The organism is Pseudomonas sp. 65/3-MNA-CIBAN-0223 (genome assembly GCF_040310425.1).
GTDB lineage: Bacteria > Pseudomonadota > Gammaproteobacteria > Pseudomonadales > Pseudomonadaceae > Aquipseudomonas > Aquipseudomonas gregormendelii.
The window spans coordinates 1-111865 of sequence record NZ_JBEOPV010000013.1; the positions used below are offsets into that span (position 1 = coordinate 1).

Below are 111865 nucleotides of genomic sequence, written 5' to 3' on the forward strand. Positions count from 1 at the left end.
GTTTTTCGACCGACGCATGTTTTTTTGAACCTCAAGTAACGAGGGCATGAAAAATCGGTGGGTACTTCAGACCTTCCTTAAGGCCAAAACTTTAACGTCTGGAACAAATTTTCTTCATGGCGTTCGATTATCGCGAGAATCACTGCTTAAACTCCCTGTAATTCTATCGAAGATAGGAGCGATCAAGACGCCTCAGCACTCGCAACCAAAAAAGGTTCCTCTTCGGATCCTTCAATCTTTAATGCCTCTCGTAATGTCCCAAAAAAGGGACTTTAACTGCAAAAACCAGTCTTAATGTCCCGTATTAGGGACACTACGCCAACTGCTGCTGCCAAATCCACTTCGTCAGGGTGCTTGCCCTCTTTTATAGAGAAACTATAATCAAATCACCGTAGCATTTCCTAATCACCTCAGACGAGACTCCGTCTATGGAACAGTCACCATATGTGAAGTACCGCGATATTTTGCTGAATGAAAAGTACGGCACCGCATACCGACTAGGAGAGCTGGTGCTGGGGTTATATGAACCTGGAAGGTTTCGCCTTCGCAGAGACGACTGTTGGGGAGGTTTGGATGTCCGCCACCGTCAGATTTATCAGGAGTTAGCCGATTGGTATCACGAACATGGAAATGAACATTCGTTCGTGACGGTATGCGAAGCACTCATCTCTCGTGGTGAGCGCCAAGCAGAAGAACTCCATGTTGAGCTCACCCGGCTCAGGGCTACAAAACCCAGTGATTATCCATCGGTAGACGATCGGACAAATGAGGACTCTTACAAGGCCGCGCTCAAATCCTGTGAGCACTTTTTGTCGGTCGCTCGCAGTGACGGTTTTTGAGGGATTGAAGCTCAATGCACTCTTCTACATGGCTGTCTATTTTTGAATGCCGGCTCCGTGAACAGCAATTGCCGCATTCATATCTTCAATGCTCACGGCGGTTTCTGGTTTACGGGTCATGCCCTTGAGGCTCTTAACAGAGTGCGTGACCGCTCGAATGGCGAATTGGCCCGGCTCAAATTCAATGAGTTCGACTCTATCGCCAGGTCGCAATCCGAGGGATGCACGTATCTGCGCAGGGATAGTGATTTGGCCTTTTGAAGACACGGTTGCAGTAGTCATTTGAATACCTTTCGGACGATTCATTTTTGGAGCATGCCCCTTTGGGGATGGCTGTCGTGAACCAAGCCCTGGCGCGAGGCGCCGGTCTTGGCCCATGCGGGCTTCCATCCGCACGCCTGCGCGCTCCGCTTGCCTGCCCCCTCGCCTTCTGGGTGTGTAACGTAACTTTGTGCGCTGTAACGTTAGCAGTGTTACAAAGCACAAAATTACGTTACAGGCCTTATGGTGGGGCATGACATCAGGCACATCGGGCACCGCAAACCCCGTACTAGGCAAAGCTTTTTTCCGAGCCGGAGAAGGGTTGGGGCTTGATGACAGTGATTTGGCAGCCATCTTGGGCGAGCAGGTCTCCATTTTGCTGCGTCTGCGTCATGGAAATGAACTGCTTGAACCTAGCACCGAAGCGCTGAGCCGGGCCACGCTCTTGGTTGAGTTGTATCAGTCATTGCTCGCGCTCGTAGGAACCGAGCAAAATGCAAAGATCTGGCTAAGCAGCCAGAATCGGGGACTGAGTGGCCGACCGCGTGATATCGCATGCCAAACGGGACTGGAGCAAGTAGTTCAGTATTTGGCTGCTACTCGCTCACACATTTAACCTGTCCGGCACATCGCTGAAAATACTGCCATGGAAAACGAAATCAGGAGTGCGGCATGAAGTGGTTCGGTCATTTGGTACGACTCGTTTGTCGAGACAACAGATCAGACCGCGAGCAAGCCAGAGATCGGACGTTCATAGCTACCGTCAACAAACTGAAATCTCTGCGCGTGACACCGGACGGCGGTATGTCGATCGACCCAGATGAGATACGAGAGCAGGTGATAGAGAGTCGTCATGCACTCAAGCGGTTCGTACGATAACCGTAAGCTCCTTCTTTTTATGTGTCCTAGGAAGCCGATTACCGTTTGCACTTCATTCGGGCTCTACTCAGCCGAGCCTATGGCTCGAAGAGGCGATAGCAAGAAAGCACTCTTATCGTGCTCGACCGACCACTTGGTGCGCCCCTCTACACCGTGAACGTCTGACTAAGTTGCGCTGCTAGGACGGAGGTGACGCGAACCTAGTAGACGTGATCACTCTGCAAAACGGCCCTAGCTAACACGTGTCAGGCAAGCTTCTCGCTCATCGACTCCGATAGCACTTCGTTGATTATCGAGTTCATTTCTCTTGCCGAAAGCCAGCTGGCGTTAATTCCTATCTGTGCTTGGAGATCAGCAGCATCATCACGCTGGTGCGCGCATATGAAATACTCAATGGAGCACCTGGCAATTTCAAGCGGCAAATTTTGGGGAGGCGATGACTTATGGTTATTCGTCGCACCTAGAAGATACATGTCCGACGAAAGGGGCAGAATCACGTGAACAAGCTCATCATCCTTATCCACAAAGGGCTTGAAGACTCGCTCGCCTTTCACGTGGAACAACACAACGGAATCCCCCAACGGTAGATCGCCAGCGGCAAATGTTTGTACTGAGTAATGGAGCGCGTTAAAACGTCTAGCGCGGGCAGCTGGAGACACGGACTCGTTGAGAATGCGGACATGACTGCCTCTGATCACGTCCGGTATTAAAGACTTGATACGATTTAATTGGGCAGGCATCTGGGCGGCGACTATAGCTACGAATGGTTGGAATATCTGCTCAAGGGCTGACTCGTCCATAGCGAGCAAGGTTTGAACCTGCTCATGACTGATGCCCTGGTCGACTAAGGCCTTGTCAAAGAGAGGTGAACCTGGTCTGAAATGGTTTTTCGCCAATGCCCTGAGGTTCTCTGGCTCAGATAGATGCTCGAGGATGCCACTGACGCAATCATCCACCAACGACTGCATATTCTGGCGCACGTGCCGGCTTCTGATTTCTAGGTGAGCTAACAGAGCTGGAATCCGCTCGACCACCGCTTCGGTAAGATTGCCGGCACGTAGGTTCTCTACCAACGGTGCATAGACGTCACTTTCTTCATCAGTAATTTTATCGTCCAGATCAGGCTCATTGTCGATGGCATAAAAATACCTTTCGACCCCTACGTTTTGGATATTTGCGGATCTCGGAGATTTGCTCTGTTCGTACACCCAGCAACGGACTATTTTTCCGTTACTTGGAATTCTGAAACCTTTCTGCAAAAACCTTGGAATGAAGTGCTGTCGTGCTCCTGACATGTCGCGCTCTCCCGTGGTTTGTTTGCAAAATGTGGAGACATTAGCTTACCTAGTCATGATGCTGCCCTGATGCTTGCACACCGACCAAAGCGTCCATTGCGGCATATCATGGCCGACAAATGACACACGACTACGCGCTTTCTTCCTCAGCCTGGAAGACTTCAATGAGTTTCTGATTGTAGTCATCCAGATAGCTCTGAAGCCCGTCCCGGTCGATCAGCCGGACGCCTGCTGTGCCGGCCAACTCTTTGGCGGATTTCGTGTAGTAGGAGTTCGTAACGACCATGGCTTCATCGCACCCGTAAAAGGCCTTAGCAGAAATGGCTTGCTGCACAGCCGCGTTGCCTACAGAGCCAGAGTAGTTCTTAGCCTGGATGACCATGTTTTTGCCGAACCGGGTAACGAAAAGATCTGCGCCTTGGTCAGCCGTCTTCTTGGTCTCTTTGACGTCATAGCCAATGGTTTGGAAGATCTCAACAAGGAAGGCTTCGAATTGGAACCCGTCCATGGCATCCACCAGGTACATGGTGATGAACTGGTTCGGATTGAAATGCTCGAGCTGTGATCCCAGCCGCTCGACGAGAATGTCGAAATAAATTTCCTCGCATAGACTCAAGCCATTCCGAAAAGCCTGCAGCGGAAGGAGTGGTACGCCGGATGTGGTGGCTGATTGGGGATTGAATTGAACGTTGGGAAATGGAACGTCATTTTCCCAAAGGTAGTAGTAGAACAAGGCCAAGTCAGACCTGAATGTCGTCCCGGCCTCTTCAATCCAGGAACGTAAGGTGTCGGCAAGATCAGCTCGGATGTGGCGGGTCAACTCTCTCGAGAAGCCTAGGTAGGCAGAGTTGAATGCTGTGGTTTGCAGCAGCTTGTCCAGAAGAGATGGAAGCCCTTCAAGCTCGTCAAAGCCTTTGCGAATCAAGACCTCCCTGAACAGCTCTCTCTCGCTGTACACACCATCCAAACGTGGGCCGGGCACGCCTGCGTCATCGCTACTGGCTGCGCTTTCGCGAGTCGTGTGAATGAAGTTGGTAAAGTATGGCTGGTTCAGCTCCGCATATTTTCTCAACACGTTGTTCAGAAGATCGTTGAGCTGGGCTTGCTCCTTCTTTTTACCGAAGAAGTCTTGAATCAAGCCTTTGGATCTGTATTGAAAGTCGGGATAAAACGAAGGATCCAGTGGAGTAAGGTGCCGCAACGTGAGCTCTGATGACGGCGAAACTTGAGAGCCCATGCACCACGGACATGCTGTTTCGAAAGTAGTCCTGTTGCATCCGTTGCATTGATAAATCATCGTTTCCGTTCCTTCCCAAGCCATCGCGCGCCTTCACGCACATCATGCTAGCGACCATAGCTCAGTGCCATCACTCAGTCCACGAGCTTGTTTCCACTGCACACAGGCGCATCAATGATGGCGAAATCCCATTACGGCGGTTGGACTGCCGGGCCGGCTAGGCTAGAGTTCCAGCATCTATCAGCCGGACGCTCGATAATCTCTCGCAGGTACTCGTGCTCGCTCTAGCAGAGCTGTGGCATTTTGATGGCTTATAATCTGCAAGCCGATATCCGAGTCTTACAGCACAAAAGGAACAGAATATGCCGATACCAGTTATCCCAGTGATCGCTGCTCTCGCGGCGGGCGGGTCGCTGGTTCCTCATGCTGCAGGGGGCATGATAGTCACGTCAGCTGCGGGGTACGTGGTCGGGACATATCTCAGCACCGCTGCGATATCGACAATTATCTACTCTGCAGGTGCCACTGCTCTGGCGGCATTAGGGTTGGGAACAGCGGCGGTTGCTGGTGCAGGCAGCGCGATTATCGGTAGTGCAGGAGTCTTTGGCACCACCGTTGGGGCTTCTGGTCTGACCGGGATCTTAATGTCTGCGGGTTTAATCTCTGCCACACCAATAGCTGTCCCGGTAGGACTTGGCCTTGCCGGAATTACCGGTATCGGAGTCATTGGCTATGCCGCAGTGCAAATGAGAAAAATGAAACGCAGGCTGGCTGAGGTTCCGGTAGGAGTGGAGCTCGAGTTCTCGGAGAAGGACGCAAAGCTCATCGAGAAACTAATCAAATGGCTTGGTAATAAAGAGATTATGAATCAGCCAGAGGATGATTCGCACCCAACCTCAATTCTCACTGCCCACGAGGTCTCTCAGGTACTGAAGGAAGCCGCGCTAGACAAACGCATCATGATACGAAGCTCTATCCCCTCGTGGAATGAGATCTATCATGGCCTCATGTCCGTTGAGACCGATGGCTGGCAGTTCACATTCTTCAACGACTGTCACACCCTGGACTACTGCGAGTACTGCAGATCGCCTGATGGCAGAGTCGGGACGCTTGAATTCTGGCAGCGCGAAGGAGTTGATCCTGTCGACCTATTGAGTGTCTCGGAGAGGGAACAGCTCGAACGGTTACTCGCCACGCTCTGAGCCTTTACGCAAAGCAAGTTACCATTGCCGGCTAAAAAGCAATGGAGACCACACGTGAAAAAGCCACCGATGAAAATCATCATCGAAGAATGGGATGGTGACGGTGCGATTCGAATTCCGGACGAATCGCTGCAGGAGCTCGAGCTGGATGTAGGCGACGCTGTGTATCTGATCGAGTAGTTTGTCGGCAATGCGCGTTGCCTAGTCCTATCAAAAAAGCCTCAGATCACGGATCGAATAGACGAGCTCACTGTTTTTAGGAATATCAAGGGGCGCGGCAACCTCAAAGACAAATGAGGAAGCCAGGAAGTCGTTCGCTGAATCAATGCATCTGACTGTAATTCAAACTTCTCATCCAAAACCGTTAGGCATACCTGGCGTATCACCTGAAGGCGCGAGATTGAGCGGGGATAAAACCCTAAGGAGCGAAAACCATAGCTCGACCTGCTCGCTGATTTTAGGAATCGACGGCCCAGAGAGGAAGGCACAAAAGCACCGAACGCGAACTGTATAGTGCGTCAAAAGACTTGCTAACAGTACACCTCCGGCGTTACGCGTACCCATCAAGCGAAGTCCTGAGCGATTCCCAAAGCCCTTTTGACAAACGTCTGATCTACATAGCCGACATCCTTCCAAGCTTCCACATTAGCCCTGAGATAGTCAGCTAAGCCGTCAACGCCCACCTCCTGGGGAAACTCCATCATTGAGGCTATCCGGTGCAAGGTCTGAACAGGAATGCCTATCTCCTCCAAGGCGTTCACGCCTGGGGGGAGATGAAGATTCTCAAAGATCATCCTCAAATGGCCATAATCGATTTTGCCCCGAATGTTGCGCTTCGCCGCATGCACACGAACGACATCCTCCAGCAGTCCCAGCAGTTTCGGAATAGTGTATCCGAAGGTGTTGGTCACGAGCTTCAGATCGTTGTTGAGCATGTTCGAGAGCGTGTGCTCGTCACCCTGCTCGATCCGCTGCTTCGCATACACAATCTGGCTCTTCAAATAGTCTGAATAACTCGAAGCGTTCAGGTAGCCGGCCAGCTTTGCCACGATTACCTCGGCGGTTTTAGTCTGTACCCCGTTTCTGGAAAATGTGTTGGGCACTACTCGAGAGATCACCTTGGCAAAGGTTTTCAGGAACTCTGCCGCTGGCAACCAGTGGAAAACGAGCGACGCAAATTGCTCATCCTTCAGCATCTCAACCAAGCTGTACAACTGCTCGAACTGCTCCATTCTGAAGTGGGAATGCTTTTTCACCAGATCAATGGAGAAACGGTCTTGATCGAATGCATCCTCAAACCTGTCCTGGGAAAAGTCGGACAGATGATCAGGCTGCGCGCTAGCCAGGAGGTTGAGTGGGGTGTCTTCATCTTGTACACCTAATGGGATGGCCACCTCTTGGTTGAGGTTGTCTTCCGGCACATCCTCCAAGCAGAACACCTTGCCAACGAAGTGGACACCCATACGGCCCGCGCGCCCCTTGATATTGCCATGGGTGAATTTGTCGATACCGCGACTCCCGTCCCTGTTGTCGTAGATGACTACATTCTTCGCGACCGTATTCACGCCCTCAATTATGGTCGAGGTGCACAGTAGGAATCGGATGTCACCGGCATTGAAACGATCCGCCGTGTACTGCTGGAGCGCCCTAGGAAGACCACCAAAATGCAAACCAATGCCGTTCTTTAGCGCGACGGTGTAGTCCCACTCAGAATCAAACTCTTCAGCGACCCAGTCGATGTGTTGACTCTTGAACTCCTGGCCATATCCTAGCCGGATGAGCTCCCGTGCCACTTTTCCGGCAACACCGGAGGACTTGCAGTAAACAATCGTGGCACCTTCACACTGCTTGGCAATCTTGGCCAGCGCTCTGAGCTTACCCTTGTCATCGTTTGCCTCCACACCAAACGTCTGCACGTCTACGGCGACTGTGTTGAAATCTGCTGAAATGAATGTGTGCTTGTATCCGAGCTCTGTTAGTCCGCGAATGCTGTTCACGAAGGGGCCGGTGAGATAGAACTGCTTCGATACCTTCAAGAGCTTGCTCAAGGCGATGTTAAGCTCGATAACCCGCTCGTCCTTGAAATCAGTTCCACCGCTTTTCAGTTGCCGGAAGGCCAGCTTGTAAAACTCGTCGATGACGAACAGATCGATGTTCTGGATGTCGTCACGCTCATTGACCCTTTCTTGGGTCAGGACGTATACAGCCCTGTCGGAACGGCACACTTGTGAGCTGTGATGGATGATTTGATATTTCTCACCAAACCGATCCTGTAGACGGCGGCGGGTCTCGTCGGCCAAGGCCACTGTAGGCACGACCAGCACCACACGGTTCAGTCTCCCAAGCCCTAGTAGCGAGTCAACGATGGCACTCTTCCCCATGCTCGTAGGAGCACTGAGAACTAGGTTGCTGCCCGCTTTCAGCAGGTCGAAGATGTGAAACTGCATCGAGTGGAACACGTACTTGTCAGAGAACGGCGTTCGATACAGGTCGAGCGCGACACGGTCTCCGGGGGTGAGGTCGGTGAACTCTTTCTTGAGGTAGGGAAACAGACCCGATTTCCTAACCATGTTTCGCAAGATGCCGGTGTGGTCTGAAAATTGTTCGCGGGCATCTAATGCCCTGACGATCAAGTCACGCCCGAGATTGTTCGACACCGGATTGGACAGGAGAGTATTGATAGCTGCCAGGTATCGGAACGCCGAAAAACCCTCACGCCCCAAGCTGAGTTTCGCTACATCATAAACTTCAGTCATACGGCGTCCCTCACGTTATCCTCAACCATCCTGATCAACCTTCCCAAACTTGGGGCGGGGTAAATGAACACATCAATGGCGAGCTCCGCGAATGGCGAGTCATGTTGCAGATCATCCGCAAACGCTTCGAACAGCGCTCTCGTTTCATGCTCCAGATTGTCCTCATGCCCGGACGTTTCCGGTTCCGTCAGCAGCGACGAGTCATAACCGACAAACAGCACGAATCGGAACCGCTCCAGATGGGACTCGAATGCATGGCTACCGTCTAGTATCTCGTCGATGTCATGGCGCAGCAGGTAGTCATCATCCTTTATGTCGAGGATCTTGCCCCTTGCGGTGTCGAACCAATCGGAGATTTCCTCATACAGTTGCTCCCGGATCTCCGGCAATCGCGTGGTGATGTTCGCTGCAGTCACCAGTTCACTGAAGCCAACCCAGAGCTGATCGCCCTCTGGGTCGCGGCGGACGATGTGTACATTCTCCAAGATCTTTTCTTCACCGTCCCCGTCCATGTAGAGCAGGCATGGGATGGGTTGGCTTTCGTGCATCTGGCGAATCGTGGCATGGAGGAGCACCCGACCTAGAAAAGAACTGACGTCCGTCAATGACTCGAACACTTTCGTCTTCAACCGCTGTCGCTGTTCAACGAATGACAGTTTGTGGATGTCCGCCATCTCCTTGGGCCGAAGAAACACTTCATCCAGCCATTTGCACACATTGTCGACGATGTGCTTATAGCGGTAGCGTCTCAGGCTGTACTGCTGATGGAGCACACGGCCGTTTCTCTTGGCGCACGGTGACGAGAGCTGACTTCGAAAAGGAACGAGTATGTGCGGCAATTCGCGTTTGACGTAAACCTTGCGACCAGCGCGCTTCTGATCGTCATCAACCAGCTTTTTGAACCAGGTGTTCAAATCCGCGCCAATGTATGACTTATTATCCACAGAGTTGATCCTGCGGGACAAAGCACCTTTGCGAGTGACCGTGTCCAGAATCCCTCGCCAAATATCCTCTGCACAAGACTCTGTACTGAGACCAACCCCGTGGAGATCCTGTGCAGCTAAGCGTATGTTCCTTACCCCAAGCAACTCAATCTCCCGCATGGTACGGAAGACCTCCCAGCAAGCTGCATCAACCCACGTCTCAACGTCAACGCCACTTGGAGCGCAATAGTCTGAGGTCTTCGAGTTCAGGTAGTCTATCAAGTCCTCGCGGCCCGGTTTCCCCGTCCGATCGTTGCGATTGATCAGCAAATATTCAAGGGTCACATTGACTGGGTGTTCCGTGACGATGCGAAATTTTCTCGGAACGGTAAGGCTAGGCTCACTCTGCATGGATTTGTGAAGAATGGAGCTAAAGGGGATTTTTTTTGTTTTCCCGGTACTCGCAGTGAGCACGACCAGATCGGATTTTGCCCAATGCGTTTTAGAGGTGGTTTTCACCTGTACGAATTCGACGAAGTCATCGCAGACGACATCGATGTCGTCCGTAACTTCACACCGGACACGCTGGATAGACTTGTCACGCAACATCTGTGTTACGTAAAAAGCGGCAACACAATCTTGGAAGATGAAGCCGTGCTTGGCGGCTACTCCGCCAGCGTCATTAGGTTCCATCTCGACTTCCGTGGCATAGAGGATTGGAATTTATGGCAATAGCATCCGTCCGTCCATACGATTAGTGGCATTTAGCCAACTATCGCGATTTTTTTGTCTTAATTCAATCAACGATCGGATTCTCAGCGCAAAAGTCCAATTGCTCAGTAAGCGCAAGGGAATCGTTGATTGACAGGGGGAAATGATCAAGGCGCGCGGTCATAACAGGTCGTATTCAAGCCGAAAGCCGCGTAGATCTCGAGAAAGCTTGCCCAAAGGCATTAGAAGTAAAAGACCCTGTGCGATGCGTTGGCTGTAGCAGGATAAGAGTGCAATTTTTTCTGGAGGTTGGTCGAGATGGGGAAGCGCCAAGCCGGCTTCGACCAAGGCATTTTTTAACAAATGAACGTTTTCGTCGCCCAGCCATTCTCGGCTGAGGTACTCCACTTTACTGCGCGCCTTCAGCGGCCCATGGCTGAGAAGAAGTTCTACCACTGCTTGTTGAAGTGCTGCAGCTCCAAGATATGATCTGGCTACTTCCCAAAGCTTACCTTCTTGCTCCAGATCCAAGCGCCAATGAAACCTAGCTCTGACTGTCATTATTGGCCATTCGCTTCTTAATGTACGTCGTCGGCCCTCTCGGCCATGCGGCGTCACTGATAGTGGTACCCACGAGGTTCTCAGACACCCGTCTGATTTTGACTTTTCGAGTGGCTTGAAAAGCTAGCCGCGACTCACGTCGCTAACATGCGAGCTGCCCTTCTCCATCGACGAGCAGAGTATCCATTCACTTAAGTCTTAACGTTTAAGCACCAAGCAGCCGGATCCTAGGCATAAGCATTAGAAATCGATCGAGTCGGATGATCTGAAAATCTATGGGTGTCAGGATTGGGCAAGAATTCCAAGATCTCTGCTTCTGTTTTGTTATCAAATAAGAACTCCGCTTTCTGTTTTTGAATTCAAGGCCACTGAGAAATTATTTTTTTGGATCGCGCCCGGGTTCCGTGTTGTTTACAAATTTACACCGTCGCTGCAGCAGCCCTTCCCTGCTCGTGGCGCTGGCTCCGTGACCTTCATCAGCCCCGTCCTCCATGGGCAACCGTAAGGTCGTGCGTATAATGCGTTTTCTCTCAATGACTTAAGCTGTCCAATGAAAAAACTGCTCTCCGTGCTAGTGCTGGCCCTCTCTGTAATTAATCACGCTTTATCAAGCCCTCCATCTACGTTTTCTGAAGCTAAGGTCGTTGCAAAACAAAAAATCTATCTCGACCAGGCGAACAGTTCGATGGGCGATTTGTATTGCGGCTGCAAATGGACGTGGGTAGGGAAATCTGGTGGCCTTATCGATGCTGAGTCATGTGGCCTTAAGGCGAGGAAGCAAGAGACTCGATCAGAACGTACTGAGTGGGAGCACATAGTTCCAGCCTGGACATTCGGCAACCAACGTCAATGCTGGCAGAACGGTGGTCGCGAGCATTGCGTGGACGATGATCCGGTATTCCGCGCGATGGAAGCAGACCTTTTCAACCTCTACCCATCTGTAGGTGAGGTAAATGGCGACCGTAGCAATTTCAATTATGGAATGGCGTCCGGGGTCTCGCCGCAGTATGGCCAGTGCAAGACGCGAGTTGATTTCGATCAACGTGCTGCGGAACCGCGTGACGAGGTTAAAGGGCTGGTCGCCAGGACAACGTTTTACATGTTCGACAGATACAAGCTGAGCATGTCTCGTCAGCAGCAACAGCTACTGATGGCCTGGGACAAGCAGTATCCGGTTTCGTCTTGGGAGAAAGAGCGAGATCGCCGCATTGCAGCAATCATGGGGCACTCCAATCCATTCGTAACTGGCGAGCGTCGATGGTCACAAGGGTACAAGGCAGTTGGTGATGGGGTCGTTAGCGTGATTCCTGTTAATTCTGCGCGAGTAGCAGCCCAGCCAACCCTCGCGAGCGCGAGCGGGATAGGTGTAATCATCGGTAACCGGAAGAGCCAGGTGTATCACCTCTCAGTGGGGTGCCCTAGTTATGGTCAGGTGTCCGAGAACAATCAGGTTTCCTTTGCGTCAGAATCTGATGCACAGGCGGCGGGATATCGAAAAGCAGGTAACTGCAAATAGTTGCTTCTTGTTGAAAGCCGGCCTCGCGAAACCGAGGCCGTTTCCAATTCGTACCGATTACCTGGATCCATCAAAGTCATGGCCCATGGGAGCGCCGCTGAGTCGCTGCGAGGGAGTGCCTGGAGTCTTAGTGTTTGCTGAGCCCCAAGATCAGGTTAGCCAAGCCTATACCAATCTTCAGCAGATCAAGTATCCGGTCAAACCAGAGGCGCTCGCTAGTAACGATACGAGTTGATTCTGGAGAGAGTTTATTTACTGTCGATGTGTTGTTGGACGCTTGATTTACAGGCACACAAACGCATTTCAGCTCGCCCTTTTCGGAGCAAGCGGTACAGGCACGACGGTTTTCTGAGGTCATAGGAACGATCCCAATCGAAAAAAGGAAAAATGAAAATTTTTCGAAAGGGGGATTAACGAAGGCGGTGCTTGTATCCGCTTAGTTCTGGGCCGTCCATAAAGAGTGGGACGCGCAGAGTTGCTCGTAGAGAGCGAGCAAGTAGGGCTTTGAGCTTAGCCAGGGCGGCAAGGCAAAACGCTAAAACGCCGATCCAATATTTGTACTGGCGGGATAAAACGGACGATAGGCCAAAGCCATTGAAGGCATGGTCAATCGCCTCCAGTGCCAAGAACGCACGGTCGAGGCTGCAGTTGATCATCCTGTGATCGTGCAAGCCCTCAGCAAGATCAAGAGCGTCAAGCGCGGCCTTAGCCCGTCGAACTGCATGACTATCATCCTGAACACCTTCGCGCTCAAGCCTGTCAAATTCAGCCCTCAGCTCTTCGATGACGGCATCAACCTCATAGGCTTCGGCCGGAGGTCGTACTGTTGATAGTTGATCGTCCATACGGATTCTCATTTATTGACACCCATCCAACATAACGAGCCCGTTTGGGAACTACAACAAGTTTTTTGTCGGATTAACATATCTACGGCTGAAGCTCAGGGTGTTCTGGGAATCCCAGTTGAGCATTTACTCCTTCAGCGCAAAGACTGCGTTCATGTCATCAACGCTCACATTGACCTTCGGCTTGCGAATCATGCCCTTCAGTCGCTCAACGGAATACATTGCTGCCTCGATTTCATCTCTTGGTCGTAGGCCAAGAGTAGCCGGTACCTGGACAGGGATGGTGATTTGGCCTTTAGCGTTCACAGTGGAAGTAGCCATGAGGGATACCTATGCGATTGAGCACTTACATGATAGCCGTACTCACCATCCAGTGGCGTTGAGATGAGGATGCGATCGCTGGCCGCAATGCGCGCTGAGCCGTTTTGTTACGGCGTCCAATTGTGAGAGTCGGCACAGGTGGCGAGCATTGCAACAGAGCAAAGAGTTTGCGAAGAGACGCACGGGTACATCCCTGTAGAACGAACGGTAGTGAGAATGAGGGAGGCTTAAACGAACACATCGCCGTGTTGGCTCACAACCTCCAAGATCGACTCTTCCGTCGTCAACCCAGCACGGATGTTGTTTGCGAAATGCTCTAGGGCGGCCCATGGATCTGGCCCGTCTAACGCGCGACGCATAAACCCATCCGCCAGGGAGCGCAACTCATCACTGCTTCCAGTACCGCTGGAAGAACCAAGCCGGCTAGCGTGGTTATGATTCCCTGGAGTGAGAGCCGTGACCCTACACGTTCCCCAAACCGCCCCCCCTAAAGATTTCTCGCTGCAAACCAATATGTATTGCGTACTCGCAAGCGGCTCGGAAATCTGGGGCATAAGACCGAGTCATAAACCGAATTTACTCAGCTGAATCGCAGACAATCACGCCGGGCTGATCTGTTGCACCAATACTGGGGTGGAGCTACCAACTTCCACGCTTTTTTGGACTGCGAAGCCTCAAGGAAGATCCTTTTGATCAAGAAAACCGTTCCCCTTTTTCTGGCAGCAGCCGTGATCTCTACTGCTGTTTACAGCGGCCCAAAATTTGGAATAGAGGAGTTGATCATCTCGCTTGGCAGCTCACACTCTTCAATGACTGTGACACCTTGGACTACTGCGAGTACTGCTGGTCGCCAGACGGCCATGTCAGTCTTTCGAAACCTGGCAACGCTATGGCACCGATCCAGTTGAGCTGCTGAGTGCCTGGGAGCGCGAACAACTCGAACGATTGCTCGCTGCCCTCTGAGTCTCCATGCAAAACGGCAAGCGAGGGTTCGGCCATGGAGAGTGGGTGAGAACGCGCGCACTGCGCTCATACTCTGGGCTACCTTTCGCCTACAAGATTCCTCGCAATCCACCCTATAAATCGGGATATGATCGCGTTCTACGACTCAGATAGCACATGACTTATGGCCATCGATCTACTAGCGCTCTACCCCAAACTGATCCACCTAATGCTGGATACCGTTTTTGTGGTTGATGAAAGTGACCACATTGTTTTTGTGAGTGATGCCTGTAAGGCCCTGTTGGGCTACCGCCCTGATGAACTGATTGGCACCAATATCACCAGCTATATGCATCCTGAAGATTTGGATGCGACGCGAGGTTCGATTACCCGGGTTATGAATGGTCAACCTCATTTCGATTTCCGGAACCGTTACATCCGCAAGGATGGAGCAGTCGTTTACATCCTGTGGGCTGCATTCTGGTCGGAGGAAGTTGGTGCTAGGATTGGGGTCGCAAGAAACGTTACAGCTTTAGCTAAAGCAGAGGAGGAATTGCGCTTCCTTGCTCATCATGATCCGCTGACAAAATTAACCAATCGTTCGCTCTTTAGTGATCGACTTATATCTGCACTGCAGACTGCACAGCGCCACGGTAATGAGCTAGCTTTGCTTTTTTTGGATGTAAATGATTTCAAGAGTATCAATGACGTCCATGGTCACGCAGCGGGAGATCGTGTTCTGTGCATTATTGCCCAACGTCTCAAAAGCTGTGTGCGTGAGACAGACACCGTGGCTCGGATTGGCGGCGATGAATTCACGGTGCTGCTGACAGAAGTACAGTCGAGGGAAGCGGTTTCCAAAAAGCTAGATGAGATTCACAAAGTCATGTCTGAGCCACTGGCTCCTGAATTCGGCACACTCAAGATGCCATTGTGCAGTATCGGCGTTGCATATTATCCCGAGCACGGAAAGGATGCCGATACACTGCTCACCCACTCGGATAGTGAAATGTACCGTATGAAGAGGTATCGCACCTTAGAGAGTTAAGAGTGGGCGATGCCCGAAAGATTTGGACACCATTGGCGTAGCCTGACATAAATTAAGGACAAAATATGTTCAGCAAATCTCAGATCATTACCATCCCAGTCCTGATCTCATCGGTACTTTTACTCACCGGCTGCCCCCCATCACCGGAATTCACCCGATGGCAACGTACTTCAACCTCTGTAGATGGTGTAAGAGCCGCAATGGCAGAATGTGGCGACCCTGTGGCAGGGCCACAAAACCATTTTCCAATAAACGAAGAGATAATTCACTTTCAGTGTATGCAGCGCCTCGGTTTTACCCGTAAAGACGGCTTTGAATACTGTGAACTAATGAAGAATATGCCAGCCTGCGTCGAAGAAAGGCAGGGCCATCCGCTCAGTTTGTCGCAGCTCGAAGCGTTGCCGTTTGTAGAAGATGAAGCATTTCACCCAATCAAGCCTAATTCTGGTCGGGATGAACGTATGCAGGTCTCATGGCGTAAAGCGGGAGCATCACGCCATTTCGAATTCAAGGTAGCCAATGATAGTGAAGCCCTGCCAGTGATGTATGCGTGCGGCTATGCGAAACCACTCGGGTCGAATCTGGACGTCGCCAGCATCGGGCGCACTGCAGAAGTGCAGCGCTGCATGATTGATCATGGCTTTGAGCCGAAAAACAAGATTATGCTGGTTTGCCAGACTTACCCACGAGTGACGGGCTGTTCGTTGACAGCGCCACCGAGTTCACGCAGATAGAGTACATAGCCTAGAGGGGTTTGCTCGTTAGAGATAAGAGAGCTTTCTAGGCTCACGACCTTTCAACTCATCGGCCCAGCTGCGTTTTTTACATCGATTTAACCGATACCACTTCAACGTACTTGTACTTCTTCTTGGCAGCCCTAACAGCCTCCTGTTCAGCAAGCAACGAGCTCAAGGTGTCCGCCTCGTGAATCAACTCGTGCATCTTCCCCTCAAATTCGTTGCCAACCCGGAGCGTGACCCTCAGCCTAGGAGTAAAAGCTTTTGCCACTTTCTTCTTCACTTGGGGAGCTGCTGGCTTTATAGGAACAACCTCGGACGCAGGCTCCTGCACCGGAGGAGCAGAAACCTGCACTTCGGGCTCATCCGCACCGAACAGGGCACGACGCATTTCTTCTTCAGTTAACTCAGAGTTCATAGGGCATCTCAAAGGAGTGGTACTTAGCTCGATAATTTTACTAGGATTGTTGCTGATCGGTGTCATCGGTGACTGCTAGGGTTCACATCCCCAGTTCGATTTCGATCCGAGAGCCCCTCATAGCTGGCGACAGCCTTCCCTTCGGCAGTCGTGTGATAAGACCGCCAGCTAAATCACTTGCATGACGTGCGTACAGCGTTACCGTGTCATGAATGGGCCTTCGATCCGGTACGAAAGCGCCCACTCGCTCCTGAGCAATTTTCAGGATATTCAGAGCTTCCTGGCTCATCCTGTCGGTGGACAAGTGTTCCACGACGGGTCTAAACGGAGGTGCTGCGCTACCCCACATCTCTACTACCATTTGGAGCAACACTTCTGAGCCAAAATGCTCAACGGCCATATCCCACAGCAGAGCTTCCTGGGACATATCCAGGCGACCCCTAGTCATTACGGAGTTCTAACGGCATGCGGCTCTTTCTTGATTGCGAATTTACCCAGCTCTCGGCGGCAGCTAAGCTTATCTCGCTGGCGTTGGTGGCCGAGAATGGACGCGAATTCTACGCGGAATTGATCGACACATGGCGAGAAGCAGACTGCAGCGACTTCGTAATCAAAATCGTCCTTCCGCAGCTCTGGGGCGGAAGCTATGCACTACCCATCATTGGCGCAAGGTCAGCGCTGTTCGAGTTTCTCACGTCGTTCGACGAAGCCCTGGAGATTGTCACAGACGCCCCACAGTACGACTGGGAGCTTTTCTGTGAACTGGCGTATGACGATGGGAAATGGCCCAGAAATGTCCGAAATCACCCTGTTGATGCTACCACTCTGAGGGTTATAAACGATGGGGTACCGCTTCCACATCACGCTCTCTTGGATGCCCGTATCATCGCAAGCATGTTCGCACCAGGGTAAGAACGCGAAGATATTTCATGAGAGCGAACTCAGATCGCACGCTTCTTAGTCATTGCAATCCCCATCCGCCCCAGTTGCTTAACGCCATACATGGCCTGATCTGCTTCTTTTAGCAACGTATCCAAGCTCTGCCCATGGAGAGGACAGATCGAAACTCCGATGCTGCACGAGAGTGGTACCTCGCCTATGGTCGTGACGACCGGCTGCGCGATAGTTTCTAGCATCCTCGTGGCCTTCATTTCTGCACCTTCTGGACTCCTGAGATCTGTGATCAAGGCCACGAATTCATCGCCGCCATAGCGTGCGACGGTGTCACACGAACGGGTAGCCGCAAGCATGCGGTCTGCAACCACTCGAAGAATCTCGTCGCCGACCTCATGGCCGTGCTTATCGTTAATTTCCTTGAAGTAATCCAAGTCGATTAATAGCACTGCAAACGGAACACCCTTCACTTGCCAGTCGGCATAAACCTGATGAAAGCGTTCGGCGAAAAGGTAGCGATTCGGCAATTGAGTAAGCACGTCATGGGTTGCGAGATAGGCCGAGCGCTCATGCTCGACCTCAGCCCTTTCAATCGCCTGGAAATGCCGAATTAAAACAAGCGGCATCATTACGAGTGCACCTCCCAGAACCGCGAGGATAATCAATGTCTCCGCCGTTAAAAAATCCTCTACACGCAACTGACGCTCAAACAGCAGTGTCATCGGTTGTGAAGTGGTTCTGATCTCAACTCGGCTGGCCAGGCGCGGCAATAGCAGGCGATCCAGTAAACTTGCTTGCTGAGTCTGCGTGGAAAACACATCACTTTCAGACCCGGCTGCAGTTTTCAGGATAGCTCTTATGTGAACCAAGAAGTCTACGTTCGCGTTGTTCACGGCATCGAGCAGCGAGTTCGTCTTGACCAACAGCAAAGTCACCATCGTACTGCCGAAGAAATTGGGACGGGTGTCCTGTCTTACCTGCTTTGGCCGACTGACTGACTGCATCAGTATGTAAGCATTGCCTCCCTCGTACATGGAGAATACCGGTGAAACCACAGGTTTCTGGCTGCTGTGGGTTCGTGCCAATGCGTAGGACAGGTAGGCCACGGTTTCCAGCCTTACTCCGTAGATTGAGCTGGATTCAGGGAGTAGCGGGTACATAAACAACACCGGCCACGTCTCATTGAGAAATGCCTGAGGTTGGCTAGGCTGCTGAGTGAGGCTCGGGAAATCTTTCAGCTCGAAGTCATGCCGCCATGTTCGCCGCAACAGTTCTTCAAAGGCGGCTTGCTCAGCTAGGGGAACAGCCCGCGCGGCCTCAAGCATGTAGATATGTGGGTATGCTGATAGGACGGCTGCCGCATAACGGGCCGCAGCATCCGTGTCGCTTTGATCCACGGCCTGGAGGAATGCTGAAAAACCCGCAAGAACAGCTTCATTGGTATCAAGCTGATTTCGCACGATGCCGGAAATATTTTGCACGTATTCGGAGAATCGCTGTTCTCTGCGTTGAGTCTCGGACTTCAACAGCAGCCAAGCAGAAAAAGTAACCAGGCCAACAGCAAAAAAAATAAAACCAACCATAGAGCTGCGGCGCTTAGTCAACATCATCCTGATTTCCCACTGCGCAGAGCGTTAATCATCATCGTTCCGACTTTGTCAGCTTTCCTAGGGTCACTGAATTTGGGCTCTCAGCTGGACGTACGCACCAGTAGCCAGAACCCATCTGCGGCAGGCTAAGGGCCCCCAGGTCGAGTTCTTTGGACTCCATTCGCAAGCTTGTATCAATTTCGTTGAACTGGCTTGGATTGTTGTTGAGCAAGGACGCTGTTTACCAGCTCTAGGTTGAGACGTTGGCATTCGCCATCAGCTTCTGACCGCGTCTGATATGCAGCCTTGGAACGCGACTTCTCGTCATTATCGTAGATGTTGAAACCTATAGGCGCCGTTTCGCAGTAGAAGCGTGTTCCGTTGCGCACAGATCCCGTTTCGATAGGGATCGCAGGAATTACAACAAATCTCGCATTCATCTTCATGCCCTCGTGAATCACCCCATACCTATTAGCGGCTATAGGCCAGTACAGCAAGTAATCGTCGCCAGTTTCCGATGAAGAACACTGAGGGATTTGGCGTCTAAGCGCTTCGAATGCTCGATTTCACGAGTTTTTTGAGCCTAGCCAGGCTGCCTGAAATCGTCCTCGTATTCGCCTCCTACTCATAGGTTTCCCAAATTTTCGAGGGCCTTCGAAGACCTTTGAAAGAAAACGCAAAATCTAGCCGCGCCTTCGTCGCGAAGAAGCGAGTTCTACATGACTTACAGACAGCTAGGGCTGACACCCTTCCTGAGATAGTCGTCCTTTCAAAATTTTTAAGCAGAGACAAAAAAGAGGCAAAGAGGTAGAAGCAATCGATCCGATTCCCCTAACAAGTCATACCTCCGGGAAAAATGGCCAGGTAGATCTCTGCTGTTTTTTGATTTCAAATATAAGAACTCCGTCGCGATTTTTTGAATTCAAGGGGGGCTCCTGAACTATATTTTCACGACACACGTTCGCCTGCAGGTGAAAGCAGCCTTCGGCCCGCCGCCCCTGACCTTCAAAAATGAGTTCGCGAGCCAAGATGAGATGGCTCAATCACCAATGTCTGATGGAGTAATTGAGGCCAATTAACTCGTGAAGGTGGTTTTTAGCGAGCCAGTGCTACCACGTTTTCCTAGCCAATCGAGCTGGTTCTGCCCTTCACGTCTGAATCCGAGGCTCAGGCCGTAGGATATCGAAAGGCAGGGAACTACAAATAGCCGCTGTTTTTTGAGTATCGGTCTCGCGAAACCGAGGCCGATGCATAACATTAGCTAAGATCTGCATCCTATTTTCTATTTCATTCACACCGCCTTACACCGCAGGCAGTGGGAATTAGGTTCCCTACCCTTCTTATGAGCCCACCGCAGATTGACAGCAGTGGTTAAAAATGCTCATGCGACTCCCTCTTTCACCAAATGCCGCAAGGTGGCAATTTTGGGTAGGATGGGGTATTGATTGGTCACCGGCATACGGGCCGGATGAGGAAGCGAAAATGACGACTGATCGTGAAATTGCGTTGGAAGTTGTAATTGCAGCGCTTCTTAAGGCCGCGAGGCACGATAAGAACGAAATTCTAGAGCGCGCTAAGGGGCTGGTTGTGGACGGTGCAATTGGTGATTTTCACAGCAAATCAGCAGCCAATGCTGCTCTCAGAGAAATTTCCGGGCATTTAAACCCATCTTTATTCAACGCTCAATATGACGAACGAGCGAAATCCATCTCACACTAAGTGAGGCCGGAGAGGGCCCTGCCTCCTTTATTCCGGCTAAAGGCACCTCCTCTGCTGGTGCCTTTTTTATGAGAGATCAATTTCTTAGTAGGGTTCTGAATCGACGCTGTTTTGCTCGACTGGCTGCTCAATACGGAAGGTCGTGTCACTAGGCACAGGGGTCATGAATCAGACCTCCGTCCTATTATGGAGCGATATCCGCCACGGACTCGTGCCCGTTGAGATAGATGGCTGGCACTCACACTCTTCAACGACTGTGACCCTTGGACTACTGCGAATACCGCAGCTAGCCAGATGGCTGCGCAGGGTTAGAAACCTCGCCACGCTATGGCACCGACCCAGTCGAGCTGCTTAGTACTTGGGGACGTCAGAGGCTCGAAGTTTTACTCGCTGCGCTGTGAGCCTGCATCCAAAGCACTGCATTTGTAAACGGCTGGCGATCCCACCTTGCGTAACTACGCAGGTTGCCACCGATGGGGTCACCGTCCCTAATCAAACTTGCTCAGTCTTCGCATGATCATTCGAGCCGAACCGCTCCATTCTTTGCTATCGACATCAAAGGGTTCTATCTCAGGGTGGTTGACATCCCCAAAGGTCGAACCGTGGACAAAAGGAGCGTGGGCGAAGTCAAGACCGTTCTCAATAACGCGATCCCAACTGGATTCCCAATCAAAATGACCGGATACAGTTCTCACGGCGTCATCGCTGAGCCAGTCTAAAATCGGGAGCGGTGGTCGCTCATCTTCTGGCAGATCACCAAGGAAAGCCCAGATCCAACCATAACGCTCTATCGTTGGATAAGCGTCGATTCGAGCCTTGATAGGGATTTTCAGATTTGGCTGAGCGGGTATGTAGGTGCATCTGCCATCAGCACCAAAACGCCATCCATGATAAGGACACTGAACGCTCCCTCCAACCTTTTTGCCAGCGGAGAGCGATCCACCTCGATGCACGCACACGTCGGAAAGCAGACACGCCTTACCATGTTCATCGCGGAATGCCACGAACGATTGTCCAACGATCCGAATGGCTGTCAGATCGTTGGTCAACTGAGATGAAGGTAAAATGACATACCAGAGGTTTTTTAGCATAGATCTATCGCCCGGCGCACCGTACGTCTGAGTTAGCAAGGTTGGATCCTTGAACAGTCGGATTCGTTCGCTCCTACTGACTGACAAGGCAATAAAATGAAAGCGTCGCTACGGTCGACGAGCATAGTCGGCTTTGTAGACGCTGTGAGGGGCTTGGTGGCACCGAATTTTTGCCGATCACTTAAATTCTCGAATCTACGCTCTTCTACAACCGCAAGCGATCAACAGTTAACAACTGTTTTTTGAAAATAATGCTTCAGGTGATCAATTTGACTGAACCTGGCAGAGGGTGGCCTGTCGACTGTCAATAGGTATAAGCAGCGACGCAGGCGAAAATCTACCAAAGTTCAATAGCGTACTACGTCTCATAATGTTGTAGTCACAAGAGGAGCGGACGCATGTCTTTCTTGCGAGACCATTTTTCCAACTGCGCTTACTCATCTTCGTCATCCACAATGAGACGCATTCATTGGGTCGGTGCCTCCTCATGATCCGCCCATCCCTTCGAATAAACTAAAGGGCTGCCGCTTTGGACAAATCGACTGCAGCACATACGAACGAACAGGCCCGCACAAAAACGATCTCGTATTCGTGGACGATCTTTGCTCTCCCCGCTAGCATTTTTCTGTCTGGTATCGTGCTATCGCTGGCGCTAGGCTCATTGGAGCAGCAGGAGAATTTGTATCTAGCCAAAACCCAAGTGAGCTCGACACTAGGTAATATACAGACGCGCCTGGAAAGTGCGATAAGGTCTACTTTTGACGTTACCGAGGGTATTGCTCAGCTCGTTAGGTTGGATGGCGACATTACCGCTGCGCATTTTCAGGGGATAGCAAGAGAAGCAATATCCTTACAGCCTCAAATAAAACACGTTGTCCTCGCACCAAATGACATCGTAGATAACGTCTTTCCAATCCAGGCAAACGAAAAGCTCATCGGCGTAGATTATCGGAACTTGGCCGATCAATATGGCGCATTACTGCGATCTAGAGAAAATAGAACTTCACTATTGGCTGGGCCGGTTCAATTAATTCAAGGGGGCAAGGCATTTGTTAACCGTCGGCCAGTGTTCGTCACCGATGCCACAGGAAAAGATCAATATTGGGGCAGTGTCTCGGTGGTGGCGGATTATCAGAAATTACTGCTCGTAGGGGGCATATCTAGCATAAACGATTTACAGGTCGCGCTGCGTGGCCAGGATGGGCTGGGCTCGGCAGGAGGTATTATATTCGGTGATCCAACGCTATTCAAGGAAGATGCGGTAATCACTACAGTTGAAGTTCCGGGTGGTACTTGGCAGCTCGCTGCTCTGCCAAAGGAAGGCTGGATTACCAATTCTTTTTATGAATCACCTATGCTTCTTTTCGCGCTCTTCTGCACGGGATTCTTTACTTACTTTTCGGCCAAACTTATTATTAGCCATCAATTAATAGAAAAGCGACAGCAAGATTTGACCGAAGAGACAACTAGCCGAAAAATTATACAATTGTCATTGCAGCAAAGTGAATCTCGTTTTCGAGCTTTGTTTGAACGCTCACCAGATCCCATCTGGATAGTGAGTCTAGAAAGTATTTGTGTTGACGCAAACGCCGCAGCAATCGAAACATTTGGTTTACGAAATCACCAAAAGTCATATCGAGTCAACCCAGCGGACATATCTCCAAAATATCAATCTGACGGACAATTGTCTTCGGTAAAGTCTAAAGAGATGCTAGACATTGCTCTCGCAAAGGGTGCTCATCGCTTTGAGTGGCTACATACCCGAGCTGACGGCTCAACGTTTCCGTCTGAAGTGACGTTGTGCTCAGTGATTCTGTCCGGCCAACCAATGGTTTACGCCGTTGTACGCGACGTTACCGTTCGTAAGACAGCTGAGGAAGCTTTATTCACCCAGAAATCTTTGCTCCTGAACATCGTCAATAACGCACCTTCCTTGATATATGTGTACGATACGAAAGGAAATTTAGCACTTTGCAATCGTATGTTCGAAAAAGCAACAGGTTTCACATTTGCAGAACTCGAAGGAAAGCCGCGAGCTAGCCACATGCCCGAAACCCAAGCAAGGATATTTCAAGGGAATGACAATGAAGTCCTTTCAGCCGGGGCTATTCTTAGATTTGAAGAAAACATTACCCATAATGGCGCCATCCATACATACTTAACTACGAAATGCGTTTTGAAAGACGGAGGTGGATTCGCGACAGGTGTATTAGGCATATCGACTGACATCACTAAAATCAAAAAAAATACAGAGCAGCTTCGACTCGCGGGCGTAGTTATAGACCATACAGCTGACGGCGTGATTATCACCAATGAGCGCGGCCATATTTTATCCGTAAACAATGCCTATACTACTATTTCCGGATTTAGCGCTAAAGAATCTATCGGCTTAAGACCAAACATACTGGTTTCCGAGAATCAAGATAACTCCTTCTATCGAGAAATTATTCGATACTTGAAAGAGCGTGGATTTTGGCAAGGTGAGCTCTGGAGCAGGAGAAAAAACGGTGAGATGTATCCACAATGGATGACCATCAACACCGTTTATAACGACAGTGGCAAAATCACAAACTATGTCGCGGTATTCTCTGACTTTTCGGTAATTAATAAAACTAAATCAGACCTTGAACGAATCTCTCATTATGATCCAGTTACCGGATTACCCAACAGGTCGCTTTTCCAGAAACGACTTCAGCGCGCAATCGAACAAACGCAGGGCGGCGATTTGATATTGGCCGTCATCGTATTAGATCTAGATGATTTCAAAACAGTCAACGACAGCTTGGGGCATGCACAGGGCGATATGCTTCTGCAAATAGCTGCAGCCCGATTTCAAACTTGCATTCGACCGAGTGACACAGTATCACGCCTGGGTGGTGATGAGTTTGCATTCATACTTGGCAATCTGGCAACCACAGACGAAGTAAATTTAGTCGCTGAAAAACTTCTTTCTTCACTAGAGCAACCCTTTGATTTAAAGGGAGCGTCGACCCTGATAACCGCCAGCTTGGGGATCGCGATCGCATCGAACGAATCTGCAAGCCCTGAGCAATTGCTTAGACAAGCTGATACAGCGATGAACGGAAAGAAAGAAAATGGTCGTAACGGTTACCGATTCTATCAAGCCGAGATGACCTTGCGAGCGCAAGAAAGAATGGACGGTGAAAGATTTTTACGAAGAGCAGTGCTGGGCCAAGAGTTTGAAGTCTGGTACCAGCCCAAAATCGACATTAAAACGAATGAGTTCGTTGGTGCGGAAGCCTTGGTTCGATGGCGAGACCCAATCAATGGCTTAATCCCGCCCGCAGATTTCATACCGTTAGCAGAAAGTACCGGGTTGATCATTCAAATTGGCGAGCAAGTAATCGATATAGTTTGCCAAGACATCAAGCGATGGTGTGAAAATGGGATATCGCCAGGTGTAATAGCGGTTAATGTTGCGGCTCTTCAAATTGAACGAAGCGACTACGTTGAACTCATGAATAGTACGCTACAAAAATACAATATCTCCGCGAACACACTTGAGGTGGAAGTAACAGAAAGCTTGATGCTGGCAAGCCCTGAGCATTCCAAAGCCGTACTTCATAATCTGCAAGGTATGGGGATATCTACCGCAATTGACGACTTCGGGACAGGCTACTCGTCGCTAGCCTACTTGAAATTATTACCCATAAACAGCTTGAAGATTGATCGAAATTTCATATCCGATCTTCCTCATGACGAAAAAGATGTAGCTATTACAAAGGCAATTATAAGCCTTGGCCAAGCGTTGGGCTTTAAAATCGTTGCTGAAGGCGTCGAAAACGAAGAGCAGCATATATTTTTGAAAGAGCAAGGATGCGATCTGGGACAGGGATATTTTTACAGTCGCCCCATGTCTGGGGCTGCGCTTGAGCTCTGGCTGACTCAACGCGCAATGACTTTGTAATAGAACCTCCTAATTACGAAGGGGCCTACTTCTGGCCCAGCCATTGATTGCACATGTGGTGTATTCCACCATTGGATGGGTGAGTGCACGCCTTATCTTTTATTCGTCTCACGCCTGCACTCTGCTGTGCTAGCGAACAATGGCCCCGCTTGCTGAGCGAGCCTGCGCCATTCTTGGCTGCTGATCAGTTGCTCCCTTCCTGCTCCATAGAGTCGGCTGACGTCAAGAGCTCGTCATACCTTTGCTGAGCTTCGATACTGTCCTCAGGCATCGCGATAAGTTTGTTCCAGGTTTCTATAGCGGCTCGCCGCTGTATTTCTTTCATCTTGCCTAGACTATATCAGTGTCAGTAAATACCTTTAGAACTTGTGAGTTCAAATTATATGCTCCCAACAGCGGCTTTGCATTATGCGAGAGGCCTCAACTGCCCTTGAATAACTGGCGATTGATTCCGAGAGCGCCTCGTTGTCAGATGGGGCTAGGAATTCCCGTCAAACCGCAGAATTAGACCTGTTTCCTTTGTGTGAACGCATCGTCGATGAAATTCGTCTATCTCATCCTGAAGCGAATGTGGTGGTTACAGCGAAAGCGTCAATCGTAGGCAGGTTCGATGGGGCACATATGGGACAAGTCTTTTCAAACACATCAGCAATGCCGTGCATCACGGGGAAATCCAAACTCCAATATTGGTGGAGCTGGTGGCGACAGAGGTTTCCGCGATTTTTAGCGTCAATAATGGCGGCGAGCCTATACCAAAGGATGTTTTGCCATTCATCTTCAATCCCATGGGCCGGTTCTCGCAGCATTCGGTTATCGACCATCCGCCTACAGAGGGGTTGGGTTTAGGACTTTTCATTGCTTCAGAGATTGTCGCCTCACATAAAGGATCTATCGATGTTATTTCTGACCGGGAGCAAGGCAACACTTTTATTGTGAAGGTGCGGATCTCAAAAGCTAATGTCAGAGACCAGACAGCCTCGTGAGCTTTAGTAACGATGAAGTGGGTCATTCCGTAAATGGCCCGTACTGACCTGTCGCTCTCCCATCGAGAACAGGCATGGGGTCAGTAGCTGGTGGACGAAGAAATGCCGCCCACGTTTCATACGCCAGCTTGTGGCGCTCTACTGCTCCGCACCACCGAGGGCCTTCTGTCTGACGTCCCGAAACTAGCATCATCAACGCAGTAGTAGCTGCATCAAGCTCAAGCAGAATATGGTGAGATTGGAACCGATAATCATCGTAATTAGTCATAGACCAGCACACCAATTAGGGGGACGTATGTGACGGCAATCACAACTGTTAACGGCAAGCTTCGGAAATTCATGCTGTCGTTATTCACTGTTTTTTTTGAACGGCCCGCTTGTTTTTTTCCAAATATTGAATAAGCAAGTAGGCTCTGACGCCGAGCGCAACCAAACACAATATCATGCCTGCAATAAATTGAAATGTGGTCATAGTACACCCTCCAGAACAATCAACAGACAATTATCTCATTGATGACGGTATCAAAGAAGTATCGGTTTGTAACTTGTTGTTGCAATTTATAATTTGAATTAATAAAATATTTTTCCTTCTGCAATTTCGGGGACGTCTGAGTATATTCAATGCGAATTAATTATCTCTATCCCAAGGTTCGTCTTTAGGGATTTATGGTTGCATCTTAGTAAGTCTGCCAAGCCTTGGCGGCACCCGCTTTTGATGAAAAGGCGGCGTAGCTATAATCTTGGAAGCGGCGTTAAAGAGGTCTGACATAAGATCCCAACCTCCCATTTTCCAAGGAGGCTCAATGTACCGCGAACACACGATCCATCTGTTCACGCTCTCAGCCACACAATAGGTCGAAAGGATCCACTCCGTCGCGCTACCAGAGTTCAAGTGTCCCGACTCGACCGCCAGGCGATGTTTAGTATTCGCAATAGTCCGAGGTTTCACAGTCATTGAATAGCGTGAGTCGCCAACCATCAAACTTAACGGGAATGAGGCAGTGATAGTCTCACTCCATGATTGCATGGAGCTGCGCATTAGAGGGTGGTTACCCAGCGCGACGCCCCTCATCATCTGGCAGACATCGCGAGCGGTGAGATGAAAGGTTGGGCGCAAGTTGTTCCGCATTCGAGCCGCCGCTAGCCAACAGCTGAGCTGTGCTGTGGATTGACATAACGGAGAAGGTCGCAGCTTCGGGCCAAGCGGGGCCCAGCTAGCAGCCTAACCATAGACCTTCCACTCAGGCGTCATGAGCACCGCAAGAGTCATATTGATGAACTCTTCTTTTTTGTGGATCGTATGCAACGCTCCGCGCACGTTGCCTCCAACCACATCGGAACCACGCTGCTCGACCGAAAGGGTGGGTTCCATAATGGCGGCCTCAAGGGCGAGTTGGTTTTGATTCATCTTGAACAGTAGGGGAAGGGAGCAGGTCTGAATTTGGCATCGCGACTTCTCCTTGCAAGAGTTCAGCTTAGCAGGAGGCGCTTTAGGAATAGATGCCTTTCTAGGAAGTAGAGCTGAGGAAGCGAATCAGTTAAGCCTTTTTACGATGCGACCAATCTCCATAGGCCGCGCGTGCTTCTCATCGGAAACTGCGGAAATGTGCTTGCTGTGGTGGCCAATAGCCGCTGATAGTGAGCGGATCTGGGAGAGGACGCGAAAATGATTTCGAGATTTGTTGTGGTACCTGCAGCCCCCTCGGAAACGGGATCGATGCGTAACGGATTTCGCTTTTATTGTCAGACCGCACCTTTAGGCTTCAACCTCTATGACAATCAGGAAAAGCTGCGCTTGAAGACTGTTTATCAGACGCGTGCTGAAGCTGAACGTGCTTGCCAGGAGTTTAATCAGGATAGTCTGCTAGGTATGCTGTCACGCCAGGAGGGTTGACACTTTTCTTCGAGCCCAAACGTGCGATTTCGTAAAGTCGTATATTGCTTGGTACTGAAAATCGTATGCTTTTCAAATTTTATCGCTCAGCAAATACAGGTGCTAGAATTGATCCCATTACTTAACTTGTGAACTATGCGAGACATTCAGTGGCTCGCATAGCTCGCCATTCGATTTTAATAGGAGTTACATATAGTTCGCGTACCGATTTTATCACAGTAAGTAGTTTTAATTTGATCTTGGTAGTTCTGTTGACTTTGCCATGCTTGAGTTTCTCGGGTAACTCGCTCATTATGAGCATTGGGTTGATTTCTAGTTTGAATAACATTCATGGCCAACGTATTACAGCCGCATTGCGACGGATTAACCGAATCTACAACCTGTTTGGCTCGACTCATAAAATGGTTTTTGATCGAAATGCCAAGAGTTAAGGTTTGCCATCGAGTATTGCTGGCCGCGAGCCCCAATATCTCGTGTCATGTATCCAAGTTTGACGCATTTCATAAACTGATCAACTGTGTATCGAGCGCGGTGTATTGATTATCTGCAAGCGGTGGGCACTGGTCAGGCTTCTTCCAGCGATCCGTCCCGAGCCGTCATCTGCGTTAAAGCACGTGCCAAGCGTATTGAAGTTCCCAAACGTGCAGCTTGGTCTAGTGGCCGTGGCGCTGATTTTTACTGGGCAGTTCTGTGCTTACAACTATCACCGCCTATATGAGCAACAGGGAGCTGAGAAAACTGCGAAACCAGTACAGCGTTATGGGTGACGCTGGCGAGTTCAGTGTTGATGCTACCAGCGACGTTGCCGTTCCTAAATGAATCCCGCATGCCATGAAGAGGCAGCCGTCCTTATTGATTTGAACGCTAGCTTCCAAGCGCTTTCTATCTAGGTATATGGGCATTGGTAACCAAGACGATTGTCGTTCGTCATCGATGCCTGGAAGCTAACGGGACGGAGGATCAGCAATGATAGGAGGTAATACCCAGCGGATGTTTTTCACCGGATTCAGACCATCTTTGATTCTGGCATTCCTCGGCTTGCTGACTGCATGCGCCTTTAACAATACCCCCTCCAATGTCGTTGCACCGGGTGAGGAAAAGACAGCCACTACCCGCACATTGGATGCCGGCGCCGCTCTGCTCCAATCACGTCCGCCCATCGATGCTCTCAATGCCTACCTCGATGGATTCCATTTTTACAATGGCCGTCCCGACGTTCAAATGGAGGCTCACCACAATTGCTCCACCCTCAATGAACAAGTGATCCAGTGCGTGATCTACGATGGCAATCGCAAGGACGCGAAGCTTATGGGGGTGGAGTACATCATCAATGAGCAGCTGTTCGCCAAATTGCCCATCACTGAAAAGGCGCTCTGGCACAGCCATGCTCATGAAGTGAAGTCGGGCCAATTGATTGCTCCCGGTATTCCAGACATTGCAGAACATGCGCTGATGGAAAAGCTGATCAATACCTATGGCAAGACTTGGCATACGTGGCACACCGACCTCAACAAAGAGCTACCGCTAGGCGTTCCGCAACTGATGATGGGATTCACAGCAGATGGTCAGATCGACCCGCAACTGGTGATCGAACGGGACAAAAGATTTGATGTCGATAGCACACGGAAAAAGAAAGACCGGGCCGACATCCCTGCCCCACATATTGATCCAGGTGCTGATGCCTGGCGCAATGGAAAGGTCTTTCAAATCGAAGATCCGACTGGGGGTGAGCATCGTCACTGATTCATCAAAACCACTTGCTAGCTTTTGGACTTTCGTGGGTCTGCGCTACGAGGAAAAGCTCATTCTTCCTGAATAGTCCCGTCCTCTTTGTGAATCTTCAGCGACGCAGTTTCGCCCTGAAGAAACTCACCCGCCCGCGCAATGATTTCATTGCCTTGGTTGAGGCGGTACTGGACGCCCTTTGCGCGTCTTCCATTATGGCCGCCACAGTGGCGCTACGGGATTTACAGTTATCACCACTACCATGCCGAAGCTCATGAAGTGCTTGGCATCGCCTGCGGCAAGACCCGGTTGATGCTCGGCTGCCCCGATGGCCATGTATTGGAGGTCAGTTCAGGAGACGTACTGCTACTGCCCGACTGGTACCGGCCACTGCAATTGGGGATCAAGCAAAGACTTCCTGGTCGTAGGTGCTTAGCCGGGTGGTTCCCATCCGTGAATAAAGATAGCGAATGCTCGCGACGTTTAATCTGGGAAACCCGAAGATTTGAGGGTTAGGTAGGCGGCTGATAATGGAGATTTAGCTAAGCTCCAAATAGGTTTATGAAGCCAGGTTGGTCAGGGAGGACAGGCTGTTTAGTGGCTGCTGGGAGGCAATGGAAATGCGCAAGAAATCTCAGTCATGGTTTGTCCCACTCCCGATTGTTTTCGCTGTCCTTTGGGCGATAGGCAAAAAAGACTCGCCTCCCGCTCAGGTACAACCGAGCCCCCCTCCCACTCCGAATACTCTGGTCTCATCTACCTCGGATCCGTCACCAACACCTGCCCCCTCAGTTGATCAATACGTAAACGCGAACCAGCTCAATATCCGGGATCAGCCCGGCGGAAAAGTCATTTCCAAGCTGAGCCGAGGGGCTAAAGTTCAGGTCTTCGAAAAACGGGATGATTGGGTGCGTATCAGCATCGATGGCCAACCTGCGAAATGGCTTTCTTCGAACAGCCTTTGTAGCGGATCGAACTGCTACATCGCCTCTAAACCGAAACCCTGGCGTTCGCCAGTACAACCAACCCGGAGGCAGATGCCAAAATACGGTACTTCGTGCCCTCCATCTGGAAACATTTGCATCGGGCCAAGAGGCGGTCGGTACTGCATTACTTCTGGCGGGAACAAGCGTTATGGCGTGTAATTTTTCCTCAATGACGATCCGCTAGAACTTTGGTGCATCGCCTGTGGCTTCCGCAATGGTGGCCAAAGCCTCCTCCATATCGGCGATGTTGTTTTGAAGCTTTTGAAAAACCAATAGAAAAGAGCCGTCCACATCCACGGTCTGGTGGCCACGAAGGGTACCTACTCTTTCATTCTCCATCTGCTGGAGACTGTTAACGCTCTCTCGCAGCGACAACAGCTGATCAAAGATGGCGCCAATTTGAGCTTGGCTCTGTGCACTCATTGATCCCACCCAAGCCTTGAGTAGATCTCCCTTCGATAGGACGTATCGATCTGAGTCGGCACCTGCCTAACGTAGTCCCGTGCGTGCTCCTGCGCATCTTTACTCAAACCAGCTAGATATGAAACAGCGTCATCAACGGTTGGGATCGAACCTTCAATGTCTTCGAATCTAGGCGGCAGTGCAGTCCAAATGACTGCGTCCAATTGGTGAAAGAGTGCCCATTCGGCGATTACTCCCACTGGGGAGCTACTGGTGGTAAAAACACCAATTCCATCCTCCCTGTCCTCTGGAATTTGCTCTCGGACACGCAAGGCCTCGCATGCCTCCTCAAGGTTTTTTACATTCAACATTGCCCAGAGAACGGTGCATGGATGTGCATTCGCGCAGATCGTGGTTGCGAGCTCGCCCCCATCACCGACTCGCGCAAATTCGATGGGCAAAACGGGCCCATCCAAAAACCATTTGCTTGCGAGCGGTAATGCTCCAGGTTTCCAAATGAGGGATCCCCATCCTAGACATGCAATTACCATTGAAGAGTTCCTGTGGTTAGACATGCGCAGGCGTGGATGGAAAGCGAACTCCTGCTAAACCTGACTTCCTTGATAAGGATCGAAAGTCTTCTTCGCGGCCGCCCCTTCTTTTGGATTCGACTCAGCCTTTTGTTTTCCTAGGGTCGGCGGCACGAGGAAAGGTACGTTCCTCTTGAATCGTCCCATCCTCTTTGTGGATTTTCAGAGAGGCTGTTTTACCCTGCAGAAATTCGCTGGCTATCTCAGTGATTTCCGCTTTCGTAGAGGCTGTTTTGGAAGCTCGTTGCGCACCCTCTTTGACAAGCTCCCAAGCATTTTCTTTTTTTGTGATGTGATAGTTATCCATGGGTCACCTAGACATGATTAATCAACAACAGCTACAAGGTTGACCATTGTCGATCCGGAGAGTTTGGAAGAATTTGCGATGAAATTGATGCTGCCTACGACTGTGTCTGACTCCCCTTCACAAAGACGTCAACGAGCGGATTAACTAATCTAGGTGCGCTCCATGCTCGCCTTAACGTTTCGGTCTGCGATCCTCGGTGCCATCTCTTCATCGTCATATTGCCGGCTAAGAAATTCGCGGATCAAGACGGCAGTTCGTTTAGCGCTGGTCACCACAAAGAAGTGCCCCTCGCCCTTCAGAATGCGGAGTTCTGAACGTCGAATTGTGCGGCGCAGGATATAGGCGTTGTACGCCTGTATTAAAGGATCGCGGTCGCCGGTAAGAACCAGCGTGCGTTGAGGCAGCCGGGACAACCGGAGCAGGCTTGTCCATCCAATCAAGGCTGCGAGCTGGAAATAGTACGTTCGCGGATTAACAGAGAGCATGCCTTTCATCACACCGAACCGCAGCAGCGTGTGAATTGAATTGCGTGAGCTATCTTGCTTGCGCATTTTGGCGTTTTTATTCTTGCGGAAAAAATCCATAACGTCAGCAGGCTTCATCAATAGCACTGGGCCGGGAGAGGTCGCCGCGAGAATCAGCCTGCGTACCATGCTCGGGTAACGAAGAGCGAATTCTTGAGCCAATGCACCTCCCCAACTCACCCCGAACACATCGACCTGGTCGACTCCCAATTGCTGGAGCATCTCTGCAATCACGTCGGCATGGCGTGGCAGGCGAATGGGCCAACGGGGCATTTGCGACTTGCCGACCCCTGGCACGTCCAGCGTGATCGTCGTGAAGTCTTCCAGTTCATCGCGCAACGGATCGAAGGTAGGAATCAAGCCACCTAAACCATTGAGTAAAAGCAGCGGAGAGCCTTGACCGCAGATCGAAACATTTAACTGCGAGCTCTTCGCTATTAGCCTGTGGGTTGTCATGATTTCTCCTTGCAGCACGCAATTGGGAGGCAGCATTGGTGAGAGTTAGGGGGAAGTTCCGAAGAGCTCCGCAGCCGCTTCCCTCATAAAGATCTCGATGGTTTTCGGCCCTATCCCTTCAAATTCAGATAGCCGTTTTTCGAAGGCCTTACGATCTGCGCTTGCCGCGACGATGTTGCTGACCTTGCCGTGATATTCAGCATTCATCTTGTTAGCCAATGCCAACAACCGCGACGCGGTGGTCTCGTCGTAACGCACGTAGTGAGCCTCACCTAGCATCATGACCAGCTGGCGGTGAGTGCAGCTCGCCAATTTGTGCGGCGTATCCCGATGATGTTTATCGACGATCACTTGATAGGCGTTGGCGGCAATCGGCCCCTGGATTCGCTTACACATCAGGAAACTGGCAAGCAGCCATTTGAACAACCCGGCTTCGTTCGCACCTTGAAGGTCGATTTGTAAGTCATGTGCGCTGATGATTTTGCTCACTGGTTCACCCTTCAAGCGATGGTCTCAATGTAGACCAGGCGCTATCACGAATGATCCAGCTGAGCGAGGCAGCGACAACGGAACCCTTACTCATGCTCGACGCCTAATGGTTGAACCTTACGATTTGAGAAAGAAGAAATGCATATTTCCGACACAATCCAAGTTATGGAAGCGCTGTCAGCCAACGAAGCAAATCTGAAGCTTCACGAAGGCTGGTCATTGATACCTGTGGTCGTCACCACCCACCCAAATGGTCAGCTCCACCCTTGTTACATTCTCGGAAAATCGAAAGCCTCATCTAGCCAACAGCAGCCCGATTGACCAGCGTGGCATTCACATAGCGACTCACCTCGCTGACTGTACAGGGGGATAACTTGGCTTATCTGGATTGGGTTCAATGGCCAGCGATGGTTATTACCGTTCTCGCCGCATGGCTGATCGGATCGCAACGGCCAGGCCGGCGGATGATCGGGTTTATATGCTTCAGTGTGAGCAACGTGTTGTGGGTGATCTGGGGACTCTACGCAGACGCGTATGCATTGATCGTATTACAGGTTTGTCTTTTCCTGATGAACCTTCGAGGGCTCAAGAAAAACTCAAGCCCCAATGAGACATAGTCAGCCGGCAGAGTCATTGTTAATCGAAGAACAGTGGACACCGCCAAGGACATTGAAATGTTCGATAACTTTTCTCTTGAGACAGTAAAACTTCCCGAGGCAACCCTCAGAGTCAGGCATGGTGGGAGCGGCTCTCCCGTCTTATTACTCCATGGGCATCCTAGAACTCATGCGACTTGGCATCGCGTTGCTCCACTCTTGGCAAAAAATCATTATGTTGTCTGTCCTGACCTTAGAGGCTTTGGCCAGTCATCAAAGCCTGAGGACACAGCCGATCATGCGGGCTCCTCAAAGCGCGCCAAGGCGCGTGACTGCATCGCTTTGATGCGCCATTTGGGTCATGAGCGATTCGCCGTGATTGGCCATGATCGAGGTAGTTACACCGCCTTTCGCACGGCGATGGATCATCCCGAAGCCGTCACACATCTCGGCATTTTGGATGGCGTCCCGATCCTTGAAGCTCTCGAGCGCTGTAACGCCCAGTTCGCGACAAAATGGTGGCATTGGTTCTTCTTCGGACAACTCGAAAAACCGGAGCAGGCAATCCTGGCTGACCCTGATCGATGGTACGGCGGCACCGCCGAGGCGATGGGTGCAGACGCCTACAGAGACTATCAAGCAGCCATCCATGACCCAGCGACCGTTCATGGCATGGTCGAAGATTATAGAGCAGGCCTTGGAATCGACCGTATTCACGATGAAGTCGACCGCCGCGAGAGCCGCAGGGTCGAGTGCCCGACAATGATTTTATGGTCGCTACGTGATGATCTTGAGCTTCTGTACGGCGATGTTTTAGGCGTGTGGGAACCATGGACAACACGACAACGTGGTCGTGGGCTCGACTGTGGGCATCACATGGCGGAGGAAGTGCCCGACGAGCTCGCGAGAGAAATAATCGAGTTCCTGCGTGAACAATGATCTCTCAGTACACTAATTCGTAATCGCTTCGGGCTACGTAGGGTCAAAGTCATTCGAGCTACATGTCTTAGGTTGATGACTCGGAAGCATTGAAGTTCTTCCTGAAGCCTCGGGCATTCATCCCCAAAAGTATGCATTCGAGCAGGATCAGCGCGTAAGCGTCGGCGTGAAGCCCCCAGATCACCCAAAGCGCATTACTGGTGATAAATCCCCAAAAGGCGATCATGCGCCTATACGCTCGTTGCGAACCGATGAACCACGCTGAGGCTACCGTCACTACCATGGCTGGCCATTGCAGGTAATCGATGTACTCCAACTTGCCACCTCCTTCCGACAGCACTTTCAAAGAGATACGCCGGCGCTAACCTGTGGATCAAGCGCAGGCAATCCCAGTGAGGCACCCAGATTGACCAGATACTCTCCAAACCCTCCACGACATTTGTAATCCTTGCGGGCGCTGGTGATGACCGGATTCGTTGCCGTCCAAACGATCTGAGCACCAACCCTCTTCAGGTCAGCAACCAAATGGACGTCTTCGTGTGCAGTGAGATGCTGGAACCCGCCAGCGTTCCGGTAAGCCTCGGCACTCAGTCCAAGATTGGCGCCGTGGATGTGCCGGTAATTCTCGATAAACTGGTAAAGCTCCATGTACTTTGAGCGAACCAAATCTCCATGGATATTCCAGCTATCCACCTCGACTGTTCCACAGACTGCATCAGCCTTGAACTCAATCTGACGAGCCAACCAATCATGTGGCACGACAGTGTCGGCATCGGTGAAGGCAAGCCACTCCGCGCCAGCGGCCAGAAGATGATCCGCACCGGTTGCTCTCGCCTTGCCAACGTTCTGGAAGGAAACCTCGATCCCGATAACACCGTGTGCTGAAACGATCTGCCCGGTCTGATCAGAGCAATCGTCTAAAACGACGACTACGGAGACCGGCTGGCCTGCCAATGCAGGATGTGCAGCGGCGAACAGGACAGATGTTAGACACGCAGCGATGTGGTGCTCTTCATTGTGGGCAGGTATGACAACACCGATCATTAACGTCACCTCCGACTACCTGAGTTACTGACTCCTGCAGTCGACCTACTTCCGCTCCATTAGGTTTAAAAAATCAGGTGCGTGCCTACTAAGACGACCGCTAGTCATTTGCGTCTATATCACTCTGAACTTACTTTCTTCGATCCTCCTCTCCCACTTACCATCCAGCTGAAGTAGGTAAGACGTCATGAGAGCACTCACCTATCACGGCGCGCACAGCGTCAAAGTCGACACGGTTCCCGATCCGGTTATTGAGGACAGTGATGACATCATTCTTCGGGTTACCGCGACGGCGATATGCGGATCTGACCTCCATCTCTATCGGGGAAAGATTCCAACTGTCGAGCATGGCGATATCTTCGGCCATGAATTCATGGGGATAGTTGAAGAGGCAGGCTCAGCTGTGACCGCCGTGCAACCCGGCGACCGCGTGGTAATTCCCTTTGTAATCGCCTGCGGCAGCTGTTTCTTCTGCGCAATGGATCTGTTCGCGGCCTGCGAAACAACAAATACAGGGCGCGGAGCGATCATAAATAAAAAGGCAATACCACCAGGAGCCGCGCTGTTCGGCTTCAGTCACATGTACGGAGGTGTGCCTGGCGGGCAAGCCGAATACGTGCGCGTACCTAAAGCCAACACCGGGCCGTTTAAAGTGCCGGGGACGCTGTCGGATGAAAAGGTTCTTTTCCTTTCAGACATCCTTCCAACTGCTTATCAGGCTGTAACGAACGCGGGGATTGGTAATGGCTCGAGCATCGCCATTTATGGTGCAGGCCCCGTTGGGTTGTTGAGCGCGGCCTGTGCAAGGATGCTCGGTGCCGACCAAATTTTCATGGTCGATCACCATCCATACCGCTTGGCATACGCGCAGAAAACATACGGTGTAATTCCGATCAACTTCGATGAAGACGACGATCCCGCAGATACGATCATTCGACAAACCAAAGGAATGCGCGGAGTTGATGGCGTCGTGGATGCGGTCGGGTTTGAAGCAAAAGGTAGTACGACTGAAACAGTTCTCGCGACACTCAAGCTTGAGGGCAGCAGCGGCAAGGCTCTACGTCAGTGCATCGCCGCCGTTCGACGCGGCGGCATCGTCAGTGTTCCTGGCGTTTATTCAGGGTTCATTCATGGCTTCCTGTTCGGAGACGCATTCGACAAGGGGCTGACCTTCAAAATGGGTCAAACCCATGTGCATCGTTTCCTACCTGAGCTCCTCGAACACATCGAGACTGGTCGTCTTTCACCGGAAGTCATCATCAGCCATCGCATGTCACTGGAACAGGCCGCTGAGGGATATAAAATCTTTGATAAAAAAGAAGAGGACTGCCGAAAAGTCATTTTGACACCCGGCGATAGCCACATCGACATTCCGGAGAGCAATAGCAGCGCAACACTGTTGACTACCTAAGTCTACCGGTAGTGAAAAGGACGAGATGGTTCGGTTTTTTACCGAAAGCTCTCGTCCTTTTTTCATTTGGGGGGCGATCCGAAAATGGTAACGGTTTTCCACCCTGGTCGGCCTCGCCTATTCAGTTCGTTCAGGTACTCAAGTCTAGATGTGATCTGTGTCATCAAACCAATCGGAAGAAGGATCACAAAATACCGAAATGCGAATAAACTCAGAGACTGACTCATCAGACGCCGGCCAGGAGCGCTCGGCTAAGGGATCTTTGATTGATCGTCCAGTGGGAAGGTTTCTTGCCTATCGAAGGATCGGTGATCGTCATCGAAGACGATCCGACCTTGCGAGCACTAATGGAAGAAATTGTGTCGGAAGTCGGAGGACGGGCAATCTCGTTTGAGACGGCAGATGATGCGTTAACCTATCTGCTTCAAACTCATGAACAGTGCCGTCTAGTGATCGCAGACCACGGCGTACCTGGCCAGATCCAGGGGATCGAGTTCATCGAGATGGTAAGTAGTAGATGGCCATCTATTGCAGCAATCCTGACTTCTGGATATTTGATAGATCCTGCAGCTGTTCCAGCCTCTAGCATCTATCTGCACAAGCCGTGGTCGCTTGATGATTTCGTGATCGCTATGGCGACTGTGTTGCAGCCCGGCATTGCGATTCACAAAGCCTGACTCATGGGATCGGAGATGCAAGGTAGGTCGGGCTCGACTTTGTAACTCCTCTCATCAGAAGCTTGGTGAGTGCTTCCTCTATCTCATCAGCAGCGCCGTTTTTATGCTCCGTGAGCGACCACTGCCAGTAACGATCTGCCATCAGGCCGCCAACCGCTTCTGCACATAGTGCATCACAGCTCACACCCATCTTTGTGGCTGCCGCGATGACGGCTAGAAGTGCTTGCTCAAGTTGCTGTGTTCTATCGGAGGACACGGGACGGGCTCCATGAAAATGAAGCCATAGTATGGCTGATACCAGTTTGACATCAAAGGCAGTTATGGACGGCTACCCTTGTGCATGGATTGCTCAACGCTCGTGGGCTCTGCGCTCGCTCGATTCGAACCTGGTTTTGCGTGCCGCCATCTCACTGCGTAGCTGGCCAATTAGACCGGCAATCGCCCTGCTAGACGTGAGCGCTGGCGTCGAAACACCCGTCACCAAAAGCTCCACATTGCCTGTTGAAGGATCAATAACCTTAATCATCAACGAGCCATCCGCATTTGTCGTGCATGTGCAGGACAATGGTAGAAAGCCACACTCAATCATATGTCGGAGCTCAAGGGCGGAGATCATGGTATTCGTCCTGAAAGCAGTTTCCATTAAGTATTGTTCATATGCGGAGGTAGTCAAAAATTCCACGACGGATTAATCGACAGGACATTTCACGATGATTTTGCTGAAACGTTGCACTTGCCGTCGGCCCGTCGCATATTTTTGGAGGCTTCGTGCGCCTCGAGCTTATCTTTCTCGTTACCACCGTTCAGACCACCCAATCAAAAGTCATCGAGTCCAATGGGAGAGAGAATTCTCACCGAAAAGCGCCCTTTTAATCGTACTGGAAACTCACCTGACGCATATCGGGTTCAACCGCAGCGCCAATCTGGAACCGTTTTGGCTGAGTTTCTTAAGGGACTGCCCGTAGCATACCAATCGCCAATAATCCATTGGTGAGCGAGGCACCCCGCCACTGCAATCACGGTACTGATCGTCACCATTCTTCTCGACGATATCAGGAGGATAGGTGGTAAGCATCCAGCGAACACACCGACCGCATTCGGTCATTGACGTACACATGACACTGCCCGCTATTACCACCAAGGCTTTTTACCAGGCGTATTGGAGGCGTAGCGTCCACGTATTTACGTCCGGATATCCAGTTCTTTCGGAAATCGTATCGGAATACGCGATCAGTCCGCCGAATTGAGGCGATAGCATGAAACCGACGCTGGCACCAAGCAGGCCGTTTTCCTGCTTGTTGTCCTGCCAGTCTCCATCGATCTTGGTCTCTCCGCCACGATTGTAGGTCGCGTCCAGGGATGCCCAGAGCGCACGGTTGAAGGCATCAAGCAAGGAACCATGACTCCATGGCGTTGAACTCATCTGTCGTGGGTGTCGTCTACCACACAAATGGAGCACAAAAATGATGCTTTAAAAACCTGGCGTCAGAGGACATATCCATGACTAAGCGCGCACGTTTGAATTACTTAAACGACACCCTTTTCGGCCCTATCGCCAAAACTATTGATTGCGACGTACTCATCACTCCCATCACGCCAGGTGCCTTCCAGGTGCAGGTGCTATCCCCAATACCTGATGATCTACACAAAGCTCACTCCTTGACCATGATTCTCTCTTCGGGAGAACGCTTGAACGGTACGGTGGCCCACGCCCGCACATTGGATAATGCTGATTTGGAGTTGCAGATCGATGTGTGAAATTCCATTGCCACATCAGGGTTTCGGAGGATCCTTGAATGAACAAACTGCGAGCTGAGACAGCTACCGTGCAAACCCTGATGTTTGAACGCAACCAATGGGTTACCAACAACCCGCGCCTGCCGGTACTCATTTACCCCAACGCGATTGCAATTCAGGGCGATGATCCGGCTGCGCTGTTCGAGCAAACCTTCATCGCCAATGGGTGGCCATCACAATGGCGATATGGGATTTACAGCTACCACCACTACCATACCGAAGGTCATGAAGTGCTTGGCATCGCCAGCGGTCGAGCTCGACTGATGCTGGGCGGCCCGGAGGGTCATGTACTTGAAGTCAGTGCAGGCGACGTATTGCTATTGCCTGCCGGCACCGGCCATTGCAATTTAGATTCAAGTGAAGATTTTCTGGTAGTCGGTGCCTATCCGCCGGGGCAACGTGCAGATATCTGCCGAGAGGCCCCCACCAATGCTCAACTGGCGAGCATCGACACGCTGCCGTTTCCCGACCAGGATCCGGTGCAAGGCTCGCAAGGCGCCGTACATCGGTATTGGGCTGGCCAAGGTTGAGATATTGCAGTCAATCACGAATGGCGCGAACCTTTCCGCTGAACACTCTGAAGCCGTAGGTGTTGTAGAGGAGCGTCACCGGGATCAGCATGGCGAACCCGACCAGCATAAAAATCTGACTGGTGGGACTTGAGGCTGCTTCTTGCAAGGTCAGGTTAGGCGGGACAATCAATGGAAAGAGCGCTGCGACCATCAATGCGAATGCCAAGATGAAAATTCCCAGTGCGGCGAATAGCGGCAGATATTGCCGGCGGCTTCGAAAGCTCAGGGCGAAACTGAACAGCAATGCAGTAAGCAGCATTGCCGCCGGCAACCAAATAAGTCGATTGGAAAGCCGTTGCGCATATTGAGCATCCAGCGTCGCTGTCCAGGCCACCAGCACGGCCAAAAGCATTATGGTCACGATGGCCAACGCCCTTGCCTGTCGACCTGACCTACATTGCAGATCGTCGACAGTACGCCAATACAGCCAGCAGGCGCCCAACCACATATAACCCACTACGAGCACAGCACCGCAATACAGCGGAAATAGGCCCAACCACTCCCAGCCGTTCCCGCTGTACTGCCCATCCTGATTCGGCACCCCTTGTACAAGCGTTCCCAACACAATCCCCTGAGTTGCCCCGGCCAGCAGTGAACCTATCAGCAGCAAGCCATCGACCCTGCGCTTCATACGATAGCTTTTCGAGTAATCGCGAAACTCCAGCGCGACCGCGCGGAGAATTAATGCCAGGAACATCGCGATAAACGGCAAATAAAGCGCCGGCAGCAGGACAGCGTAAGCCAGCGGAAACAACGCGAGCAGACCGCCGCCACCGAGCACTAGCCACGTTTCGTTAGCGTCCCAAATCGGAAGGATAGTCACAGCCATGGCACGTCGGTGCTTACTACAACGAGTTAGGCCAAGCAGTACGCCAACACCTAGGTCAGTGCCGTCCAACAGCACGTAGTTCAATACCGAAAACCCCAGCGCCGCAGCGGACAGTAGTGTTATCCAGTCATTGTCCATCATCGATGTTTGCCCACAGGATTACCCGTCTCGTCGGCCAAAGAGGGTTGAGGCCCTGGCTCGTCTTCGTGAGGTGGTTCCCGCAAAAGTCGCAGCAGTACCCAGAAACCCACGCCGAAGATCACCAGATAAAACGCCAAAATTGTCCAAGTTGCTCCTACCACCTGCTGACGAGACACCGAAGACAGACTGTCAGCAGTTCGCATCAATCCATAGACAGTAAAGGGCTGACGGCCAACCTCTGTCACAACCCAACCACTTAGCATTGCCAGAAATCCAGCAGGCGCCATCAGCACACTCCCTCGGAGCATCCAACGCGCAGAGTACAAGCGATGCCGCCAGCGTAATACCAGACTGATTAACCCCTGCCCCAGCATGAACAGCCCCAATCCGACCATGACACGGAAAGCGAAGAACACGGGTGGCACAGGTGGTATGTCCTCAGGCGGGAATTCATCAAGCGCTTTAATAGTGCCGCTCAGGTCATGTCGCAAGTACAAAGACGCTACGCGCGGAATCGCTACTTCCCAATGGTTGCGTCGCTCAGCCATATCTGGAATGGCGAATAAACGTAATGGTTCCCCCTCTCCTTCCGCTGGTCGTGTCCAGGAACCTTCGATGGCGGCAACCTTTTGCGGCTGAACTTTAAGGCTGTGCTCACCATGCAGATCGCCCACCAGTAGTTGCACAGGCGTCAGCAACGCAACCACCCACAACGCCATGGAGTAGGCAAGCCGGGCTCGCGGGTTCTGTGGCACACGCAACAACTGCCAAGCGCTAACACCGGCTACCAGCGAGGCGCTGCCTATAATCGCGGCCAATGTCATATGCACAAGCCGGTAAGGAAACGAACGATTGAAGATGATCGCCCACCAGTTTTCGGCAATAAAACGTCCATCGACTCCAATTGAATAGCCGGCGGGTGTTTGCATCCAGGAGTTGGCTGACAGGATCCAAAAGGCGCTGATCAAAGATCCAATTGCGACGGCGCAGGTGGCGAAGAAATGCAGCCTAGGGCCCACCCTCTTCAACCCGAACAACATGATGCCGAGAAAACCCGCTTCCAGGAAAAATGCCGCCAGTACCTCGTAGAACATCAACGGCCCTAGAATGTCTCCCGCCTGGGTCGAGAGGCGTGACCAATTCAATCCGAATTGGTACTCCAAAATCAGACCCGACGCTGTGCCTACCGCAACGTTGAGCGCAAACACCTTTAGCCAGTAAAGGTAGACATCCAAGTAGATCCTTCGCCTGCGCCACAGCCACAGTGCCTCCAGCACCATGAGAAAATTGGCCAAGCCAATGGTGAAGGCTGCCAGCACGATATGAAAGCTTATGGCAATCGCGAACTGGGCACGCGCTGCCATAAGCGCCGAATCAATCGCATCCATACAGCCCTCTAATGATTGGCCTGCATTTACGGAAATTTTCGTAACGCAAGCTCGTAGCTTAGCTGCGCGAAGAGCCAAATGGATGCGTGGATACAGGCGTAGCACTTGTCCGAAAATATTGCCCGTTGGCTCTTCCTGACTAATTGGCGGTCAAAAAAAGTAGGGAAAATCGTTCTCACGCCGACTCTCGCTTCCTGGAACGTAAATTTACTTCATTTTTTTTCTTGCCGATTTTGTTGAAAAACTTATCGTTTCCATCGCACACATGACTCTCGACGGAAGTTCGCTTGAGCGCTGTTTCAAGCTGCTCTCGAGCAAGAAACCAATAAAAAAGGTCAGCGTCCTCAGGGCAAGCATCCTTTACCCAGAGTGCATACGCCCTTTCGCGAATTACCGATTCATCAATCATCGTTTTCTCCTGCTTGGCTATCCTGGAGCTAGTTAGGAAAATTCGGCATCATGGATCAGCGCATCAAGCTCGCCAGAACTGGATCGAGCTTGAATTGATCATGATTTTCTATCGAGGCTGGTCGACGAAATCTCGCCTTTGTCGACCAGCACGTTTGCTGATACCGCTTATTTAGAATCCATGGTCGCTGCTTGATTACCACCTTGCTCCGCAATCTTGGTCAGTTTCTCGTCCGCACCTTTTTCTTCAACAAGCGTTGCTGCTAATAAGGCTGCCGCGTCGTCGAGCTTTAGATGCTTGGCCATAGCTATCAGGGTGCCGTAGGCAGCAATTTCGTAGTGCTCCACCTTTTGCGCCGCACCAATCAATGCTGCGTCGAGGACAGCTCCCTTATCGATCTCTTCCAGCAGCTCTTTCGATTCTTCGACAAGTCCCTCCATGGCCACGCACTTCATGCGCTTCAGTTTGATACCGGTCAGCTCGACCAGTTGATCAATGCGCTCAATCTGCCCATGCGTCTCCTCTAGGTGCGCCGTAAACGCTTCTGCCAACAGTGGATTGGTCGCTGCTTTTGCCAAGCGCGGTAACGCTTTGGTGATTTGTTTTTCCGCACTGTAAACATCAGAGAGTTCATGGATAAACAAGTCTTCGACAGTTTTTCTAGCCATTTCTAAACTTCCTTCTGGTCAGTATTGGCGTCGCCTGGTGAGCGTCCGCATGGGATCGACATGCATGCAAAATTTGCCGTACATGAAGAATGACCAGCCTGATTTAAAAGGTGTTCCGAAAATTTTCAGGGTGACGGATAAAAGGCTCATCGCTAACCCAAAGCGGTATCCAGGAACATCATCACCCCAAAACCGAGCATCAGACCTAAAGTCGCCGGCGTCTCATGACCGTTGCGATGAGTCTCCGGAATGACCTCATGAGATACCACGAAAATCATGGCTCCTGCTGCCAAGCCGAGCGCAATGGGATAGCCCAATGCAAAGCTGCTGGAAATGCCCAATCCAACAACGGCGCCAATGGGTTCCATCAATCCTGAACCCACCGCGATAAGCGCTGCACGAAGCGCTGAGATGCCTGTCACACGTAACGCCAGTGCGACAGCCAAACCTTCGGGAATATCTTGAATAGCGATAGCTGTAGTTAGCGGGAGCCCGACCTTCATGTCGCCGTTTGCGAAGCTCACACCAATGGCCATGCCTTCCGGCAAGTTATGCAGTGTGATTGCCAGGACGAATAACCAAACACGATTGATGCGCTGCGCGTCCGGCCCCCTGCGTCCGCTTTTCTCATGTTCGTGTGGGACAAAACGATCAAGGCCAACCATCAGCGCTACGCCCAATCCCAATCCCGCCACAACTACACATGCTGCGAGGAACTGGTTTCCGCAAAGAGCTTGAGCTGCTTCGATCCCTGGGAGAATGAGCGAGAAGGAACTGGCGGCCAGCATCATGCCGGCGGCGAAGCCCAGCATGGTGTCTTGAGTACGGGCGGCGATGTCTCGTAACGCAATCGCTACGACAGCTCCCATGGCCGTCGCAGCGAAACCTGACATGCCACCGAGAAAAGCGAAGTGCAGATTTTGTTTGTTGGCGCCGACAAAGGCGCCATACCCGCATATGAGTAAGAACAATGTTACGCAAATCAAAATTGACCAGAAGGCGCGCCCGCCCCACCCAGTTCCTGAGAACCGGGCGAACCAGGAGCGAGGCGGTGCGCCTGATGAGGTCAACGGATCGGGCACGGATACCTCCTATTTTTTTGAATCGTACTTTTCAGTAGATACGGAAAGCGACCGTAGGAACTGCCTGGATACGCGTTGCGCTTCACGTTCAAAAGCGACGCAGGTGGCAAAGAGCATCTCAGGGCCAGTTAAATTCCGACGCGCTGATTTTTTGTTAACCATGATGTGATTCCCCTCGAATAAGATGGAAGACCGCACGCCAGAGGGCGTGCGGCTGCTCTTCAAGGTTGAGGTTCGCCTTGTACCCCCGCCCCTAAGTCCGCCCCTGTGATCGGATTGCTGTCTGGGTCGGACATCGTCCTTGCTTTCATATCCATGAGCAGCGCCTCGTCCTCAGCGCTCAATTGCACAGAGGCGGTGCCGTCCCCACCATCCACTGCGGGCGCAGGATCTTCCACGAAGTCCCAATCGTCCCCTTCGTTCCAAGGGCCGCGAGTGCTGCCTTCGCCCTGTGACATGTTGAAGTAGACGTTGGTGAACTCCGGCATGCCCGGCAGTTTGCCCTGAGGGAAATTTGGCTGGATGGCGTGCAGTGCTTTTTCGAAAGATAACTGGTGGGCGATTTCACGTGTCATCAGAAATCCCAGTGCCTCTTTCACTCCGGGATCGTCGGTGACATTCATCAAACGCTCGTAAACAATCTTCGCTCTCGCCTCGGCGGCGATATTCGAGCGCATGTCTGCTGTGGGTTCGCCGATGGTATCGACGTATGCCGCCGACCAAGGTACGCCTGCCGAGTTAGTCAAAGGAGCACCTGCGCCATACAACAGACTCGTGATGTGAGAGTCGTTACCGGCTCCGTTGATGGCGCGGTATAGCTCGCCTTCTTCCTCGACACCTTCGGCCATTCGTCCCTTGGCGCCCTTGTTCAACATCACGATGATCGAGCCGACGATCTCAAGGTGACTGAGCTCCTCGGTAGCGATATCCATCAAGAGATCCTTCCTGCCCGGATCATCTTCTGCCAATGCCTGCGTGAAGTAGCGTGACGCCGCCGCGAGCTCCCCTTGAGCTCCGCCGAATTGCTCCAGTAGAAGATTGGCCAACCCAGGATTGGGCTGAGCAACACGCACGGTGTATTGAAGTCGTTTGTTATGTAGGAACATGACATTCTCCTCAGGCGAATAAGGGCTGCGGTCACTCGGTGATAGACCGAATGCCAGCCCACAAACATCTGAAGCAAGTGCGCCAGGGTTAATTTCAAAAACCTTCAGCGCGAACGACAAACGGATAGTGACTAACCTTTGCTGTGTTCTGGCGACGAGGGGCCTTCTTTGATCCCGCGAGGCCCCGCAACACCCCAAACGATCAAACCTAAGACTGGGAAGATAATGAGGCCAAGCGCCCACGCGGCTTTTATCCCTACCGTTTTGTCGCTTCGAAACACGCTAACAATCGCCCAAAGATCGACGAGCAGAATGATCACGGCGACAGCAATCGCGAAATAGCTGGTAGCTTCAGACATGATGTAACCCTCCTCAGATAGTTAACTCTTAGGCTGCATACCAATCAGGGTGTTCCAAGCAAATCTCGGGACGCATGTAAGCGTCAGAAATTAATCCTCTCGGGCAATGATGGAAATCTTGCCGTTGCGCTCAATGATCGCGAACTTGATCTCTTCCAGCTTCTCTATCCCCTGACTGGATCGCGCAGCTTCCATGACGTCAGCTTCAACCAATCGAGCATGACGCAATCGTTGATGAAGGAGCTTTCCGTTTTCGACAATGACGGTGGGCTCACCATCGATCAGTCGTGAAATCCATCCCGAGCGCTGTTTGAGCAAGGACAATCCGACGTCGATAGCGATCAACGTGACGATGACTATCATCGAATTGGTCAGCGAGAAATCATCACCTAGCAGCGCCTGCTGCGTAGCTTCGCCAATCATCATCAATAGGACGAAATCGAACGTCGTCAGTTCCGCCAAGGAGCGCCGCCCAGCGATCTTGAAGAGCACCATGAGAGCCACATACATCGCACCTGCACGCAAAACCGAATCCATAAATCACCTAAGGGAAAATGAACTGCACAAGCTTTAAGCTGTTGGTGCCCGGTGACGAGATTTGACTGCGGTAGAAGCCAAGGCCATCCCCTCGCAGAGTGATGTACAGCGTCGCTTGACCATCAAGGTCAGTCTGTAGCCAAAGCCTGATGCCCTGTGAAGAACTTCTTGAGCGCAGAGGTTCGGGTTGAAGAGTTTCAATACTGAAGCCTTCTAATAACTGACCTGCGAGCTCCAGCTCTACCTGAGAATCTGACGTTGAACTCAAAGTGATTTTCATCGAGTTAGTCGAGCCATTGCGATGAAACATTTCATATTCCACTCTGACTTTACCGTCCTCACTGCGGACATCTCTTGAACTGAGTAAGCCTCTGGAAAAGACGCCCACTAACCCCATCAACACGACTAAAACCAATACGTACCAGCCAACGCGCTCGAAACGCCAGACCTTCAATTGATAGGCCATGTCCTCGCGAATCGGATGTTCGCGGCTTCTCATATCTGCGTTATCGGAGTCTTCGTTCATCAGGCTTAGGCCTTCTCGCCAGCGCGCGCACGGCGATGAAAATGCGGTAGCCACTGCAACGCATATTCCGTCGCCTGTGCCTGAACCTGACAACGTCCTCCGAAGAACCGGTGTTCATGACTGAAGACGTAGCATTCATTATTTGCCTGAAATGCCCAAGCGAAACAAATCGTACCTGCAGGGATGCCATCGACATCGTCCGGCCCGAGAATTCCGGTAGTCGCGATTGCGGCATTCGCGGTGCTATCTCGCAAGGCCCCCCTAGCCATTTCTCTCGCCACCTCGACGCTCGTCAGGTTGAAGGTTTCGATAGTCTGCGGGCTGACATGGAGTAGGCGCTCTTTAGCCTGGGGCGAGTAAACGACATAACCACATTCAATAAATTCGCCGCTACCCTCTATCTCGGATAACCGCGTGATGATCTTGCCCGCCGTACACGACTCCGCTGTGGTTATCACCAATGCGTTGTTACGCAGGTACTGGACTGTGTCACTGGCGATGGACATAACTTGAATAACCTCAGTGGTAATCGTCTCCGGCGACTGCTCGGAGGTACGCCACGTCCGCTTCTCTTCGCAAGTCGCGCCACTCATCCCAGCTGAGTATACCGAGGCGATCCATTTCATCCGACTGTCGCAGCAGTTCGTCGTGATAGGCGTCTGGGCTATCCATTCGCAATTCACGGTTTTCCAGTGCACGTTGCCAAGCTGCCAAGGCGAGCAATTTGATTTCTTGCGTGAATGTCAGTTGGTTCTTGAAAGCGTTCATTCTGCTTCCCCCGACCATTTTCCAATTGAGCGACCGAATTCGAGTTAGGTTCAAAATGTCTGACGAAAATCAGATACCGGAACGAAAAAGTAGGAGGAGGCGCCTAACCCCGCGAGAATGAACTGCGCTCGTAGACCTAGTGGCGGGTGGCCTGTCAGATCCAGTCTGCTCACTTGTTTTCGTCAAGGTATCGCGTATAAAGAATTGTATGGTTTTTCACCTTGTCGACCCTTTGAGCTAAAACGGGCTTACAGAGGGGGAAGAACTGGCAGCAAACTTCTCAGGGTTTCACCTAGATGAAGCTGATTCCTGTGATAGAGAAGTCCGACGAAAGGTCAAAATGTAATAAAGTATTTCAGGCGCATAGGTTGTCTATTTCATGAATACAACGAGAGATCGCAATCATGAAATTCGCACGTTTCTGCCAAGCGCTTTCCAACTGGGCAGGCAGCTCGAAAACCTTCTTACTGGCCATCGTTCTAATCGGAGTTTGGGCGCTCACGGGCCCATACTTTCACTACAACGATACATGGCAGCTGATCATCAATACGTCAACGACCATCATCACCTTCCTGATGGTTTTTCTTATTCAGAACACGCAAAACCGTGACAACGACATTTTGCATCTCAAAATCGACGAATTGATTCGAGCCACTAAAGACGCACAAAACGCGACGTTGTGCTTGGAGAAGATGGGCTCAAAAGACCTTCGAGAGCTCCGGGATCAGTACAGCTCTCTCGGTGAAAATGATCAGGTCAATCTCGACACAGCCGGCACGAACGAGTTGCTTTCCGTTCAACCATCTCGTCAAGGCAAAACGTCTGAATCCGACCTAGGAGGCGTGCAAAGGTGAAATTCTCCTCCGTTCGCTGCTGATGTCATTGACGTCTTCTGCCTGTGAAAGTCTTTTGTGTGTACCTTGTTGGTCGCGGCGCAATTAGCTCATCTCTGAATGACCGGCGCGATACATCATTCAGCACGTAAGCCCCAGTCAAAAGTTCCACCATCTTATAATCCTCGGGGAGGTGGGCGTTGTGCGATTTGCGCCCGCCATGAGCTTAAATGCCTTGGCCGAGACCTTCCACTGCTCGCCGATAGTTTGCGGTGGCCTTCTCAATCATCCGTCGACGGTCTTCCCGGGTGATAAATCCTTCCTCGCAATACTCCTCAGCGAGGCGAAGTAGCTCGTCGTACTGTTCCGGAGCGCTCATTCGAATCTCAGGGTGTTCCAGGAGCTGATGCCATGTCGTCAACGCGTGCGCTTTTCTGTCTTCATACATGATGAAAATCTCCACAGTGTCAGCAGTAGAGACAAAAGCATTTAGCGCAGCTCAGGCCTGTCGATGAATGGCGGTTCGCCAGTGCTTTCACCGGCATGTTCCTCCCAACTGATCTAGCATCGCGGTTCAAGGGTTGTCGTACAAATAGCTTTGGAATGGGTTCTTCAGCGGGTCGACCTGACTCGATGACCTCGTCCGGTCTGACTTCCCGCTTTCATACGTGCGCACCAGCAAAGTATGTGAAAATGTCTTCGATACCCTCCCTATCGGCTATTATTAAACATCTCCTTTCGAAGTGTTCGCTCGCTGCAGATTGTTGGTTTGCCATGAACAACCATAGCTGACACGCTACCTCTAGAGGTGATCTCCACAACGCGCGACCACGATAGGATTTACGTGATGAACACCGAAAATGATGCGGGCGCAGATCGTCCTCAGCGACAGGATATTCAACCTAGTCATCTGGGCTTTCCGGTAGTAGGAATTGGAGCTTCCGCAGGCGGTTTGCAGGCTGTTCAGCACTTCTTCGAGCATATGCCAGCTGACAGCGGTATGGCGTTTGTAGTGGTCATGCATTTGTCCCCCGATCACCAAAGTAGCGCGGGAAAACTGATCGCGTCTCGTACTAAAATGCCTGTCACCCAGTTGGTTTCTGCTGCGCCCATCGAACGCAACCATGTATATGGAATCTCCCCAGCGCAGCGCCTTTCGATGAACGACGGCTACTTACGTGGTTTGCCACCCGAGCCACGAAATGGACGACACGTAACCATCGACCTCTTCTTTCGTGATCTTGCGGACGCCCACAAAGAACACGCTTTCTGTGTTGTTCTTTCCGGCACGGGATCTGATGGAGCCGTTGGCTTGTCACGTATCAAGGAGCAAGGCGGTGTCACCCTAGCTCAGCATCCAGAGGATGCCGAGTTTGATGGAATGCCGCAGGCGGCGATCAATACTCATAAAGTCGATTTCGTACTACCGGTTGTCGAAATGCCGCAGAAAATTCTGGATGTATGGCACAACGCCCAACGTATTCAACTTCCAAATGCTGCGGATCTCCAGCCAGGCACTCCACCTAAGCTAGACGAACGGGCTGTCGAGCAGGCAGAACAAGCGTTGCTTGATATCCTTACCAAGCTACGCGCCGCTACCGGCCATGACTTCAAGCACTACAAGCGTGCCACAGTTTTGCGCCGTATCGAACGCCGTATGCAGGTGACCACGCAGACTGATTTGCCCGCCTACTATCGCTACATCTGTGAACATGCTGATGAGACCAAGTCTCTGCTCGATGACATGCTCATCGGAGTAACCAATTTCTTCCGCGACCGTGAGTCTTTTGAATCATTGGAACGCGAGGTGATTCCCCAGTTATTCGCTCGTCAAAACGACATCGATAGCGCTCATGAGATTCGAGTCTGGTCGGCGGGTGCATCCACGGGGGAGGAAGCCTATTCACTTGCAATCCTGCTCAATGATTACAAAGCTGAAACGTCGTCTGATTTCAAAATCCAGGTGTTCGCCAGCGATATCGATGACCGTGCCATAAGCACCGGACGTACAGGACTGTACTCTGAAGCAATCATCACTGACGTCTCACCCGCACGCTTGCGGCAATACTTCATCAAAGAAGATGCCAACTATCGCGTCCGCAAGGATATTCGTGAACGAGTGCTCTTCGCCAAGCACAGCTTGTTGGCTGACCCACCTTTTTCTCAGATAGACCTGATCGTTTGCCGGAATCTGCTTATTTATCTAGATCGCGACATTCAGCGCGAAATTTTGCAAATGTTTCATTTTGCGTTGCGTGCAGGTGGATATCTCTTTCTCGGCACCTCTGAATCAGCGGATGCTTGCCCTGAACTTTTCACCACCGTTGACAAGAAGAATCGCATTTTTCGTGCTCGCGGCGGCCCCAATACTCACCGCCTACCTGCCATGCCTCGGGGGGGATATGCGCGCACCATTGCATCGTCTCTACCTAGTGATACACGACCAGTGAAAAAGCCGTCCACGGTCGAAATATATCAGCGGGCTGCAGAGCGCTTTTCCCCACCCAGCATCATCGTCAACAGCGAAGCCGATATTCTCTACATCAGTCAAGGCGCTGGTCGATATCTGCAGCACATGACCGGCGAGGTCAGCAATAATCTCCTATCGCTGGTGAGCGGAGATCTGCGCTTGGAACTACGCACTACCATCTACCAAACTCAACAATCCGGCCAATCCGCTCGGGCCCGCCCGATCAATCATAAACGCGACGGGCAGCATTACCAGGTGCAGGTCGAGGTACACCCGTTCACTGATGCTGAAACAGAGCTGAACTGTCTTTACATCTCGTTCACCGAGGAACAAATAGACGCACAAAACGTCAGTTCCAACGCATCCGTACAGTCTGAAAATCAAATGCTTTCTAATCTGGATCGGGAGTTGCAACGTACCAAGCTGCAACTTCAGGACGTTATTTAGCAGTCGGAGGTCTCGAGCGAAGAGCTGAAGGCCTCCAACGAGGAAATGCAGGCAATCAATGAAGAGCTTCGTTCAGCATCTGAAGAACTCGAAACCAGCAAGGAAGAGTTGCAGTCGATCAACGAAGAGCTCCTCACTGTAAACCACGAATTGAAGATCAAGGTTGAGGAAACAGACCAGGTCAACGACTACCTGAGCAACCTGATCAGTTCCACCGACATTGCCACTGTTTTCGTTGATAGAGAGCTGCGAATCAAATGGTTCACCCCTCGAGCAACGGATATTTTTAGCATGCTGGCGGTAGACGCCGGTCGGCCCTTGTTGGATATCACTCATCGCCTCAAATACGACGGAATGGCCGAGGATGCGATGTCAGTATTCGAGACTCTCAAGGGCATCGAACGCGAAGTCGCGAGTTCCGATGACCGCTGGTACATCGTGCGAATCTTGCCCTATCGTTCCAATGTGGATCAGATAGGCGGTATCGTTCTGACTTTCATTGATATCACCTCACGGCGCGAGGCTGAGCAAGAGCTTCGTTTGAGTGAGGAGCGAATGCGTCTGGTCACAGAAAGCACCCATGACTACGCGATCATCGTGCTTAATGAAGAGGGCTTCATCACTGACTGGAATGACGGGGCGAGGAACACTTTTGGCTTCAGCCGTGACGAGGCGGAGGGTCAGCATTTTCGCTTCATCTTTTCCGCCGAGGATCAGCGCGCAGGAATACCAGAAATGGAGTTGGAAACGGCCCGTACTAAAGGTCGTAGTGACGATGAGCGCTGGCACGCACGCAAGGATGGTAGCAAGTTTTATTGCAGCGGCGAGGTCACGGCATTGGCGAGCAAAGGCTTCCAAGGCTTTGTCAAAATCGCGCGCGATCTGACTGACCATATCAAGTTGCACGAAGAGCAACAGCGGAACCTTACGGCATCCCTAAATTCTAGCCAGCAAAAAGACCAGTTCTTTGCGGTCATGTCGCATGAACTCAAACATCCGCTGAACCTCATTCAACTAAACGCTCAATTGGCTCGTCGGCTTCCTGTGTCAAAGAAAGACCCGACGCTACAAAAAGCGATCACCACCATCACTGATGCGGTAGCCAGCCAAGCACGCATCATCGATGACCTGATGGACGTTGCGCGGGTACGCAATGGAAAGCTGCAGTTGCAATGCAAACCACTGGATCTCGTGATGGTACTCAATGAAATTCAACAAGTCGTGCTGAAAGCAGAATCCGGCTGCAAGATTCACTTCAAGACACCGGAACAAAGTCTATTCATCGATGCAGATCAGACCCGGATTGAACAGATCATTTGGAACCTGATCAGTAACGCCATCAAGTTCACCCCTGCTGAAGGTACAGTGCAAGTTGTCACGACGAAGCTGGAGCAAGCTGTACGTATCGAAGTGATCGACACTGGGCCGGGTATCGAGAAGGATCAATTGGAACGTATCTTCGAAATGTTCGGACAGGCCGACCATCGCCCTTCGGGCCAGCATCGAGGTGGCTTGGGAATTGGCTTAGCACTGGTCGAACAACTGGTTGAGAGCCACCATGGCAAGATACAGGCGTATTCTGAGGGCGCGGGTAAGGGTTCGCGGTTTACCGTAGAACTGCCGCTGACTGAACCACCCCATCAACATGCCAGCAATGACGCCGAGAACGACGAAGGTCAGTTGGCTGAGATTCGTGTCCTTCTCGTCGATGATTCGCCTGAGGTACTGGAAGCACTTCAGCTACTGCTTGAATTAGAGGACGCGGAGGTTCTTGCATTCGACCATCCTTCCAAAGCCTTGGAAATCGCGCAAACGCAACGCTCCGATGTAATTATTTCAGACATCGGACTGCCGCTTATGGATGGTCATGAGCTACTTGCTGCGCTACGTAAGTTTCCGGATTACGCAGCCGTGCCGGCAATAGCTCTGACAGGCTACGGTGCGGCGGAGGGGGCTCAGTACCAAGGGGAAGGCCGTTTTGATGCGTCTCTCGGGAAACCGGTAGCCGTTGAGGATTTGACAACGTTGATTTGCGAATTGGTTACTGCGGCTGGTCAACGATCCTAACTCTGGCGAGAGAGCAGGATGCAAAATTGCACATGCTCTCGCAGTTTCGCTAGGCTCCCGAACAGAACACTAAGGGAAGATACCTGTGGCATCGTCTAGTTTTGAAGCAAACGTAGCTGCAGCTGACGCTCTTACATTGCTTCTGCATAACCAGCATGCAATATGCACAGCAATTGAGGAGGCCACCAAATGGCTTTCGGAAAACGGTGCGGGGAATTCTGCGGTCAACGCAGTGACAGCAATGGAAACGCTGGACAAAAATGCTCAAGGAATCACTGAGGACTTTACCGGCTACGCCAATCATAGGTTATCAACTCATACTGAACACCATCATCAACAGCTCTATTGGCGCTCTCGGATCTTACTGCTCGCTTTTAAGCATTAACTGAGATCGAGTCGATAGAGCCCATTGTTCTTCTTATATGGCGGGCCGTCCCTGACCCGCTTGCATCAAAGAGCCCTGGAAGGAATGTCCGGCTTTTAGCGTGGATCCTGCTGTTTATCCATCACCGCATTATCCGTCTCCTCCCGCACACGCTCAGGGTCAAGCCCGACGTCGTCATCATCAAGCGGGCGCTCACCTTCGTTATCCGGCAGTTCGTCAATCCCCTCTTCCTTCATTGGATCAACTTCGGTGCGGCCTGGGCTCAATGGATCACGTGATGTAGGGATAGGGTCATCTTGACCAATCCCTCCTTGCAGCTTTGGATCGCTATTCATACACACCTCTCAGCACCCTCAATGGTGGGGGCATGTAGCTTGGAGAGGGATCGTATTTCGAGTGTTCGATTTATTGGCTTACCGACCGTCACTTTCCTGCCACTCAGCCTTTCAGTCATCTCGATGGAACATTGCGCCAAGTCGCATCCTCTATCGCAACACCAGCGAATCTGAGGGCTTCATCATGATCGACCCAGCAACCGGTATGAAGGCGGGCGAGCGCTACATCGTAGAAAGTCTTGAACGCACACGACATTTCCCAGGCTTCTTCCTGGACGGGAAATATTACCTTGGCCCCGAATTGATGACGGCCATTGGTTGGCTGGAAGGACAGCAGTTTTATTACGATGAGCTTGATCCCACGGGTGAGCCGGTTTTCCCCAATCGACTTGCCGGCACGGTCGAAGACCTCACCCTCATTCTCGCAGACGGTGCGCGTTTACCCTTAAACGAAATGCCCTACGAAGCAGAGATCGATTCCTCTGACGTTCCAATCAGTCGTAATCCGTCGTCATCGGGTCATCGCCCTGCTCCGACAAGCGATCAACACGGAGCTGAGGGCGTCCGGATGTCAGGTAAACATCCCTATCCAATACTCCTAGCGGCGGGCGCTGCGCTATTACTGGGAATACTGTTTGGGGTCAAACAGGCCAAACGCCTTCCTATTCGAAAGCTGAGGTAGTCGTCCTCCGTGAATTCCCTAGAGAAGCGCCCTTGGAAAGATCGGCGGTGAGAAAATGCATCCTGTGACCCCTGACGGTCGTTACTTCGTTGTCAAAGGGCAGCTGTGGCGCTGTTCAAACCCGTCATTGGAAGAGGACGTGCGCCAGCGTCTTGTCGATGAGCTCATGGCAGCTCGACGCGAGGTGAAGAGAGCAAAGGATTCGGAAGACGAATCGCAGATGAAGCGCGCTCGGGAAAAGGTACAACTCGCCAAAGTAGCACTTGGTGAGCGGGGCCCTGTTTGGTGGGAAGATGGCAGTCCCGACCTCAACATGCATCGGGTCACAACTTCCCTTTATGCTGGATGGTTCAGCTCGCTCCGTAAATGTGATTGACGCCTAGGTCAAGTTAGATAGGCGCCGCCACGTCTTATTGCTTCGGCAATGGCTTGTTCAAATCTCAGCACATCTTCTGGATGAACAGATAAGGTGACCGACTCCAGCGGTAAGCCCAACGCAACGTCGAGCTGATGTGGCTGACCGGACGTTTGATGCCCGATTTCAAGACCATCGCCAACTTCCGAAAAGACAACAGCAAGGCCATCCGAGGCGTCTGCCGCCAATTCGTGGGGCTGTGCCAGCAGCTGGGATTGTTCGGAGAAAATCTGGTCGCCATCGACGGCAGTAAATTCAAGGCCGTCAACAACCGCGACCGCAATTTCACCAGCGCCAAGCTGAAGCGGCGGATGGAAGAAATTGAATCGAGTATCAATCGGTACCTGACTGCGCTCGACGAAGCCGATCGGCAAGAACCCTCGGTCGCTCAGCCCAAGGCTGGTCGTCTGCAAGAGAAAATCGACAAGCTCAAAGCTCAGATGAAAGAGTTACAGATCATTGAAACTCAGCTCAACGAATCACCGGATAAACAGGTATCACTGACCGATCCAGACGCCCGTTCCATGATGACTCGCGGCACTGGAATCGTCGGTTACAACGTGCAGACAGCGGTCGATACCCAGCACCATTTGATCGTTGCACATGAGGTTACCAACGTCGGTTCCGACCGCGATCAATTCAGCTCGATGGCCAAGCAGGCCCGCGAGGCTCTGGCGTCAGAAACGTTGTCGGTAGTGGCTGATCGAGGTTACTTCAAAAGCGAAGAGATCCTGGCTTGTCACGATGCAGGCATCACTGCCTATGTGCCCAAGCCGATGACCTCTGGAGCCAAAGCGGACGGGCGTTTCAATAACGATGCTTTCATCTACCACGCGGCAAAAAACGAATACATTTGCCCGGCGGGAGAAGCACTGATCTGGCGCTATACCAACGTTGAAAAAGGCCTGACGTTGCACCGTTACTGGAGTTCGAAATGCAGGGGCTGCGCAATGAAACCGCAGTGCACCCGAGCACGGAACGGCGGGTTCGACGCTGGGAGCATGAAGCCATACTGGAGGAAATGCAGAACAGACTGAGCAACGCGCCGGACATGATGCGAGTCCGCAAGCGTACGGTCGAGCATCCCTTCGGGACACTCAAACAATGGATGGGCGCCACGCATTTCCTGACACGAAAGCTGAACGGAGTAAGTGCGGAGATGAGTTTGAACGTCCTCGCCTACAACTTGAAGCGGGTCATGAAAATTCTCGGTACCAGCGGTTTAATGAAGGCGCTGTCGGCCTGAAGAGGTCGTTATTTTGACCACCCGCCAAGGTAGAAGCAGCGCTGGGGGCTTCCAGGCCCTAGTGATGATCCGCAGGACTTGTTGCGAGCTATTACTCAGCTAACAACCGTCGGCGCTGCGCGCCGACAGTGCATCAGCGCGTTTTTACACACTCTGGAACAAAAGCTGCCGTTGGTGGAATGCATATATCGGCCAGCTGCAAGTCGAAACCGGTAGAAATAGACCAGGCATAGGTCTTAAAACGCGTATCAACGTCATGGGTTATTACCGCCAATGCATTTTTGACCCTTGTGCTGGCGCTGTTTTGATCCAACCCAGCAGTCTCAACCAACTGACGAATAGTTGCCCCGGCGTGCTTCCTCTGTTTGATGTGGAGCTTGACTGCTCGGATGCGGTGTTTGTACGAATACATGAACTGCCTCCAGATAGTCCAAGATTTCTACCGTCCTCCAACACACGCTCCATCGGCGCGTTGACGGCCTATCTCAACACGATCGAGCCGGGGCGGTGCACAAGCAACGGGCTACTTGGCGGCGCTGGCTACTTTTGCAGCGGCGCCCCAGACGGGCCGCTGCACGAACTATCGATCTCTTTGAGCAGCGTGTCGTTCTGAAAAACTTCCAAATGCACTTGGCAGGTTGCGCCCTCAGGCATACTCAGGCTTACGCCGTTGGACGAAACACCGCTCTGAACTTCACCCTGCTGACTGATACCGGCGCTTCCGTTCGAGCTGCTCTGGCGCACTGTCATTCGATACTGAAGTGACAGGGGTGTGGGGTTCTCGATGTGCGGACGGATCATTACAATTCCTGCGTTACGTTGCATTTCGATCGACACGGCCAACTGGGAGAAGTCCATCAAGGGGTCTACCTCTGCGTCGCGTTGGCGCTCATATTGTTGCCATACTGGGTGATCGAGACCGTGCCGCCGAACCCGGACTGGCTCACTGTCGCCTGGTTAGCTTGCCCGTATTGGCCGACAAACGCCTGATTGTACGCACCGTTCTGGACGACGCTGACCAGATTATAAGCGCCTTGCTGCACCACGCCTGCCTGGTTGTAGCCACCAGACTGGTTAATCTCCAGACCGTTGTTCAATCCTGACTGCTGTGCAGAAGTCGAGTTGCTAACCCCGCCTTGGTTGATCGCCGCGTGATTGAGATGTCCCACCTGACTTTGAACCAGGCGCTGTGCTCCACCACTCTGATCGACTCGTGTGTTGTTGTTCGAGCCGATCTGCGAAATGGTGGCGACGCTGTTGCCCACGGTTATGCCGGCGTAACGCGTCTCGGGCATAAGGTCTGCGGCCTGACATAGACCGCTGATGGCGGACAGCGCGGCGGCCAAATACCAGTTTCGATTATTTTTGAGTGCCATTGTTGTCTCCGTTTGGAAGCAGTTCTCTATCGGTTGCGGCAATCGGCAAGGTGGTCATTAGTTCGTCGTAGCTTTGCAGATAGCTTTGAAGCAACGGTTTGTTGAGATCGTCCGGGTTTTTCAGATTCCAGCTACCGTCGCGGACGCCTTGGGCAATCATGTGAATCAGTGCGGTTTCAATCGCTTCGCGCACGCATTGCTGAACGGGCTCGTTGCGCGACAGCCCTGTTTCGACTTCCAGCAGGTGCTTGAGTGAGACAAAACGGAAAATGCCGAAATCGACCTGAATCGAAAACACTGTCTTGGTCGTCGTAATGCTCTGAATGATGTCGCCGGTTCGGATGTCGACCGCCCTCAGGTTGACGGTCACCTGGTCTTGCCGGTACAGCTCCGATGGCCCGACCCCTAGATAACGAACGCCAATGCCGCCTGTTCTGACGTTGCTTTCATAGGCGACGACGGCGCCTTCAATCAGCATGTTGGCCGGCCGTAATGCCGGCAACTGAACTTGGGCCTTATCTTGCGGCTGCTCCAGCGCACGGATGATTTTGCGTTCGGTCAGCAGGTCTTGCAGGTTTTCGCGCTCGACAGGCTGGAACCAGCGCGAATCGCGCAGCGCGGTGATCAAGAGCGATGCTGCCCCTTGGGTGACCGAGGTTGAAAACGAGCTGTCAGGGGACGGTTTGTACTGACCGGTCTGGTCTCGCAAGCTGTACACCGCGACGCTGATAGGGCCCGCAGGGGCTGGCAGGTGTGTCAAATCACGCAGGCTCTGTGTAGGCGGTGCCAGCGTAGCCTGGGATATGGTCGACGCCGGGCGGGACGTGACGCAACCAGCGAGAAGCGATGCAGCAAATACAATCAACGATAGCGAACGGACGCGCATACGGGCTCTCTTCCTGCAAATAAACCCCGCCGGAAAACCGGCGGGGTAAAACATCTTAGTGCTGGTAGATAGTGGCGACGTTGCCGCTGCCGCCAGTCTGGCTGACATTAGCAGTCAAGTTGTTGCCTGCCTGGGTCAGGCCGACGGTGTTGGCGGCAAAGAGTGAACCTGCGCCGGTCTGGCTGACAACTGCGCGGTTGTTATTGCCACTTTGCAGCAGCGACTCTTCGTTGAAGGAACCGGTCTGTGTGCTGGAGACGTAGTTGTTGTTGCCATACTGGTTAATGTCAGCATTCAGGACGCTGCCGTTCTGGTAAACATTGGCGCTGTTGTAATCACCCGATTGCAGGGCGCTGGCGGAGCTGATGCCAGAATTGACTTGCTGAACATAGCCGGTATTGTTATTGCCGCTTTGTTGCAGGCTGGCCGAAACCAAGGTGTTGTTTTGCTGAGACACGGTGCCTGTGTTGCCGTTGCCTGCTTGACGAAGGCGGGCCACAGCGCTGGTGTTGTCTTGCTGAGAAATGTTGCCGGAAGTGTAGCTACCGGATTGAGTAATAGTAGCAGTGGTGCCACGGTTGCTGCTCTGAGCAGCGTTAGCGGTATTATTGTTGCCCCCACCTTGGTTGATACTGGCCGATGTATTGCTGTTGTAGTCCTGCGCGATTGTGGCGTTGCTGAACCCGCCAGCCTGAGTCAGATCGGCGCGTTGAACGCCGGTGCCCGTCTGGTTGATGGCCGCCCCGTTGTTGTTACCGGCCTGATTGGCGGCGGCACTGTTGTAAGCGCCATTTTGATTGATGCCCAGGGCACTGTAGGTGGCGGTCTGGTTGATCGGCGAACCGTGTGCCGAGCCAGTGCCAGCAGTGTTGCTGTTGCCTGTCTGGTTGATGTTGATTGACGACTCGGTCGCGCCGCGCTGGTCAACGTTCAATACGTTACGGGAGCCATTTTGCGAAGTGCTGACGCTGCTGGAATCAGCCATGGCCGAGCCGGACAGTGCAACCAGAATTGCCAGTGACAGGATTGATTTACGTGCGTGCATTATAAACTTCCTTTTTAAGTGTAGTGCTTACAGGTAGGGGTGTTGCGTATTGGTTTGTACAGCAGAACTCATGGTTGATTAACTTGAAACTGGGTGGTCTGCCCGGTGTTCTTATCGGTGGTAACGATTTGCAGTAAACCACTTTGAAGATTGGTAATTGCAATGCGGAAGTCGGTGGTCTCGACAACTCCTGGAACGAGTTGGCCGTTGGTGCCGACGATGCTGGAGGTCACGGCAGAAGACACCCGACTGAGAATGGCGCTCTGCAACATACTGTTGAATTGAGTCAGGGCAGTTTGCCCCGAAGCGGAGGTTGATGACTTTTCAACAAAGCGATTTTGCGCCTGCGCCTGGTTCAGCAGTACCGGGCCATTCAGCGGGTTGCCGCCGAACGAAGGGTTATTGGGCACGTATGCGAGCTCGCTAGCATGTGCGGTATGCGTCAAGCCAGATAGGAACGTCAGGCTGATGACAGCCCGCGATATAGAGTGCATGCGGGTACCTTTCATAGTTCGTCGCGCCCCAAGTCCGGATCGCCAAAAAACTGTGCGAGTTGGTAGTCAAGAATTGCCTGGTACACCTGAGCAGCTGCGTCAGTACCGATGGCAGGGATGAGTGTGCGGTTTGGAGGAAGAAACATCTGAAATAGGCGACGATTGCCGTAGTCGACGAACACCTGACTGCCCAAGCGTGCGGTAGGTCGCTCAGTAATGGCGACAGTGAAATCTCCGGTCTCGTCTTTTTCACTCCACGCGCTGGCAAAGCTGTCGTAAAACGCGCGCCCCGCCAGAGTAATTGTCTGTCCGATGACAACACCACCAACGTCTTTGTAGTTCAACGTTCGGTGTTGATCGACGGTTGCAGTACTGTTCACGCTCGCTTGGGCAAATACGGTAGAAACAACACACATTTGTAGAGCAAACACACTGAAAACTCGAGTGCAAGTCATAGCTGTTAAACCATCGTTACAGGTATGACGTTATGTATATACGAATAATATTATTATGCCAGCATAATTTTAAATTTAATTTAACCTTTTTTTGGCGTCAATTATTTTTTGTTTTTTTAGTTTTGTTGATAGAGCGCTAATCAATAAAGAGACAGAAGTATGGCGTCAATTTTTCGTAATAACAAAAAACGCACGCTCCTATTTTGCTACGTATAAACTTGCCGATCTTTAAAGGAGATACAGGACAATTCGCGGGCTCGCAGCTCGTAGCCTTGTTTGAAAAAAGCAAACTTAGTGGCCTCACTTTTGTTTTCCCACCGGATTTCGCCCCGTCTGCTTCTTCCCGGCGTTAGGTGCGGCGTGAATCAACCGCGTAGCCAGCAAACACCGGCATTAGTGGTGTGATGGTTAACCGAAGCGTTTAACGCGGCGCAGGCATTGCTTATAGATCACCTAGGAAGCGTCACGCTTGAACAGCCGGCCAGTGGCTTCAAAGAGCGCTACCAGAGTTTGTAAACCTGTGGTTTACAAAGCGGCATCTAGAAGTGACTGGTAGATCGGCATGAGCACTGTCTGCTTATGGCCCAGAGTGTGTAAAAACGCGCGGACAAACCCTTGCTATGATTTCTGGGAATCTCATCGCAGGGGGAACCCATGAAACGGTTTATCCAGGGTGAACACCGAGGTCAAAGTACCTTACTTCCAGAAAGCCTCGACGACTACGTCAGCGATACCAATCCAGTGCGTGTGGTCGATGTCTTCGTCGATGAACTCGACCTAGCCAAACTGGGTTTCGATAGCGTCATTCCAGCCGAAACCGGCAGACCTGCTTATCACCCTGCGATCCTGCTGAAGATCTATATCTACGGCTACCTGAACCGTATTCAATCGAGCCGACGTCTTGAGCGAGAAGCTCAGCGTAACGTCGAGTTGATGTGGTTAACCGGGCGCCTGATGCCCGACTTCAAGACCATCGCCAACTTCCGAAAAGACAACAGCAAAGCCATTCGCGGTGTCTGCCGCCAGTTCGTTTTGCTCTGCCAGCAGTTGGGGTTGTTTAGCGAAAACCTGGTTGCCATCGACGGCAGTAAATTCAAGGCGGTGAACAACCGCGACCGGAACTTCACCAGCGCCAAACTGAAGCGGCGTATGGAAGAAATCGAGGCGAGCATCAGCCGTTATTTGGCCTCGCTCAATGCGGCTGATCGCCAGATCCCTAGCGCCTCCAAGCCCGACACGGTGAGCTTGGAAGATAAAATCGCCAAGCTCAAAGCACAGATGAAAGAGCTTCAGGGGATTGAGTCTCAGCTCAACGAATCGCCAGATAAACAGGTTTCGCTGACCGACCCGGATGCCCGTTCGATGATAACGCGTGCAGCGGGATCGTTGGCTACAACGTGCAGACGGCTGTCGATACGGAGCACCATTTAATCGTTGCTCACGAAGTCACCAACAAAGGTTCTGACCGTGACCAACTCAGTTCAATGGCGAAGCAGGCTCGTGAAGCCATCGGCGTAGAAACGTTGTCGGTAGTTGCCGACCGAGGCTACTTCAAAGGCGAAGAAATCCTGGCTTGTCACGACGCAAGCATCACCGCCTACGTGCCGAAGCCGATGACTTCAAGCGCCAAAGCTGATGGCCGATTCAACAAAGATGCCTTCGTGTATGACGCGACGAAAAACGAATACACCTGCCCGGCGGGAGAGGCACTGATCTGGCGATTCTCCAGCGTTGAGAAAGGCTTGTATATGCACTGCTACTGGAGTTCAAAGTGCCAGAGTTGCACGCTGAAAACCCAGTGCACGCCAAGCACAAATCGTCGAGTAAGGCGTTGGGAACATGAAGCTGTGCTGGAGGAAATGCAGCGTCGGTTGAACCAGGCACCAGAGATGATGAAGGTTCGAAAACGGACAGTTGAGCATCCCTTCGGGACGCTCAAGCAATGGATGGGGGCAACGCACTTCCTGACTCGAAAACTGAACGGGGTGAGTGCGGAGATGAGCTTGAATGTGCTCGCTTATAACTTGAAGCGGGTTATGAAAATCATCGGTACAGAAGGCTTGCCGAAGGCGATGGCGGCGTAAAAACCGCAGCTTTTACTGCACCAGGAGGTACCAAAGCGCTTCATAAACGATCTGACGCGCTATCGGCGCCGATCTTGGCAAATGTTCGGGAAATCGCCTCGCCCAGCAGCGCTGGGCTCAGGCATCCAACATACGGAAAGTGTTTTTACACACTCTGGGCCGATAGCTGCCTGTTTCCATCGGCGGATCGCATTCAGTAGCCAGGAAGCCTCTAGCCCGGAGCTGCCGGCTGAGATGCCTCAATCTAGCAGAGCGCTCAGCTCTTTCCGGCTCGCCGCATCAAGGTTGAGCAGCAAAGTGGTCGGAATAGGCCAGCCCATACTCCCAGGCGACTAGCCGAATGCGCGTTGTTATCTCAAAGCTTTCTCGGCCCGCGGGGATCCAACGAAATTATATTTGACGCAGGTACCCTGTATTCTCGGACATTAGGATGATGTCGAAGCCTCGCTTGCACAGGCGCTTGCACACCGGCTCGCAGTTCACTGCCGCAATCACTATGTGGCCGTGTTCAGCGGTGATCGAGCGATCAACCACAGCCATATCACCATCGAATATTCCAGCGCCTTCCATGCTGTGGCCTTCGATGCGCACCAGGTAGATATGGGGTGCTCGAATATCCAGAAGCTCGTGGATGGAAATATGTTGTTCAAGGTGATCCGCAGCCGGCGACGGAAATCCCGCAGGGACTTTGAACGAGTAAAACGGGAGCTGGACTCCCCCTGCTGCCAACGGGCCGAGGATGGTGACGCTCATGAAGGGTGCCTTAACCTAAACTGTATATGCATACAGTTAACGTCAAAGCTTGCTAGCGGTCACTCTTGGGGGAGGAAAATTGCGACCGAAGGATTCACGGGAGCAAAATCTGCAGGTAGGTCAGGAGGCCATGATGATTGAACCCTGACCACTTTTCGCTATACCGTCGACATTGCTGCAAGTCGCTTCTTCGCGTAAGCGGCTAGGTGTTCTTCAGGATGCCTTTGTCTTTTGTTTCAAGGTGAAGTCAGCGCTGCAATTGGTTGGATGAGCACACCAGTGCGGAGACTAGGAAAATGTCCAATAGATATGCTTGAAACGCGGATGGAAACTCAAGCCGTACTGGATCTGATCGGCCGGCTGGAAAATGGGGTACTTGCTTAAGGGTTCCCCTTATGATCGCGACTTAACGGGAGACAATACCATGCACAATCAAGAGAAAGCTCTATTGGAGCAGGCTCTGGCCGATGCCCAAAAGAAGCAACGGCGCGAGCAATGGCTGGCAGAGAACAGCGAAGCCGTAAATGCCTACAACGAAGAAGTGGAAACCCAAGGCGTGTTCAGCGACAACATACGAAGCTTCTGATGCCTCGGTTTCCACGAGTAGGATAACGAGATTGCGACAGCGGTCGTGCAGCGAAATCGAATGCAAGTCGCTTCTTCGCGTAAGCGGCTATCTCCAGGTTTTAAAGCTCGATAATCAGATCAGGAGCAAAGCCCGTATGCTGCCCTGGATAGCCGCGCGGATTTGAAATCCAAACGGCACCCACATTTGATGAATGTTTGCCTCTACGTGCGTGTGCCCATAGATCCAAAGATCGGCCTTCCCCAATAGATCCGACCAGTCGTTCGCATAGGCCGCTGCCAGGTGTCCTTCATGCGCATCAGACATAATAATCCGGTACTGGTGCGTGATGGGTGATTACCACGGTTTTACAGGCGAAAGCCGAATCTAACTCCTAGGCTAGCCAGCTGTAAGCCTTCTTTGATTTCGCTATCAGATCAGCAGGTCTCAAGCGCCTGTAGCTATCATCCGCCCTAATCACACGAAAATCGTTCAACCATTCAGCAGCCATCCGGATTGCAGCCTGGGCATATCCAGTCGATGTGTAATCCGTCCAACCCGTAGTCTGCAGAAACCGAACTTGATCCAAAAGCAGCGTCTGATTCTCCAGCATATGAACATTCGGCGCTGCCGCTTCCTTCATTTTTCGCAATGTGTGGTCGATGTGCCCACCGTAGTAGTCATGATTGCCGCACACGTAAACTACCGGGCATTGGAACACTTCGTTCGCCCATTTCACTCCTCGCGTTTTCAGATCTATGTCACCCGCGAGGATGACCACGTCCGCAATGCTCGGGACAGGATCAAATTTGGAAAATTCATCGTGCAGATCTGAATAGATTTGTAGCTTCATTGGATTACCCGACCGAGCAACGCCCGCCGCATTGTTAAACCGGTGTGAGCGGTCTGCCGTTTCATCTGGTCGATGGCTTGCATCCGATCACTTCATTTGGAGTCGTCAGAAGGTGACCAATGGATGTGCTCAAAGCATCGTACGCTCAGCCAACGCCCCCCTCCTAAACTCCCGGCCTGCCCACAAACTTCGCAAGTCGAGAGCGACCGCTCTTCTGCAGCGGCAACCGCCCCACGGCATGCCGTATCACCGCCAGAAAAATAGAAGCGCAACCCACCAAACTTTTCCTTCACTTGGAGCACCTTCACCTGAGGAACATCAGGCTGAGAAGCCAGGTGAATTTGCAAAGTGCGGCACAGTTCATCAATCAGATTTAACCATCCCGGCAAGCATGCAATCTCCCGAAGATGGGTATCGGAGAAAAGCTCTGGATAGCGCCCTCGTAAAATGGGCAATAGGTCATCCGTCATATGATTCCAATGCTCCATTTTCTGTATTTGAGGTCGCTGCTAGCGCCGGGGTAGCAGACAGGCTCGCGCGCCTCGTCGACGCACACAGACCAAGGACGACTTTTGATTCCCTAACCTGCAGCCTGCAATCGCCTTTTCGCGCCAGCGCCTAGCCTTTTCATATTTCAGTGATTGGTAGGTATGGCTGCACCTAGAGGCAGGGGGGTCTCAACAATATCAATCGACGTTGTCAGCTCATGCTGCATATGAGCAAAAACTGTATCGATGTTTGGATGAGCTCCCGAATTGAGCAAGACACTCACTACCTGCAGTAAATCTCGGCCCTGCGCGACTGGCATCTGAACATCGCAGTACACCATGTCGTAATCGTTGAAGGCCATCACCGATCACCTATTATGGGTTTCGAGGTTGATGCCAAGACTTCGTAGGGTAATGCAGGTAGCTAATGGGTGATATGCGATGGACAGCCAGGTTCACTCGCCGTGGATCGAAGGAAATTTTGGAAGCTAGGCCGCCCATGGCACTTTTTGAAGGACGCGATGACATACCGGGAATTCATTGTGGTTAGTACCCAGAAGCGCCCCTCTTTTCGCACAAAGCGGATTGTTGAGGTACGCATGAGATGGCCATCCGAAAACTGTCCCTCCAGGTCGCGTCTGATGTGCTCAAAAAAAACTCCGTACGCCAACCCGGCCGAAAAGAACACGTCGCTCAAGTAAGCTGTGATCGGTGCTTCGTAGACGTGTTTTTGCGCTCGAATAATCCGTAGTAAGTGAAAATCTGTGAGCCGCTTGAAATGGAATTCAACGTTGGTTTCCTGCATTTTTTTGCCCCTGCTCGACTGTTCATGGCACAGCCATGGCTATGAAGATCAGTAGATCTTGCAGACGTCTTTTAGTGACGAAGGATCAAAATTATCGGCATGAACGTCCGTATAAATTTGTCCACCTGCGACCTCGATGACTGAGACCGCTACACCGAGTTGGTCATACCCAATGGCCAGGCTAACCAGCTTTTCCATCTTCCAGCTATCCCACCTATTCATCCATGCTGGAGTCATCACCTGAAGCTCGGTGACCACAGTGGACGAATCTCCTTGATTCAGGATCTCCTTCAAGCTTTTAACGTCACTCGTCATCTGAATAAACGACCACGTCCGACCTTCCTGGCTATGTTCTAAGCAAACGTGAAAACAATGCAGATCCAGTAATCGCCCAACCACGTGCCAGTTGCTATACCCCTCACCGAACATTCCAGGGATACCGGCAAGAGCGCTGTCGTGTGTTCGAAACATCTTTAAAACTCCGTAAATTTACTGCTTCTAAGATCAAAAAATGGACATGATCGTGCTGAAACTCGCGGTCTTCTCGTGTCCTGCCCCTGCGAGGACGTAGACGGTATTCCTGGTCTCAAAGAAAAAGCCCTCTTCAAAGGACGTGGCGAAAGTGGTGCGTACCCAATCGCCGATGTCGAAGCGCCTCTGACTGTCAAAGCGTACGTTGCGGGCAAAAACAATTAGGGGCAGTTGGCCGGCTGCTTGGATTTTTGCGAACTCGTCTTCTGTGACGTCGACTTTGAAGATCGTCCAGTCCTCCACTAAGCAATACGGCTTGCCTGGATAGAGCGCTTGCACGAGCCCGATGAGAATCTCGTCTGAGTCCATGGGCCCTTGGCGAGGGGCTCCTGGGCCATTGAGAAGCTCGCTATCTGATGTTGGCTCGTTCACTGTGCATCCTCTTTGCTTTGGCAATACATATAAAATCTTCAGGCGAGCCCGCCCCCTATCAACGGGAGCCCAGGGAACCCTAGAGCTCAGGCAGTTCAAGGGCTCCTAATCAGGAGTGTAAAGGAGTCCATTCCGTTGTTGCTCACCCGAACATCCCACTCGCTTAAATATATAGATTTGAGTGGGAACTAGCAAACACGGCATACCGTTCCGTTTACAGAGGACGGACTAATGTCACTTCGGATGGCGTATGCAGCAGTGCTGCAATTCGTTAGAACACGCCGTGGGTTGCTGCAGCAAGACATTGCCGTGCAGGTTACGCATTCACACGTCAGTCAACTTGAATCCGTTAAGACATCCCCAACCTTGGAGGCCAATCAAGACCTGGCATCCGCGTTGAGCCTGAATCCCGTGACCCTTCTAACGCTGGTGCAGGCGTCTTACGAGAAAAAATCGGCACGAGAAATCCTGCAGATAGCTCTTCAGGAACTCGAGGAATTGGCGTTGCTGGACGAGCCGCTCCCTACAAAACCCAAGAAACTCAGTCCGCCAAGGACGGTAGATTCTGATAAAAAAAGGGAAGCTGTTTGGAGGTTGAAAGGTGAGGGATATACACAGGCTCAGGTGGTGCAAATGCTGGGAATTCCGAAAACGACTGTGGGGCGCCACTGGCACAAAAAATCAGAGGCACCGTAGGGATGCCCTTCGGTGCTCTCCTAAAGGCCGAGCACCCTGACGACAGCACCGAGGCGATTTCAGCGAAGGTGTTCTCGGCTGACAGCTTTCGACCTAAACGAGAAGAATGCGTTTGCAATCACTCCTTCAGATGGGCTCGCCACCAAATCCTCACTCTGCTCAAGCAACATGAGCGTTTGTACGCAAGGTTCAAGCGTACGAACGTGGCACAGCGGAATACTCTTTCGAAATGCAATCAAGCAACTCATCGGTCAACCGACGAATCTCATCGCTCGCAAGTGAATTGGGTGAAATTTCGATCAGAGAGTCGAAGTAACCGTATCTATCCCAAAAACCTCTGCCACGATTGTATTTTTCAGTTTCCATGGCGTGAGCCTTTGTCAGGAATGTTCGCAGCATAGGAATTTTTAGTTTCCTGGCACTTGCATATACCTTTGATTGACGTTTATAAGTATCAATGACTTCTTTTCGAGCCTCAGCAGCTATTTCATCGTCTTCATCATCGTATTCTAGGTATTCACTGCCATCCCCTCCAGGCGCATGATTGGTTAAAAGCGAGTACATTTGCAGAACCGGCTCACCACCATTGAGTTTGGTAATTTTCTCATGGAAAGTTTCGGCCGCCCAAATTGACATAAGACAGTCATTATTGAGAACAACCGCAATTATATTTGACAGCAAGAGGGTTTTATACAAATCCTTATTGAGATCAAGGAGAATATAATCATAGTCAGCTGTTATATTGACCATGGAGTACGGTGCGTTTCTCTTTTTTTCAATCTCAGCGATAAGATACCCATTTTCCACCTCAGTAACATCCGGCCTTTCCGTTGAGTCTTCTGAAAGTCTCTCAGACAATTCATGCTCTAAATCATGCACCTCCGCCGAGTACAACAACACATCTTCCGCATTAAAATAATTTACACTTCTACCTTTGGGATCGAATTCACCGTAAAGCTTGACTTCCTCTTTCACAAAACATTTATACACAATATCATTACTTATTATCGCCACCCTCTTCCCCCGCGCAGCTAATTCCGTTGCGACGTTAACTGTGATAGGGGATTTACCTACTCCACCTTTTAGTGTGGTAATGCTCATCACTTTACAGCTATTTACCAAAAGTCTTCCATCATTAGAGACTGGGGGGTACGGCACCCCTCGGCGCTCGCAAAAGAGCTGAAGGCTGCTCATTTTTATGGTTCGATGCGAAGGCTGCTCTAGTGATGTTTCGTAGCTTTGCCAGGTACGCTCTTTGACTCCAATCGTGGCTGCCGCTTGTTCAGCAGTGAGCCCTAATACGTGCCTTAGGGACTTAAGATCTTCTGGACTTATCAATGACATTTTTTTGCCTCCGTTGATAAGCAGAGGATAGCTAGCCAGTGTCGGCGACCGCAATACGCACAACGTGCGTACTAGAAGCACATGTGTCGGTTGTAGGCAATTGCCAGCTCACAGAAACGAAAAGCTACGCTTCAACGTTGCGAACCGTAGTAATTTCTATGATGAAACAAAATTTCAACGAAATCGTCAGAAATATCGCACATAAAATTTTCACAGGCCGGTATTACAATCAAATCTAAAGGACTCAGCTATACCTCTTCCCGCAAAATTACCCTTGCCGACTTTGTTGCCAAAAATGCGGCAGTCAATAATTGCTCTGCTAGCCATTTTGCCTCACTGTGGGCAAACGTCCAGCGAACCCAACCAAAACTTAAATAAATGCATTGTCCTTCCAGCCCGATTTGCAAATCGTAATAGGCCTCCTCATCGTCTTCAAGTTCTATAATGGGTTCAGGATCCAACAGAGTTCCGACAATGAGGAACTCTCCTCCTGTGCTGACAACTTGGAGCAAATCGGATTGCTGTGGCGATCCGAACGTTACATTGCGCTGATTGAGAGTGCGCCAAAACTCGAGACTCGTTTGATGTTTTGACTTATCCGACTCACTTTCATCATGATCATTGGTGTTAATGATTGCCTCTATTAAACCCAACCCCACATCATGTGCCTGAAGAGATGTAAAACTGATGTTGAAATCGTGCAGCCGTACCCGTACCAGCTGCGACGCAGTGAGTTTGACAGTCGTACGAAAATCTTCATTCGTTCCTGGGAACATGAACGTTTCAGATGACTTGAAGGTGAGGCTGGATTTCAAACGTTTATTACTGCCCATAGCATTCTCGAGAAGTTGGCTCATGAATTACTAAACGGAACAATTTCGAAAAACCTTTAGCGGATTTCAGAATATTTTTTTGAGTAGGTCAGCCAGATGGGTAAACCCAACTGGCTAAGCACTTGTGAAATTATTTCGATACTGCTGACCTGCCACTGCATCCTTGAACCACCGCGCCACGGATCTCGAAATAGGGGAGCTCGCAAGGCTTTGCATGATCTAATCGAAACAGGCTGACGACCCAGGGTTTGGAGTAGCGACGTCTGTCTCATGTTAGCTCTCGCTGTAAACCGTCCCGCCATTCGAATCGATGGCATTTCAGAGATGTAAGGATTAGCCATCTGCATGGCCGTACACAAAAACGAGACTTAGCGCTCACGCTCAGCCGTGCGCGGGATCGGTTGGACGCATTCCAAGCAGAAGGAGATGTGGAGCTTTAACGTAGCCAGCTTGTTGGCAGAAATTTGCTTCAGCGTCCTCGTGGGAAGCCAAAGAGCATGAAGAATGCGGAGGCTGTAAGGGAGCTAAAGGCTGGAGGAATGAACCAGGCGGAGGTGGTGGAGCAGCTCGGGCTGGCGAAGTCGACGGTGCATCGGTATTGGCAGTCGTAGGAATCAAAGAGTCCCATAACCATGGTTGACAGAAGACGGTCAATGTAAACCTAGTCTAGCCCGGATTTACTGGGTTTCAGCAGTACGGGGGATATAGGGTTTGGCGTGAGGACTCAAAAAAAGGAGCTTGGTGGGAGCTAAGGTTTACATTTATCTGAAAATCGGCTCGATAAGGAGGCTGTTTACTTTTTTCAAGAGAAAAGGTGCTAGGGTGAAATGCGAAACAGTGCTTTTCGATCATATTTACCCAATCTGCTTGGCTTCCAGGGGAAGTAGTTCTGTCTTAGCTTAGAAACCAACCGGTTTACCTCCCTCCACCCTCCAAAACAAATTGTTGGTGAACCGGTCGCACAGCACCACAGCCCCCCGGGCCAATGCCGGGCGGATGACTTCGGCCAGGTGCTGGGCGCGAGCGGCGAATACCAGCAGCAGCTCGGTGTCCGGGTTCATGGCTTCTTCGACCGGCGCCAGCAGCACCTCACGAATTCGCTCGGCCAGCGCGGTGCCGCCCGGCTCGCGGGTCAACACCACCTCGATACCGGCGGCGCGCAGGCGCTCGGCGAGGTATTCGCGATTGGTGCTCTTGCCGGCGCCCTCGGGGCCTTCCAGGGTAATAAACAAGCCAGTCACAGGCAGTCCTTAGTCAGGGTCATTGCGGGCTTTGCGGCGTGGTGGCGTCCGGTTCGGCTGCAGGCGCCGCTGGCGGCTCCTGCGGTGCGACCTGGGGCAAAGCCTCGGGATCGGGGTTGGGCGATGCGGCAGGAATCGGCGCTTCGTCGGCCGCGCTGTTGGTGTCAGGTGTTTGCGGCGCTGGTGCCTCAGGCGCAGTGGCCGGTGCCGGGCTGGAACGGTAATCGGCGCGACGCTTGAGCTGGTACTCGCGCACTGCGTTGTTGTGCGCATCCAGGTCATCGGAAAAAACATGACTGCCGTCGCCACGGGCAACGAAATACAGACTGCTGCCGGCCACCGGATTTAATGCCGCGTGAATCGCTTCGCGCCCGACCATGGCGATGGGAGTCGGTGGCAGGCCGGAAATCATGTAGGTGTTATACGGCGTCGCTTCCTTGAGGTGGGCACGAGTCAATTTGCCGCTGTAGCGATCGCCCAGGCCGTAGATCACGGTTGGATCAGTCTGCAGGAGCATGCCCAACGCCATGCGTCGCACGAACACGCCGGCAATCTGCCCGCGCTCCTGGGGCACACCGGTTTCCTTCTCCACCAGGGAGGCCATGATCAGCGCCTGGTACGGATCGGCGTAGGGCAGATCAGCCGCTCGCTGGTTCCACTCCCTGGCCAGTACTTCGTCGAGGCGCTCGTAAGCAGTCTTGAGCAATTCGATGTCGCTCATGCCGCGAACGAAACTATAGGTATCGGGGAAAAAACGCCCCTCCGGAAAAATCCCAGGGTGGCCGAGCTTTTCCATCACCTGGGAGTCGCTCAAACCTGCGAGGGTCTGCTGGAGTTTTTCGTCCCTGGCGAGGGCCGCGCGGACCTGATGGAAATTCCAGCCTTCGACCAGCGTCACGCTGTACTGCACCACGTCCCCGCGTTTCCACGAATCGATCAGGCCTTCGACGGTCATGCCGGGCTGCATGCGGTATTCGCCGCTGTGCAAGGGTTGTCCGGCGAGGTTGAAGCGCCAGTACACGCGAAGCCAGAACGCGTCCTTGATGACGCCATCGGCTTCGAGTCGGTAGAAAGTACGGGTGGGTGTCGTACCCTTGGGTACTTCGAGCATTTCTTCCTGGGTGATGTTCAGCGACTGATCCAGCGCCGAATGAATTTTCCAGGCGGAAAAGCCGAATAACAGCCCTGCCAGAACCAATCCGGTTTCAAGCAGCAGCAAGAATTTACGTCTCACGAATCAAGCATCCAATAGCGCACGGGCAATGGTTTGGAGTTTACGGGTGAGTGGCCCAACCGGCCAGCTCAGTGCAGCATACGCACGCACCGGCCAAATGCCATAAACACTATTACAGACAAAGACTTCATCGGCCCATTGCAGCTGTTCCAGGGTGATATCGATGATTTGTACAGGGATCGCTGAAGACTCAGCTTGAAACAATAATTCAGCGCGCATTACCCCGGCGACGCCGCAGCGACCGAGATCGGCGGTGATCAACACACCATCACGCACCAGGAACAGATTACTGAACACGCCCTCAACCACACGACCGGCCTGGTCCAGCATCAGGCCTTCGGCGTGCTCAACGTCTTGCCACTCGGAACGGGCGATGACCTGCTCCAGGCGATTGAGGTGCTTGAGACCAGCCAACAAGGGTTGCAGGGACAGCCGGGTGACACAAGGGAACAGGCGCACGCCCTGCTCCGCATGGGCTGGCGGATAAATCGCAGGAGGATTGCCCAGCATGATGCGGCGCGCCGCAACGACAGGGTCCGGGGCATAGCCGCGAGCACTGTCGCCCCGGGTGACGATCAGCTTGAGTACGCCTTCACCGAGCGCGAGGGCATAGGCCAGCAGCTCGGTGCGCACCACCGCGCCATCAAGGTTGATTGCCAGGCGCTGGCAACCCTCAAGCAACCGCACCAGATGACGATCCAGCAATACCGGTGTGCCATTGCGCACGGCGATGGTCTCGAACAGACCATCGCCGTAGGCCAGGCCGCGATCCTTCAGCGACACAGCGTGCGCCGGCTGACCGTCGACCCAGCAGTCCATCAGCCAGCGAACCGGCGGAACACCAGGGAGCCGTTGGTACCGCCAAACCCGAAGGAGTTGGACAGCACCACGTCGATATCCATGTTGCGCGCAGTGTGCGGCACGAAGTCGAGGTCACAGCCTTCGTCCGGCTCGTCCAGGTTGATGGTCGGTGGCGCCACCTGGCTGTTGATTGCCAGCACACTGAAGATCGCTTCAACCGCGCCCGCGGCCCCCAGGAGGTGACCGGTCATGGACTTGGTCGAACTGACGGCCAGCTTGTAGGCGTGATCACCAAACACCGACCTGATCGCACAGGCTTCGGCAAGATCACCGGCCGAAGTCGAAGTGCCGTGGGCGTTGATGTACTGGACCTGGTCACTGTTGATCTTCGCATCGCGCAAGGCATTGGTGATGCAGCGTGCAGCACCCGCACCATCGGCAGGTGGCGAAGTCATGTGGAACGCATCGCCACTGGTGCCAAAACCGATCAACTCGGCGTAAATGGTCGCACCGCGAGCCTTGGCGTGCTCCAGTTCTTCAAGTACCAGCGCGCCAGCACCGTCGGACAGCACAAAGCCGTCACGCCCCTTGTCCCATGGACGACTGGCACGGGCAGGCTCGTCGTTGCGGGTCGACAGTGCCCGGGAGGCACCGAAGCCGCCCATGCCCAGGCCACAAGCGGCCATCTCGGCGCCACCGGCGATCATCACGTCGGCTTCGTCATACATGATGTTGCGTGCCGCCATGCCAATACAGTGCGTACCCGTGGTACAGGCCGTGGCGATGGCGTAGTTGGGACCCTGTGCTCCCAGGTGGATGGACAGGAATCCGGAAATCATATTGATGATCGAGCCGGGCACGAAAAACGGCGAAATCCGTCGTGGTCCGGATTCATGCAGGGTACGGCTGGTTTCTTCGATGTTGGTCAGGCCGCCAATGCCCGAGCCCATGGCGACGCCGATGCGTTCGCGGTTGGCATCGGTTACTTCCAGGCCTGCATTTTTTACTGCCTGAAACCCTGCGGCCAGACCGTATTGAATGAACAGGTCGAGCTTGCGCGCTTCCTTGACCGACAGGTATTCCTCGACATTGAAGCCCTTTACCGAACCGCCAAAACGGGTGGAATAGGCAGAAAGGTCGGTGTGTTCGATCAGACCAATGCCACTGCGGCCAGCCAGAATGCCCTGCCAGCTGCTTGGCACATCCGTGCCCAGTGGCGACAACATACCCATACCGGTGACTACGACGCGTCTACGCGACACAGCACTCTCCTTTTTCAAATGACGACTTTGCATCAGGCCTAAAGAAAAAACCGCACGCCAGGAGGCAGTGCGGTTTTTCCATGACAGCAAACAACGACTACAAACTATTACGCCTGGTGGCTGGTAACGTAGTCGATTGCAGCTTGTACAGTAGTGATCTTCTCAGCTTCTTCGTCAGGGATTTCGGTCTCGAATTCCTCTTCCAGAGCCATCACCAGCTCAACGGTGTCAAGGGAGTCAGCACCCAGGTCTTCAACGAAGGAAGCGCTGTTAGTCACTTCTTCTTCCTTAACGCCCAGTTGCTCGGCAACGATTTTCTTGACGCGCTCTTCGATGGTGCTCATACCTTGTTTTCACTCCTAATGGACAAATTCAGGCAGCTGGCCAGTGGGTAAGTGTATAGAAAGACTTTTCAGTTTTTCAACTGAAAGCTTCACTCCTCTAACCCTGCAGCCCGATGCCTATAAATAGATTGCAGCTTTATAACGGATTTTAGACAGCTCGTATGACATTTTTTTGAAGCAGTCCGTCACATTTAACTCATGTACATCCCGCCGTTCACCGGGATTGTAGCCCCAGTAACGTAAGCCGCACCGTCGGATGCAAGAAAAGCGACCACAGACGCGATCTCTTGCGCTTGCCCCAGACGACCCAGCGGAATCTGTGTAACCAGGTTTTGACGCTGCGCTTCGGGCAGTTCGCGAGTCATATCGGTGTCGATGAACCCTGGGGCCACCGAGTTTACCGTAATCGAACGCGATCCGACTTCACGCGCCAGCGCACGGCTGAAACCTTCCAGACCGGCCTTGGCCGCAGCGTAGTTTACTTGGCCTGCGTTGCCCATGGCACCCACAACCGAACCAATACTGATAATTCGTCCCCAACGCGCCTTGGTCATGCCACGCAAAACGCCCTTGGACAGGCGGAACAGACTGTTCAGGTTGGTATCGACGACGTCATGCCATTCGTCATCTTTCATCCGCATCATCAGGTTATCGCGGGTGATACCGGCATTGTTGACCAGGATCGCCGGTGCACCGAACTGCTCGGCGATCCTAGCCAACACGGCGGCGACGGACTCGTCACTGGTCACATTGAGTTCCAGGCCAGTGCCCTGGATACCGTTTTCCTTCAGGGTTGCAGCAATGCGCTCGGCGCCGGATGCGGAAGTCGCAGTACCCACGACGATGGCACCCTGACGACCCAGTTCCAGGGCTATGGCCTGGCCGATACCGCGGCTTGCACCGGTGACCAGTGCAACTTTACCTTGCAGACTCATGCAAGTTTCTCCTGATTCAGGCCAACGCTGCACGGGCGGCAGCGAAAGCGTCTGGGGTATTGAGGTTGGAGGTTGCCACGCCTTCGGCGCAACGCTTGTTCAAACCGGCCAGCACTTTGCCAGGACCGCATTCGACCAGTTGGGTCGCACCCTTGGCCGCCAGCGCCTGCACAGACTCGACCCAGCGCACAGGCTTGTAGAGCTGCTCGAGCAAATCGCGCTTGAGGGTTTCCAGATCAGCCGGCACTGCTGCGCTGACGTTCTGCAGCACTGGAATCTGCGGGGCCTGCCAGTCGATCGCGGCGATCGATTCAGCGAAACGCTCGGCAGCCGGACGCATCAACTCGCAATGGGACGGCACGCTGACCGGCAACGGCATGGCGCGCTTGGCACCACGAGCCTTGCAGCCATCAATGGCGCGCTCAACCGCCGCTTTGGCACCGGCGATGACGACCTGGCCCGGGGAATTGAAGTTGACGGCACTGACCACTTCACCTTGCGCTGCTTCAGCGCAGGCTGCCAGCACGTCAGCATCGTCGAGACCGAGGATGGCGGCCATGCCGCCCTGCCCGGCCGGAACCGCTTCCTGCATCAACTGGCCACGGCGCTCGACGAGCTTGACCGCGTCAGCCAGGCTCAGACTGCCGGCAGCAACCAGAGCGCTGTACTCACCCAGGCTGTGACCGGCCACGTAGGCCGGACGCGCGCCACCTTCTGCCAGCCACAGACGCCACAGGGCGATCGAGGCGGTCAGGATGGCCGGCTGGGTCTTGTCGGTTTGATTGAGTTGCTCTTCCGGCCCTTGCTGGGTCAGCGCCCACAGGTCGTAACCGAGGGCATCGGAAGCTTCTTTGAACGTTTCAAGGACAACCGGATGTTGCGCGCCCAACTCGGCCAGCATGCCGAGGGACTGCGAACCCTGTCCTGGAAAGACGAATGCGAGGGAAGCAGACATGTAACAAGCCCCTAATGATCTTGTCGTCGGAGAATTGACGTCCCGACTGGGGGACGCAAGAAACTGACAGTTGGATGGCCAATTGAACTGAGCGGTCACATTTAAGCATTGTCCGACGAAAACGCCTAAAGCAACAAATCCTCCAGACGACCGTGGATGCGTTCCGGCAGGTTTTCCTGGATCTCGATCAACGCGCGGGATATAGCACTCTGAAATCCTTGAACCCCGGCCGAGCCGTGACTTTTCACCACAATGCCCTGCAGGCCGAGAAAGCTCGCGCCATTGTGTCGCGCAGGGGCCAGATCGGCCTGCAGGCGCCTCATCAACGGCAACGCCAGGGCACCGACCATGCGCGAAGCGAGATTCTTCTTGAACAACGCTTCAATACGCCCGGCAATCATGGTGGCCAGGCCTTCGCTGGACTTGAGCAGGATATTGCCGACGAAGCCGTCACAGACCACCACATCCGCTTCACCGCGATACAGGCCGTCGCCCTCGACAAAACCGATGTAGTTGATGCCCCGCGCCTCCTGCAACAAAGCGGCGGCCAGCTTAACCTGCTGATTCCCCTTGATGTGCTCGGTGCCGATGTTCAGCAACGCGACTCGCGGGCGGACGATACCCAGCGTCTCGGCCGCCACCGAGCCCATCACCGCAAACTGCAGCAGGTGTTCGGCGCTGCAATCGACGTTGGCCCCGAGGTCGAGCAGCTGGCAATAGCCCGTCTGCGTCGGAATCGCCGCCACCATCGCCGGCCGATCAATGCCCGGCAAGGTCTTGAGCACGAATCGTGACAACGCCATCAACGCCCCGGTATTACCGGCACTGACACAGGCCTGGACCTTGCCATCGCGCAACAGCTCCAGCGCGACGCGCATCGACGAATCCGGCTTGCCACGCAATGCCTGGGCCGGTTTCTCGTCCATGGTAATGACTTCGCTGGCGGGCACGATAGACAGGCGCACGCGATCCGCAGCCGATTGGCCAGCGAGCAATTCTTCAAGGAGAGAGGGTTGACCGACGAGGGTCAGGTGCAGCGAGGGCGTAGCATTCAGACAAGCGAGGCTGGCCTGAACAATGCTGCGGGGACCGAAGTCCCCGCCCATTGCGTCAATCGCGATGACTTGAGCAGACAAGTGATTACTCGTCAGCGCCCTTGTCGATCACTTTACGGCCACGGTATACGCCTTCTGGCGATACGTGGTGACGCAGGTGAATTTCACCGGTGGTTTTTTCTACAGACAGAGTGCTTGCCGTCAGGGCGTCGTGCGAACGACGCATGTCACGGGCAGAGCGGGATTTTTTGTTCTGCTGAACAGCCATAATTGATTAACTCCTAAACGTTTGGGTCACGCTTTAACTGCGCCAATACACTGAACGGGTTGGACCGCGTTACCTCGTCCTCGCTCGGTTCGGGCTCATCGAGACCCGCCGGCTGCTGGCATTCTTCCGGATGATGAGCAGGCACAATGGGCAAGGCGAGCAGAAGCTCCTCCTCGATCAGTGACTGCAGATCCAATGGATCTTCGCCCAGTTCCAGCACGTCATAACCTTTCGGCAACGACTGGGTATTCGCACCCTCCTTTACCACAGCATAACTGCATTCGCTATGGATCGGCAGGGTGACCAGCTCAAGACAACGCTGGCAAACCATTTTGACTTCGGTGTCGATAAAACTGTGGATTACCACAGACTTACGTTCATCTCGTTCAAAAACGAATTTCGCCTGCACCGTACCGACAGTGTCGGAAAGCGGGTCGCAGAGTCTCTCCAAATCGGCCAGCAGCAGTTCACCTTGAAGGGTGGTGCCACGGTCAGCCAATTTGCGCGGGTCAACGTGAGGTGGAATCGGGTCATTCAACATAGGCGCAGCATTATAGGGATGCACCCAGCCATGTCAAAGGAAATTCAGCCCTGTGCGTCACTTGGAAGCCTCGCTAGAATTCGCAACTGACTTCTGGAGTTGCGCATGCTGCCCTTATTACTCGCTTCAAGCTCGGTTTACCGCCGGGAATTGCTGGCCCGCCTGCGGTTGCCGTTCGTCTGCAGCTCGCCAGATATCGATGAAAGTCATCGCCCGCAAGAGCCGGCCATTGAACTGGTCAAGCGCCTCGCCAGAGAAAAAGCCCAGGCGCTGGCTGGCACTTTTCCCGACCACCTGATCATTGGTTCCGACCAGGTCGCGGTGCTCGGCGAGCGCATCATCGGCAAACCGCACACGTTCGAGAACGCGCGGGATCAGTTACTCGCCGCCAGCGGCGCCAGCGTGACCTTTCTCACGGGCCTGGCCCTGCTCAACAGCCAGACCGGGCATTGCCAGGTGGATTGCGTACCGTTCACGGTGCACATGCGCACCCTCGACCAGGCAAGCATCGAGCGTTACCTGCATGCAGAGCAGCCCTACGACTGCGCAGGCAGCTTCAAGGCCGAAGGATTGGGGGTGAGCCTGTTTCAGCGCACCGAAGGCCCTGACGCCACCAGCCTGATCGGCCTGCCGCTGATTCGGCTGATCGATATGCTGCTGGTCGAGGGCTTACAAGTCCCTTGAAAGCAAAAGATCTTTTAAACGGCTTAACGCAACGACGGGCCGTTGAAACCCATCCACATCGCCAATTGTTCAGCCACGCTGGCGCCGAGCTTCTTCGAGAAGCGGTCGAACGTCGACTCCTGAACGGTAAAATCCACCAGTTCTTTCTCGCCAATGACATCGCGAGCCACCGAACTGGCACTGCCCAGGCCATCGATCAACCCCAGCGGTAGCGCCTGCTCACCCGACCAGACCAAGCCAGAGAACAGCTCCGGGTGCTCCTTGTCTTTCAGGCGATCGCCACGACCCTTCTTCACACTATTGATGAATTGCTGATGGGTGGTATCGAGCACGCCCTGCCAGAACCGAGTCTCATCAGGCTTCTGCGGCTGGAACGGATCGAGGAAGGACTTGTGCTCGCCAGACGTATAGGTCCGGCGCTCCACGCCCAGCTTCTCCATGGTGCCGACGAAACCATAACCGGCCGCAGTCACGCCGATGGACCCCACCAGGCTGGCCTTGTCCGCGTAGATCTGATCGGCCGCACTGGCAATGTAGTAAGCGCCGGACGCCCCCAGGTCGGAGATAACCGCATACACCTTGGTATCAGGATGCAGCGCACGCAGGCGAACAATCTCGTCGTACACATAGCCTGATTGCACCGGGCTGCCGCCCGGGCTGTTGATCCGCAGGACCACGCCCTTGACCTTGTCATCCTCGAAGGCCGCTCGCAGGCTGCCAACGATGTTATCGGCGCTGGCCTGCTCCTTGTCGGCGATCACACCAGTGACCTCGATCAGCGCGGTGTAGTTGGCACTGCGAGTGGCGGCTTTTTCCATGTCCATCAGCGGCGTGAACAGCATCAAAGCGCCAAACAGGTACACAAAGGTCAGCAGCTTGAAGAAAATCCCCCAGCGACGGGACCGGCGCTGTTCCTGCACGCTGGCCAACAAGGTCTTTTCCAGCAACTTCCAGCTTTTCTCGTCACCGCTCTGCGCATCCGCCTTGGCGGGCGCCTTCCATTCGTCGGTCATGCCATCTACCCCAAAAAACCTGTTAAGCCTGTTGATTCAGCCAGGCATGCAATTCTGAAAAACGATCAATCGCCAGTCGCGGCTCGAACAGCTTCAGCGCCTCGATCGATTGAGCGCCGTAACTGACCGCTACCGACGCCATACCGGCGTTGCGGGCCATCTGCAGGTCGAAAGAGGAATCGCCAACCATCATTGCCTGCTCCGGGCGAACGTCGCAGTGCGCGAGGATCTGCTCCAGCATCAGAGGATGGGGCTTGCTGGCAGTTTCATCCGCCGCACGAGTGATGTCGAAATATTTTTCCCAGCCGTGTGCCTTCAATACCCGGTCGAGCCCGCGACGGGCCTTGCCGGTTGCAACAGCCAGATGATAACCCTCGGCGCGAAAGGCCTCCATCGACTCGAGCACACCCTCGAACAAGGGCGAAGGCACGGCTTCGGCGGCGATGTAGTGATCGGCGTAATACCCCCGAAAGGCGATCAGCTCACCCTCGCTGATGTGCGGGTACAGGGTGCGAATCGCTTCCGGCAAACCGAGACCGATGATGCCCTTGACGGCAAAATCATCGCGCAGCTCAAATCCTGAGCGCTCTGAGGCCACATGCATGGCCTCGACAATCCGCCCGATGGAGTCCGCGAGCGTCCCGTCCCAGTCAAATATCAGCAGTTTGCAATCAGAGGGGTGCACTCAGGCGCTCCACAGTCTTGGCCCACATTTCATCCACCGGCGCCTGCAACTTCAGCTCGCCACCATCAGGCAGCGGCACGGTCAGCAGATAAGCGTGGAGGAACAGTCGCTTGCCACCCAGGTCGCGGATTTCCTTGCTGAAACCCTCATCCCCGTATTTCGGGTCGCCAGCGATGCAGTGCCCGGCATGCAGGGTGTGCACGCGGATCTGGTGGGTGCGGCCGGTGATTGGCCTGGCTTCGACCATGGTCGCAAAGTCGCCGAAGCGCCTTAGCACCTTGAACACGGTCACGGACTCCTTGCCCTCCTCCTCGTCGACCTCGACCATGCGCTCGCCGGAACGCAGGTTGCTCTTGCCCAGCGAGGCACGGACTTGCTTGATCGAGGCGGCCCAGTTGCCACGAACCAGCGCCATGTAGCGCTTGTCCACGCCATCACCGCGCAAGGCCGTGTGCAAGTGACGCAGCATGCTGCGTTTCTTGGCAATCATCAGCAGGCCAGAGGTGTCTCGGTCAAGTCGGTGAACGAGCTCGAGCTCCTTGCAATCGGGGCGCAACTGACGGAAGGCTTCGATCACGCCGTAGGTCAGACCGCTACCGCCGTGAACCGCAATACCACAAGGCTTGTTGATCACGATCAGGGCCTTGTCCTCGAAGATAATCGAGGCTTCGAGGCGCTGCAGCAGGCCTTGTGCCAGCGGCACCGGCTCGTCGCGCTCGGGCACGCGCACAGGCGGCACGCGCACGATATCGCCCGCCTGCAGCTTGTATTCGGGCTTGATCCGACCTTTGTTCACTCGCACTTCGCCTTTACGCAAAATGCGATAGATCAAGGTCTTGGGCACGCCTTTGAGCCGAGCGAGAAGGAAGTTATCAATACGTTGGCCGGCATATTCCGGCGAGACCTCAAGCAGTTGTACGCTTGGGGTCGAGGGGGCAGTAGTCGTCATGGCGCAGATGATATCAATTTTTTATGGAATTGAAGCACTTAATCATTACTGCTATAGTCGCGAACGCCGCCAAAAGCGGCCTGGACAGCGGACCAACGGTCTAAAACCGGCCCTGACCAATGCAATTCACCAGGACGCGAGGCCGTCCTACGGGGCTTTCGCTACTTAACGGTGGAGTTTGCAGCTGTAACGAGCGCAGGTGACATGAGGCCTGAATCAAGCCGCAGGGCAGAGTTTTCACTCGCCTTGCGAGCCAATATTCATGGCCAGTTCACAAAGTGCAGTCAGTTGCGAATGACCCCGAGCGAAGGTTTCGGAAACAACGCCTAAATTAGCCATGATGCGTGACCTCCCCTTTTGGAGCTCACGGTAAATGCCAACCCGCTGCGGATTCTGCGCGCGGCAGCACCCGAATTTTCAGGGATACGTGTAGGGTGGAGATGCACAACCGCTGGACTGTGTAGCAATAGGCTTTTTCAAGACGCTTCATCTCGTCCACAGCCAATGGTTGATTCCTCCTCCTGACTGAGTGCTTAAGTAGCCACAGCAAGCAGGACGCGTACGTCGCGACGAAGGCCCACATTGGCCGGACATCGCTGGACACGGGAATGGCCAACCACTCCCGACGCACCTGACACCGACCATGAGAAGTCGTGTGTGCCGAACGCCGTTTCCGGCAGCCCGGAAACCGACGGTACTACATGAAAAGAATGCTGATTAACGCAACTCAACCCGAAGAGTTGCGTGTTGCACTGGTAGATGGCCAGCGCCTCTACGACCTGGACATCGAATCCGGTGCACGCGAGCAGAAGAAGGCCAACATCTATAAAGGCCGGATTACTCGCATCGAACCAAGCCTTGAGGCTGCCTTTGTCGATTTCGGCTCTGAGCGCCACGGCTTCCTGCCCCTCAAAGAAATCTCCCGCGAATACTTCAAGAAAGCCCCGGAAGGCCGCGTCAACATCAAGGACGTCCTGAGCGAAGGCCAGGAAGTCATTGTCCAGGTCGAAAAAGAAGAACGTGGCAACAAGGGCGCCGCCCTGACCACCTTCATCAGCCTGGCCGGTCGTTACCTGGTGCTGATGCCGAACAACCCGCGTGCTGGCGGCATCTCCCGTCGCATCGAAGGCGAAGAGCGCAACGAACTGCGTGAAGCCCTGAACGGCCTGGTTGCCCCGGCTGACATGGGTCTGATCGTGCGCACTGCCGGCCTTGGTCGCAGCAGTGAAGAAATGCAGTGGGACCTCGATTACCTGCTGCAACTCTGGACCGCCATCAAAGAAGCCTCGCTCGATCGCTCCGCGCCGTTCCTGATCTACCAGGAAAGCAACGTGATCATCCGCGCCATCCGCGATTACCTGCGCCAGGACATCGGCGAAGTGCTGATCGACAGCGTCGAAGCCCAGGACGAAGCCCTGACCTTCATCCGCCAGGTGATGCCGCAGTACGCCAGCAAGATCAAGCTGTACGAAGACAGCGTTCCGCTGTTCAACCGTTTCCAGATCGAAAGCCAGATCGAGACCGCTTTCCAGCGTGTCGTCGAACTGCCTTCCGGCGGTTCCATCGTCATCGATCCGACCGAAGCCCTGGTGTCCATCGACATCAACTCGGCGCGCGCCACCAAAGGCAGCGACATCGAAGAAACCGCGCTGCAGACCAACCTTGAAGCTGCTGAAGAAATCGCCCGTCAGTTGCGCTTGCGCGACATCGGCGGCCTGATCGTCATCGACTTCATCGACATGACCCCTGCCAAGAACCAGCGCGCCGTGGAAGAGAAAGTCCGCGAATGCCTGGAAGCCGACCGCGCTCGCGTGCAAGTCGGTCGCATCTCGCGCTTCGGCCTGTTGGAAATGTCCCGTCAGCGCCTGCGTCCATCGTTGGGCGAAAGCAGCGGCATCGTTTGCCCGCGTTGCAACGGCACCGGCATCATCCGTGACGTTGAATCGCTGTCGCTGGCGATCCTGCGCCTGATCGAAGAAGAAGCCCTGAAAGACCGCACCGCCGAAGTTCGTGCACAAGTGCCGATCCCGGTCGCCGCGTTCCTGCTCAACGAAAAACGCAACTCGATCACCAAGATCGAACTGCGCACCCGTGCCCGCATCGTCATTCTGCCGAACGATCATCTCGAAACGCCGCACTTCGAAGTTCAGCGTCTGCGCGATGACAGCCCGGAAGCCCACATCAACCAGTCCAGCTACGAAATCGCTGCTGCCGCTGCCGAAGTGGAAGAAGTCCAGCCAGCCGCTGCGACCCGCACCCTGGTTCGCCAGGAAGCTGCAGTCAAGACGGCCCCTGCCCGCGCCAATGCGCCGGTTCCTGCCGAAGTTGTTGCTGCCGCGCCTGTGGCTGCACCGGCCGCCGTGCCAGAGCCAAGCCTGTTCAAGGGCCTGGTGAAGTCGCTGGTCAGCCTGTTTGCAACCAAGGAAGAGCCCGCCGCACCGGTTGTGGTTGAAAAGCCTGCGACCACCGAGCGTCCGGCTCGTAACGAAGAGCGTCGCAACGGTCGTCAGCAGAGCCGCAACCGTAACGGTCGCCGCGACGAAGAGCGCAAGCCTCGCGAAGAACGTGCACCGCGTGAAGAACGCGCTCCACGGGAAGCTCGTGAACCACGCGAAGCTCGTGAAGAAACGCCGGCAGTAGTCCGCGAAGAACGCGCGCCACGTGAAGAGCGTGCACCACGCGCACCGCGTGAGGAACGTGCACCGCGCGCTCCACGTGAAGACCGCAAGCCACGTGGCGAGCGTGAAGAACGTGTACGCGAATTACGCGAACCCCTGGACGCTGTTGCTCCAGCCGCTGCCGCTGTCGCTGTCGCTACCACCGAAGAGCGTCCGGCTCGCCAGCCACGCGAAGAACGTGCTCCACGCCCACCGCGTGAAGAACGTCAGCCACGTGCCGAGCAAGCAGCAGCTCCAGTAGCCGAAGAAGAACTGCTGTCCAACGAAGAGCAACTGCAGGAAGACGGACAGGAAGGCGCCGAAGGCGATCGTCCACGCCGTCGCTCCCGCGGCCAGCGTCGTCGCAGCAACCGTCGCGAGCGTCAGCGTGATGCCAACGGCAATGTGATCGAAGGTTCGGAAGAGTCTGACTCCGCTGAAGGCGAAGTGGCAGCCACTGCCGACGCACCAAGCGCTAACGACCTGGCCGCTGGCCTGGCTGTTACCGCAGCCGTTGCCAGCTCGGTGATCAGTGCTCCAGCTGAAGCACAGGCCAACGAGCAAGCCGAACGCGCTACTGCTGCCACCCTGGACACTGCTCCAGTCGAAGCGCCAGTGGTTGAAGCGACCTCGCCTGTCGAAGCCACCGCTTCGCCGGAAATCGAAGTGGCGCCGGCTCGTGAAGCGCAGCCTGAAGTAGAAGCGGCACCGCAACCTGCGGCAGTCGTCGAAGCTCCAGCAGTGATTGCAGAGCCTGCTGCCGAGACGGTCAGCGAAACCGTGACCGAATCGATTCGTGAAGTTCGCGAAGAGCAAACCGCTTTCAACTGGGTTGCCGAGCCAGCTGTTGCAGAAACACCAGCCCCGGTAGCTGAAACTCCGGCTTACGAGCCAGAGCCAGTGGTTGCGGCTGCAGAGCCTGCTCCAGTGGTCGAAGTGCCGGTTGAAGCCCCGGTTGTAGCCGAAGTGGCTGCACCTGTGGTCGAAGCCGCGCCGGCAAGCGCCCTGACTGAAAATGGTCGCGCGCCAAACGACCCGCGTGAAGTGCGTCGTCGCAAGCGTGAAGCCGAGCGTCTGCAGAAGGAAGCTGAATTGGCTGCCGCTGCTGCTCCAGCCGTGGTTGAGCCTGCACCGGTGGTCGCTGAAGCCCCTGCTGAAGTTGTCGCTGAGCCTGTAGCGTCAGTGATCGATGAAGCACCACGTTCCGTACAGGACGCGGTAGAGCAACACGAAAAAGCCCAGGAAAAAGAGCACGAGCCTAAACCCCTCGTCTGATTCCGACGGCTGACAAAAAGCCCCGCCTGGTGATCCAGAGCGGGGCTTTTTTATACCTTGAAGATCAAAAGATCGTCCGAAGGCTCGGGCCGCGTTCGGACGATCTTTTGATGTTTTACACAAACACCAGGGCCCCGGGCACATCCACATCCCACAACACCCCAGGATCATCCACCTCCACTTCAACCACCCTGGCCGTAGCGAACAGCGGCCTGGCCCCGCCGTCCCCCGAGAGCGCGATCAACGCCGGTCCGAAAGAATCCGCGAACGCCACCGGGTGCCCATACTCGCCGTCATGCACTGGCACACTGATAGTGTCAGCCGCCATCCCTGCTATCACCCGCTCAATGCTCAACGGCAGGATGAAGGGCATATCCCCCAGCACAATCAACCAACCACCGGGCTGCGGACACGCCGCCACCCCGGCAGCAATGCTGTCCCCCATGCCCGTGGACTCGATCAGGACCACCTCGAACCCATAGGCCTGGGCCATGCGAATCACCTGGGGACGATCTGCAGTGGTAACCACAACCCGTTTGCCCGCCTTAGCCGGCAGGTTCACGAGGACATGTTCGATGACCGACCGCACAGCACCGTCGCGCCCGGTACAGTCCGCCAGCAACTTGTCCTTGTCGGCGCCCGCTACCTGGCGAAAGCGCTCGCCCTGCCCCGCTGCCAGCACGATGACGGCGATGGGTTCGCTCATGGCGCCTCCTGCAAGGGCTTCTTCTGTTTGAGTTCGACGCCGTTCTTGATTGCGACAATTTCAGCCATCAGCGACAAAGCGATTTCCGCTGGCGAATGGCTACCAATGTGCAAGCCGATCGGGCCGTGCAGCCGTTCAATGGCCGCTGCCGACAAGCCTAGCTGAGCCAGATTATCCCGGCGCTTCAGGCTGTTGACCCGAGACCCCAGCGCACCCACGTAGAATGCATCGGAGTCCAGCGCCGTCAGCAGCGCCATGTCATCCAGGCGCGGGTCATGGGTGAGCGCAACAATGGCCGTGCGCTCGTCGGTCTGGATAGTCAGTACCGCTTCGTCGGGCATGCCCGGGACGAAGCGTCCATGCTGCTCTTCCCAGCCATAGACGAATTCGCTGCGCGGATCGCAGATCAGCACCTCGAAATCCAGCAGCCGCGCCATCTCGGCGACATATCGCGACAGTTGACCTGCGCCGATCAGCAGCAGGCGCCAGCGCGGACCATAAATGGCCCGCAGCGTCTTGCCGTCAAAGGTCAGCGTTTGCAACTTGTCTGCGGGCTCCAGCAACACCTCACCGGTTTCAATCGACAGCGAGCGCGCCACAATCTCGTGCGCCTCGCAACGTGCCAGCAACTGTGCCACCCAGGCCGGATCGCCTACGCGCTCCTCAGTCAGGCGCAAGGTACCGCCACAAGGCAAGCCAAAGCGCGCAGCCTCCTCGCGAGTCACGCCGTAGGTGATCAACTGCACGGGCGGTCCGTCAGCCGGGATGCGCCCATCGTGCAGGCGGGCAATCAGATCATCCTCGACGCAGCCGCCGGACACAGACCCGATCACCACGCCATCTTCACGCAACGCCAGCATGGCGCCAGGTGCCCGGGGCGCAGTGCCCCACGTCTGGACCACGCTGTACAGCACCACCCGCTGGCCCGCATTGCGCCACTCCAGCACGCTGCGCAGGACATTCAGATCGACGCTGTCCATCAGGCTTGCGCCTTCTGCCAACCCTGTAACTGGAAGCGCACCGGCAAGTTGCGAATACGCTGGCCCGTGGCAGCAAAAATCGCATTACACAGCGCCGGCGCAATCGGTGGAACGCCAGGTTCGCCGACGCCCCCAAGCGGCACGTCTCCCGGCGGAGTGACCATGTGCACCGCCACCTCCTTCGGCGCCAGGGACATGCGTGCTACTTCGTACATGTGGAAGTTATCCTGTTGGACCTTGCCGTCCTTGAAGCTGATTTCGCCGAGCACCGCATTACCCAGGCCCATCACACAGGCACCTTCGAATTGCGAGCGGATGCGCTCCGGGTTGATCTGCGGGCCGCAGTCCACTGCGATATCCGCCTTATGCACGATCAACGTGCCGTCATCCTTGACCTCAACCTCGATCACCGCCGCGACATAGGTGACAAAACTGTAGTGCACCGCCAGGCCCAGGCCACGGCCCTTGGGCAAGTCACGACCCCACCCCGCCGCCTTCGCCGCAGTTTCCAGGACCTTGCGCATACGGCCGGTATCAATCGGATAGCGTTCCGGCGACTCGCCGTAGTTCCACTCTTCGCTCAAGGTGCGCGGATCGATCTGGCGGTCCGGGCCGAGCAGCTTGATCTGGTACTCCAGCGGATCGCGGCCGGCCTTGTGGGCCAACTCATCGACGAAACTCTGGATCGCAAAGCCGTGGGGAATGTTCGACACCGAACGGTACCAACCCACCCGGGTATGCACCTTGGCCTCGGGGTTTTCCAGGCGCACGTTGGGGATCGCATAGGCCATGTTGGTGAAGCCCATGCCCAGCTCGAACGCTGCTTCATGGTTCATGCCCGGTGCAAACAGCGCCGTGATACTGGGCGCGACGGTGCGGTGCAGCCAGCCGGACGGCAGGCCGTCCTTGTTCAGGCTGGCTTTGAGGTACTCGGCCGACACGGTATGAAAGTACGAACAATGGATATCGTCTTCACGCGTCCATTGCACCCGCACTGCCTTGCCGGGAAATTCCTTGGCGAGGATCGCCGCTTCGATGACAAAATCCGGCTTGGACTTGCGTCCGAAGCCGCCGCCGAGCAGGGTCACGTTGACCGTGACGTTATCGAACGGGACGCCGAGGCGTTCGGCAATTCGCTCTCGCGTCACCTGGGGTGCCTGGCTCGGCGCCCAGGCCTCGCAGACGCCGTCCTTGAAGCGCGCAATGGCTACCATCGGCTCCATCGGGGACTGTGCCAGGTGCGGCAGATAGTAAGACGCTTCCAGCGTGGTGTCGGCGTTGCCCATGGCCTCGTCGATGTTGCCGGTGTTGCGCACGACCTTGCCGGGCTTGAGCGATGCAGCTTCCAGCTCCTTGCGGTAGGCGATCGAGTCATAGCTGGCATTCGGGCCATCGTCCCACTCGATCTTCAGCGCTTCGCGCCCTTTGATCGCTGCCCAGGTATTGCTGGCGATCACGGCCACGCCACCCAGGGGCTGGAACTCCGACGGCATTGGCCGCCCTTCGATGTTGATGACCTTGAGCACGCCAGGCACTTTCAGCGCCGCACTCGAGTCAACGGATTTGACCTTGCCGCCATATACCGCCGGGCGCGCAATGGTCGCGTAGAGCATGCCCTCGATGTGCACATCGGCGCCGTAGACTGCACGACCATTGACGATGTCGGCACCATCGATCGCCTTGATGCCTTCCTTGCCGATGTATCGAAACTGCGCAGGCTGCTTAAGCCGCAGGCTGTCGCGAGCCGGCACTGCCAGTGCAGCAGCGGCAGCCGCCAGGGCGCCGTAACCCAGTTCACGCTTGGTGGGCTGGTGAATGACTTTGTGCAACTGTGCCTGACACTCGCCTACCGGTACTTTCCACTGCTCGGCAGCGGCTTGCTCAAGCATCGTGCGCGCAGCGGCGCCACAACGACGCATCGGCTCGTACCAATGGCGCATGCTGCGCGAGCCGTCGGTGTCCTGGTTGCCATAGCGAACTTCATCACCGGGCGCCTGCTGCACCTTGACCATCGCCCAGTCGGCATCCAGCTCGTCCGCCACCACCATGCTCAGGCTAGTGCGCACGCCCTGGCCCATTTCCGAGCGGTTGCACACCACGGTTACGGTGCCATCGGCGGCAATGCTGACATATACTTTTGGATCGTCGATCCAGCCATTGGGCATACCGTCTGCGCCGAATTTCTGCTCTTTATCGGCGGCGAGTGCGTCCTGCCAACCCCAACTGGCGGCCAGCACCAGCGCGCTGGTAGCGCCTACGCCCTTGAGGAAACCACGGCGGCTGAGATTGCTCAGCGCAAAATCATTCGGTAGCCCGCTCATGCCTTGGCCTCCTTCAGGTGGGTGGAGGCTTGGCGTATGGCGGTCTTGATACGGTTGTAGGTGCCGCAACGGCAAATGTTGCCCACCATCGCTTCTTCGATTTGCTCGTCGCTGGGGTTGGGGTTGACCTTGAGCAATGCTGTCGCCGACATGATCTGCCCGCCCTGGCAGAACCCGCACTGGGCCACTGCTGTGTCGAGCCAGGCTTGCTGGACGACTTGCCCAACCGGGTCGCTGTGCAAATTGTCGATGGTGCTAACGTCCTGGCCGATCACCGAGCCGATCGGCGTGATGCAACTGCGTGCCGGGGAGCCGTCGATGTGAATGGTGCAGGCACCACACAGGCCCATGCCGCAGCCAAACTTGGTGCCGTTGTAACCGGCCACGTCGCGAATTGCCCAGAGCAGGGGCATGTCCTCGGTGACATCGAGTTGATGGTCTTGACCGTTGAGTTTCAGGGTAATCATGGGCACGCCCGCATATCTAAAGACGGTTATGGGGTCGAGCAATCTGCCGCCAGAAGCTGGCGGTTGGCATCACGCAGATCGACTCAGGCTAAGGAGGCTCTCTCATGCCGACGGCGACGTCTGCATCGGGCCTTTGGTGTAGCAAAATGGCTTGTATCGTTAGGCGGCTAAGTTAACCCAGGATTAACAAAAAAGCCCTGCACATCGACAAATGTGCAGGGCCTCCAGGGCAGTGCTGAAAGCGTAGCCTCAATATCTGTTGGGCTCCATTTCCAGCTCGACCTGGAATCGTTGCCAAATGTCTTTCTGGATCCGTTGCGCCAGGTCCAGCAACTGCAGGCCAGTGGCCGCGCCATAGTTGACCAGCACCAGCGCCTGCAACTTGTGCACACCGGCGTCGGCTTCGCGAAAGCCCTTCCAGCCTGCGCGCTCGATCAGCCATCCAGCCGCCAGCTTCATCTGCCCGTCGGGTTGCGCGTAGGCCACCAGGTCCGGGAATTCAGCCTTGAGCCGGGTGACCAGCGCCGCCGGTACCAGAGGGTTCTTGAAGAAACTGCCAGCATTGCCCAGTACTGCAGGGTCCGGCAGTTTTTCGCTGCGAATGCTGCAGATCGCCTGGCTGACGTCGCCGGCAGTCGGACGGTCAATGCCCTGCTCTGTCAGGCGCTGACGCACCGGGCCGTATTCCAAATGCAGGTGTTCAGCGCGGTTCAGGTTGAAGCGCACCCGCAGGATCAACCAGCGCCCCGGCTCCTGCTTGAACAGGCTGTCGCGGTAGGCGAACTTGCACTCGTCCAGGCTGAAGTCGCGCAGTTCGCCGGTCCGGCGATCAAGCGCGGTCAGGCCGGCAAACACGTCCTTGATCTCCACGCCATAAGCGCCGATGTTCTGCATCGGTGCCGCGCCGACCGTACCGGGGATCAGGCTGAGGTTTTCCAGGCCAGACAAACCCTGGGCCAGGGTGTGTTGCACAAACGGATGCCAAGGCTCGCCGGCTTCGGCTTCGATCACCACCTGCTGGCCGTTATCGCTGAGCAGGCGAATCCCGCGGGTGGCCATGCGCAGCACCAGCGCCTGGATATCGGCGGTGAGCAGCAAGTTGCTGCCCCCACCGATTACCAGCAATGGCACCTCGTGCTGCGTGGCATACACCAGGGCGTCGCGCACGTCGTCGTCACTGTGGGCCTGGGCAAAAAGGCGGGCCTGCACATCCACGCCAAAGCTGTTGTACGGTTTGAGCGATACCCGGGCTTGCACCTGCAGATTCATAACCGCCCCTTCAATTCGATCACCAGCAGGTCACTGGCGCGCTCGATCAGGTCCAATACCTGCTCGAAGCCCTGGTCGCCGTCGTAGTACGGGTCTGGAACTTCATCGAGTTCCGACTGATAGCGGCGCAGGAACAGGTCAAGCTCCGCCTTGCCCTTCGCAGGCTGCAATGCCTTGAGATTGCGCAGGTTGCTGTTATCCATCGCCAGGATCAGGTCATACATGGAGAAATCGGCACGACTGACTTGCTGCGCGCGCTGGGCAGACAAATCGTAACCGCGTAGCCGGGCGGCGGCCTGGCTGCGTTTATCCGGGGCCTTGCCGACGTGCCAGTCGCCCGTACCGGCGGAGGCGACCTCGACTTGCCCCGCCAGTCCGGCCTCGCGCAGTTTATGGCGCAGCACGCCTTCGGCGGTCGGCGAGCGGCAGATGTTGCCCAGGCAGACGAACAGAACCCGCATCAGGCCTCCAGCAGGCGACGAACCCGCTCCAGGTCTTCAGCGGTATCGACGCCGGTCGGTGGCGCGATCAAAGCGTCAGCCACGTGGATACGCACGCCGTGCCACAAGGCCCTTAGTTGTTCCAGGGATTCAGTGTTTTCCAGCCAGCAAGGGCCCCAGCTGACGAAGTCATGCAGGAACCCGGCGCGGTAAGCATAAATGCCGATGTGGCGACGGTACGGCACGCCTTCCGGCAATTGCTCGCGACTCCTGGCAAAGTCATCGCGGGCCCACGGCAAGGTCGCTCGGCTGAAGGTCAGCGCCAGACCGTTGAGGTCACTGACTACCTTGACCACATTAGTGTTGAACAGGGTTTCCACATCTTCGATCGGCTCAGCCAGAGTGGCCATGCGCGCTTCGGTGTGGGCTGCCAGGTTGGCCGCGACCTGATCGATCACATCAGGTGGAATCAGCGGTTCGTCACCTTGCACGTTAACCACGATGGCGTCGGGCGCCAGGCCCAGCTTCGTCGCCACTTCGGCCAGGCGATCGGTACCGGAGTTGTGATCTTCACGCGTCAGCACCACTTCAGCGCCAAAGCCTTTGCAGGCTGCGACGATGCGCAGGTCGTCGGTGGCCACCACCACGCGCTCGGCGCTGCTTTTGCTCGCCTGTTCCCAGACGTGCTGGATCATCGGTTTGCCGGCGATCAGCAACAGCGGCTTGCCAGGCAAACGGGTGGAGGCGTAACGCGATGGGATGACGACAGTAAAGGCTGCGGTCATTTATCCAGGCGCTCGTCGGTGGTCAGGGTGCGCGCTTCGGTTTCGAGCATGACCGGGATGCCGTCGCGAATCGGATAAGCGAGGCCGGCGCCCTTGCTGATCAGCTCGGTCTTGTCAGCGCTGAGCTTGAGCGGGCCTTTGCAGACGGGGCAAGCGAGGATATCGAGCAATTTGGTGTCCATGAGCATTCCCTGGATAAAACGGAGTTAAGGCAAAAGACGGTCCGGCACCAGGCGCATCAGCTGCGTATCGAACCAGGCGACAAAGGCCGGGGATGGCGCAGCATCGACCGTCAGGTACCACCAATCGGCGGCGGCGAAGGCACGGCACTTCACCGCGTCCTTTTCAGTCATTACCAAAGGCAATGACGGAGCGAAATTCAGTGCCTGCACGCTGTACTCGGCGTGGTCAGCGAACGCGTGCGGTACAGGCTTCCAGTGTAGCGTTTCGAGGGTCGTGAAGAAACGCTGCGGATTACCGATGCCGGCCACGGCATGCAGTGCCTGACCCGCAGGAAAATGATCGAGCGGCCGCCGTTCACCGCTACGCAGATTGACCAGCGCGGTAGGTTGCAGCTGGAACGCAAACCCGTCATGGCGATCGTCAGCGGCGCCGTTGTAGAGCACCGCATCGACGCTCTCAAGGCGCTCGACCGGCTCACGCAGGGGCCCGGCGGGCAGGCAGCGCTGGTTACCCAGGCCACGGGCAGCGTCGATCAGCACCAGCTCAAGGTCACGGGCCAGGCGATAATGCTGCATGCCGTCGTCCGACAGGATCAGGTCCAGCGGTTCACTCTCGAGCAAGGCCTTGACCGCCTGACTGCGGTCCGGGTCGATCATCAAGGGTACGCCGGTGCGCTGGACGATCAACAGAGGCTCGTCGCCCGCAGTATCGGCGCCCTGATCCGCCGCGACTCGCCATGGCAGTTGCGGTGGTTTGGCGCCGTAACCCCGACTGACCACCCCGACGCGCAGCCCGCTACGCTGGCAGTGCTCGATCATCCAGAGAATCAGCGGAGTCTTGCCCGTGCCGCCGACGGTGATATTACCGACGACGATCAACGGCACTGGCGGCTGATAGATCTCGCCCTCGCCCGCCAGGAAACGCTTGCGCTTGTTCGTGACCACGCGGCGATAGAGCCACTCCAGCGGCTGCAACAGCTTCAGGGCCGGATGTCCCTGGTACCACGCGGCGAGCAAGCGATCGGACATGGCCATCAGGGCGCGGGCGGCGCCGCCTCGACAGTGGTCATGCGCAGGTGGCTGAAACCGAGCTTGCCGGCAGCATCCATGGCGATGATGACCGACTGATGCTGGGTCTTGCCGTCGGCGCTGATGGACAGCGGCAGGCTGGTGTCGCCGTTGGATTCTTTCTGCAGGGCGTCCATCAGGGTCGCCAGGTCGTTCTTGGGCAAGACCTGGTTATTCACCGAAAACGCGCCTTCAGCATTGATCGCCACGTCCAGGTGCTTGACCTGCTGATCTTCGGCAGGTGTTCCGCTGACGGCTTCCGGCAGGTCGACGCGCAGCTGGGTTTCACGGGTGAAGGTGGTGGTCACGACAAAAAACAGCAGCAGGATAAACACCACGTCGATGAGCGAAGCGAAGTTTATATCGACCGTTTCCCGAGGCTTGCGGCGGAATTTCACGCTCTGCCCTCGGCCAGGTCAACATCACGGTCGCCCTGTACGACCTCAACCAGCTTGATCGCTTCCTGTTCCATGCCCACCACCAGTTCGTCGATCCGGCGTTGCAGGAAACGGTGGAAGAACACCGCCGGGATACCGACCATCAGGCCTGCGGCCGTGGTGATCAGGGCTTTGGAAATACCACCGGCGAGTACCGCCGCGTTGGTGCCCATGCCGGTGCCCATGAACGCACTGAAGATATCGATCATGCCCAGCACGGTGCCGAGCAAGCCCAGCAACGGCGCCATGGCGGCAATCGTGCCCAGGGCGTTGATGTAGCGTTCGAGTTCGTGAATGACTCGCGCCGCAGCTTCCTCGATGCACTCTTTCATGATTTCGCGACCATGCCGGGAGTTGGCCAGGCCAGCCGCGAGGATTTCGCCCAGAGGGGAATTGGCGCGCAATTCCTTGAGCTTTTCCTTATTGAGCTGTTTGTCCTTGATCCAGACCCAGACCTGGCCGAGCAAATGCTCCGGAGTTACACGACTGGCACGAAGGGTCCACAGGCGCTCGACAACGATCGCCATGGCCACGATGGAACTCAGAATGATCGGCAGCATCATCCAGCCGCCGGATTTGACCAATTCCCACACAGTGACAGTCCCCTCGAAAAAGTGCGCCACTCTACCATAGGGGCTTCTCGCACCGAAGACCACGATGGCGCAACCGGTCGGGGCCCGCTGCCCGCCAGTCATTCTGCCAGCGGTGCCAGATCACGCCAGAAGCGCCGGTGTTGACGCATCGTCGCCGGTGCCGAGAAGGTCCCCAGTTGCAGATGAACGGCGCCCTGCTGGGCACTGTCGTAGATCCCCATTGCCAATTTTCGATAGCGTGCTATCACCGTTGGGTGCGGATGGCCGAACGAATTGCCGTTGCCGCGGGAGATCAGCACCGCCTTGGGCTGGAGCACGCTGAGCAGGGGCATCGAGGATGAAGTGCGACTGCCATGGTGCGGAGCCTGCAACCAGTCAGTGGCGACGGCCAGCGGGCTGCCGAGCAATGCCTGCTCGGCGGCCCGTTCGATATCACCGGTCAGCAGCAACCGCTCGCCGGAGGCCTCGATTTGCAACACGCAGGATCGGGAGTTGCTGTCCTGCGCCGACGCCCACTGCCAGAGCCGGAAGCCCACCCCGTCCCAATTCCAGTGCCCGCCGCTCTCGCAGGCATCTGCGAGCAGGCCATCTGCCGGGGGAAAGGGCTCGCCGCCCATTATCCTGCGGACCGGTACTCCGTCGACCACTGCCTTGGCGCCTCCGGCATGATCGGCGTGAGCATGGCTGATCAGCATCAGGTCAAGCTGTTCCACACCCAGCTTGCGCAACGTCGGCAGCACCACTCGCGCGCCCATGTCCATGCCCGCGGAACGCGGCCCGGCGTCATACAACAGGTTGTGATGACGAGTGCGCACCAGGATCGCCAGGCCCTGGCCGACGTCCAGAAGCCAGACCTCGGCAATGCCTTCGGCGATTGTGGGACGCGGTGGCAAGACCAGTAACAGCAGCATCGGCCAGCCCAGCCATCGCAGCGGCACGCCCGCCGGCATCAGCAGCAGCAAGGCGCCGGCGGCGGCCAACGCCCAGGTCCAAAACGCAATCGCCATAGGGTCCCAGGCGGGCACCTGCCCCGCCGCTTGCGCCAGGCCCTTGAACAGCCAGTCGAGCAGCCCCCCGGCGAGCCACAGCAACCCCTCGCCCACATAAGGCATTGGCAGCAGCAAGGTACCAAGCAATGCAGGCGGCAGGACCAACAGACTGATCCAGGGCACCGCGAGTAAATTTACCAGCGGCCCACTGACGCTGATCGGCAGGCCGAGGATGAGTAAAAGCGGACTCAAACCAATGGCGATCATCCACTGGGCGCGAGTCCAGGTTTGCCACCAGGGCAATGAGCCGAGCCGACCGCCGAAGGTGAAGATCAACACTGCCACCGCCGCAAAGGACAGCCAGAAACCGGGTTGCAGGCTCGTCAGCGGGTCCATCAACAGGACCCCGTTCAGCGCCAGCAGCAGCGGCCACCAGGCGCCGAGATGGCGCAAACGCAGGCGCCACAGCAGCACCAGGCCGATCATCACGCAGGCCCGGCGCACCGGTACGTCGAAGCCGGCAAGCAAGCCATAACCAAGAGCCGCCGAAAATGCCAATCCGCACGCCCAAGGCAGCCAGGGCAAACGGCGCGGCCATATGCCATAACGGGCAAGCCCCGCGATCAGCAAGTACATCACGCCTGCCAGCAAACCGATGTGCTGCCCGGAAATCACCAGTAAATGCACGGTGCCGGTGTCTTGCAGCACCTGCCAGTCCTCGCGACTCAGGCCGCTGCCGTCACCCAGCACCAAGGCCGCCAGCGCGCCGCTGCGGCCCTGCGCATCTACACTCAGCAAGCGCTGGCGCAGGCTATCGCGCCAGGCTCCCCGGGCATCTGCGAGTTTTTCGCCAGCCTTCACCGTGCCGGTGGCGCCGATGCGTTGCGCCAGCAGCCAGGCGTCATAGTCGAAAGCATGGGGATTGAGCAGCCCGATGGGTCGTTTCAGCTTGACCGCCAGGCGCCAGCGTTCCCCGCTATTCACCGCAGGGCCGTCGTACCAGGCCAGGCGCATCCGCTGCGGGAGCTTTGTACGCCGGGAATGGCTGTCCGACAGCTCGAAGCGCACGACACCTTCGCCGTTCTGCGGCAGTCCCGTGACCGTCCCCTCCACCCAACGGGTTTCACCCTCGAGCTGAATCGGCAAGCGATCGCTTAGCGCCCATTGCGCCTGGGTACAGGCCCAAGTGAAGCCAAACAGGAAAAACGCCAGCGGATAGGCGCGAAACGGCAGCACCATCAGGCCCACTATCGGCATCAGTATCAACAACCAGACCGGCGGTAATGCCGGTAAGAAACGCAGGGTCAGCAAACCCAGCGCCAGCGCTATCATCCCTGTGCGCATACGCCCGTCCTTGAAGTCCACCCACTAGGCATAGTCGGGGGATCGCACGGCCGTCGTTATTAATTGTCACAAAGTCTGAATGGGCGGTTCACAGAATCGAGACATACTTGCCGCCTTAACCGACCGAGAAGCCTTATGCCCCGGCGCTTATTCAAACGCTACATGCCAGATCCGACGAGCATCAGGGAACATAAGTCCTTACGCTTCCTTGGCACCCTGCTGCATGACCCGAACCTGTGGCACCTCAACCGCCACTCCGTTGCCCGGGCGATGGCCGTGGGGTTGTTTGCCGCCTTCCTGCCCATTCCCTTGCAGATGCTGGTGGCCGCGGCGTTGGCCATCATGGTGCGCGGCAATATCCCCATCGCCGTCAGCCTGGTCTGGCTGACCAATCCAATCACCATGCCGGTCGTGTTCTTTTGTACCTACCAGACGGGCGCCTGGTTGATGGACATTCCTGCCCGGCACTTGCCGGACGAACTGACCTGGGAATGGATCAGCGGCGAGCTGTCCACGATGTGGCAGCCATTCCTGCTCGGTTCGGTGGTCACGGGACTGGTGCTGGGAGCCTTGGCCTATTGCCTGACGATGATGTACTGGCGCTGGTGGGTTGCGCGGCAGTGGCGGCGGCGCAAGAAAAACCGGATGTCGTGATGCAAAACGGCCTCCGCATGGGAGGCCGTTTGTCTATCCAGGATTACTTTAAGTACGCATCCCGCGGCCACTTACCAGCAACCGCGCGCAACCGATATACAACACCACGGTCGCCACCAGCATGAAGGTGATCGCTACGCTGATGCGGATGTCCGAGACTCCGAGGATGCCGTAACGAAACGCATTGACCATGTGCAGCACCGGGTTCGCCAGGGACACGGTCTGCCAGAACGGCGGCAGCAGGGAAATCGAGTAGAACACCCCGCCCAGGTACGTCAATGGCGTCAGCACAAAGGTCGGGATGATCGAAATGTCATCAAAGTTGCGCGCAAACACGGCGTTGATAAAGCCCAGCAACGAGAAGATCGTTGCCGTCAGCACCACCACCAGGATGGTCACGCCCAGGTGGTGCACCTGCAAATGGGTAAAGAACAGCGACAACAGGGTCACGATCACCCCCACCATCAACCCGCGCAGTACGCCCCCGAGGGTGTAGCCGATCAGAATCGTGTGCGGCGACACCGGCGACACCATCAATTCCTCGATGGAGCGCTGGAACTTGCTGCCAAAGAAACTCGACACCACGTTGCCGTAGGAGTTGGTGATCACCGACATCATGATCAGGCCCGGCACGATGTACTCCATATAGGTGAAGCCACCCATGTCGCCAATCTGCCGACCGATCAGGTTCCCGAAGATCACGAAGTACAGCACCATGGTGATCGCTGGCGGCAGCAAGGTCTGCGGCCAGATTCGGGTGAAGCGCCTGACCTCGCGGTAGACGATGGTGTTCAGGGCAACGAGGTTGGGTTGCAGCTCGGAACTCATACCGCCACCTTCGACAGATTTTTCTCCACCAGGGACACGAACAACTCCTCAAGGCGATTGGTTTTGTTGCGCAGGCTCAACACTTCGATGTTCTGCTGCGCAAGCTGGGTGAACAGCGCGGTGATGCCCATGGCCTTGTCGACCTGGACCTCAAGGGTATGACCGTCGACCAGCCTGGCCGGGTAACCAAGCAACTGCGGCGCAACGCTCAAGGTGTTCTTGAGATCGAGCAGGAAGGTCTCCACATGCAACTGCCCCAGCAATTGCTTCATGCTGGTGTTCTCGACGATGGTGCCGTGATCAATGATGCCGATGTTGCGGCACAGCTGTTCAGCCTCTTCCAGATAATGGGTGGTGAGGATGATGGTGATGCCTTTCTGGTTCAGCTCGGTGAGGAAGGTCCACATCGAGCGCCGCAACTCGATGTCCACCCCCGCCGTCGGCTCGTCGAGGATCAGCAAGCGCGGTTCGTGAACCAGCGCGCGGGCAATCATCAACCGGCGCTTCATCCCGCCAGACAGGGACCGCGATGGCGTATCGCGCTTGTCCCACAACCCCAGTTGGGTCAGGTACTGCTCGGCGCGCTCCTTGGCGATTTTCGGCGGGATGCCGTAGTAACCGGCCTGGGTCACGACAATGTCGAAAGTCTTTTCGAACTGGTTGAAGTTGAATTCCTGGGGCACGACGCCGATGGAGCGCTTGAGCGCCGCCGGGTTCTTGTCCAAATCGTGGCCGAAGATGTTCACCGTGCCGCTGGTCTTGTTCACCAGGGTCGAGAGAATGCCGATGGTCGTGGACTTGCCCGCACCGTTAGGGCCGAGCAAGGCGAAAAAATCACCTTCGGCGACATCCAGATCGATACCACTCAGGGCCTGGAAACCGTTGCCGTAGGTTTTGGTTAGCTGCCGGATGGACAGAGCGGAACTCATATCGGATTACGCACCAAGAAGGGAAAGGAAGGAATAGATAAGGGCGGGCGGTGACGAACACAACCGCAGCGCATGAGCGCAATGGTGCTTGTCCCCGCCACACAAGTACAGTCAAGCGTGTCGATAGTGAGTATTAAGTCAACGCGGTCATGACGGCTTTCTGATACGCCGGACGCTGCTTGAGCCGCGCGTACCAGGCCTCAAGATGGGGCTGGGGTGCGCGCTCGATGGGCATTTCAAACCAGGCATAAATAAAACTGCCCAGGGGGATGTCACCCATGCCGATCTCTTCACCCGACAGGTAGGGTTGGGCCGTCAACGCCTGATCGACCACCGCCAGTAGCGCGTCGCACTCCTTGATCGCAGCGTGGATGGCCGGCCAGTCCTGTTGATCGGCCGAGGTGCGCAGCACACCCCAGAACACGGTGCGGAACGGGCCGGCAAAGCTCGAAGTGGTCCAGTCCATCCACTTGTCGGCGCTGGCGCGGGCTTGCGGATCCGCCGGGTACCAGGCGCTGTTGCTGGCGTGGCGGGCCAGGAGATAACGCACGATGGCATTGGATTCCCAAAGCACGAAGCCGTCGTCTTCGATCACCGGCACACGAGCATTGGGGTTCATCGCCCGGTAATGCGCGGTGTCCACGACGCCAAAGGCACCGCCGGCATCTATTGCCTCGTAAACCAGGCCCAGCTCCTCGGCGGCCCACAACGGTTTCCTGACATTCGACGAGTTCTTGCGACCCCAGATCTTCAGCATGAGCGCCTCTTTATGGATGAATGCGCAGGCAGCATACGCCGGATCAGGCGCGACTCAAATCGCTCTGCATGTCCCCCAGCAGCGCCGGCAACTGCCCGGCAAACAGGTGCGGGTAACATTTTTCCAGGTGCTCGAAAAAGAACGCTTCAGGCACATCAGTGAACTGGCCATGGTCGACCAGGTACTCCATCAACGGCTCGCCATCGCGGTTGAAAGGGTGGAACACGCTGTCGTTGATCCCGTCGAACTCCAATGGCGCGACGTTGAACAATTCACACAAGCCTTGATTGAATGCCGGCGTGGCCTTGACCCAGCGTCCGTTCAGGAACAGTTCGGTATAACCGTGCATGGCGAACACGTCGCTCCTGAGCAGTTCGAGCAGCCGCGGGGTCGACAGGTGATTGCGCACATCAGCCAGACCGATACGTGCCGGGATTGCGCAATGCCGCGCTGCGCCAGCCAGCAATGTGGCCTTGGGCACGCAATAGCTTTCCCCTGCCGCCAGGGCGTAACTGCCGCACAGGGTCTGCGGGTCGCGGCTGAAGGTATAGGGGTTGTAGCGCACAGCTTCGCGCACGGCGTAATAGAGATTGATCGCCTGCTCGAGCGGATCGCGACTGGCGCCACGGTGTTTTTCAGCGAACTCCACTACTGACGGGTGGTCACTATCGATGAAGCGGCCGGGGCTCAAATACTCGTGCATGAGATCAATCTCCTGGGGAAGACCCGAGTCTAGCGACAGGATAAGCACAGAGATAACGGCATTTCGGCCAAACATGGGCGCATTGTCGCGCGAGCAGCGAACGATTTGCGCAGGCTGTTGCCAACCGTGCCTGCAAAACTTTTACAAGGTTTCTCACAATTCAACACCTTGCCCTGATCACCCTGCTACGGATGCCGTCTAAGCTCTGAGGGTTGGTTTTGCCCTGGTTCACGGAGGATTAAATATGCTGTTGTTGTGGATACTGGTTCTGATCGTCGGCATTGCCTATCTGGCGCATCGCCGCACCGCCCCACTACCCGCCTTGTGCATCGTTGCCGTTTATGTGGTGGCAATGGGCGCCTTCAGTCACGCGCCAGGCTGGTTGTTGCTGCTGCTATGGGTGTTGATCGCCGCCGTGGCGGCGCCCTTGTTGCTGCCGGACCTGCGCCGCAAATTTTTCAGCGCGCCACTGTTCAGCTGGTTCCAGAAAACCCTGCCGCCGATGTCGCAGACCGAGCGCGATGCGATCGACGCAGGCACGGTGTGGTGGGACGGTGAATTGTTCAGTGGCCGTCCGGACTGGGATAAATTGCTGGCCTACCCGAAAGTGCAGTTGAGCGAAGAGGAACAGGCTTTTATCGATGGCCCGACCGAAGAGCTCTGCGCCATGGTCAGTGACTGGCAGATCGGCCAGGACATGGACCTGCCACCGCAAGCCTGGACCCACATCAAGGACAACGGCTTCTTCGCCCTGATCATCCCCAAGGAATTCGGCGGCAAGGGCTTTTCCGCCTATGCCCACTCCCAGGTGGCGATGAAACTGGCGACTCGCAGCGGCGACCTCGCCTCCACCGTGATGGTCCCCAACTCCCTCGGCCCTGCCGAGCTGCTGCTGCACTACGGCACCGACGAACAACGCAACCACTATTTGCCACGCCTGGCGCGCGGTGACGATATTCCGTGCTTCGCCCTGACCGGCCCGCTTGCCGGCTCCGATGCCGGCGCGATGCCCGACACCGGGATCATCTGCAAGGGTGAATGGGAAGGCCAGGAAACCCTGGGCCTGCGCCTGAACTGGGAAAAACGCTACATCACCCTCGGCCCCGTCGCGACCCTCCTCGGCCTGGCGTTCAAGGCCTATGACCCGGACCATCTGCTGGGTGACAAGGAAGACCTGGGCATCAGCCTGGCGCTGATTCCAACTGACACCCCTGGCGTCGAGATCGGACGTCGCCACCTGCCACTGGGCGCGGCGTTCATGAACGGCCCCAATTCCGGCAAGGACGTGTTCATCCCCCTGGACTACCTGATAGGCGGCCAGGAGATGCTCGGCAAGGGCTGGATGATGTTGATGAACTGCCTGTCCGTCGGCCGTTCGATTTCCCTGCCGGCAGTTGGCACCGGCGCCGCCAAGTTCACCAGCCTGGTGACCGGCCAGTACGCCCAGGTCCGCGAGCAGTTCAACGTGCCACTTTCGGCGTTCGAGGGTATCCAGGAGGCCATGGCGCGTATTGGCGGCAATGCATGGATGATGGATGCAGCGCGGATGCTTACCGCCAACGCCGTAGACCTGGGCGAGAAGCCTTCGGTGCTGTCGGCGATCCTCAAGTACCACCTGACCGAACGTGGACGCGAATGCATCAGCCACGCCATGGATGTACACGGCGGCAAGGCCATCATCATGGGCCCGAACAATTACCTGGGACGCAGCTGGAACGGCGCGCCGATCTTCATCACCGTGGAAGGCGCCAACATCCTTTCGCGCAACCTGATGATCTTCGGCCAAGGCGCGATTCGCTGCCATCCGTTCGTACTCAAGGAAATGGCCCTGGCGGGGCGCGAGGACAAGGATCAGGCCCTGGTCGAGTTCGATGCGTTGCTGCTCAAGCACATCGGATTTGCCGTTGGCAACGCCGCCAGCACCCTGGTGCTGAACCTCGGCTTTGGTCACTTTGAACGGGCGCCAGGCAATGCCCTGAGTCAAGGGTACTTCCGCGCGCTCAACCGCCAGGCCGCCGCGTTCGCCATGCTCGCCGACCTCAGCATGATGCTGCTGGGTGGCGAACTTAAACGTCGCGAACGCCTGTCGGCACGTCTGGGTGATGTACTCAGCAACATGTACCTGGCCTCTGCGGCACTCAAGCGTTACCACGATCTCGATTCGCCTGAACATATGGCGCCGCTGTTTAACTGGGCGATGGAAGAAAGCCTCGGTCAGTCGGAAAAGGCCCTCGACGAACTGCTGACCAACTTCCCGAACAAAGTACTGGGCTGCCTGCTGCGGGTGATCGTGTTTCCAGTCGGTCGCCGTCACAAAGGTCCGTCGGACAAGCTCGGTGCCGAGGTCGCTGCTGTCATCGGTCGCGCCAAAGGTGATCCGACCCTGGAAGAGTTGCTCGGTGGCTGCTACCGCCCGCAGGCGGCAGATGACGCCGTCGGCGCGTTGCAGCATGCGTGCAACCTGTTGAACGCCGCGCATCCTTTGCAGAAGAAGCTGCATGTGGCGCTCAAGAGTGGGCAGGTCAAGCCGGCTGCCGGGGAACACGCGATTGATGCGGCACTGGAAGCGGGCGTATTGCAGCCAGTGGAAGCGCTGACTTTGCGTGATGCCGAGGCGGCACGACGCAAGGTGATCGATGTCGACGACTTCGACAAAGAAGAGCTGGCACTGGCCGACGGAAAGGTCCGCTGATTCCGTTCTACCTGTAAAAACGGGCGCAGGAGCTTTATACTCCCGCGCCCGTTTTGCTCTTGAGGACTTATCTCGTGTCCAACATCGTTGCCGATCATCTCGTCCTGCTGGACCACTTGCGCAGCATCCTGGTCGCCGTGGGCGAGGCCGAGCAGGTTCCCGAAGAAAGCCATGCCTTGTTCCTGGAGCGTTTCGACGAACTGCGGGCATTGTTGCCAGTCGACCCGATCGAAAGCCAATACCTGGGCCAGGACATCCTCTGCCAGGTGATCGCCCGCTACCCGCAAATCGCCCACCTGGTCCCGCGCGACCTGCTGTGGTATTTCGCCGGTGATTGCCTGCACTACATGCCTGACGACGAAATCGATTTGTACCAGGCGCTGGAAGAACGTCGCTTCGAAGCCGAACAGAACGATGAGCCGTTCGACTGGAATCAGGAGAAGCAACTGCTGTCGATGTCCATCGACGACAGCAAGCACTGATCCACGATCAGCACTACAAGAGGCCCGCATGGTGAACATGCGGGCCTTTTTCGTGGCAGCCGATGACTCCATCGCGGGCAAGCGTTGCTCCCACAGGTAAAACCGGACCATTGTGAGCTGACCTTAAGCTCGTGGGAGCAAGGCTTGCCCGCGATGGGGCCTCTCAGGGCAAACCTTCACTTTCAGGTGTCTCATAGGCCGCCATCTCTGCCCCCCGACCAGGCTTGCCCAAGGTCGGCTCTTTCTCCAGGCACTCCACCAGATAATCGATAAACACGCGCAACTTCGGCGGCATGTACCGGGTTGGTGAATGCAGCAGCCAGGCACCACCATGGTAAGACGCCAGAAAGGTCCAGTCCGGCAACACCTGCACGATTACCCCCTGCTCCAACGCGTGACGTGCCGTGAAATAAGGCAGGCTGCCAATTCCGATATGCTGCAACACCGCCCCCAGGCGAACGCCGGTGTGATTGGCGGCATAACGCCCGCGCACACCGACCGTGATCGCCTTGGTGCCCTTTTTGAATTTCCAGCGCGCATCGCTTGGAGTTTCTCCCAGGTAGATGCAACTGTGGTTGAGCAAATCATGGGGGTGCGTCGGTATCCCGTGTTCGGCCAGGTACTGTGGAGTGGCGCACAGCATATGATCGATCGTCAGCAGCTGGCGCCCCACCAGCCCGGCAGGTGGCCGATCAGTGATTCGAATGGCCAGGTCGACATGGTCATCGATCAGATCCACCTGCCGATCCTCCAGCAGCAACTCAACGTCCACCTTGGGAAAACGCCGCAAGAATTCCGGCATGTGCGGGTGAATCACAAACCGCCCAACCGCCTTGGGCACGCTCACCCGTATCAGCCCTTCTGCCTCATCCGTGAACTGGCCACTGATCTCCATGACCGACTTGGCGGCGCTGACCATTTCCTGGCAACGCTTGAACACCTCCTCGCCACCATCACTGAGCCGCAACTTGCGCGTGGTGCGTTGCAGCAAGCGAGTGGCCAACGCTTTTTCCAGGCGCGAAATGCTACGACTGACCGCCGAAGGCGAGGAGCCGAGTTGACGAGCCGCTTCAGAGAAGCTGCCAGTCTCGACAACCTTGACGAAAATCGCCATTTCACCCAGCAGCGGCAACGGAAGATTTATGCTCACAGCGCAACAGTCCTTTGATGTTTGACCGGATTATCACGCTTTTCCCCGCTACCTATAATAAAAAACAGTATTTATCCGGATTCGGCACATGACGCTTCGCCTCTTTTTCCACAGTGATGACCTCAATGCCAACGTGGAAGTACTGGACTGCATGCCGCACGAGAACGAGTTCGCCGTCGTGCTGCGGGCCACACTCTTTCACCCCCAGGGCGGTGGGCAGCCTTTTGATACCGGCTCGATAGGCGAGAGCCAAGTGCTTCGTGTGGTCCAGGGTCCCGACCGCATCATCCATTTTGTCGACCGCCCGATAACCCCGGGCATGACCCGGATTCGGATCGACGAGCAACGTCGCCAGTTCAATACCCGCATGCATTCTGCCGGTCATTTGATCGGCCACCTCGTCCAGGCCATGGGCTGGATGCCAGTCAAGGCGCATCACTGGCCAGGTGAAGGCCGGGTGCAATTCAAACCTGCCGAGTCCGCACAAGAGGTCGACGTAAAGACTGTCCAGATCGGCCTCGATCAGTGGATAGCCGACGACCTGCCACGCCTGTCGTCGCTACGCGAAGGCGCGAGGGAAATCAGCTTTGGCGAACTCCCTGCCTATGGCTGCGGCGGCACTCATGTACGCAGCCTGAGGGAGTTGGGCACGGTCGCCATCGCCTCCGTCTCATCGAAGAAAGGCGTGCTATCGGTTCACTACAGCGTGGACTGAGGCTGGGGCAGCCATTCACTTCGGGCGGTATTGCCGGACACCCGATCTTTTCGATCTAAAAAGCCACACACGCAAAAGGCCCGCGCAGTCTGACTGGCGGGCCTCTTCACTTCTCGGGAACAAATTCTGCACAAACAAAAACGCCGCTCAATGAGCGGCGTTTTCGTTAAATATGGAGCGGGAAACGAGACTCGAACTCGCGACCCCGACCTTGGCAAGGTCGTGCTCTACCAACTGAGCTATTCCCGCAAATGGCGTCCCCTAGGGGACTCGAACCCCTGTTACCGCCGTGAAAGGGCGGTGTCCTAGGCCACTAGACGAAGGGGACACGCTGCCCGGAACACATGGTGTGTGTTTCGGTGCCCAAAGCCGCATCCGAAGACTTGGTTCTGGTTTCACTCAGTGCTGCCCGAAAGCAACACTGTTTAAAAATGGAGCGGGAAACGAGACTCGAACTCGCGACCCCGACCTTGGCAAGGTCGTGCTCTACCAACTGAGCTATTCCCGCATTGGCGTCCCCTAGGGGACTCGAACCCCTGTTACCGCCGTGAAAGGGCGGTGTCCTAGGCCACTAGACGAAGGGGACACACGTACAACATTCACTGCCTACCGCGTTTCGCTGTGTGCTTTACGCTGTAAGTGGCGCGCATTCTATGGATGGATTGAGAGGTCGTCAACCCCCAGATATAAATTTATTTAAATCAATGACTTCGACCTGGATTCAGGCGCGTTTCGGGCTTTTCCGCCGCCCGGTGTCTGACGCCTATATTCTGACGCCTGCCAAGACGTTATAGTCGATCTGCGCCACAGATGATGGCCATATGCACCCAATACAGAGATTACTTATATAAGGCGCATGACGGCCGATACAGGCTGGACACTGTCCGATTCAACCCGCCGTGCGGCGCTATGCGCTCCAATGCCAAGCCACTACACTCGCTCGCGAATCCCATAAAGAGGTCTTACCGGTGACTCCACTCATGATCACCCTGCTCGTCGTAGCCGGGATCGCGCTATTGATCGTCATTGGCTACATGAACAATGTGGTGGAAAACAACAAGCTGGAGAAAGCCCGCACCAAGGTTGAGCTCAACGACCGCCTGCGTCGTTGCGGTGAGATCACCGAGACGTTCCCTGGGCAGTTGATGACACCGGCGCTCAAGCTGCTGTTGACGCGCCTGGAGCTGAATGTCTGCCAGCGCCTGCTCAACCTGGAAAAATCCAATGCCGGGCTCAAGGCCCGGATTGCCGAGCTGACGGCGCTGGTCGCGCAAGGGGAATCGATTCCGGTCAATAACCCGCCGGCGCCGATCCAGACTGAGGCCAAAGCCAAGGACGTACGTTTCCTGCTTGAGGCCCTGCACGGTCAAATTACCCGCGCAGCCCAGGACGGTTTCCTGCCCACCAACGAAGCCAAGCGCTGGATCCGTGAGGTTCGCCATATCCTGGTGCTGCTGCACATCGAGTTTTTCAACAATCTGGGCCAGCACTCGCTGCAGCAAAATCAACCTGGCCAGGCGCGACTGGCTTTCGAGCGCGGCGTTCAATACCTGCGCAAACAGCAGGAACCGCAGGTTTACGCCGAACAGCTGCAGTATCTGGAGAAACTCCTGGCTCGTGCCAACGCCCAGGTGATGGACAAGACTGCGCCTGCCGAAGACGAAGTGAACCAGTTGACCGAAGGCCTCAAGGACGTCGAAGCCGATGCGGACTGGAAGAAAAAAGTCATCTACGACTGATCGACCTGTGCAGGAGCGAGCTTGCTCGCGAAAAACGTCTGAGTGCTGCGGGGTGTCTGAATCCCCGAGTCATCGTTGACGACCATCGCGAGCTCGCGTCTGCAGAGTCAGAGCCTGAAATGCCCCACCATCCCCTTCAGCTCTATCCCCAACTGCGCCAGCTCGATACTGGAAGCGGCATTGCCCTGCATCGCCAGCGAAGACTGGTCGGCGCTGGCACGGATGCTCGTTACGCTTCTATTGATCTCCTCGGCCACCGAGCTCTGTTCCTCGGCGGCTGCAGCAATTTGCTGATTCATCTGCTGAATCAATGACACGGCAGCCGCGATGCTGCCCAAGGCACTTTCGGTCTGCAGTGCATCGCTCACCGCCAGCTTGACCAGCTCCCCGCTGTTCTGGATCTGTTGCACCGATGAGTGCGCCGCAGAACGCAAGGCGCTCACCAGGCGTTCTATTTCCTCGGTCGATTGCTGGGTGCGCTTGGCCAGGGCTCGAACTTCATCTGCAACCACTGCGAAGCCCCTGCCCTGCTCTCCGGCGCGCGCGGCTTCAATCGCCGCGTTCAGCGCCAGCAGGTTGGTCTGCTCGGCCACGCTCTTGATGACGCCGAGCACCGTGCCGATGTTCTGGATCTCGGCGCTCAGGCTTTCAATGCTTGAACTGGCCGAGGTCGCTGAATCCGCCAGCAGCTCGATCCGGGCCATGCTCTGGCGCACCACTTGCTGTCCGCTTTCGACCTTGCTGTCCGCCGTCTGCGCCGCTTGAGCGGCCTCCTCTGCATTACGCGCGACGTCATGCACGGTGGCGGTCATCTGGTTCATCGCGGTGGCTACCTGCTCGGTTTCCTCCTTCTGGCTACTGACCTCAAGATTGGTCTGCTCGGTGCCTGCCGATAACGACTGCGCCGAACTGGCCAACTGTTCGATGCCGGCCTGCAAGCCACTGACGATGGTGCTTAGCCCGGTCCCCATCTGCTGCATGGCGTGCATCAGTTGACCGATTTCGTCGCGCCGGGTCACCTCCACCGTCGCACTCAGATCCCCCGATGCAATTCGCTGGGCGACCTGGATCACACTGCGCAGAGGCGCCACGATCAGGCGGGTGATCACCCACGCGGCAATCAGGCCGGCCAGGAGTGCCAGCACAGAGGAACCGATGATAAGCAATGCGTTCTTCTTCAACTCTGCCTGCATGGACTGATCTTCGGCGACATAGGCCTGGTCCACTCGATCCACCACTTGGGCGGCACGCTGGTGCAACTGCGCATAGACGGTTTTTTCCTGAGCCAGCAGCCCGGTGTACTCCGCGAGTTTTTCGCTGAAACCGGCAATGTGGCCAGTCACTTCGTTGAGCACCGTCTTGTAGCCGTCATCCAAGACCGTGGACTTGAGCTGCTCAGCCTGAGCCAGCGCCTGGTCAGCCTGCTCGATCTTGCCCTGGCCGGCGCCGTCATCACCCTTGCGACTCAAGTCCAGGCGTACACGTGCCTCGTTCATCGCCTGCAGCATCAACCGCGAGACCTGACTGACCTGACCGGCCTGTTCGATGAATTGCGCGCCATCCTTGCCCTGGGACTCTTTCAGGGTGTAAGCCCCATCATCGGCGAGCCCGGCCTGCAAAACATCGAGGTTGTTGGCAACGCTTGAGACTGACCAATTGGCCATTTCCAAGGCCAGGTCCTTGGTCTGGCTGAGCGAGACGAACTCGTCGAAGGCTTTTCTATAAGCCGCCAGCGATTGCTCCACGTCATTCATGACCGGCACATTCGCTGCAGAGGCCTGCTTGAGCCCGGTCGCCAGGGCAATCAGCTCGTCGACCCCGGCGTGCAAGGCCTCGACGGTTTTAGCGTCGCCCCGCAAGGCGTACTCCTGCTCGAGCAAGCGCACCTTGAGCAGGCCGCTATTAAGCGAGGACATCTGTTTGAGATCATTGAAGCGCTGGCTGATGGCCTGCAACGACCATACGCCGATTGCCGCGATAAGCGCCGTCAACAACAGTACCAAGGCAAACCCCACACCCATTTTTTTTGCCATACCGAGGTTGGCAAAACGTCCTTGCACGGCCGATTTCATTGCACTGGGTCCCTTGATCGAGTCTATTCAAGCAGATTCGCAACGGGCCCCAGGCAACACAAGACTCTGACGTCGGAATAATGGCAAAAAGCTACGCACCCGTCGTTTTCAGAACGCTGGAGGTCGATCCGGCGAAGTCGCCATGAAGAAGCGGCGAGCCTGCGGATCACACGCATAGAAAGTGGCTGGATCTTACTTGGGTGACACAGTAAAAGATCGCAGCCTCGTTGCACTCGACAGCGCCTACACATCGTCCTAAGCAGCGTCTGCGCAGGCTTGTGCAAAGC

General features: G+C 54.7%; 109 protein-coding genes, 4 tRNA genes and 14 pseudogenes. 41 read left to right on the forward strand and 86 right to left on the reverse strand.

What is annotated here, in order from left to right:
• Nucleotides 1-428: 428 nt before the first annotated feature.
• A complete protein-coding gene (locus tag AAEZ09_RS17205; RefSeq protein ID WP_350600164.1) occupies nt 429-839 on the forward strand; it encodes a hypothetical protein in 411 nt (136 codons plus the stop codon).
• A 36-nt stretch (nt 840-875) separates the two neighbouring features.
• Here AAEZ09_RS17205 and AAEZ09_RS17210 read toward each other — a convergent pair whose 3' ends face one another.
• Nucleotides 876-1121, reverse strand: a complete 246-nt coding sequence (locus tag AAEZ09_RS17210; protein WP_350600165.1) for an AbrB/MazE/SpoVT family DNA-binding domain-containing protein — start codon at nt 1119-1121, stop codon at nt 876-878.
• A 232-nt stretch (nt 1122-1353) separates the two neighbouring features.
• Here AAEZ09_RS17210 and AAEZ09_RS17215 point away from each other — a divergent pair, with 232 nt between their 5' ends.
• Complete coding sequence (locus tag AAEZ09_RS17215; protein ID WP_350600167.1) at nt 1354-1716, forward strand: antitoxin Xre/MbcA/ParS toxin-binding domain-containing protein; 363 nt, start codon at nt 1354-1356, stop codon at nt 1714-1716.
• A gap of 508 nt (nt 1717-2224) precedes the next feature.
• Here the strand turns inward: AAEZ09_RS17215 and AAEZ09_RS17220 are convergent.
• Entirely contained in the window at nt 2225-3274 is a 1050-nt protein-coding gene (locus AAEZ09_RS17220; protein WP_350600168.1) for a DUF4238 domain-containing protein, read from the reverse strand.
• A 130-nt stretch (nt 3275-3404) separates the two neighbouring features.
• Nucleotides 3405-4571, reverse strand: coding sequence for a restriction endonuclease (locus AAEZ09_RS17225; RefSeq protein WP_266019632.1), 1167 nt, complete (start codon nt 4569-4571; stop codon nt 3405-3407).
• Nucleotides 4572-4873: 302 nt separating this feature from the next.
• On the opposite strand from AAEZ09_RS17225, the gene AAEZ09_RS17230 reads away from it, so the two are divergent.
• Nucleotides 4874-5713, forward strand: coding sequence for a DUF7693 family protein (locus tag AAEZ09_RS17230; protein WP_266019634.1), 840 nt, complete (start codon nt 4874-4876; stop codon nt 5711-5713).
• Between the two features lie 54 nt (nt 5714-5767).
• Nucleotides 5768-6010, forward strand: a pseudogene (locus tag AAEZ09_RS17235) (AbrB/MazE/SpoVT family DNA-binding domain-containing protein).
• A 266-nt stretch (nt 6011-6276) separates the two neighbouring features.
• Here the strand turns inward: AAEZ09_RS17235 and AAEZ09_RS17240 are convergent.
• From AAEZ09_RS17240 to AAEZ09_RS17250, 3 genes are all read right to left on the reverse strand, one after another.
• Entirely contained in the window at nt 6277-8469 is a 2193-nt protein-coding gene (locus tag AAEZ09_RS17240) for a DEAD/DEAH box helicase (protein WP_350600170.1), read from the reverse strand.
• Nucleotides 8466-10085, reverse strand: coding sequence for a HamA C-terminal domain-containing protein (locus AAEZ09_RS17245; RefSeq protein ID WP_350600172.1), 1620 nt, complete (start codon nt 10083-10085; stop codon nt 8466-8468). Before AAEZ09_RS17245 ends, AAEZ09_RS17240 begins: the two co-directional genes overlap by 4 nt.
• Before the next feature lie 198 nt (nt 10086-10283).
• Entirely contained in the window at nt 10284-10634 is a 351-nt protein-coding gene (locus AAEZ09_RS17250) for a hypothetical protein (protein ID WP_266019640.1), read from the reverse strand.
• 580 nt (nt 10635-11214) lie between these two features.
• On the opposite strand from AAEZ09_RS17250, the gene AAEZ09_RS17255 reads away from it, so the two are divergent.
• Complete coding sequence (locus AAEZ09_RS17255) at nt 11215-12180, forward strand: endonuclease (RefSeq protein WP_350600173.1); 966 nt, start codon at nt 11215-11217, stop codon at nt 12178-12180.
• A 410-nt stretch (nt 12181-12590) separates the two neighbouring features.
• On the opposite strand, the gene AAEZ09_RS17260 is transcribed toward AAEZ09_RS17255, so the two are convergent.
• Together AAEZ09_RS17260 and AAEZ09_RS17265 are read right to left on the reverse strand one after the other, a co-directional pair.
• Nucleotides 12591-13025 (reverse strand): hypothetical protein, encoded by a 435-nt coding sequence (locus AAEZ09_RS17260; protein WP_350600175.1) that lies wholly within the window; start codon nt 13023-13025, stop codon nt 12591-12593.
• Nucleotides 13026-13151: 126 nt separating this feature from the next.
• Nucleotides 13152-13346 carry an AbrB/MazE/SpoVT family DNA-binding domain-containing protein gene (locus AAEZ09_RS17265; RefSeq protein WP_350600176.1) on the reverse strand — a complete coding sequence of 65 codons (195 nt, stop codon included), beginning with the start codon at nt 13344-13346 and terminating at the stop codon, nt 13152-13154.
• A gap of 760 nt (nt 13347-14106) precedes the next feature.
• On the opposite strand from AAEZ09_RS17265, the pseudogene AAEZ09_RS17270 reads away from it, so the two are divergent.
• From AAEZ09_RS17270 to AAEZ09_RS17280, 3 genes and pseudogenes are all read left to right on the forward strand, one after another.
• Nucleotides 14107-14309 (forward strand): annotated as a pseudogene (locus AAEZ09_RS17270) (DUF7693 family protein).
• 163 nt (nt 14310-14472) lie between these two features.
• A complete protein-coding gene (locus AAEZ09_RS17275) occupies nt 14473-15336 on the forward strand; it encodes a diguanylate cyclase domain-containing protein (protein WP_350600177.1) in 864 nt (287 codons plus the stop codon).
• Nucleotides 15337-15401: 65 nt separating this feature from the next.
• Entirely contained in the window at nt 15402-16070 is a 669-nt protein-coding gene (locus tag AAEZ09_RS17280) for a hypothetical protein (protein WP_350600179.1), read from the forward strand.
• An 88-nt stretch (nt 16071-16158) separates the two neighbouring features.
• On the opposite strand, the gene AAEZ09_RS17285 is transcribed toward AAEZ09_RS17280, so the two are convergent.
• Nucleotides 16159-16491, reverse strand: a complete 333-nt coding sequence (locus AAEZ09_RS17285) for a hypothetical protein (RefSeq protein ID WP_350600180.1) — start codon at nt 16489-16491, stop codon at nt 16159-16161.
• 465 nt (nt 16492-16956) lie between these two features.
• Here AAEZ09_RS17285 and AAEZ09_RS17290 point away from each other — a divergent pair, with 465 nt between their 5' ends.
• A complete protein-coding gene (locus AAEZ09_RS17290; protein ID WP_194693037.1) occupies nt 16957-17403 on the forward strand; it encodes a 3'-5' exoribonuclease in 447 nt (148 codons plus the stop codon).
• Nucleotides 17404-17432: 29 nt separating this feature from the next.
• Here AAEZ09_RS17290 and AAEZ09_RS17295 read toward each other — a convergent pair whose 3' ends face one another.
• Nucleotides 17433-18992: a sensor domain-containing diguanylate cyclase gene (locus AAEZ09_RS17295; protein WP_225571149.1), complete on the reverse strand. Its 1560-nt coding sequence runs from the start codon at nt 18990-18992 to the stop codon at nt 17433-17435.
• Nucleotides 18993-20456: 1464 nt separating this feature from the next.
• Here AAEZ09_RS17295 and AAEZ09_RS17300 point away from each other — a divergent pair.
• Both AAEZ09_RS17300 and AAEZ09_RS29495 read left to right on the forward strand, forming a co-directional pair.
• On the forward strand, nt 20457-20693 hold the full coding sequence (locus AAEZ09_RS17300) for a hypothetical protein (RefSeq protein ID WP_194693038.1): 237 nt from the start codon (nt 20457-20459) through the stop codon (nt 20691-20693).
• Nucleotides 20694-21007: 314 nt separating this feature from the next.
• A pseudogene (locus tag AAEZ09_RS29495) lies at nt 21008-21094 on the forward strand (DUF7693 family protein); the annotation flags it as partial.
• An 87-nt stretch (nt 21095-21181) separates the two neighbouring features.
• On the opposite strand, the gene AAEZ09_RS17305 reads toward AAEZ09_RS29495, so the two are convergent.
• On the reverse strand, nt 21182-21784 hold the full coding sequence (locus tag AAEZ09_RS17305) for a Rieske 2Fe-2S domain-containing protein (protein ID WP_225571147.1): 603 nt from the start codon (nt 21782-21784) through the stop codon (nt 21182-21184).
• Nucleotides 21785-22313: 529 nt separating this feature from the next.
• Between AAEZ09_RS17305 and AAEZ09_RS17310 the strand changes: the two genes are divergently transcribed.
• Nucleotides 22314-25712 carry an EAL domain-containing protein gene (locus tag AAEZ09_RS17310; protein ID WP_194693039.1) on the forward strand — a complete coding sequence of 1133 codons (3399 nt, stop codon included), beginning with the start codon at nt 22314-22316 and terminating at the stop codon, nt 25710-25712.
• A gap of 698 nt (nt 25713-26410) precedes the next feature.
• Nucleotides 26411-26695, forward strand: a complete 285-nt coding sequence (locus AAEZ09_RS17315; RefSeq protein ID WP_266015487.1) for an ATP-binding protein — start codon at nt 26411-26413, stop codon at nt 26693-26695.
• Nucleotides 26696-27917: 1222 nt separating this feature from the next.
• Here AAEZ09_RS17315 and AAEZ09_RS17320 read toward each other — a convergent pair.
• Nucleotides 27918-28143, reverse strand: a pseudogene (locus AAEZ09_RS17320) (hypothetical protein).
• Between the two features lie 1436 nt (nt 28144-29579).
• Between AAEZ09_RS17320 and AAEZ09_RS17325 the strand changes: the two are divergent.
• Nucleotides 29580-30332, forward strand: a complete 753-nt coding sequence (locus AAEZ09_RS17325) for an OBAP family protein (RefSeq protein ID WP_350600242.1) — start codon at nt 29580-29582, stop codon at nt 30330-30332.
• 59 nt (nt 30333-30391) lie between these two features.
• On the opposite strand, the pseudogene AAEZ09_RS17330 reads toward AAEZ09_RS17325, so the two are convergent.
• Nucleotides 30392-30528 (reverse strand): annotated as a pseudogene (locus AAEZ09_RS17330) (DUF2188 domain-containing protein).
• Between the two features lie 2 nt (nt 30529-30530).
• Between AAEZ09_RS17330 and AAEZ09_RS17335 the strand changes: the two are divergent.
• Together AAEZ09_RS17335 and AAEZ09_RS17340 are read left to right on the forward strand one after the other, a co-directional pair.
• Nucleotides 30531-30747, forward strand: a pseudogene (locus tag AAEZ09_RS17335) (cupin); the annotation flags it as partial.
• Nucleotides 30748-30934: 187 nt separating this feature from the next.
• The gene (locus AAEZ09_RS17340; protein WP_194693041.1) at nt 30935-31459 is read left to right on the forward strand and encodes an SH3 domain-containing protein; all 525 of its coding nucleotides are present in this window, start codon (nt 30935-30937) and stop codon (nt 31457-31459) included.
• A 21-nt stretch (nt 31460-31480) separates the two neighbouring features.
• On the opposite strand, the gene AAEZ09_RS17345 is transcribed toward AAEZ09_RS17340, so the two are convergent.
• From AAEZ09_RS17345 to AAEZ09_RS17360, 4 genes are all read right to left on the reverse strand, one after another.
• A complete protein-coding gene (locus AAEZ09_RS17345) occupies nt 31481-31723 on the reverse strand; it encodes a hypothetical protein (RefSeq protein WP_194693042.1) in 243 nt (80 codons plus the stop codon).
• Between the two features lie 651 nt (nt 31724-32374).
• The gene (locus tag AAEZ09_RS17350) at nt 32375-32599 is read right to left on the reverse strand and encodes a DUF2188 domain-containing protein (RefSeq protein ID WP_042559198.1); all 225 of its coding nucleotides are present in this window, start codon (nt 32597-32599) and stop codon (nt 32375-32377) included.
• A gap of 149 nt (nt 32600-32748) precedes the next feature.
• Nucleotides 32749-33579, reverse strand: a complete 831-nt coding sequence (locus AAEZ09_RS17355) for an alpha/beta fold hydrolase (RefSeq protein WP_350600183.1) — start codon at nt 33577-33579, stop codon at nt 32749-32751.
• 45 nt (nt 33580-33624) lie between these two features.
• Nucleotides 33625-34068, reverse strand: coding sequence for a DNA methylase (locus AAEZ09_RS17360; RefSeq protein ID WP_194693043.1), 444 nt, complete (start codon nt 34066-34068; stop codon nt 33625-33627).
• A gap of 138 nt (nt 34069-34206) precedes the next feature.
• Between AAEZ09_RS17360 and AAEZ09_RS17365 the strand changes: the two genes are divergently transcribed.
• The 3 genes from AAEZ09_RS17365 (at nt 34207) to AAEZ09_RS17375 (ending at nt 35603) form a co-directional block, all read left to right on the forward strand.
• Nucleotides 34207-34389 carry a hypothetical protein gene (locus AAEZ09_RS17365; RefSeq protein WP_194693044.1) on the forward strand — a complete coding sequence of 61 codons (183 nt, stop codon included), beginning with the start codon at nt 34207-34209 and terminating at the stop codon, nt 34387-34389.
• Nucleotides 34390-34475: 86 nt separating this feature from the next.
• Nucleotides 34476-34685 carry a hypothetical protein gene (locus AAEZ09_RS17370; protein ID WP_442966324.1) on the forward strand — a complete coding sequence of 70 codons (210 nt, stop codon included), beginning with the start codon at nt 34476-34478 and terminating at the stop codon, nt 34683-34685.
• Nucleotides 34686-34742: 57 nt separating this feature from the next.
• On the forward strand, nt 34743-35603 hold the full coding sequence (locus AAEZ09_RS17375) for an alpha/beta fold hydrolase (RefSeq protein WP_350600185.1): 861 nt from the start codon (nt 34743-34745) through the stop codon (nt 35601-35603).
• 67 nt (nt 35604-35670) lie between these two features.
• Here the strand turns inward: AAEZ09_RS17375 and AAEZ09_RS17380 are convergent, their stop codons facing one another.
• Together AAEZ09_RS17380 and AAEZ09_RS17385 are read right to left on the reverse strand one after the other, a co-directional pair.
• Nucleotides 35671-35886 (reverse strand): hypothetical protein, encoded by a 216-nt coding sequence (locus AAEZ09_RS17380; RefSeq protein ID WP_412548519.1) that lies wholly within the window; start codon nt 35884-35886, stop codon nt 35671-35673.
• Between the two features lie 59 nt (nt 35887-35945).
• Nucleotides 35946-36647 (reverse strand): glycosyltransferase family 2 protein, encoded by a 702-nt coding sequence (locus AAEZ09_RS17385; protein ID WP_350600187.1) that lies wholly within the window; start codon nt 36645-36647, stop codon nt 35946-35948.
• A gap of 187 nt (nt 36648-36834) precedes the next feature.
• Here AAEZ09_RS17385 and AAEZ09_RS17390 point away from each other — a divergent pair, with 187 nt between their 5' ends.
• Nucleotides 36835-38058, forward strand: a complete 1224-nt coding sequence (locus tag AAEZ09_RS17390) for a zinc-dependent alcohol dehydrogenase (RefSeq protein ID WP_225571042.1) — start codon at nt 36835-36837, stop codon at nt 38056-38058.
• Between the two features lie 266 nt (nt 38059-38324).
• Nucleotides 38325-38735: a response regulator gene (locus AAEZ09_RS17395; RefSeq protein ID WP_350600188.1), complete on the forward strand. Its 411-nt coding sequence runs from the start codon at nt 38325-38327 to the stop codon at nt 38733-38735.
• Between the two features lies 1 nt (nt 38736).
• On the opposite strand, the gene AAEZ09_RS17400 is transcribed toward AAEZ09_RS17395, so the two are convergent.
• The 3 genes and pseudogenes from AAEZ09_RS17400 to AAEZ09_RS17410 form a co-directional block, all read right to left on the reverse strand.
• On the reverse strand, nt 38737-38991 hold the full coding sequence (locus tag AAEZ09_RS17400; RefSeq protein ID WP_225571043.1) for a hypothetical protein: 255 nt from the start codon (nt 38989-38991) through the stop codon (nt 38737-38739).
• A 93-nt stretch (nt 38992-39084) separates the two neighbouring features.
• Nucleotides 39085-39378 carry a DUF1652 domain-containing protein gene (locus tag AAEZ09_RS17405; protein ID WP_412548518.1) on the reverse strand — a complete coding sequence of 98 codons (294 nt, stop codon included), beginning with the start codon at nt 39376-39378 and terminating at the stop codon, nt 39085-39087.
• A 504-nt stretch (nt 39379-39882) separates the two neighbouring features.
• Nucleotides 39883-40113 (reverse strand): annotated as a pseudogene (locus tag AAEZ09_RS17410) (transporter); the annotation flags it as partial.
• A 122-nt stretch (nt 40114-40235) separates the two neighbouring features.
• On the opposite strand from AAEZ09_RS17410, the gene AAEZ09_RS17415 reads away from it, so the two are divergent.
• A complete protein-coding gene (locus AAEZ09_RS17415) occupies nt 40236-40493 on the forward strand; it encodes a hypothetical protein (protein ID WP_225571045.1) in 258 nt (85 codons plus the stop codon).
• 38 nt (nt 40494-40531) lie between these two features.
• Nucleotides 40532-41062: a cupin gene (locus AAEZ09_RS17420; protein ID WP_225571046.1), complete on the forward strand. Its 531-nt coding sequence runs from the start codon at nt 40532-40534 to the stop codon at nt 41060-41062.
• A gap of 10 nt (nt 41063-41072) precedes the next feature.
• On the opposite strand, the gene cydB is transcribed toward AAEZ09_RS17420, so the two are convergent.
• The 11 genes from cydB to AAEZ09_RS17475 all read right to left on the reverse strand — a co-directional run bounded on the left by cydB (nt 41073) and on the right by AAEZ09_RS17475 (nt 48917).
• The gene (gene cydB, locus AAEZ09_RS17425) at nt 41073-42074 is read right to left on the reverse strand and encodes a cytochrome d ubiquinol oxidase subunit II (RefSeq protein WP_225571047.1); all 1002 of its coding nucleotides are present in this window, start codon (nt 42072-42074) and stop codon (nt 41073-41075) included.
• Nucleotides 42071-43462 carry a cytochrome ubiquinol oxidase subunit I gene (locus tag AAEZ09_RS17430; protein WP_225571048.1) on the reverse strand — a complete coding sequence of 464 codons (1392 nt, stop codon included), beginning with the start codon at nt 43460-43462 and terminating at the stop codon, nt 42071-42073. The genes cydB and AAEZ09_RS17430 overlap by 4 nt, the downstream gene beginning before the upstream one ends.
• Nucleotides 43463-43637: 175 nt before the next feature.
• Complete coding sequence (locus AAEZ09_RS17435) at nt 43638-43871, reverse strand: DUF2934 domain-containing protein (RefSeq protein WP_225571049.1); 234 nt, start codon at nt 43869-43871, stop codon at nt 43638-43640.
• A 167-nt stretch (nt 43872-44038) separates the two neighbouring features.
• Nucleotides 44039-44539 (reverse strand): YciE/YciF ferroxidase family protein, encoded by a 501-nt coding sequence (locus AAEZ09_RS17440; protein ID WP_225571050.1) that lies wholly within the window; start codon nt 44537-44539, stop codon nt 44039-44041.
• Between the two features lie 152 nt (nt 44540-44691).
• Complete coding sequence (locus AAEZ09_RS17445; RefSeq protein WP_412548520.1) at nt 44692-45525, reverse strand: ZIP family metal transporter; 834 nt, start codon at nt 45523-45525, stop codon at nt 44692-44694.
• Between the two features lie 317 nt (nt 45526-45842).
• Nucleotides 45843-46727, reverse strand: coding sequence for a manganese catalase family protein (locus tag AAEZ09_RS17450; RefSeq protein ID WP_116030808.1), 885 nt, complete (start codon nt 46725-46727; stop codon nt 45843-45845).
• A gap of 131 nt (nt 46728-46858) precedes the next feature.
• Entirely contained in the window at nt 46859-47086 is a 228-nt protein-coding gene (locus AAEZ09_RS17455; protein ID WP_225571051.1) for a PLD nuclease N-terminal domain-containing protein, read from the reverse strand.
• 90 nt (nt 47087-47176) lie between these two features.
• The gene (locus tag AAEZ09_RS17460; protein WP_225571052.1) at nt 47177-47623 is read right to left on the reverse strand and encodes a DUF421 domain-containing protein; all 447 of its coding nucleotides are present in this window, start codon (nt 47621-47623) and stop codon (nt 47177-47179) included.
• Between the two features lie 7 nt (nt 47624-47630).
• Complete coding sequence (locus AAEZ09_RS17465; protein ID WP_225571053.1) at nt 47631-48149, reverse strand: hypothetical protein; 519 nt, start codon at nt 48147-48149, stop codon at nt 47631-47633.
• Nucleotides 48150-48154: 5 nt separating this feature from the next.
• On the reverse strand, nt 48155-48655 hold the full coding sequence (locus AAEZ09_RS17470; RefSeq protein ID WP_225571054.1) for a CinA family protein: 501 nt from the start codon (nt 48653-48655) through the stop codon (nt 48155-48157).
• Nucleotides 48656-48668: 13 nt separating this feature from the next.
• A complete protein-coding gene (locus AAEZ09_RS17475) occupies nt 48669-48917 on the reverse strand; it encodes a hypothetical protein (RefSeq protein ID WP_225571055.1) in 249 nt (82 codons plus the stop codon).
• A gap of 404 nt (nt 48918-49321) precedes the next feature.
• On the opposite strand from AAEZ09_RS17475, the gene AAEZ09_RS17480 reads away from it, so the two are divergent.
• Nucleotides 49322-49771: a low affinity iron permease family protein gene (locus AAEZ09_RS17480; protein ID WP_225571056.1), complete on the forward strand. Its 450-nt coding sequence runs from the start codon at nt 49322-49324 to the stop codon at nt 49769-49771.
• 205 nt (nt 49772-49976) lie between these two features.
• On the opposite strand, the gene AAEZ09_RS17485 is transcribed toward AAEZ09_RS17480, so the two are convergent.
• Nucleotides 49977-50198, reverse strand: a complete 222-nt coding sequence (locus AAEZ09_RS17485; RefSeq protein WP_225571057.1) for a hypothetical protein — start codon at nt 50196-50198, stop codon at nt 49977-49979.
• Nucleotides 50199-50597: 399 nt separating this feature from the next.
• Here AAEZ09_RS17485 and AAEZ09_RS17490 point away from each other — a divergent pair.
• Nucleotides 50598-54734, forward strand: a pseudogene (locus tag AAEZ09_RS17490) (CheR family methyltransferase).
• Nucleotides 54735-54819: 85 nt separating this feature from the next.
• Nucleotides 54820-55040, forward strand: a pseudogene (locus tag AAEZ09_RS17495) (hypothetical protein).
• A gap of 174 nt (nt 55041-55214) precedes the next feature.
• On the opposite strand, the gene AAEZ09_RS17500 reads toward AAEZ09_RS17495, so the two are convergent.
• Nucleotides 55215-55454, reverse strand: coding sequence for a hypothetical protein (locus AAEZ09_RS17500; RefSeq protein ID WP_225571058.1), 240 nt, complete (start codon nt 55452-55454; stop codon nt 55215-55217).
• Between the two features lie 184 nt (nt 55455-55638).
• On the opposite strand from AAEZ09_RS17500, the pseudogene AAEZ09_RS17505 reads away from it, so the two are divergent.
• The 3 genes and pseudogenes from AAEZ09_RS17505 to AAEZ09_RS17515 all read left to right on the forward strand — a co-directional run.
• Nucleotides 55639-55897, forward strand: a pseudogene (locus AAEZ09_RS17505) (short chain dehydrogenase); the annotation flags it as partial.
• Between the two features lie 294 nt (nt 55898-56191).
• Complete coding sequence (locus AAEZ09_RS17510) at nt 56192-56512, forward strand: hypothetical protein (protein WP_225571059.1); 321 nt, start codon at nt 56192-56194, stop codon at nt 56510-56512.
• A 113-nt stretch (nt 56513-56625) separates the two neighbouring features.
• Nucleotides 56626-57797: pseudogene (locus AAEZ09_RS17515) on the forward strand (IS1182 family transposase); the annotation flags it as partial.
• Between the two features lie 133 nt (nt 57798-57930).
• Here the strand turns inward: AAEZ09_RS17515 and AAEZ09_RS17520 are convergent.
• From AAEZ09_RS17520 to AAEZ09_RS17550, 7 genes are all read right to left on the reverse strand, one after another.
• The gene (locus AAEZ09_RS17520) at nt 57931-58209 is read right to left on the reverse strand and encodes a hypothetical protein (RefSeq protein WP_225571085.1); all 279 of its coding nucleotides are present in this window, start codon (nt 58207-58209) and stop codon (nt 57931-57933) included.
• A gap of 128 nt (nt 58210-58337) precedes the next feature.
• Nucleotides 58338-58655, reverse strand: a complete 318-nt coding sequence (csgH, locus tag AAEZ09_RS17525) for a curli-like amyloid fiber formation chaperone CsgH (protein ID WP_225571060.1) — start codon at nt 58653-58655, stop codon at nt 58338-58340.
• An 8-nt stretch (nt 58656-58663) separates the two neighbouring features.
• Entirely contained in the window at nt 58664-59173 is a 510-nt protein-coding gene (locus AAEZ09_RS17530) for a curlin-associated protein (protein WP_225571061.1), read from the reverse strand.
• Entirely contained in the window at nt 59157-60059 is a 903-nt protein-coding gene (locus AAEZ09_RS17535; RefSeq protein WP_350600193.1) for a CsgG/HfaB family protein, read from the reverse strand. The genes AAEZ09_RS17530 and AAEZ09_RS17535 overlap by 17 nt, the downstream gene beginning before the upstream one ends.
• 55 nt (nt 60060-60114) lie before the next feature.
• Nucleotides 60115-61104 carry a hypothetical protein gene (locus AAEZ09_RS17540; protein WP_225571063.1) on the reverse strand — a complete coding sequence of 330 codons (990 nt, stop codon included), beginning with the start codon at nt 61102-61104 and terminating at the stop codon, nt 60115-60117.
• Between the two features lie 68 nt (nt 61105-61172).
• Entirely contained in the window at nt 61173-61613 is a 441-nt protein-coding gene (locus AAEZ09_RS17545) for a curli assembly protein CsgF (RefSeq protein ID WP_225571064.1), read from the reverse strand.
• Nucleotides 61610-62029, reverse strand: a complete 420-nt coding sequence (locus AAEZ09_RS17550) for a CsgE family curli-type amyloid fiber assembly protein (RefSeq protein ID WP_225571065.1) — start codon at nt 62027-62029, stop codon at nt 61610-61612. Before AAEZ09_RS17550 ends, AAEZ09_RS17545 begins: the two co-directional genes overlap by 4 nt.
• Nucleotides 62030-62707: 678 nt before the next feature.
• Here AAEZ09_RS17550 and AAEZ09_RS17560 point away from each other — a divergent pair.
• Nucleotides 62708-64137 (forward strand): annotated as a pseudogene (locus AAEZ09_RS17560) (IS1182 family transposase).
• A 390-nt stretch (nt 64138-64527) separates the two neighbouring features.
• Here the strand turns inward: AAEZ09_RS17560 and AAEZ09_RS17565 are convergent.
• On the reverse strand, nt 64528-64890 hold the full coding sequence (locus AAEZ09_RS17565; protein ID WP_350600194.1) for a LexA family protein: 363 nt from the start codon (nt 64888-64890) through the stop codon (nt 64528-64530).
• A gap of 231 nt (nt 64891-65121) precedes the next feature.
• Between AAEZ09_RS17565 and AAEZ09_RS17570 the strand changes: the two genes are divergently transcribed.
• Together AAEZ09_RS17570 and AAEZ09_RS17575 are read left to right on the forward strand one after the other, a co-directional pair.
• Entirely contained in the window at nt 65122-65274 is a 153-nt protein-coding gene (locus AAEZ09_RS17570; RefSeq protein ID WP_225571067.1) for an antitoxin Xre/MbcA/ParS toxin-binding domain-containing protein, read from the forward strand.
• 40 nt (nt 65275-65314) lie between these two features.
• On the forward strand, nt 65315-65476 hold the full coding sequence (locus AAEZ09_RS17575) for a type II toxin-antitoxin system CcdA family antitoxin (protein WP_225571068.1): 162 nt from the start codon (nt 65315-65317) through the stop codon (nt 65474-65476).
• A gap of 373 nt (nt 65477-65849) precedes the next feature.
• On the opposite strand, the gene AAEZ09_RS17580 is transcribed toward AAEZ09_RS17575, so the two are convergent.
• From AAEZ09_RS17580 to AAEZ09_RS17600, 5 genes are all read right to left on the reverse strand, one after another.
• Nucleotides 65850-66308 (reverse strand): metallophosphoesterase family protein, encoded by a 459-nt coding sequence (locus AAEZ09_RS17580; protein ID WP_318653953.1) that lies wholly within the window; start codon nt 66306-66308, stop codon nt 65850-65852.
• 92 nt (nt 66309-66400) lie between these two features.
• Nucleotides 66401-66778, reverse strand: a complete 378-nt coding sequence (locus AAEZ09_RS17585; protein ID WP_225571069.1) for a hypothetical protein — start codon at nt 66776-66778, stop codon at nt 66401-66403.
• A gap of 164 nt (nt 66779-66942) precedes the next feature.
• Nucleotides 66943-67158: a hypothetical protein gene (locus AAEZ09_RS17590; RefSeq protein ID WP_225571070.1), complete on the reverse strand. Its 216-nt coding sequence runs from the start codon at nt 67156-67158 to the stop codon at nt 66943-66945.
• A gap of 491 nt (nt 67159-67649) precedes the next feature.
• Nucleotides 67650-68072, reverse strand: a complete 423-nt coding sequence (locus AAEZ09_RS17595; RefSeq protein WP_225571071.1) for a hypothetical protein — start codon at nt 68070-68072, stop codon at nt 67650-67652.
• A 33-nt stretch (nt 68073-68105) separates the two neighbouring features.
• A complete protein-coding gene (locus AAEZ09_RS17600) occupies nt 68106-68504 on the reverse strand; it encodes a DUF6957 family protein (RefSeq protein ID WP_350600197.1) in 399 nt (132 codons plus the stop codon).
• 231 nt (nt 68505-68735) lie between these two features.
• On the opposite strand from AAEZ09_RS17600, the gene AAEZ09_RS17605 reads away from it, so the two are divergent.
• Nucleotides 68736-69200, forward strand: coding sequence for a DNA-binding protein (locus tag AAEZ09_RS17605; RefSeq protein ID WP_350600198.1), 465 nt, complete (start codon nt 68736-68738; stop codon nt 69198-69200).
• Between the two features lie 189 nt (nt 69201-69389).
• On the opposite strand, the gene AAEZ09_RS17610 is transcribed toward AAEZ09_RS17605, so the two are convergent.
• Both AAEZ09_RS17610 and AAEZ09_RS17615 read right to left on the reverse strand, forming a co-directional pair.
• Nucleotides 69390-70544 carry a P-loop NTPase gene (locus AAEZ09_RS17610; protein ID WP_350600200.1) on the reverse strand — a complete coding sequence of 385 codons (1155 nt, stop codon included), beginning with the start codon at nt 70542-70544 and terminating at the stop codon, nt 69390-69392.
• 248 nt (nt 70545-70792) lie between these two features.
• Complete coding sequence (locus tag AAEZ09_RS17615; protein WP_350600201.1) at nt 70793-71377, reverse strand: hypothetical protein; 585 nt, start codon at nt 71375-71377, stop codon at nt 70793-70795.
• Nucleotides 71378-71874: 497 nt separating this feature from the next.
• On the opposite strand from AAEZ09_RS17615, the gene AAEZ09_RS17620 reads away from it, so the two are divergent.
• The gene (locus AAEZ09_RS17620; protein WP_350600203.1) at nt 71875-71988 is read left to right on the forward strand and encodes a helix-turn-helix domain-containing protein; all 114 of its coding nucleotides are present in this window, start codon (nt 71875-71877) and stop codon (nt 71986-71988) included.
• A 303-nt stretch (nt 71989-72291) separates the two neighbouring features.
• On the opposite strand, the pseudogene tmk reads toward AAEZ09_RS17620, so the two are convergent.
• The 10 genes and pseudogenes from tmk to AAEZ09_RS17670 all read right to left on the reverse strand — a co-directional run.
• A pseudogene (tmk, locus tag AAEZ09_RS17625) lies at nt 72292-72618 on the reverse strand (dTMP kinase); the annotation flags it as partial.
• Between the two features lie 19 nt (nt 72619-72637).
• Nucleotides 72638-73852 (reverse strand): endolytic transglycosylase MltG, encoded by a 1215-nt coding sequence (gene mltG / locus AAEZ09_RS17630; protein WP_350600204.1) that lies wholly within the window; start codon nt 73850-73852, stop codon nt 72638-72640.
• Between the two features lie 3 nt (nt 73853-73855).
• On the reverse strand, nt 73856-74671 hold the full coding sequence (gene pabC / locus AAEZ09_RS17635) for an aminodeoxychorismate lyase (RefSeq protein WP_350600206.1): 816 nt from the start codon (nt 74669-74671) through the stop codon (nt 73856-73858).
• On the reverse strand, nt 74671-75915 hold the full coding sequence (gene fabF / locus AAEZ09_RS17640; protein WP_045061722.1) for a beta-ketoacyl-ACP synthase II: 1245 nt from the start codon (nt 75913-75915) through the stop codon (nt 74671-74673). Before fabF ends, pabC begins: the two co-directional genes overlap by 1 nt.
• A 107-nt stretch (nt 75916-76022) precedes the next feature.
• Nucleotides 76023-76259 carry an acyl carrier protein gene (acpP, locus tag AAEZ09_RS17645; protein WP_004371293.1) on the reverse strand — a complete coding sequence of 79 codons (237 nt, stop codon included), beginning with the start codon at nt 76257-76259 and terminating at the stop codon, nt 76023-76025.
• 191 nt (nt 76260-76450) lie between these two features.
• Nucleotides 76451-77194 (reverse strand): 3-oxoacyl-ACP reductase FabG, encoded by a 744-nt coding sequence (gene fabG / locus AAEZ09_RS17650; protein WP_350600207.1) that lies wholly within the window; start codon nt 77192-77194, stop codon nt 76451-76453.
• Nucleotides 77195-77210: 16 nt separating this feature from the next.
• Nucleotides 77211-78149, reverse strand: a complete 939-nt coding sequence (gene fabD, locus AAEZ09_RS17655; protein ID WP_350600209.1) for an ACP S-malonyltransferase — start codon at nt 78147-78149, stop codon at nt 77211-77213.
• A 125-nt stretch (nt 78150-78274) separates the two neighbouring features.
• Nucleotides 78275-79285, reverse strand: coding sequence for a phosphate acyltransferase PlsX (plsX, locus tag AAEZ09_RS17660; RefSeq protein ID WP_350600210.1), 1011 nt, complete (start codon nt 79283-79285; stop codon nt 78275-78277).
• Between the two features lie 4 nt (nt 79286-79289).
• Nucleotides 79290-79472 (reverse strand): 50S ribosomal protein L32, encoded by a 183-nt coding sequence (gene rpmF, locus AAEZ09_RS17665; protein WP_008152339.1) that lies wholly within the window; start codon nt 79470-79472, stop codon nt 79290-79292.
• A 13-nt stretch (nt 79473-79485) separates the two neighbouring features.
• On the reverse strand, nt 79486-80013 hold the full coding sequence (locus AAEZ09_RS17670; protein ID WP_004371317.1) for a YceD family protein: 528 nt from the start codon (nt 80011-80013) through the stop codon (nt 79486-79488).
• 105 nt (nt 80014-80118) lie between these two features.
• Here AAEZ09_RS17670 and AAEZ09_RS17675 point away from each other — a divergent pair, with 105 nt between their 5' ends.
• On the forward strand, nt 80119-80697 hold the full coding sequence (locus tag AAEZ09_RS17675) for a Maf family protein (RefSeq protein WP_045061726.1): 579 nt from the start codon (nt 80119-80121) through the stop codon (nt 80695-80697).
• A gap of 23 nt (nt 80698-80720) precedes the next feature.
• On the opposite strand, the gene sppA is transcribed toward AAEZ09_RS17675, so the two are convergent.
• From sppA to rluC, 3 genes are read right to left on the reverse strand one after another with little or no spacing between them, the layout of a single operon-like run.
• On the reverse strand, nt 80721-81710 hold the full coding sequence (gene sppA, locus AAEZ09_RS17680; RefSeq protein WP_045061727.1) for a signal peptide peptidase SppA: 990 nt from the start codon (nt 81708-81710) through the stop codon (nt 80721-80723).
• A gap of 22 nt (nt 81711-81732) precedes the next feature.
• Entirely contained in the window at nt 81733-82395 is a 663-nt protein-coding gene (locus tag AAEZ09_RS17685; RefSeq protein ID WP_045061728.1) for an HAD-IA family hydrolase, read from the reverse strand.
• Nucleotides 82382-83344: a 23S rRNA pseudouridine(955/2504/2580) synthase RluC gene (gene rluC, locus AAEZ09_RS17690; RefSeq protein WP_045061729.1), complete on the reverse strand. Its 963-nt coding sequence runs from the start codon at nt 83342-83344 to the stop codon at nt 82382-82384. Before rluC ends, AAEZ09_RS17685 begins: the two co-directional genes overlap by 14 nt.
• Before the next feature lie 701 nt (nt 83345-84045).
• Between rluC and rne the strand changes: the two genes are divergently transcribed.
• A complete protein-coding gene (rne, locus tag AAEZ09_RS17695) occupies nt 84046-87276 on the forward strand; it encodes a ribonuclease E (protein WP_350600213.1) in 3231 nt (1076 codons plus the stop codon).
• A 115-nt stretch (nt 87277-87391) separates the two neighbouring features.
• On the opposite strand, the gene AAEZ09_RS17700 is transcribed toward rne, so the two are convergent.
• The 12 genes from AAEZ09_RS17700 to AAEZ09_RS17755 all read right to left on the reverse strand — a co-directional run bounded on the left by AAEZ09_RS17700 (nt 87392) and on the right by AAEZ09_RS17755 (nt 98857).
• A complete protein-coding gene (locus tag AAEZ09_RS17700) occupies nt 87392-87982 on the reverse strand; it encodes a nucleotidyltransferase family protein (protein WP_205892108.1) in 591 nt (196 codons plus the stop codon).
• A complete protein-coding gene (locus tag AAEZ09_RS17705) occupies nt 87979-88962 on the reverse strand; it encodes an XdhC family protein (RefSeq protein WP_205892107.1) in 984 nt (327 codons plus the stop codon). Before AAEZ09_RS17705 ends, AAEZ09_RS17700 begins: the two co-directional genes overlap by 4 nt.
• The gene (locus AAEZ09_RS17710) at nt 88962-91283 is read right to left on the reverse strand and encodes a xanthine dehydrogenase family protein molybdopterin-binding subunit (protein WP_350600215.1); all 2322 of its coding nucleotides are present in this window, start codon (nt 91281-91283) and stop codon (nt 88962-88964) included. The genes AAEZ09_RS17705 and AAEZ09_RS17710 overlap by 1 nt, the downstream gene beginning before the upstream one ends.
• Nucleotides 91280-91750 (reverse strand): (2Fe-2S)-binding protein, encoded by a 471-nt coding sequence (locus AAEZ09_RS17715; protein WP_045061734.1) that lies wholly within the window; start codon nt 91748-91750, stop codon nt 91280-91282. The genes AAEZ09_RS17710 and AAEZ09_RS17715 overlap by 4 nt, the downstream gene beginning before the upstream one ends.
• 249 nt (nt 91751-91999) lie before the next feature.
• Nucleotides 92000-93019 carry a UDP-N-acetylmuramate dehydrogenase gene (murB, locus tag AAEZ09_RS17720; protein ID WP_350600216.1) on the reverse strand — a complete coding sequence of 340 codons (1020 nt, stop codon included), beginning with the start codon at nt 93017-93019 and terminating at the stop codon, nt 92000-92002.
• Entirely contained in the window at nt 93016-93480 is a 465-nt protein-coding gene (locus AAEZ09_RS17725) for a low molecular weight protein-tyrosine-phosphatase (RefSeq protein ID WP_045061736.1), read from the reverse strand. Before AAEZ09_RS17725 ends, murB begins: the two co-directional genes overlap by 4 nt.
• Nucleotides 93480-94244, reverse strand: a complete 765-nt coding sequence (gene kdsB, locus AAEZ09_RS17730) for a 3-deoxy-manno-octulosonate cytidylyltransferase (RefSeq protein ID WP_205892103.1) — start codon at nt 94242-94244, stop codon at nt 93480-93482. Before kdsB ends, AAEZ09_RS17725 begins: the two co-directional genes overlap by 1 nt.
• Nucleotides 94241-94426, reverse strand: coding sequence for a Trm112 family protein (locus AAEZ09_RS17735; protein WP_007945752.1), 186 nt, complete (start codon nt 94424-94426; stop codon nt 94241-94243). The genes kdsB and AAEZ09_RS17735 overlap by 4 nt, the downstream gene beginning before the upstream one ends.
• A 24-nt stretch (nt 94427-94450) precedes the next feature.
• On the reverse strand, nt 94451-95461 hold the full coding sequence (lpxK, locus tag AAEZ09_RS17740) for a tetraacyldisaccharide 4'-kinase (RefSeq protein WP_350600218.1): 1011 nt from the start codon (nt 95459-95461) through the stop codon (nt 94451-94453).
• Nucleotides 95461-95892, reverse strand: coding sequence for a flagellar polar localization protein PocB (pocB, locus tag AAEZ09_RS17745; protein WP_350600219.1), 432 nt, complete (start codon nt 95890-95892; stop codon nt 95461-95463). Before pocB ends, lpxK begins: the two co-directional genes overlap by 1 nt.
• On the reverse strand, nt 95889-96524 hold the full coding sequence (gene pocA, locus AAEZ09_RS17750) for a flagellar polar localization protein PocA (protein ID WP_163019410.1): 636 nt from the start codon (nt 96522-96524) through the stop codon (nt 95889-95891). Before pocA ends, pocB begins: the two co-directional genes overlap by 4 nt.
• 98 nt (nt 96525-96622) lie before the next feature.
• A complete protein-coding gene (locus tag AAEZ09_RS17755) occupies nt 96623-98857 on the reverse strand; it encodes a DNA internalization-related competence protein ComEC/Rec2 (RefSeq protein WP_350600221.1) in 2235 nt (744 codons plus the stop codon).
• A gap of 135 nt (nt 98858-98992) precedes the next feature.
• Here AAEZ09_RS17755 and AAEZ09_RS17760 point away from each other — a divergent pair, with 135 nt between their 5' ends.
• Complete coding sequence (locus AAEZ09_RS17760; protein ID WP_045061742.1) at nt 98993-99511, forward strand: DUF2062 domain-containing protein; 519 nt, start codon at nt 98993-98995, stop codon at nt 99509-99511.
• Nucleotides 99512-99559: 48 nt separating this feature from the next.
• Here AAEZ09_RS17760 and AAEZ09_RS17765 read toward each other — a convergent pair whose 3' ends face one another.
• From AAEZ09_RS17765 to AAEZ09_RS17780, 4 genes are all read right to left on the reverse strand, one after another.
• On the reverse strand, nt 99560-100339 hold the full coding sequence (locus tag AAEZ09_RS17765; RefSeq protein WP_122839120.1) for an ABC transporter permease: 780 nt from the start codon (nt 100337-100339) through the stop codon (nt 99560-99562).
• Nucleotides 100336-101268: an ABC transporter ATP-binding protein gene (locus AAEZ09_RS17770; RefSeq protein ID WP_045061744.1), complete on the reverse strand. Its 933-nt coding sequence runs from the start codon at nt 101266-101268 to the stop codon at nt 100336-100338. Before AAEZ09_RS17770 ends, AAEZ09_RS17765 begins: the two co-directional genes overlap by 4 nt.
• A gap of 133 nt (nt 101269-101401) precedes the next feature.
• The gene (locus tag AAEZ09_RS17775; protein ID WP_350600223.1) at nt 101402-102025 is read right to left on the reverse strand and encodes a glutathione S-transferase family protein; all 624 of its coding nucleotides are present in this window, start codon (nt 102023-102025) and stop codon (nt 101402-101404) included.
• A gap of 43 nt (nt 102026-102068) precedes the next feature.
• Nucleotides 102069-102728: a transglutaminase-like domain-containing protein gene (locus tag AAEZ09_RS17780; RefSeq protein ID WP_045061746.1), complete on the reverse strand. Its 660-nt coding sequence runs from the start codon at nt 102726-102728 to the stop codon at nt 102069-102071.
• Between the two features lie 244 nt (nt 102729-102972).
• Here AAEZ09_RS17780 and AAEZ09_RS17785 point away from each other — a divergent pair, with 244 nt between their 5' ends.
• Entirely contained in the window at nt 102973-105420 is a 2448-nt protein-coding gene (locus AAEZ09_RS17785) for an acyl-CoA dehydrogenase (RefSeq protein ID WP_350600224.1), read from the forward strand.
• A 74-nt stretch (nt 105421-105494) separates the two neighbouring features.
• Nucleotides 105495-105902, forward strand: a complete 408-nt coding sequence (locus AAEZ09_RS17790; protein WP_045061748.1) for a PA2817 family protein — start codon at nt 105495-105497, stop codon at nt 105900-105902.
• Nucleotides 105903-106065: 163 nt separating this feature from the next.
• Here the strand turns inward: AAEZ09_RS17790 and AAEZ09_RS17795 are convergent, their stop codons facing one another.
• On the reverse strand, nt 106066-107052 hold the full coding sequence (locus tag AAEZ09_RS17795; RefSeq protein WP_205893472.1) for a LysR substrate-binding domain-containing protein: 987 nt from the start codon (nt 107050-107052) through the stop codon (nt 106066-106068).
• Nucleotides 107053-107140: 88 nt separating this feature from the next.
• Between AAEZ09_RS17795 and AAEZ09_RS17800 the strand changes: the two genes are divergently transcribed.
• The gene (locus tag AAEZ09_RS17800) at nt 107141-107767 is read left to right on the forward strand and encodes an alanyl-tRNA editing protein (protein ID WP_205893471.1); all 627 of its coding nucleotides are present in this window, start codon (nt 107141-107143) and stop codon (nt 107765-107767) included.
• Between the two features lie 173 nt (nt 107768-107940).
• On the opposite strand, the gene AAEZ09_RS17805 is transcribed toward AAEZ09_RS17800, so the two are convergent.
• From AAEZ09_RS17805 to AAEZ09_RS17820, 4 genes are all read right to left on the reverse strand, one after another.
• Nucleotides 107941-108016: transfer RNA gene (locus AAEZ09_RS17805), tRNA-Gly, on the reverse strand.
• A 3-nt stretch (nt 108017-108019) separates the two neighbouring features.
• Nucleotides 108020-108095: transfer RNA gene (locus AAEZ09_RS17810), tRNA-Glu, on the reverse strand.
• Between the two features lie 104 nt (nt 108096-108199).
• A tRNA-Gly gene (locus AAEZ09_RS17815) sits at nt 108200-108275 on the reverse strand.
• A 2-nt stretch (nt 108276-108277) separates the two neighbouring features.
• Nucleotides 108278-108353, reverse strand: a tRNA-Glu gene (locus AAEZ09_RS17820).
• Nucleotides 108354-108747: 394 nt separating this feature from the next.
• Between AAEZ09_RS17820 and AAEZ09_RS17825 the strand changes: the two genes are divergently transcribed.
• On the forward strand, nt 108748-109506 hold the full coding sequence (locus AAEZ09_RS17825; RefSeq protein ID WP_045061751.1) for a hypothetical protein: 759 nt from the start codon (nt 108748-108750) through the stop codon (nt 109504-109506).
• A gap of 107 nt (nt 109507-109613) precedes the next feature.
• On the opposite strand, the gene AAEZ09_RS29500 is transcribed toward AAEZ09_RS17825, so the two are convergent.
• Nucleotides 109614-110327, reverse strand: a complete 714-nt coding sequence (locus tag AAEZ09_RS29500; RefSeq protein ID WP_412548513.1) for a methyl-accepting chemotaxis protein — start codon at nt 110325-110327, stop codon at nt 109614-109616.
• Nucleotides 110313-111578, reverse strand: a pseudogene (locus AAEZ09_RS29505) (HAMP domain-containing methyl-accepting chemotaxis protein); the annotation flags it as partial. The pseudogene AAEZ09_RS29505 and the gene AAEZ09_RS29500, both read right to left, overlap by 15 nt.
• Nucleotides 111579-111865: the final 287 nt, after the last annotated feature.

What these genes read in the sequence shown, in the direction of transcription:
- AAEZ09_RS17205 (WP_350600164.1), top strand. Translation starts at nt 429, where the DNA reads ATGGAACAGTCACCATATGTGAAGTACCGCGATATTTTGCTGAATGAA.
- AAEZ09_RS17210 (WP_350600165.1), bottom strand. Translation starts at nt 1,121, where the DNA reads ATGACTACTGCAACCGTGTCTTCAAAAGGCCAAATCACTATCCCTGCG.
- AAEZ09_RS17215 (WP_350600167.1), top strand. Translation starts at nt 1,354, where the DNA reads ATGACATCAGGCACATCGGGCACCGCAAACCCCGTACTAGGCAAAGCT.
- AAEZ09_RS17220 (WP_350600168.1), bottom strand. Translation starts at nt 3,274, where the DNA reads ATGTCAGGAGCACGACAGCACTTCATTCCAAGGTTTTTGCAGAAAGGT.
- AAEZ09_RS17225 (WP_266019632.1), bottom strand. Translation starts at nt 4,571, where the DNA reads ATGATTTATCAATGCAACGGATGCAACAGGACTACTTTCGAAACAGCA.
- AAEZ09_RS17230 (WP_266019634.1), top strand. Translation starts at nt 4,874, where the DNA reads ATGCCGATACCAGTTATCCCAGTGATCGCTGCTCTCGCGGCGGGCGGG.
- AAEZ09_RS17240 (WP_350600170.1), bottom strand. Translation starts at nt 8,469, where the DNA reads ATGACTGAAGTTTATGATGTAGCGAAACTCAGCTTGGGGCGTGAGGGT.
- AAEZ09_RS17245 (WP_350600172.1), bottom strand. Translation starts at nt 10,085, where the DNA reads ATGGAACCTAATGACGCTGGCGGAGTAGCCGCCAAGCACGGCTTCATC.
- AAEZ09_RS17255 (WP_350600173.1), top strand. Translation starts at nt 11,215, where the DNA reads ATGAAAAAACTGCTCTCCGTGCTAGTGCTGGCCCTCTCTGTAATTAAT.
- AAEZ09_RS17260 (WP_350600175.1), bottom strand. Translation starts at nt 13,025, where the DNA reads ATGGACGATCAACTATCAACAGTACGACCTCCGGCCGAAGCCTATGAG.
- AAEZ09_RS17265 (WP_350600176.1), bottom strand. Translation starts at nt 13,346, where the DNA reads ATGGCTACTTCCACTGTGAACGCTAAAGGCCAAATCACCATCCCTGTC.
- AAEZ09_RS17275 (WP_350600177.1), top strand. Translation starts at nt 14,473, where the DNA reads ATGGCCATCGATCTACTAGCGCTCTACCCCAAACTGATCCACCTAATG.
- AAEZ09_RS17280 (WP_350600179.1), top strand. Translation starts at nt 15,402, where the DNA reads ATGTTCAGCAAATCTCAGATCATTACCATCCCAGTCCTGATCTCATCG.
- AAEZ09_RS17285 (WP_350600180.1), bottom strand. Translation starts at nt 16,491, where the DNA reads ATGAACTCTGAGTTAACTGAAGAAGAAATGCGTCGTGCCCTGTTCGGT.
- AAEZ09_RS17290 (WP_194693037.1), top strand. Translation starts at nt 16,957, where the DNA reads ATGCGGCTCTTTCTTGATTGCGAATTTACCCAGCTCTCGGCGGCAGCT.
- AAEZ09_RS17295 (WP_225571149.1), bottom strand. Translation starts at nt 18,992, where the DNA reads ATGTTGACTAAGCGCCGCAGCTCTATGGTTGGTTTTATTTTTTTTGCT.
- AAEZ09_RS17300 (WP_194693038.1), top strand. Translation starts at nt 20,457, where the DNA reads ATGACGACTGATCGTGAAATTGCGTTGGAAGTTGTAATTGCAGCGCTT.
- AAEZ09_RS17305 (WP_225571147.1), bottom strand. Translation starts at nt 21,784, where the DNA reads ATGCTAAAAAACCTCTGGTATGTCATTTTACCTTCATCTCAGTTGACC.
- AAEZ09_RS17325 (WP_350600242.1), top strand. Translation starts at nt 29,580, where the DNA reads ATGTTTTTCACCGGATTCAGACCATCTTTGATTCTGGCATTCCTCGGC.
- AAEZ09_RS17340 (WP_194693041.1), top strand. Translation starts at nt 30,935, where the DNA reads ATGCGCAAGAAATCTCAGTCATGGTTTGTCCCACTCCCGATTGTTTTC.
- AAEZ09_RS17345 (WP_194693042.1), bottom strand. Translation starts at nt 31,723, where the DNA reads ATGAGTGCACAGAGCCAAGCTCAAATTGGCGCCATCTTTGATCAGCTG.
- AAEZ09_RS17350 (WP_042559198.1), bottom strand. Translation starts at nt 32,599, where the DNA reads ATGGATAACTATCACATCACAAAAAAAGAAAATGCTTGGGAGCTTGTC.
- AAEZ09_RS17355 (WP_350600183.1), bottom strand. Translation starts at nt 33,579, where the DNA reads ATGACAACCCACAGGCTAATAGCGAAGAGCTCGCAGTTAAATGTTTCG.
- AAEZ09_RS17365 (WP_194693044.1), top strand. Translation starts at nt 34,207, where the DNA reads ATGCATATTTCCGACACAATCCAAGTTATGGAAGCGCTGTCAGCCAAC.
- AAEZ09_RS17370 (WP_442966324.1), top strand. Translation starts at nt 34,476, where the DNA reads ATGGTTATTACCGTTCTCGCCGCATGGCTGATCGGATCGCAACGGCCA.
- AAEZ09_RS17375 (WP_350600185.1), top strand. Translation starts at nt 34,743, where the DNA reads ATGTTCGATAACTTTTCTCTTGAGACAGTAAAACTTCCCGAGGCAACC.
- AAEZ09_RS17380 (WP_412548519.1), bottom strand. Translation starts at nt 35,886, where the DNA reads ATGGTAGTGACGGTAGCCTCAGCGTGGTTCATCGGTTCGCAACGAGCG.
- AAEZ09_RS17385 (WP_350600187.1), bottom strand. Translation starts at nt 36,647, where the DNA reads ATGATCGGTGTTGTCATACCTGCCCACAATGAAGAGCACCACATCGCT.
- AAEZ09_RS17390 (WP_225571042.1), top strand. Translation starts at nt 36,835, where the DNA reads ATGAGAGCACTCACCTATCACGGCGCGCACAGCGTCAAAGTCGACACG.
- AAEZ09_RS17405 (WP_412548518.1), bottom strand. Translation starts at nt 39,378, where the DNA reads ATGGAAACTGCTTTCAGGACGAATACCATGATCTCCGCCCTTGAGCTC.
- AAEZ09_RS17415 (WP_225571045.1), top strand. Translation starts at nt 40,236, where the DNA reads ATGACTAAGCGCGCACGTTTGAATTACTTAAACGACACCCTTTTCGGC.
- AAEZ09_RS17420 (WP_225571046.1), top strand. Translation starts at nt 40,532, where the DNA reads ATGAACAAACTGCGAGCTGAGACAGCTACCGTGCAAACCCTGATGTTT.
- cydB (WP_225571047.1), bottom strand. Translation starts at nt 42,074, where the DNA reads ATGATGGACAATGACTGGATAACACTACTGTCCGCTGCGGCGCTGGGG.
- AAEZ09_RS17430 (WP_225571048.1), bottom strand. Translation starts at nt 43,462, where the DNA reads ATGGATGCGATTGATTCGGCGCTTATGGCAGCGCGTGCCCAGTTCGCG.
- AAEZ09_RS17435 (WP_225571049.1), bottom strand. Translation starts at nt 43,871, where the DNA reads ATGATTGATGAATCGGTAATTCGCGAAAGGGCGTATGCACTCTGGGTA.
- AAEZ09_RS17440 (WP_225571050.1), bottom strand. Translation starts at nt 44,539, where the DNA reads ATGGCTAGAAAAACTGTCGAAGACTTGTTTATCCATGAACTCTCTGAT.
- AAEZ09_RS17450 (WP_116030808.1), bottom strand. Translation starts at nt 46,727, where the DNA reads ATGTTCCTACATAACAAACGACTTCAATACACCGTGCGTGTTGCTCAG.
- AAEZ09_RS17455 (WP_225571051.1), bottom strand. Translation starts at nt 47,086, where the DNA reads ATGTCTGAAGCTACCAGCTATTTCGCGATTGCTGTCGCCGTGATCATT.
- AAEZ09_RS17460 (WP_225571052.1), bottom strand. Translation starts at nt 47,623, where the DNA reads ATGGATTCGGTTTTGCGTGCAGGTGCGATGTATGTGGCTCTCATGGTG.
- AAEZ09_RS17465 (WP_225571053.1), bottom strand. Translation starts at nt 48,149, where the DNA reads ATGAACGAAGACTCCGATAACGCAGATATGAGAAGCCGCGAACATCCG.
- AAEZ09_RS17470 (WP_225571054.1), bottom strand. Translation starts at nt 48,655, where the DNA reads ATGTCCATCGCCAGTGACACAGTCCAGTACCTGCGTAACAACGCATTG.
- AAEZ09_RS17475 (WP_225571055.1), bottom strand. Translation starts at nt 48,917, where the DNA reads ATGAACGCTTTCAAGAACCAACTGACATTCACGCAAGAAATCAAATTG.
- AAEZ09_RS17480 (WP_225571056.1), top strand. Translation starts at nt 49,322, where the DNA reads ATGAAATTCGCACGTTTCTGCCAAGCGCTTTCCAACTGGGCAGGCAGC.
- AAEZ09_RS17485 (WP_225571057.1), bottom strand. Translation starts at nt 50,198, where the DNA reads ATGTATGAAGACAGAAAAGCGCACGCGTTGACGACATGGCATCAGCTC.
- AAEZ09_RS17500 (WP_225571058.1), bottom strand. Translation starts at nt 55,454, where the DNA reads ATGAATAGCGATCCAAAGCTGCAAGGAGGGATTGGTCAAGATGACCCT.
- AAEZ09_RS17510 (WP_225571059.1), top strand. Translation starts at nt 56,192, where the DNA reads ATGCATCCTGTGACCCCTGACGGTCGTTACTTCGTTGTCAAAGGGCAG.
- AAEZ09_RS17520 (WP_225571085.1), bottom strand. Translation starts at nt 58,209, where the DNA reads ATGTATTCGTACAAACACCGCATCCGAGCAGTCAAGCTCCACATCAAA.
- csgH (WP_225571060.1), bottom strand. Translation starts at nt 58,655, where the DNA reads ATGGACTTCTCCCAGTTGGCCGTGTCGATCGAAATGCAACGTAACGCA.
- AAEZ09_RS17530 (WP_225571061.1), bottom strand. Translation starts at nt 59,173, where the DNA reads ATGGCACTCAAAAATAATCGAAACTGGTATTTGGCCGCCGCGCTGTCC.
- AAEZ09_RS17535 (WP_350600193.1), bottom strand. Translation starts at nt 60,059, where the DNA reads ATGCGCGTCCGTTCGCTATCGTTGATTGTATTTGCTGCATCGCTTCTC.
- AAEZ09_RS17540 (WP_225571063.1), bottom strand. Translation starts at nt 61,104, where the DNA reads ATGCACGCACGTAAATCAATCCTGTCACTGGCAATTCTGGTTGCACTG.
- AAEZ09_RS17545 (WP_225571064.1), bottom strand. Translation starts at nt 61,613, where the DNA reads ATGAAAGGTACCCGCATGCACTCTATATCGCGGGCTGTCATCAGCCTG.
- AAEZ09_RS17565 (WP_350600194.1), bottom strand. Translation starts at nt 64,890, where the DNA reads ATGAGCGTCACCATCCTCGGCCCGTTGGCAGCAGGGGGAGTCCAGCTC.
- AAEZ09_RS17575 (WP_225571068.1), top strand. Translation starts at nt 65,315, where the DNA reads ATGCACAATCAAGAGAAAGCTCTATTGGAGCAGGCTCTGGCCGATGCC.
- AAEZ09_RS17580 (WP_318653953.1), bottom strand. Translation starts at nt 66,308, where the DNA reads ATGAAGCTACAAATCTATTCAGATCTGCACGATGAATTTTCCAAATTT.
- AAEZ09_RS17585 (WP_225571069.1), bottom strand. Translation starts at nt 66,778, where the DNA reads ATGACGGATGACCTATTGCCCATTTTACGAGGGCGCTATCCAGAGCTT.
- AAEZ09_RS17590 (WP_225571070.1), bottom strand. Translation starts at nt 67,158, where the DNA reads ATGGCCTTCAACGATTACGACATGGTGTACTGCGATGTTCAGATGCCA.
- AAEZ09_RS17595 (WP_225571071.1), bottom strand. Translation starts at nt 68,072, where the DNA reads ATGTTTCGAACACACGACAGCGCTCTTGCCGGTATCCCTGGAATGTTC.
- AAEZ09_RS17605 (WP_350600198.1), top strand. Translation starts at nt 68,736, where the DNA reads ATGTCACTTCGGATGGCGTATGCAGCAGTGCTGCAATTCGTTAGAACA.
- AAEZ09_RS17610 (WP_350600200.1), bottom strand. Translation starts at nt 70,544, where the DNA reads ATGTCATTGATAAGTCCAGAAGATCTTAAGTCCCTAAGGCACGTATTA.
- AAEZ09_RS17615 (WP_350600201.1), bottom strand. Translation starts at nt 71,377, where the DNA reads ATGGGCAGTAATAAACGTTTGAAATCCAGCCTCACCTTCAAGTCATCT.
- AAEZ09_RS17620 (WP_350600203.1), top strand. Translation starts at nt 71,875, where the DNA reads ATGAAGAATGCGGAGGCTGTAAGGGAGCTAAAGGCTGGAGGAATGAAC.
- pabC (WP_350600206.1), bottom strand. Translation starts at nt 74,671, where the DNA reads ATGGACTGCTGGGTCGACGGTCAGCCGGCGCACGCTGTGTCGCTGAAG.
- acpP (WP_004371293.1), bottom strand. Translation starts at nt 76,259, where the DNA reads ATGAGCACCATCGAAGAGCGCGTCAAGAAAATCGTTGCCGAGCAACTG.
- fabG (WP_350600207.1), bottom strand. Translation starts at nt 77,194, where the DNA reads ATGAGTCTGCAAGGTAAAGTTGCACTGGTCACCGGTGCAAGCCGCGGT.
- fabD (WP_350600209.1), bottom strand. Translation starts at nt 78,149, where the DNA reads ATGTCTGCTTCCCTCGCATTCGTCTTTCCAGGACAGGGTTCGCAGTCC.
- rpmF (WP_008152339.1), bottom strand. Translation starts at nt 79,472, where the DNA reads ATGGCTGTTCAGCAGAACAAAAAATCCCGCTCTGCCCGTGACATGCGT.
- AAEZ09_RS17670 (WP_004371317.1), bottom strand. Translation starts at nt 80,013, where the DNA reads ATGTTGAATGACCCGATTCCACCTCACGTTGACCCGCGCAAATTGGCT.
- AAEZ09_RS17675 (WP_045061726.1), top strand. Translation starts at nt 80,119, where the DNA reads ATGCTGCCCTTATTACTCGCTTCAAGCTCGGTTTACCGCCGGGAATTG.
- sppA (WP_045061727.1), bottom strand. Translation starts at nt 81,710, where the DNA reads ATGACCGACGAATGGAAGGCGCCCGCCAAGGCGGATGCGCAGAGCGGT.
- rluC (WP_045061729.1), bottom strand. Translation starts at nt 83,344, where the DNA reads ATGACGACTACTGCCCCCTCGACCCCAAGCGTACAACTGCTTGAGGTC.
- rne (WP_350600213.1), top strand. Translation starts at nt 84,046, where the DNA reads ATGAAAAGAATGCTGATTAACGCAACTCAACCCGAAGAGTTGCGTGTT.
- AAEZ09_RS17700 (WP_205892108.1), bottom strand. Translation starts at nt 87,982, where the DNA reads ATGAGCGAACCCATCGCCGTCATCGTGCTGGCAGCGGGGCAGGGCGAG.
- AAEZ09_RS17705 (WP_205892107.1), bottom strand. Translation starts at nt 88,962, where the DNA reads ATGGACAGCGTCGATCTGAATGTCCTGCGCAGCGTGCTGGAGTGGCGC.
- AAEZ09_RS17710 (WP_350600215.1), bottom strand. Translation starts at nt 91,283, where the DNA reads ATGAGCGGGCTACCGAATGATTTTGCGCTGAGCAATCTCAGCCGCCGT.
- AAEZ09_RS17715 (WP_045061734.1), bottom strand. Translation starts at nt 91,750, where the DNA reads ATGATTACCCTGAAACTCAACGGTCAAGACCATCAACTCGATGTCACC.
- murB (WP_350600216.1), bottom strand. Translation starts at nt 93,019, where the DNA reads ATGAATCTGCAGGTGCAAGCCCGGGTATCGCTCAAACCGTACAACAGC.
- AAEZ09_RS17725 (WP_045061736.1), bottom strand. Translation starts at nt 93,480, where the DNA reads ATGCGGGTTCTGTTCGTCTGCCTGGGCAACATCTGCCGCTCGCCGACC.
- kdsB (WP_205892103.1), bottom strand. Translation starts at nt 94,244, where the DNA reads ATGACCGCAGCCTTTACTGTCGTCATCCCATCGCGTTACGCCTCCACC.
- AAEZ09_RS17735 (WP_007945752.1), bottom strand. Translation starts at nt 94,426, where the DNA reads ATGGACACCAAATTGCTCGATATCCTCGCTTGCCCCGTCTGCAAAGGC.
- lpxK (WP_350600218.1), bottom strand. Translation starts at nt 95,461, where the DNA reads ATGGCCATGTCCGATCGCTTGCTCGCCGCGTGGTACCAGGGACATCCG.
- AAEZ09_RS17755 (WP_350600221.1), bottom strand. Translation starts at nt 98,857, where the DNA reads ATGCGCACAGGGATGATAGCGCTGGCGCTGGGTTTGCTGACCCTGCGT.
- AAEZ09_RS17760 (WP_045061742.1), top strand. Translation starts at nt 98,993, where the DNA reads ATGCCCCGGCGCTTATTCAAACGCTACATGCCAGATCCGACGAGCATC.
- AAEZ09_RS17765 (WP_122839120.1), bottom strand. Translation starts at nt 100,339, where the DNA reads ATGAGTTCCGAGCTGCAACCCAACCTCGTTGCCCTGAACACCATCGTC.
- AAEZ09_RS17770 (WP_045061744.1), bottom strand. Translation starts at nt 101,268, where the DNA reads ATGAGTTCCGCTCTGTCCATCCGGCAGCTAACCAAAACCTACGGCAAC.
- AAEZ09_RS17775 (WP_350600223.1), bottom strand. Translation starts at nt 102,025, where the DNA reads ATGCTGAAGATCTGGGGTCGCAAGAACTCGTCGAATGTCAGGAAACCG.
- AAEZ09_RS17780 (WP_045061746.1), bottom strand. Translation starts at nt 102,728, where the DNA reads ATGCACGAGTATTTGAGCCCCGGCCGCTTCATCGATAGTGACCACCCG.
- AAEZ09_RS17785 (WP_350600224.1), top strand. Translation starts at nt 102,973, where the DNA reads ATGCTGTTGTTGTGGATACTGGTTCTGATCGTCGGCATTGCCTATCTG.
- AAEZ09_RS17800 (WP_205893471.1), top strand. Translation starts at nt 107,141, where the DNA reads ATGACGCTTCGCCTCTTTTTCCACAGTGATGACCTCAATGCCAACGTG.
- AAEZ09_RS17825 (WP_045061751.1), top strand. Translation starts at nt 108,748, where the DNA reads ATGATCACCCTGCTCGTCGTAGCCGGGATCGCGCTATTGATCGTCATT.
- AAEZ09_RS29500 (WP_412548513.1), bottom strand. Translation starts at nt 110,327, where the DNA reads ATGAACCAGATGACCGCCACCGTGCATGACGTCGCGCGTAATGCAGAG.